Below are 115,343 nucleotides of genomic sequence, written 5' to 3'. Positions count from 1 at the left end.
CAGCAGCTGCACGGCCCGCACACTGTCGGTCGCCATCATGGCTTCGATGTCTTCGGGGAGATTGCGCCACGAGATCGCGCGGCTGGAATCGGCCAGGATGGAGGGGATGGGGATGTCGTTGCTGATGAGCAGCGCGCTGGCGATAAAGCTGGCCTCGCCGGCCGGCGGCATGCTCTGCGCCCAGCGGATCGCCTCGAGATAATCCTCGATTTCCTCGGCGCTGAGGACGGGATCCGGTTGAGCCCGCAACCGCACCAGCAGCGAAGCCAGCTCACTGAACTCGGGCTGATGCGGGTTGATCGACTGCCCCTGCATCTGCGCGATCTCCTGCAGCGCGCCGGCCCAGAGCTGGATCACCTTCTGCTCGCGGGCACGCAGTTGCGACACAAGCCGGCTCGCATACGTCAGGGAAGCCACCGCGATGACGACGGCAAAGAGGACGAGCCCATACTTCAGGTTCGTCGAAAGGCGGTAGGATTGCATGGGCAAGGCCGTGGGTTGATCACGAGGCATGGGTCAGTCGCGACGGGTCACGAGTGACTGGTCACTGGTCACTGGTCACTGGTCACTGGTCACTGGTCGAACGCAATGCTCAAATCGGGTTCCCAATGACCAATGACCGCGCCCGAAGGGCGCTCATGCCCCCACGCAAAGCATGTCATGACCAGTGCCAATGACCAATGACCGCGCCCAAAGGGTGCTTATGACCAGTGACCAATGTCCGCGCCCGAAGGGCGCTCATGACCAATGACCGCGCCCGAAGGGCGCTCATGACCAGTGTCCGCGCCCGAAGGGCGCTCATGACCGATGACCTGCGACAGCCCTACTCCGCCGCGTGCAGAAGCGGCAGATCGCTCGCGATGGTTTGCGTGCGTTTGGGCCCCGTGGAGATCATGTTGATGCCGACCCCCACCTGGTCCGCGACGAATTGCAGATAGGTGCGCGCGTTCTTCGGGAGATCCTCGAGGCGGTCGATCCCGGTGATATCTTCCGACCAGCCCGGGAACGATTCGTAGACCGGCTCCACGATTTCGAGGGTCTGCACCTCGCTCGGGAAACGCGTCGTCTCCTTGCCGTGATACCGGTAGGCGACGCACACCTTGATTTCGTCGAGCCCGGAAAGGACGTCGAGCTTCGTGATGGCGAGTTCGGTAAAGCCGTTGATCATCGACGTGTACCGCAGCGCGATCAGATCCAGCCATCCGCAGCGGCGCGGCCGGCCGGTCGTGGCGCCGAACTCATGCCCCACGCTGCGAAGCCGCTCGCCCGTTGCATCGTTGAGCTCCGTCGGGAAAGGCCCGTTGCCGACGCGCGTGCAGTAGGCCTTGACGATGCCGATGACGCGGTCTATGGCCGTCGGCGGCACACCCAGCCCGGTGCAGCAGCCCCCGATGGTCGGGTGGCTGGAGGTAACGTAGGGGTAGGTGCCAAAATCCACATCGAGCAGCGATCCCTGTGCGCCCTCGGCCATGATCCGCTTGCCTTCCTTCAGCGACTGGCAGAGATACTGGGTCGTATCGCGGACATAGGGGTCGATGAGCTTGTCGAACTCGACATATTCGTCGATGATGGCGTCGACGTCGAGGCGTTCGGCGCCGTAGATGCTGCTCAGGATCTCGTTTTTCTCCTCGATCGCATCCTTCATCTTCTGGCGGAGGACATCGCGGTTGAGGAGGTCCACCACGCGGATGCCCGTGCGGGCGAACTTGTCCATATACGCCGGCCCGATCCCGCGCCCGGTCGTGCCGATGGCGTTCGCGTCGCGAAACCGCTCGCGCGCCTGCTCGACCTTCTTGTGGTACGGCATGATCAGGTGCGCATTGTGCGAAATGAACAGCCGGCCTTCCACTTCGTAGCCGAGTTCGCGGATCGTGTTGATCTCGGACATCATCGATACCGGGTCGATGACGACGCCGTTGCCGATAACGCAGACGACATGCTCCTGAAAGATGCCGCTGGGCACCAGGTGAAGCACAAAGGTCTTGTCTCCCCAACAGATGGTGTGGCCGGCGTTGGCGCCGCCCTGATAGCGGGCTACGATGTCCACATCCTGGCTGAGCAGGTCGACGATTTTTCCTTTACCCTCATCGCCCCACTGGGAGCCGATTACAACACTGACAGGCATGATAGTCTCGATTTGAACACAAAGGGAGGCGACAAGGTCACCCTCGCCGCCCCTCAAACCGGTGCGCCGGCTTGGCCCTGGCCCTCGGACGTATCCGATCGGCGCGGCCGTATGGCTGCGGCGCGAGAGGCGATCGCCCCTTCACCCCGCGCAAGCAAAAAGCGGCGGCGTCCCTCAACGGGACGCCGCCGTCGCGTCAGTCCGCGTAGCTGGTTACCGCCTCATCGACGGAATCGTAGTGTTTGAACACCGTAATCAGCTTGGTAATTACGAGCAGCGACTGGATCCGGTCGGCCACGTTGGCAAGCCGCAGATCGCCGCCGGCGTTCCGCATCGTCGTCATCGCACTGATCAACATGCCCAGGCCGCTGGAGTTCATGAACTTGGTTTTGGACAGATCGACTACCACGTTCTTTTTTTCCTGCTCCTTGAGCTCCTTAAGCGTGTCGTGCAGTTTCGCGCCGTCCGGACCGCCCATGACGTTCCCTTTGAGGGTGATGACGACTGCGTTGTATTTCTCTTCGACACTGTAATTCATCGCGCGATTCCGATTAGTGAGAGAGTTCCGTGCTGATTGGTGGGAGAGGACGCGTCAGCGCTTCTTGCCTTGCCCCTGCAGCTCCACCACAACCGGCGACGCCACAAAGATCGATGAATAGGTACCGATGAGGATACCGAAGGCCAGCGCGAAGGCAAATCCTCGCAACACTTCGCTTCCGAATATAAACAGCGTCAATACCACGAGCAAGGTTGTGCCCGATGTAATGATGGTACGGCTCAGCGTGCTGTTGATCGAGCGGTTCACAACCGTCGCGTACTTTTCGGTTTTGAACATGTTGGCGTACTCACGAATGCGGTCGAACACGACCACCGTGTCGTTCAGCGAATACCCCACGATCGTCAGGAACGCGGCGATGATCGTCTGATCGATCTGGAGCGAGAACGGCAGGATGTCGAGGTGGTGCATCGCCGAGAACATCCCCAGCGTGATGATCACGTCGTGCATCAGCGCCACGACGGCGCCGACGCTGAACCCGACCTTCCACTGGAATCGAATCCAGATGTAGAGGAAGATCACGATGAGCGAACCGATGATGGAGTAGATCGCCCCTTTCTTGAGGTCTTCGGCAAAACGGGGACCGACGATGTCCGTCTTGACGATCCGATGCGTCGCGCCGGGAAACGAGGTATCGAGCCCGCGCAGTACCTGGGCCTGCACGTCGTTGATGTCGCCGCCGGCGGCGGTCCGGATCAGCAGGGCCCCCTCGCCGAAGGTTTTCACCTCGGGCTCGGCGCCGAGCGAGCCGGCGAGCGCCGCGCGCACGGCCGTCGAAGGCGGAATCTCCGAGCTCTCGACGACAAACTCCATCCCGCCCTGGAAGTCGATCCCGAGCTCGAGCCCGCGAATCAGCAGCGACAGGATGCTCAGCACGATGAGCGTTCCCGAGATGACGTAGGCAATACGCCGGTTCTCGATGAACGCGTAGTTGGCATTTTCAAACATTCGCATGGAAGTTACCGGTAAGCGGCCCGGCCGCATCCGCAGCCCGGGCCCGTGTCTATGGCTCCAGGGTCCCGCACAACGCAGGACCCGCGTGGTGCATCAGCCGAAGCTGACGTTCATACGGCGGTCGTTGACCATCCAATCGAAGAAGATGCGGGAGATCACGATCGCGCTGAAAAGCGACGAGGCGATACCGGCCATCAGCGTAACGGCGAAACCCTGGATCGGGCCGACGCCGAACGAATAGAGGATGAGACCGACGAAAAACGTCGTAATGTTGGAGTCGAAGATGGCGCTGAGCGCTTTCGAGTATCCGCCGTCGATGGCGGCCTTCAGCGTCTTGCCGGTGTTCTGCTCCTCCCGCACGCGCTCGAAGATGAGCACGTTCGCGTCGACGGCCATACCGATCGTGAGCACGATACCGGCGATGCCCGGCAGGGTGAGCGTGGCGCCGAAGGCGGCGAGGATACCGAGGATGAAGATGACGTTCAGCACCAGCGCGATGTCGGCGATGAAGCCGGCCGTCCGGTAGTAGAACACCATGAAGAGCGCCACGATGAGCAGGCCGATCAGCACCGAGTTGAGGCCGGCCTGGATCGACGCCGCGCCGAGGCTCGGCCCGACCGTGCGTTCCTCGACGATGTCGACCGGCGCCGGCAGCGCGCCCGACTTGAGCACCGTCACGATGTCCTGCGCTTCCTCGCGGGATTCGAGGTTGTTGATCGACGTCCGGCCGCTCGGAATGCGCTCGATGACCGTCGGGAACGAGTAGACCACGTTGTCCAGCACGACCGACACGTTGCGGCCGACGTTGGCCCCCGTCAGGCGCGACCACGTGCGGGCGCCTTCGGCATTCATCGTCATCGAGATCTCGGGCCGGTTCACTTCGTCGAACTCGACGCGCGCATCGGTGATCACGCTGCCGTCGAGCTCGACTTCCTTGCGGACGCCGAGGACGTAGTACTGCTCGAACCCGTTCACGTCGACGCCGACGGATTCCGAGCTGAGCATGAGCGTGGTGTTGGCCGGCAGCTGATCCTGGAAGAGTTTCTCCTTCATCAGCGCGTTGAACTTCGCGGTATCGGCTTCCGACACCGTGCCGTAGATCACGCCGTTGCCGAGCGGCTGCAGGACCGCGAGGAATTTGTTGTTCGTGCCGAGCACGTCTTCCTCGTCTTCGAGCAGGTTGTCGATGGCGCTGGAGTCCGCGGCGACCGTATCGGCGGTCGCCAGGTCGGGGTCCTCCTCATACACCTCGATCAGCTGCTGGAGCGAGCGGATCACGTCGTCCGGCTCCGTCATCAGGCGAAACTCGAGACGCGCCGTGCCGCGAAGCAGCGAGCGGACGCGCTCGGCGTCGTCGACACCGGGGAGTTCGACGACGATGCGCCGGGTGCCCTGGCGCTGGATCGCCGGCTCGCTCACGCCGAAGCGGTCGACGCGCTGACGGATGATTTCGATGGCGCGCTGCACGGCCTCGTCGGCTTCCGTCTGCAGGTACTGGAGGACTTCGTCGTTGCTCGAGCGGCGCGTGATGTTGGCCGCGTCGTCCCGGAAATAGCGCGACAGGCGCGCTTCGGGATCGCGCTGGGCGAAGATATTCCCGAACGTCTCGATCATGGACGTCGTCCCGCTCACAGACTGGGCGCGGGCCTCGGCCAGCACTTCGTTGAAGGCCGGGTCGATGTCGGTCGCCAGTTCCCGGATGAGCGCGTCGAGACGCACTTCGAGCGTCACGTGCATGCCGCCGAGGAGGTCCAGACCGAGTTTAAGGGACCGCTCGCGGAGGTCGCGGAGCCGGGTGTTGTTTTCTTCTTCGTACTGGATCCGCTCGTCATCGGCCATGGCCGCGATCTTGCTGTTCTCCATGTAGTTCCGCACCGACGGATACAGGTAGAACCCGCACAGAATGAGGAAGGCGAGCGTTACGGTAATTTTAAATCCATTCTCTTTCATGGCATACAGATAGCCGCGTCAGGAGCCCGCGCCTACAGGGCGCACGGGTTCCGGACAGTTGGATAGGGAAGTGACCAGACGACGCGCGACGCGTCGGGATGTGAACGGCAGGCGCCGGCTAGGGGCCAAGCGGCTGGAGGGCTGTCAAGAGCCGGCGAGGCAGCACCGTCAGGGCCGCCTCGGTGGAGGTGCGCAGCGCTTCGTTGAACGCTACGAGGGTGAGACTCGATGCCCGCGTGAGCACGGCACGGAGCGTCCGCTCCGAAAGCGCGACGCGTACGGGGGTCGCCTTCATCAACAGTTCCGGCGCCACGGCGTCGCCCACGAGCCGGCTGAACCGCTGGCTCAGCAGGTCGAGCAGGTCTTCGGCCTGGATGACCGCGCCGGTGAAGGCATGGGAAAGGCCATCGGCATCGCCGTAGGCCTGGATGAAGGCAGAGAGAAAGGCGTGGAGCGTGCGCGGCGACGTCGCCATGGCGCGCTCGATGGCCGCCTCGAAACCTTCGGATGGGCTCTCCCGAAGCTGTGTCCGCAGCCAGTCGCCGTAATCGCTTTCGGCATACTGTCCCACGCGCGCAACCGGAGCCACCAGCGAGGGCAGCAGGCTGAGCAGCGCGGCGGCGGCAAAAAGCCGCAGGGACCATGTGGCGCGCACGAAGCGCATGCGATTTCGGGTTGGGAGAAGATTCGAAGCGATAATCGGCCCTTTTATGTATTTATGAAGTCAGGGTTTCCTGCCACCCGGGGCACGGGGGAATATAGTGGGCGGGCGGTGCAGGAAACCCCGGCAGCGCCTGACCGTGCAAGCGGGGTCTGATCTCCCACCCACACCTGCACCGGCTGTGCCGCATACCACACCGCGCGACATCCTCAAAAACGTCTACGGGTTCGACCGTTTTCGGGACCGCCAGGAAGCCATCGTCGAGCGGGTCGTAGCGGGGCGGCATACGCTCCTCGTGATGCCCACCGGCGGCGGCAAATCGCTCTGCTACCAGCTGCCGGCGCTCCTCCGCCCGGGCATCGGGATCGTGGTCTCCCCGCTCATCGCGTTGATGCAGGACCAGGTGGCCGCGCTCACCCAGCTCGGCGTCCGCGCCGCCTACCTCAATTCCAGCCTCGACCTCGACGCCCAGCGCGACGTGGCCCGGCGGGCGCTCGCCGGCGAGCTCGACCTGCTCTACGTCGCCCCCGAACGCCTCATGACGGAGGGCTTCCAGGCCCTGCTCGGCCGGCTTCAGATCGCCCTCCTCGCCATCGACGAAGCCCACTGCATCTCCCAGTGGGGGCACGACTTCCGGCCCGAGTACCTCCAGCTCGCCAGCCTGCGGGACCGGTTTCCGGACATCCCCTGCATCGCCGTCACCGCCACGGCCGACGAGCCCACCCAGCGCGAAATCCTCGAACGTCTCCAGATCCCGGAGGACGGATTGGCCGTCACCGGCTTCGACCGGCCCAATATCCGCTACGCCGTCATCCCCAAAAAAAGCCCGCGCCAGCAGCTGCTTCAGTTCATCGAACGGGAGCATCCGGGCGACGCCGGCATCGTCTACTGCTTTTCACGCAAAAGCGTCGAAGAGACGGCGGCTTGGCTCTCGGACCACGGCATCGAGGCCGTCCCCTACCACGCCGGCCTCGCCGGCGACGTCCGCGAGCACAACCAGCGCCGGTTCATCCAGGAAGAAGGGCTGATCGTGGTCGCGACCATCGCCTTCGGCATGGGGATCGACAAACCCAACGTCCGCTTCGTGGCGCATCTCGACGTGCCGCGTTCGCTCGAGGCCTACTACCAGGAGACGGGCCGCGCCGGCCGCGACGGCCTTCCGGCCGACGCCTGGATGACGTACAGCCTGGCCGACGTGGTCACGATGCGCAAGATCCTCGAAAGCTCCGAAGCCGGCGAGAAACAGAAATGGGTCGAGCAGCACAAACTCAACCAGCTCTTCGGGTACTGCGAGACGGTGGCCTGCCGCCGGCAGGTGCTCCTCGCCTACTTCGGCCAGCCGCTCGACGCCGCCTGCGGCAACTGCGACAACTGCACCGACCCCGTCGAGCAGTGGGACGGCACCGTCGCCGCGCAGAAGGTGATGTCATGCGTCGCACGCACCGGCCAGCGCTTCGGCGTGGGCCACCTCGTGGATGTGCTGCTCGGCAACGAAACCGACAAGATCAGCCGGTTCGGCCACGACCGGCTGCCGACCTTCGGCATCGGCCGGGAGTTGAGCGCCGTCGAGTGGCAGTCGGTCATCCGCCAGCTCGTCGCGGCCGACTTCCTCCGGGTGGATGTGGCCGGCTACGGCGGCGTGCGGCTCACGGAGGCGTGCGGTCCGGTACTGAAGGGGTTGCAGCCCGTTTCGTTCCGCAAGGATCAGAAACCCGCCGGCCGTACCCGCCGGCGGCGCGCGACGACCCTCGAAGCCTTCGAGGAATCCGTCCACGCCGAGCGCCCGGGCGACCGGGAGCTGTTCGAGGCACTGCGTCGGCTACGCCTCGAACTCGCCCGCGACCAGGGCGTACCGCCCTACGTCGTCTTCGGCGACGCCACCCTCACCGCGATGGTCCGCCACCGGCCGGCGACACTGGACGATTTCGCCCGGCTCAGCGGGGTTGGGCAGGTCAAGCTGGAGCGCTACGGGGAGGCCTTCCTGGAGGCCATCCGCCAGCATATCGACCCGTCCTAAATACAGCGTCAGGCCCGAGGCTACCGCCAGACCGCGATCTCCCCCAGCTCCTTCCGCTTCAGATCGGGCACCGACGCATCCTCGGCGGGGTAACCGACCGGAAACAGGATGTACGGCTTCTCGTTCGCCGGCCGGCCCAGGATCTCGTTCAGAAAGCGCATCGGACTCGGCGTGTGGGTCAGCGTCGCCAGGCCCATATGGTGCACCGCCGTGATAAACATCCCGCAGGCGATGCCGCAGCTTTCCTGGACGTAGAAGTGCTTCTTCTTCTCTCCTTCCGGGCCCAGCCCGTACGTCTGGGCGAAACACACCACGATCCACGGGACGGTTTCCAGAAACGGCTTCCGCCAGTCGGTGCCGATGGGCGCCAACGCTTCCAGCCACTCGGCGGACATCCGGCTGTCGTAGCTCTCCCGCTCCTCTTTCTCGGCGGCGACACGAATCGCGTGCTTCATGGCCGGGTCGCTCACGGCGACGAAGGTCCACGGCTGCCGGTGCGCGCCGCTGGGCGCCGTGCCGGCCGTCTGGATGGCGCGCTCGATGAGGTGGCGCGGCACCGGCCGGTCGCTGAAGAAGCGGACTGACCGCCGGCGGTTCATCTCGGCGTAAAATGCATCGGCGCGCTCACCCATCTCGGCTTCGGGAATGGGGTTGAACGCGAGCGGGATGTGGGGAAAGGGCGTGGAGGATGCCATGCGCGAGGCGATAAATAACCGGTCAACAAAAAAACAGGGCGGAATCTGCGCCCGCCTCGTGCCGAACGCAGGCGCAGATTCTCAGACTACCCGAGCAACGGCACAGTATGCCTACAGAGGCCCTCCACTGCCTCCGTAGCCGTGCGATGCACAGTACATCCAGTTAGTAGACGCGACGGGACGACGCGACGGGATGACCCTTCGCGTCAATCCTGAAGAGCGAAGGTGATGCGGACGGAGGTAGACACCTCCATCTCGCCGGCGGCGTAGGCGTCGGGCTCCGGGGCGGCCATGCCGGCTTTGAGCACGCGCGACTCGGCCATGTCCATCATCACCATCGGCGCCGGCACCGAATAGCCTTCTTCCTGGATCACGAGCACGGCACCGAGTTTGGCGCCGGCGGTGCTGGCCATCAGCTCGGCCTTGGCGCGGGCTTCCTGGACGGCTTCGACCAGCGCCTCGTTCCGGAACGCGGCGTCATCCTTCAATCCGTAATTGATGTTATTCAGCCGGTTTGCGCCCTTCTGGACGATCTCGGCGATCAGGCCGGGCAGCTTGTCGAGGTCTTCCACCTCGACGACGAGGTCCCGATAGGCTTCGTAGCCCTTTTCCTCATGCCGGCGCGTTTCGGGGTTATACTCCTGCACGGGCTGCAGCCGGAGGGTCTGAAGCTTGAGCTTGCGTTCCTCGACCCCCATCTTGCGGATGGCGTTCATCGCCTCGCTCGCGGTTTTGGCATTGCGGGCGCGCGCATCCTCGGGATCCATGGAGCGAGTCACGATGCCGAAGGAGACCGTCGCCTTGTCGGGCACCGCCGTCGCCTTGCCCTGTCCGCCGACCGTGACGGTCCGCTGAATGATCTTTTCCATCGTTTGAGCCGAGCTGGTTGCCGGCGCGATGAGGCCGCCGAGCATCAATAAAAGTGCGAATATCGATGTATATCGTTTCATGTTCGAATCTTCAAGTCGGTGTAAATCAAGGCACAATCAGACCTTGAACCTCGAACCTTAAACGTCGGACCGGTCCGAAAGATTGCGTCAGGGGGTAAGCCGGCCCAGCATACGGGGGAACGGGATGGCCTCGCGCAGGTGCGTCAGCCCCGTAATCCAGGTCACTGTGCGCTCCAGCCCCAGCCCGAAGCCGCTGTGCGGGACCGAGCCGTACCGCCGAAGGTCGAAGTACCAGCCAAAGACCTCTTCCGGGAGCTGATGGTCGCGCACCTGCTGCTGCAGGAACGCCAGATCCGTCGCGCGTTCGCCTCCGCCGATGATCTCGCCGTAGCCCTCGGGCGCCAGCACATCCATCCCGAGCGCGAGGCGGTCGTCTTCCGGGTCGCGCTTCATGTAGAAGGCCTTGACGGCGGCCGGATACCGGTGCACGATGATCGGTCGGTCGAAGTGCCGCGTCAGCAGCGTTTCGTCGCTTCCGCCCAGGTCGTTTCCCCACTCGAACTGCATGGCGGATTCTTTCCACCTGGGCAGGTTGCGGAGGCTCTCCTCGATGTCCGCCAGCCGCTGGTTGATCTCGATCTCCCGGGCGTCCATCTGGCGTTTCTCGTGCTTTTTGGCCTGTCCGTAGCGTTTCTTGTTGGCCTCGAGTTCCTCCTTCAGCTTCGGCCCCTCGGCCTCGAGCGCGGCGATTTCGGCGTCGACCATCGCCATCGTCTTGTCGCTCTTGAGCAGCGTCACGGCATCGGTATACGAGATGCGGGGGAAGGGTTTCTGGATGCGCTCCAGCGCCGCGATGTCGCGGCCCAGCGCGTCCAGCTCCTCGCGGCAATCGGCGAGGACGGCCTGTACGATCGAAACGAGGAAGTCCTCCGCCAGGTCCATGTTCATCGCCAGGTCGTAAAACGCCATCTCGGGTTCGATCATCCAGAACTCGGTGAGATGCCGGCGGGTCTTCGATTTTTCCGCCCGGAATGTCGGCCCGAAGGTGTAGATCTTCCCGAACGCCATCGCCATCGCCTCGCCGTAGAGCTGGCCGCTCTGGGTCAGGTACGCCGGCTCGCCGAAGTAGTCGATCTCGAACAACGTCGACGTCCCTTCCACGGCATTGCCGGTCAGGATCGGCGCGTCCATCTGCAGGAAGCCGCGCGACTGGAAGAACTGGTGGATCGCCATGATGATGCGGTTGCGAATCCGCATGATGGCCCAGGGCCGGCGGCTGCGCAGCCACAGGTGCCGGTTGTTCATCAGGAAGTCGACGCCATGCTCCTTGGGCGTGATCGGGTAGTCGGTCGACGTCCCGATCAGCGCCACGCGGGTCGCCTGGATCTCCCATCCCCCCACCTGGCGTTCGTCTTTCCGCACGAGCCCCTCGATCTGCAGCGCGGTCTCCTGGGCCGACTCGCCCGCGGCCGTCCACGACGCGGCATCGACCTCTTCCTGATTCACCACGCACTGCACGAGTCCGGAACCGTCGCGCATGACAAGAAACTGCAGCCCCTTGGACTCCCGCTTGTTGTACAGCCAGCCCTTGATCGTGACGTGCTGGCCGTCGTGGCGGCCCAGATGATCGATAGTCGTGTAGGTACGCATGGTATGGGTATGACAGGACGTGTTCGTAGCGGGTACGGTAGTGCAGAATGCGGCAAATGTTCCGATGACCGCCGCAGACGCTCGGGCCGAGCGACCTGACGGCAGCGGCCGGACGCCCTACCGGCCCCAGCCGGCGATCGCCACGCCGACGAGCGGCCAGGCGGCGGCGAGATCCAGCGCCAGGGTATAGAACCATCGGGACGCCGGCATGGGTCTGCTGACCAGGAGCGCCATGATCACCGGGCCGGCGAGGTCGATCCAGGCCGGCGGCGGCCAGCCCGAGCGCCATGCCAGCACGCCACCGACGGCCAGGGCCGCCCCGCACGTGAGCTGCGCGACGCGGCGCATCGAGGTCTCCCCCAGGAACTGCGCCACGGAGCGAAGCCCCTCACGCCGGTCCCCGTCGCGATCCGGCCAGTCCGCGAGCAGCACGTTCGGCAGCAAAAAAAGCAGCCGATACACGAACAGCAGCGCGACCTGCCCGTCGGGGAGTCGGCCTGCTTCCAGCGTCGGCAGCAACGTCGCCCCGAGCGCCCATCCGCCGGCGATCGCGAGCGGCTTGATCAGCCAGTTGCCCTTGAGCCTCGTCTTCCCCGGAAGCAGTGGAAAGAGATACAGCACGCCGGCCACCCCGAGGACCGCCCCGGCGCCCAGCGTCCTCGGCGAAAGATAGGGCCACGCCACACCGATGGCGAGGAGCGAGGCGAGCGTGGAAAACAGGGTGTAGCGGCGATGCCTGTGAACCCACTGGAGCCGATCCGGCTGGTTGTGGGCGTCTTCGGCCGAGGTATGCCACGCGCGATCGATCTGGTACAGGAGAAACGCGCCGCCGGCGCCGGCGAGCATGAGGGGGCCTTGCAGAGGCGCATCGAACCAGAGCGGGGTTGCGCCGAGCAGGCCGGCAGCCACGAGCGGAATCTGGAGATTCCCGTACAGGAGGAGCGAGGTGAGCGCGTGAGGCCGCGCCGCGGTGTCCGCTGGATGTGTCACGCCATCGGCCGGAGCTGGGACACCCCCGCCGCGGCGCCGGTAGCGAGGCCGGCTACTTGAGCAGCGTCATGGTGTCGCTTGAGGTATACGTTTGCTGGGCGCCACGCGCCGTCACGCGGTAAACGTAGGTCCCGGAAGCAAGTTCGGACGCATCGAGGGAGGCCGTGTTGGATTCGCCGGCCGTGAAGGTCTGCGAGGGCACGTTCAGGACATGCCGGCCCAGCATGTCGTACACATCGATCTCGACCAGGGCGGGCTCGGGCAGCTCGAACTGGATCGAGGTGGTCGGATTAAAGGGATTCGGAAAATTGCCTCTCAGCGAGAACCCCTCCGGCATCACGGCCTCGTTTTCGGACGCCGTCGACAGCGGCAAGAACAGCGCGCGGCCGTCGGGTGCGTACGCCGTGATGGTGATGTCGGGCTGGGTCAGCACCGGATCGACGAAGCCCTGGATCATGAAGAGCAGCGCGGCGCCGGCGGTGCGGCTGAGGTCGGCCCGGTACGTGTTGATCGTGGTGCCGTTGGAATCGACCAGCTCCATGTGGTAGAGGCCGGGGCTGATGCCCCGCGCGAGCCGGCCTTCGCCGAAGGCGACATCCGTCCCGAAGGCGGCGACCGTGCGGTGCGCCCCGCTGTCATCCACCAGATTGATGGACATGAGCGGCGCGTCCGGCGACCCCTGGAATGCCATCAGATCGATCGTGTCTTCCCCGCTGGCTTCGAGGACCGTTTCCTCGACCACGATCCCAAGCGACTGCTTTCCCGAGCCGGCAAACAACCCGTTGAGGACCGCCACATACGCCTGGTCGTTGATGAGCGTCACGTTGGTCGTCGCGATCGGCGAGTTGTTGTTCGCCGCCTTGTCGTTCACCACATCGATCTTGAGCACCGCCGTGGTGTATTCGAAGAAGGGGGTGGCCTTCGCATACGAAAGTCCGTCCGCCACCTTCACATTGTTGATGTAGACATCCACGATGGGCGCATCCGGCGAGTTGTGGATGAGCTGGAGGGATGCCGAGACGCCGTGCACCGTGATGCTACCGTCGATGGGTGCGGCCGCCGGCGTCCCGCTGTTGAGCGTGAACGCGGTGAACGACAGGTCGCTCGTGCCCGGCGCCGTCAGATCGGCGACCAGGTTGAGGAGGGTCCCGGAACCGGTCAGCGGCTGCGCGCCGGTGTAGGAGACGGTGATCTGCCCCGTGGCCGAGGTGACGCTGACCTGCTGACCGGCGAGCATGGTGCCCTCGGTCGACACGGCCGCAATGGTCAGGTCGGCGGCGTCGTAGGTCACGGTGAAGCTGAACGAGCTCACGTTGCGCCCGGTCAGCACGCCGATATTCACCGGCAGATTGAGTTTTTCCCCCACGGAGCCCATCAAACCGGAGGGCAGCGACACGCCGATCGAGCCATTGCCGGCGATGGTCACGTTGCCGTTCTGCAGGCTCGCCTGCGGCGTCCCGGTGTTGAAGGTAAAGCTGGAAAACGTCAGCGGCGAGGTGCCGTCGCTCAGCAGGCTGAAACGGATATTCGCGAGCGTGCCCGAGCCGGTCAGCGCCGTGCCCTGCCAGCTGACGGTGAGCTGGCCGGCCGTCGAGGTGTTGACCGTCGGCGTGCTGCCGGCGGACAGCGTGCCGGCGACATCGACCCCGGCGACGCTCATCAGCGAACTATTGAAGGTCAGGGTGAAGGCGTAGGATGTCACGCCGGCGTCGGAGGTATTGCCCACCGTCACCGGCACCGTCAGCGTCTCGCCGACATTACCGGTCCCGTTCTGCGGCAGGGCGACGTTGATGATCGGCGTATCGCTCGTGATCGTCACGCTGCCGTTCGTCAGCGTCGCGGCGGGCGACCCTTCGTTGAACGAGAAGCTGTCAAAGGTGAGGGCGCTCGTCCCTTCCCCGAGCAGGCTGACCTGCAGATTGACCAGGGCGCCGGCGCCGGCGAGGTTGCTCACCGCCGCCCAGGCGACCGTTACCTTGCCCGACGTGGCCGTATTGACGATGGCCGACGTGCCGGCGGTCAGCGTCCCGGTCTGGCTCACGCCCACGCTGACTTTCGCGGGGTCGAAGCTCAGGGTAAACTCAAACGACGACACCGCGCGGCCGGTCAGGTCGCCCACGGATACGGGGATCGACACCGTCTCCCCCACCTTGCCGCTGCGCTGCGAGAGCGATACGGCGATCGGGGCGACGGTCGTCACGACGACCTGCCCGTTCGTCGTCTGCGCCGCCGGCGTGCCTTCGTTAAACACGGCGGAGGCAAACGTCAGCGCCGACGTGCCGGCGGTGCGCAGATTCGCCTCGAGATTGATCAGGACGCCCGAGCCGCTCAGCGCGGTCCCGCTGGCCCACACGATGCTCAACACCCCGGCGCTCGGCGACGTCACGATGGGCGCCGCGCTCGAAGACAGCGTGCCGGATACGGTCGCCGTGCCGATGTTCACGATGGCCGGGTCGAAATGGACCGTCAGCTGATAGGAGTTGATGCTCTTACCGGTGACGTTATCTACCGTAATCGGAATCTGCACCGAGGTCCCTACCCCGCCGGAAAACGAAGCAGGCAGGGCGATGGCCACCGGAGAAACCGTCTGGCCCGTCACGGTGATCGAGCCGTTGGTCGTCGTGGCCGCCGGCGATCCGCTGTTGAATTGCATCGACGACAACGTCAACGCCGAGGTGCCGGCCGCTACCGGCGTCGCCGTCAGGTTCACGAGCGTGCCCGCTCCGGACAGCGCCGCGCCGTTGCTCCAGGTCAGGGTGATCGTACCCGATCCCGTGGTAACCGAGGGTGTGGCCGCCGAGGAGAGGGTGCCGTTCACCGTGGCGCCCGTAATATTGATAACCGCCGGGTTATATGCTACCGTCATGGCGTAGGAGGTGACGTTCGCGCCCGAAACAGACCCGACGGTGACCGGCAGCGAGACCGTCCCGCCACCGACCTGGGCCGAGGCCGACGCCGGCAAGGACACGGCGATCGAAGGCGGCGGATCGGCTTCCGTAACCGTCACGCTGCCGTTCGACGGTGTCGCCGCCGGCGCGCCTTCGTTGAAGATGAAATCGGCGATGGTGAGCGCGGATGTGCCGACGCCGATCAAGTCGGCGCTCAGCTTGATCAGCGCGCCCTGCCCCGTAATGGCGCTGGCGGCCGCCCAGGCGACCGTGATCTGCCCGGAGGTGGCCGTATTGACCGTGGCGGAGGTCCCGCTGGAAAGCGTGCCTGTCACCGATACGGCATTGATCTCAAGGACGGTTGGATCGTAGGTGATGCTGAATTGATACGACGTCACGTTCTGGCCGGTGACGCTGCCCACGGTCAGGTCGATATCCTGGGACGTCCCAAGTTGCCCGGTCACCGCCGGCAGACTGACACTGACCTGCGCGGCGGCCGGCGCGGCCAGGAAGGCCGCGATGACGAGTAGAAAGGTCGAGGGTGATAATCTCCACATGATCCGAAGTAGACTCCGCCCGTTTCCGGGCATCATGCAGGCCGGCCCGGTTGCGGTCGGTCGTCCTGCATGGAGGATTACACGATGTACATCAGTAGTCATTGCGTGGGTCAATTCGTCCCCGATGGGGCATGAATACGGGGTTGGGGGCGCATCGGGCCCTTCAGGGCAAAAGCAGGGCCAATCGAACCGAAATCACGGATTGGCACACAAACGACGGGTGTATTCCGATTAGGCGATACCGACCTTCGTGCTGCGATCCGGGACGTGTCGTTTTTTAAGTACCCGCAGTTCTACCGGACCCAACGCGTTTGACCCGCGCCGCGGCGCCCCTGCAAAGGGCGAAAAGGGGTGTTACAGACGCGCTGAAAGAAGGGATCAACCACCTGACGTCACCCGTGTGACCCGGAGGGTGCGCGGGCCCGGCGCCCCTGTGCCAGGTCGCCGGGCGTCATGCCGCTCGTCCGCTATTTGATGAGCGTCATCGTTGCCGTCTGCACCAGCGTCTTGTTCACGCCGCGCGCGACGACGCGGTAGAGATAGACGCCCGACGCGAGATGCGAGGCGTCGATCAGCACGCGCTGATTGGCGCCGGCGGCCAGGGCCTGTTCGGGCACCTCGAGCACCTGACGCCCGAGCATATCCACGACGTCGATGCGGACATTGGAGGCTTCAGGGAGATCGAACTGGATCGTGGTGCTGGGATTGAAGGGATTCGGGTAGTTGCCTTTCAGGGCGAACGCAGTGGGCAGCCCTTCCGGGTCTTCGTTGGAGACCTGGACCACGTTCGAGATAATCCCGTCGGCGGTGCCGGCTTTCGGCTGCCCTTCATTAAAGGTGAACGAACTGAAATCGAGGTCCGACGTGCCCTTGGACTTGAACCGGGCATTGATCGAGAGCAGCTGCCCTTCGCCGGCCAGCGCATTCGTGTGCGCGGCGGCGAGGGTAATCTGGCCGGGCACCGTGTTGTTTTCTACGATGGAAAACCCTTCGGCCAGCAGGCCGGCCGCATCCACGCTCGTAATTTCGAGTACGGCGGGATCGTAGTTGATCGTGAAGAGAAACGCCTTGATGTCCTGCCCGGTCACGTTACCGATCGATACCGGCAGGGAGACCGTACGATCCGTCGTGTACAGCTTGGGCAGGCTCACCGAAATCGTCTGAGCCGCCGCAGTGTGCGCGGCGATCAGACCTACCCCCAGGAGAAAGGTGATGACCTTGGGTATGAAGCGTCGCATAGTGATTGTACGTGGTTTCTTGGAGAGGCCACAGGGGATGAAGCTATCGGGGTGCGAGCCTTCCTGGAAACGCATGCTGGGTTTCCAATCTTCATCTCAACGTGTGCAGCGCGGCGTTGGGGGGCTGACCGGCTACGGGAATCGGTTTCCCAAATACTGTGCCAAGAGAGGGCGTGTCCATGCCGAGGGGTGCCGGCGTGGATTCGGGCGTTCGGGGATACCCCGGGCGGCGCAGAAATGAATCAGATGCTTAATATACGACCGCCACGCAGGGAGAATTGGCTCATTATCTCCCGTTACGATGCGCTATCGGCTATCGTCTCGCGATCGAAACGTGTGCTCTTGATATCGACAAAAACGTGGCGTGTGACGTCGTAACAGCGCTCGGTGACGATAAAATGGTCGGACAGGATATCGATCAAATTGTAATAGTTTTTATTACGATTCGTACGACGGCCGCGGTCGCTTGTCACCGTTCCGGCGCTGGCGATCACGAGACGTCCGTTCTCCGGCGTTCGTTTTAGAGATTCGACATGAGACACGTGGAGATGGCCGCACAGGATGAGATCCACGCCCACCTGCCGCGCCACGTCCAGCGCCGCGGCGCCCCCGCGCGCCACGTCGTGCGGCAGCAGGGCGTCGATGGAGGTGAGCTGGTGATGCACCACGAGGGTCTTGAAGGTGGTCGCCGGCCGGCCGATGAAGAACGACCGGATCGCCTCGCGGGAACGGCGCGAGATGCGCCCTCCCTTGATCGTGCCGCCATGCGCCGAATTGATGCCGAGCACCGCCACGGTCTCATTTTCAAACGACGTGGTGAGATCGTTCGATATGTAGCGGTGATACCGGGAAAGCGGCCGCACGATGCGGGATACGGGCCGCCACCAGGCCAGCACGTCATGATTGCCGGGCACGACGATCGACGGTACGCGCAGGCTGGCCAGCATCCGCGCGGCTTCCCGGTACTGGGTCGGCAACGCGCGCTGGGTCAGATCCCCCGAGATCGCGACGAGGTCGACATCGCTTCGCTCGATTTCAGCGAGGAGCGCATCGACGATCTCGGGATACGCGATACGGCCGAAGTGGAGATCTGAGAGGTGGGCGATGCGCATGACATAATGCGAGAGCCTCCGGAAACGCAGGGGATGCGGTTGCCGGAGGCTCCGTTCGATCTGTTGAGCGTGCGCGTCTAGAGGAGGAGGTTCATCGGCTCCTCGAGATACTGCTTGACGGTATTGAGGAACTGGGCGCCCGTGGCCCCGTCGACCACGCGGTGGTCGCACGAAAGGGTGATTTTCATCCGCTTGCCGGCGACGACTTCGCCGTTTTTCACCACGGCCTCGTCCCGAATGGCGCCGATCGCGAGGATGCACGCGTTCGGGGGGTTGATGATCGCCGTGAACTCCTCGATGCCGAACATGCCGAGGTTGCTCGTCGTGAACGTCGACCCCTCGTAATCTTCCGGCTGAAGCTTCCGGTCGCGCCCCCGTTCCGCGAGCGACCGCGTCTCTTCGGCGATCTGGGACAGCCCTTTCTGGTCGACGTTGCGAATCACGGGCGTGATGAGGCCTTCGTCGACCGCGACAGCGACGGCGATGTTCGCCACCTTGTGCAGCCGAATCTCGCCTTCCGCCTCCATGTAGGACGCGTTCACGTACGGATGCTGGCGCAGCGCGAGCGCGCAGGCTTTCGAAACCAGGTCGTTGAACGACACCTTGCTCCGGTTCTGCGCGGCCGCCAGTTCGTTGAGCTGGTTGCGGAAGGCGGTCGCGTTTTCCATCGCCACGTCCACCGTGAGGTAGAAGTGCGGCGCGGTGAACTTGCTTCCGGCAAGCCGGCGCGTGATCGTTTTGCGCATCTGCGACAGCTTGATGGCCTCGTAGGAGGCTCCGGACGCCGGCGCGGCGCTCGGCGCGGAAGCTGCCGGGGCGCTGGCCGGCTGCGGAGCCGGGCGCTCGGCGGGCGCGGCGGCCGGCTCGGTCGTCACCATCGCCTCGATGTCGCGACGAACGATGCGGCCTTCGGGGCCCGAGCCCTGGATGGCGCCCAGGTCGATCCCGTGCGAGCTGGCGAGTTTTTTGGCCAGAGGCGAGGCCTTGACGCGGCCTTCCGCCTCGGTCGCCGCGGCTTTGGCGACGCCGTTCGCGGCGGGCGCGCTCGCTGCCGGCTCGGCCTGCGCCGGGGCCGGCGCGGCGGCGGCGGTGCCGTTGTACTTGGACAGAATGGCCGAAATATCTTCTCCCTGTTTGCCGAGCACGGCGATCAGCGCCCCGATCGGCACCGCGTCGCCCTCAGCCACCATGCGCTTCAGCAAGACCCCATTGTCATACACTTCCAGATCCATCGTGGCCTTGTCGGTCTCCACCTGGGCGATCACGTCGCCGGCCGACACACTGGCACCTTCTTCTGCGAGCCACGCGACGAGGACACCCTCCTCCATCGTATCGCTCATTTTCGGCATTTCAACGGGTATGGCCATGCTATCGAGAGTTCAATGTTCAAAGTTCAATGTGGAATGACCTGCGTTGCGCAGCTTCGGCGTGCACCCTTCCCTGGCCCCGAAGCCGGCATCCTTATCGATACATCACTTGCCGGCAGGCCTTGTACGTATCCTCTGCGCTCGGCATGTAGAACTCGATCAGGTTCTTCGCATACGGGGCCGGCACATCCTTGGCCGTCACCCGCAGGACCGGCGCGTCGAGATAGTCGAACGCATCGCGCTGGATCTGGAAACCGATTTCAGAGGCGATGCTCGCGAACGGATTGCTCTCGTCGACGATGACGCAGCGATTCGTCTTCCGCACCGAGGTGAGGATGGTCTCGATATCGAGCGGACGAATGGTGCGCGGATCGATGACCTCCGCGCTGAACCCGTCTTTTTCCAGCATCTCGGCCGCCTTCATGGCCACCCAGTAGCTCTTGTTGTGGGCCACGATCGTCACATCCGTGCCCTGGCGGGCGACACGCGCCTTGCCGAGGGGAATCAGGTAGTCGGACGCGTCGGACACTTCGCCGCGCATGCCGTACATGACCTCGCTCTCCATGAAGAGCACTGGATCGTTGTCGCGGATGGCCGACTTCAGGAGGCCTTTCGCATCGTCGGGATTCGAAATCGATACGATTTTCAGCCCCGGGATGGTCGAAAAAATGGATTCGAACGACGTGTTGTGCGTCGCGGCCAGCTGGCCGGCGGCGCCGTTCGGGCCGCGAAACACGATCGGAAACGAAAACTGACCGCCGGACATGTAGCGGATCTTCGCGGCGTTGTTGATGATCTGGTCCATCGACACCATCGAGAAGTTGAACGTCATGAACTCGATGATGGGGCGGAGCCCGTTCATGGCGGCGCCGATGCCCAGGCCGGCGAAGCCGTTTTCCGCGATCGGCGTGTCGATCACGCGCTTGGCCCCGAAGCGTTCGAGCATGCCCTCGCTCACTTTATAGGCGCCGTCGTACTGCGCGACTTCCTCACCCATGAGGAACACCGTTTCGTCGCGTTCCATTTCTTCGATCATTGCGGCGCGGATGGCCTCACGAAGTTGCAATTCTGCCATGTCTATCGTCGTTCAAATAGTGATATCGGATACCGCCGGCTGGACGGCGCAATGGAAGGGGCGCGTACGCGCCGGGAATCAGGTGGTGAAGGGATAATCCGACTGGGTGTAGATGTCCTGATAGATCGTTTCGAGATCGGGGAACGGACTGTTCTCGGCGAACTCGACCGATGCGAGGACCTGGGCGTTCACTTCTTCATCGATCGTATCGAGCGCGTCGTTGCTCGACAGCTTGTGCTCGATGATGTAGCTCTTCAGCCGGATGATCGGATCCTCATCCTTCTTGGCGTCCATCTCTTCCTTCGTGCGGTACTTCTGCGGATCGCTCATGGAGTGGCCGCGATAGCGGTACGTGCGAATCTCCATGAGGGACGGCTTGCCGGTGCGCGCCAGGGCGATATGCTCCTGCATGGCCTTGTACACGGCGAAGACATCCATGCCGTTGACCAGCGAGCTGGGAATGTTGTAGCTGAGGGCCTGCTTGTAGAGATCCGGCTCGGCAGCCGCCCGGTTCACGGCCGTGCCCATCGCGTAGTGGTTGTTCTCGATGACGAAAATCACGGGCAAGCCGTAGAGGCCGGCCAGGTTGGCCGCCTCGTGGAAGGCCCCCTGGTGCACGGCGCCGTCACCGAAGAAGGTGAGGCATACGGTGTCTTCGCCCTTGTACTTGTTTGCGAAGGCGAGCCCGGTGCCGACCGGAATGTGCGCGCCGACGATGCCGTGGCCGCCCATCATTTTCAGCTCGGCGCTGAAGTAGTGCATCGAGCCGCCCTTGCCACGCGAGCATCCGCCGATTTTACCAAAGAGTTCGGCCATGCAGGCGTCGGGATCCATGCCCAGCGCCAGACCCAGCCCGTGATCCCGGTAGGCGGTGATCACCTGGTCCTCGCCGATGCGCATGGCGTACGCGGTGCCGGTCGCGATGGCTTCCTGCCCGATGTAAAGATGGAGAAAGCCCCCGATCTTCTGTTTGCCGTACATCTGGGCGGCCCGCTCCTCGAAACGACGCTGGAGCAGCATATTCCGGTACATGTCGATCACCTGCTGCGTGCTCAGCCCCAGCTCCTTGTGCGTGTAGACGCCGGGCTGGTAGGTGTTGAACGAGATGTGCATGTCCGGCGCGTCGGCGAAATCCACGCTGTAGCCGTTCACTTTTGCAGCCGGGGCGCTCGTTTTTTTCCGCGCGGGCGTCCGCTTTCCATTAGAGCGGGAGCCGGTCTGCTTGGTCGTCTTTTTATCGCTATCGCTTGCCATATCTACTCATCTAGTGGTTGAACGGTCAGCCCGGTGGGCGTACAGCGGCCTTTTTCGGTTGCGCTTAAACAGGAGAACGTACTTCTTTCGTCACGCTGCGGCGGGCGCAAAAAAAGCAAAGCATGATAATTTAGGCAATGAGCAGCTAAAATTCTGCCGAGTGCTTGCAGAACTTCTTGAGTTACGCGTGAAGTCTTGCGTATCCTCCGTGCCCCGACGCATCCTGCGGCACGATGGGCCGTTGGAGCGCGTCTGAAAAGGGTGCCTTGTACGCCCGCTCACGTCGTTTTGATGTCCGCGAATCGACCGGGCGGGGCTGTTCCACAGCTTATTCACGCTTCTTACACAATTCGGCGCCCGGGTGGTCCTGTAACGGGATGCCGGCCCGGCACACGAAGAGCTATGACGCCAGCCACACCCTCGGGAGCATCCTCCGAGTCGTCCATGGACATAGAAGCCATCCTGCGGGGGGATCCGCAGGCTTTCGAGCTGCTCGTGCAGACCGAAAGCCCGCGCCTTTTCCGCATGATCCAGCGGATCGTCCAGGATGAGGACGAGGCCGGCAGCATCATGCAGGAAACGTTTCTGCAGGCGTACAAGCGGCTGTCTTCGTTCCGCCGGGAAGCCAAATTCACGACCTGGCTTTATGCCATCGGGTTAAATTTGGCCCGGGCGTCCTTACGGAAACGCCGGCGGTACGATACATTGGAAGAGGACAAGATGGATCGGCTCCAGCCGACCTTCGAGTCCGGGATGCACACGGAAAAGTATGACTTCTGGAATCCCCAACGGATTGCCGAACAACGCGAACGAAAGGAGCTGGTGCACAACGCCATCGCGGAACTCCCCCCCGACTACAGGCTCGTCATCACCCTTCGTGATATAGAAGAAATGTCCACGGCGGAAGTCGCCCAGGTCCTCGAGATCAGCGAAGGCGCGGTACGGGTTCGCCTGCACCGCGCCCGGCTCGCCCTGCGCACGCTGCTCGACCGCTATTTCCATTAGTCTCTGTCCCCGAGTGCCCACATGACCTTGTTCGAAAAGATCCGCAGTCTCTTCTCGCCCGGGCTCAGCTGCGAGCAGGCGAGTGCGTTTATCCTCGACTATGTCGAGGGGCGCATGGACTCCGGGCTCCGCGCCCGGTTCGAGGCCCATCTGGACATGTGCCCGAGCTGCGCGCCCTTCCTGGATCAGTACCGCCAGACCATCACGCTCGTCCACGACGACGGCCAGATCGAAGTCCCCACAGGCCTCATCGAGCATACCCTGCACTTCCTCCGCGAACAGCGGGCGCCCGGCGCCGAAGGCGCGACCACCTGACCCGTTGCGGTTCGTCATCCCTGCTTGTTATATTCCCGCCGGACTACCCACCGTCCGCCTGCGTCGCCGCATCCGCCCGACGCCGTGATCGCGCTCCCCGCTGCCACCATGCCGCCGCTCCCCTTTCTCCCAATGGTCCACGTTAGGATATGCCCGGACGTTCTGTGGTCCTCATTCCGACGTATAACGAGGCGTCCAATATAGCCGGCGTGCTCGACCGCATTCTCGCGCTGCCTGACCCCGTTTCGATCCTCATCATCGACGACGGGTCTCCGGACGGGACGGCGGACATCGTACGATCCTACCAGGCCCGATTCCCCGATCGCATCGGGCTCATCGAACGCACCGGCAAACTCGGGCTCGGAACGGCCTACATCGCGGGCTTTCGGCACGCGCTCGAACAGGGCTTCTCCTGTATCTGCGAGATGGACGCCGATCTTTCGCACAACCCGGACGACCTGCTGGCGCTCATACGCCCCGTTTGCGACGGCGAGGCCGACCTGACCATCGGGTCGCGGTACATTGAAGGCGTGCGCGTCATCAACTGGCCGCTGAGCCGGCTCATCCTGTCCTACGGCGCCGGCATCTACACCCGGATGATCACCCGCCTGCCGGTCCAGGATGTCACCGCCGGCTTCAAGTGTTACCACCGGCGCGTCCTCGAGGCGATCGACCTCGACGCCGTCCGCTCGAACGGCTACTCGTTCCAGGTGGAAATGAAATACCGCGCCTGGCGCAAGGGCTTCCGGCTGCGGGAGGTGCCGATCATCTTTACGGAACGGACGGAAGGTCAATCGAAGATGAGCCGCAAGATCGTGTGGGAAGCCATGCGCAAGGTCTGGGAACTGCGGCTCCGCGATCTATTCCGCCGTCTTTGAACGCAATTCTTGAACGACGGACAACTTTCAGGGGGCGGATGCATTAATTTGCGGCCTTGCTGCCCCGCGTCTGGCCAAGCATTTCGCCGGCGCAGCATGTTCCCGTTTGTGCCACCGAGAAGTCCGTAGCGAAATGTCAACCTATAAACACCTCAAGGCGCCCGCTCAGGGAGAGGCCATCACCAAAACCGGCGACAAGCTCAACGTGCCGGATCATCCGATCATTCCGTTTATCGAAGGCGATGGCACGGGTCCCGACATCTGGCGCGCCTCGCAGGTCGTTTTCGACGCGGCGGTCAAGAAGGCGTACGGCACGAAGCGGAAGATCGAATGGTTCGAGGTCTATGCCGGCGAGAAGGCGTTCGCTACGTTCAACGACTGGCTGCCCCAGGATACCCTCGACGCGATCGAGCATTACATGGTCGCCATCAAGGGGCCGCTCACGACGCCCGTCGGCGGGGGCATGCGCTCACTCAACGTGGCGCTCCGCCAGAAGCTGGATCTCTTCGCCTGCGTGCGGCCCGTCCAGTATTTCACGGGCGTCCCCTCCCCGGTGCGCCAGCCCGAACTCGTGGACATGATCATCTTCCGCGAAAACACGGAAGACATCTACGCCGGCATCGAATACAAAAACGGCACGCCGGAGAACACGCGCCTGATCGACTTCCTGCAGAAGGAGCTTGGCGTCACCTCGATCCGCTTTCCCGCCACGAGCGGCATCGGCATCAAGCCGATTTCCGCCGAGGGCTCGAAACGGCTTATCCGCGCGGCCATCCGCTACGCGATCGACGAAAAGCTGCCCAGCGTGACGCTCGTCCACAAGGGCAACATCATGAAGTACACCGAGGGCGGCTTCCGCGACTGGGGCTACGAGCTGGCGAAGGAAGAATTCGGCGCGACAGAGCTGGATGGCGGCCCCTGGTGCAAACTGCCGAACGGCCTCATCATCAAGGACGTGATCGCGGACGCCTTCCTGCAGCAGATTCTCACCCGGCCGGCTGAATATTCGGTCATCGCCACGATGAACCTGAACGGCGACTACATCTCGGACGCCCTCGCCGCGCAGGTTGGCGGCATCGGCATCGCTCCGGGCGCCAACATCAACTACGACACGGGCATGGCCATCTTCGAGGCGACGCACGGCACGGCGCCGAAGTACGCCAATCAGGACAAGGTCAACCCGGGCTCGGTCATCCTCTCCGGCGAGATGATGTTCCGCTACATGGGCTGGCGCGAAGCGGCCGACCTCATCATCGCGTCCCTCGAAAAAACGATCGCCCAGAAACGGGTGACGTACGATTTCGAGCGGCTGATGGAGAAGGCGACGCTGCTCAAGACGAGCGAATTTGCCCAGGCGATGGTCGAAAACATGTAATCGATCCGGGCGCGAAGCGTCGACGGCGGTCCGCTCCGGCGGGCCGCCGTTTTTTTATGCCGGCCGGGTCGAGTGGTCGGCTTCCAGGACGGGGGCGGCACCGGGCGCCGGCTTCCTGATGCCGAACGGCGCGCCGAACAGCCGGTCGTAGGCCCCGATCAAGCGGGGGGCCGAGAAATCCCAGGCCAGTTCGCTCCGGACGCGCGCCAGGCCGGCGTCGCCCATGCGTTGCCGCGCCTCCGGGTCGTCCATCAGCCGCTCGATCGCCTCGGCGAACAACGCGATGTCGTTGTTCGGCACAAACAGCGCCGAATCCGGCGCGGTGAAGCGATGTTCGGGCAGGTCGAACGCGACGATGGGTTTGCCGAACGCCATGTATTCGGACATCTTGATCATCGTGCAATGGTCGTTGCACGGGTTGGAGGGGTCGGGGTCCAGCCCGATGTCCATCGTCGTGAGATAGCGACCGAGGGTAGGTTTTTCGACCCATCCCGCGAACTGGATGTGCGACGCCACCGCGAGTTCGTCGGCGAGGGCGCGCACGCGCGGCAGGTCGTCGCCTTCGCCCATGACGATGCAGAGGAAGTCGTCGCGCCGGCGCGCATGCAGAAGGTGGGCGAGCGCGCGGACCAGGTAGTCCAGGCCGTCCTGGATGCCGATCACGCCGGCATACCCCAGGATCGTCTTGCCCGAGTCCTTCAGCGCATCGAACGGCTCGTACGCGCCGATGTCTTTGAGCAAGGGGCCGTTCCGGACGATCGTGACGTCCGATTCCGCCCGGCGCCCGCGTTCCATCGCGAGGCGTTTGAAGGACTGGTTCGTCGCGATGACATGGTTGGCCGATGCATAGGTGCATCGTTCGAGGAAGCGCAAGGCGCCGTAGATGAAGCGGCTGCCTTCGCCGCCGGTCCGCGCCATGTAGAGTTCCGGCGACACATCGTGGTGATCGAACACGAAGGGCTTGCCGAAGAGCCGGTAGAACAGGCCGATCACGAACAGGGTGTCCGGCGGGTTGTGGGCATGGACCGCATCGAACCCCTCGCGCCGCCAGACGCGGAGCGAGACCCAGAACGCGGCGACCGTTGAATACAGAAATTCCCACGCAAAACCGATCACGCTCTTGTTCTCGGGCGGGGGCGGGTAGCGATACACCGAGACGCCGGCGACGCGGTCTTCCGGCGGCTCGCCATCGCCCCGGGGCGCGATCACGGTGACATGGTATCCGGCCTCTACGAGCGCCACCGCTTCTCTCCTCACCCGCGTATCGCCAGGATAGGGGTTGTTTTCGAGCAACATGAGGATGCGCGGGGCGCGGGCCTTCCCGTTACGGACAGATGCTGGCATCAACAGATAAAAAATGCGACGCTGCCGGCCGGTCGACGCGTCCGTGGGGCGGCAGGGCGTCTGGCGGGCAGGCCATCAGAACGATCGAGAAACGATGCAAGGGGTGACGGGAGCCGGCGCTGACAAGTGGGTCGACGGGTTTGTACGACGGCTCTTGCAGTACGTCGTTGCAGGCGGAACGGGCTACGGGTTCCTCGGAAGATTTTCGGGGCGAGCGGGATCCGGAGGCGCGGGCGTCACGCCGGCGAGGCGGTTTCTTCCAGCAGGGCATCGAAGACGCGGGCGTGCACCCGCCAGTCGAGCCGCTCGGGGATCTCATGGAGCGTCTCCGGAGGAAGGGGGCGCTCCTCTCCCTTGAGGATGCTCATCATGATGCGGAAGAGGTGCTCCTCGTCCTGATACAGCGTCGGCGCGTGCAGGAGGGGCTTGTGCAGGCTTGCCGGGATGAGTTCGGGGTAGCTGAGGCGGTTGGGCAGGAGCGGATGGCAGCCGCAATAGATGGCCTCCTGGATCGCGATCCCGAAGAACTCGTGCACGGCGGTCGACACGATGATGTCGGCGCGGTGGAGGAGCGTGCTGTACTCGGCGAAGTCCTCGGCGTACCCGTAGTGCAGGATCCGGTCCGCGTAGCGCTCGAACGCCTTTTCGAACTCGTAGGGCTGCTCTTCGAAGTGCTCGCCGGCGAGAATCAGCCGGAAGCGGCAATCGACGTCGTCCAGCCGGTTCATCAGCCGGAAGAAGGCTTCGGGGTTTTTATCGTATTCCCACCGCTGATTCCACAGCACCACGGGCACGTGTGCCTGGGCGCGACCGCGCGGCGTGAGGTGCCGGCGGTACGGATCGTGCGCCCGCAGGTCCATCCCCAGGTGGATGACGCTGCATTTGCGGCGGATTTCCTTGACCCCGTTGAGGTGGTTGTAGTCCGGGAACGCGCGCAGCAGGACCGGGAGGGCCTCCATGAACTCGTCGTGGTGAAACTGGGAGTTGAAGACGACGCGGTCCGCCGCGAGGCAGGACATGTAATTGATGTAGGCGTAGGTGTTGTCGCGTTCCTCGCCGGGCCGCAGCGGGTAGGTGAGCTGGTTCTCGTGCATGTACATGACGACCGGCACATCGCCCAGGTGGGGGCGCATCAGGGCGAGGAAGGCCGGCACGTTCAGCATGTCCGTCGCGAAGATGACATCCGGCTTGTAGCCCTTCTCGATCGCCAGGCGGGCCTTGCGCGCCATGGTGACGGCGCCGCCGTGCATGCGCCACTTCCAGAATCGGCCGGACATGGTGAGCGACTGGAAGTCGTGCCGGCTGTGCCGGATCAGGCCGTCCAGAAAATTGCGGTGGGATCCGCTGTACCACGGCTCGATCGCCAGCACATTGAGGGGCGTTTCACTCATACGTCTTGAAACGGCGGGAGCGCCGGGTTGCGCAACTGGGGTGGTCGCCAGGCAGGATTTCCATCGATCCGGCAGGGATCCGAGCAGCCCCTGGCAGGGCGGGCGGTACGCCGGAGCGGCGTATTACGTCTAGATAGGAAAGTCAGGAATCTTCACCCTGGGCTTCCTGGGCGGTTTCTATTTCGCGGATGAGGGCCTCTTCCTCTTCGATCGTCGTCGGGCGTACGATGCTGACGGCGCGCACCTGCAGTTTTTCACGCAGATCGCCGTCGCGCACCTCTTCCGCTGTCACGGCTTTCTCTTCGCCAGGATTGAGCCGCAGCGGTCGGGTTTTCATGGCGATATCAACAGGACGCGTATTCGTGTTCTTGATCACCATCCCCCGGCGCTGCTTGGAGATTGACATATCGTACACCTGATTGATGTGGTCTTCGCTATATGAGGCGGTACAGTATACGACTTTCCAACGGGTTTAGGGCGATGCGCGCCGGCGCTCTACATCCTTTTCACATAGCGGCGGGCCGCGCCCTGGTCGACCTCCTGCTACCCGTCTTCTGCGTCGCGTGCGGCCGCGCTGCCCGTACCGGCGCGCTGCCGCTCTGCGCCGGCTGCGCCCGAAGCATGCCCCGCGCCGACCTCGAGGCGGTGCGCGAGCAGCTCGCCCTGTTGCCGGAGCGCGCGGGGCGGCCGGATACCGCGTTCGCCATGTGGTCTTTCGTGCAGGACGGCCCCCTCCAGCACCTGCAGCACGCGCTCAAATACGGCAACCGGCCCGTCTACGGGCGGGCGCTCGGGGGCCTGATGGGTCCGTCCCTGCGCGACCACCTCGCTTCCGCATCGCTCGACGGCGTCGTCCCGATCCCGCTGCACCGCGCCCGGTTGATCGAGCGGGGCTACAACCAGAGCCACTACCTGGCGCAGGGCATCGCCGACGCCCTGGGCCTCCCTCCCCCGATGCGCGACCTGCGGCGCGCGCGCGCCACGCGGACGCAGACGCGACTCGGCCTGACGGCGCGATGGGAAAACGTGGCCGATGCCTTCGTGGCCGGAAACGGCGTCGCCGGCCGGCGCGTGCTCGTGGTCGACGACGTGCTCACGACCGGCGCCACCGCGTGCGCCGCGGCGCTGGCGCTGCGCGAAGCCGGCGCGGAGGCCGTCCACCTTGCGACGCTGGCCTACGCAGCGCGGGGATGAGGCCGTGTCACGGTACGGCGACGGGCAGCTCGCGGGCGCACCAGCGGGCTTCGTCGGCGTTGTTGGTCGCAACGATCAGCAAGCCGCCCCGGTCGAGGTGCTGCTGCATGACGTCGCGGACCATCCCCACCCCGCGGGCGTCGAGGTTGGTCGTCGGCTCATCGAGCAGCAATAACGGCGGATAGGCCAGCAGGGCAGCGGCGTATTTTACGCGTACCTTCATACCCGAGGAGTACGTGGCCACGCGGTCATCGGCCCGGTCGGCGAGCTGCACCTGCTCCAGCACGGCGCCGATGCGCGCCGCCCTGTCCGGCATCCGGCGGGCCGAGGCGATGAAATCGAGATTTTCGCGGGCGGAGAAGCCGTCGTACACGTTGAGGTACGGGGCCACGAAACCCGTTCGCAAGGGATGCCGCTCCTGATCGACCGCCTGCCCGTCGATTTCCAGCCGCACCTCCCCTTCCGTGGGCTGCAGCAGCCGGGCCAGGATGCGAAGGAGCGTCGACTTGCCCGAGCCGTTGGGGCCCGTCACCGCGAGCGACTCGCCGGCGCTCAGCTCGAATGCGACGTTGCGGAACAGCCAGCGGCGTCCAAATCGCCGGCCCACGCGCTCGGTGGTCAGTCGGGTTATCATGGGAAGTGGGATGCGGGATGTGGGATGTGGGATGCGGGATACGGGATGCAGGATACGGGATGCAGGATACGGGGTGGAACTCCGCCGGGGGGGCGGGATTACGGATAATACGAATTCCTGCCCTCTCTTCGCTGCAAAGCCTGGATGAAGGATACCCGCTGCCACGAGGCTGTCACCCCCGTGGCGTATGCTGCCGGACCGCTTACCCTATAACGCCGTACCCGCATGACCGCAGCATCCGACGCCGCCCTGTTCGGCGCCGATCCTACCCCCCGCATCGTGGCGATCCATCCGATCGGCCTGGACCAGAACACGCCGGCCCGCGTCGTCCTCTACATCCGGTCCGAGGACGGCGCGCGCATCGACACCGAGGAAGCTCCCCTCTATCCGTTTTTCTTTCTGTCCGACGAGGCGCTGCTTCGCGGCTTTCCCGAAAACCGGTACCGGAGCCAGACGCTCGAAGGCCCCAACCACTACCGGCATCTCGTGGTCGTCCAGTCCTGGAGCGCCTACTGGGACGCGATCCGCCACATCGAACGCCAGGCGCCGGGGCCCGCCGGCCGCTCGGACATCCTCTATCTGGTGCCGAATCCCGCCCAGCAGTACCTCATCCAGACCGGGAGGACGCTGTTCAAGGGGATGGGCTTCGACGACGTGCACCGGCTTCAGCTGGACATCGAGGTATACGCCTCCCGCGGCTTTCCCCAGGCGACGCGTGCCGAGGACGAGATCATCCTCATCGCGCTGTCCGACAACCGGGGATGGCGGCACATGATCGACCGCCGCGCGATGAGCGAAAAGGACATGCTCGCCCGGCTCGTGGCCCTGATCCAGGAGCGCGACCCCGACGTGATCGAGGGGCACAACATCTTCGCGTTCGACTTCGCCTACCTCATGCAGCGGTGCGCGATGCATCGGGTGCCGCTGGCCATCGGCCGGGACGGCCGGCCGCCGCGGGTCTTCCCGTCGAGCATCCGGTTCGCCGAGCGGGCCATCGACTTCCCGGCGCTCGATATCGCCGGCCGGCATGTCGTCGACACCTATTTCCAGGTCATGGCCTTCGACGTCTTCAAGCGCGATCTGCCGGGGTACGGACTCAAGGTCGCGGCGCGTTACTTCGGCCTCGCGGCGCCGGAGCGGACGTACATCGCCGGCGACGACATCAGCCGTATCTGGCACGAACAGCCCGATTTGCTCGTGGAATACGCGTACGACGATGTGATCGAGACCGAGCGTCTGGCCCGGCATCTCTCCGGCTCCACGTTTTACCTGAGCCAGATCGTGCCGATGCCCTACGGCCAGATCGCCCGCACCGGGCCGGCGGCCAAGATCGAGGCGCTCTTCATCCGGGAGTACCTGCGTCACAAGCACGCCATCCCGCGAAGCCAGATGGGCACCCAGACCCTCGGGGGCTACACGGATGTGTTTTTCACGGGCATCGCCGGCCCGATCGTGTATGCCGACGTCGAGAGCCTGTATCCCTCCATCATGCTCAACTACGACGTCCGGCCCCGGCAGGACACCCTGCGGGTCTTCCCCGAACTGCTCCGCCGGCTGACCGAGCTGCGTCTGGACACCAAGCGGAGCATGAGGGAGGCGGCGTCGGAGGAAACCCGGAGCGAGCTGGACGCCCGCCAGAACTCGTTCAAGATCCTGATCAACTCGTTCTACGGCAACCTGGGGTTCAGCCTCGCCGCCTTCAACGATTTCGAGGAGGCGGATCGCGTCGCCCGGATCGGGCAGGAGCTGCTGCGGAAGATCATCGCCGCGATCCGCGCGGCGGGGGGCCGGGTGATCGAGGTGGACACCGACGGCGTGCTTTTCGTCCCGCCCGCCGGCGTGGACACCGAAGCCGGGGAACGGGCCCTGGTGGACCGCCTGAGCGCCGGCATGCCGGACGGGATCCGCATCGGCTACGACGGACGATTCCAGAAAATGCTGTCGTACAAGAAGAAAAACTACGCCCTGCTGACCTACGACGACCACCTCAAGTTCAAGGGCTCGTCCCTCGTTTCGCGCTCCAGCGAGCGCTTCGGCCGGCGTTTCGTGCGCGAGGCGATCCGCCTGCTGATGGACGAAGACATCCAGGGCCTGCACGACCTCTACCTGGCTACGCGCGACCGCATCCTCGCGCACGACTGGGACGATGCGGACAGTTTTTCGCGGACCGAAACCCTGAAGGACCAGGTCGACCGCTATCTGGCCGATGTGCGTGCCGGCAAACGGACGCGCGCGGCCGCCTACGAGTTGGCCATTCGCCGCGCCGACGAAACCGGGCAACCGGTTCGCAAGGGGGATCGCATCACCTACTACATCGCCGGCTCCGCCTCCCAGGTCACCTCGTTCGAGGAGGCGCGACTGGCCGAGTTGTGGGACCCCGCGGCGCCCGACGAAAACACCGGCTTTTACCTCAAGCGGCTCGACGAATTCGCCCGGAAGTTCGAGCCCTTCTTCGCCGACCACGATTTCCGGCTGATCTTCTCGCCCGAGGATCTATTCGGCTTCGATCCATCGCCCATCCGCATCCTCTCGACGGAGACCGACCCCGCGCCGATCAGTCCGGATGCATGACCGTTTCGACGGGCACCCAGAGGCTGAGGGCTTTCCGGAGCGTCTCGCTCTTGACCGGCTTGGAGACAAAATCGTCCATGCCGGCTTCCAGGCAGGCGTTCTGGTCCTCGGACATCGCGTTGGCGGTCATGGCGATGATCACCGGCTGGCGCTCCGCGTCATACCGTTCCCGTATCGCGCGGGTCGCCTCGATGCCGTCCATCTCCGGCATCATCATATCCATCAGCACGACGTCGTAGGGAATGCGATCGAGGGCGTCCAGCACCTCGAAGCCGTTGGCTGCCACATCGACCCGAAAGCCCATATTCTCGAGCATCTTGGTGGCGACCTTTTGGTTGATCACATTGTCCTCCGCCAGCAGCACGCGCGTGCCGGTCTGCTGGATCACGGTCCGGGGCCGCAGGGCCGCCGGCGTCTCGGGCGGCTGTTCGTCGATCGGGAGGTGCAGCGCGCCCGAAATCGTGCGTCGGAGCTGCTCCGACTTCACCGGTTTCGACAGCCACGCGTGGATCACCGATCGGTCCTTCATCATGTTCTGTCCGATCGAGCTGAGCAGCACGACGGGCATCGCGACGAGGCGCTCGTTGGCCGCCATTTCCCGGGCCAGGGTAACGCCATCCATCTGCGGCATCTGCATATCAAACAGCCCCAGATCGAAGCTCGCGCCGCCCTCGATCAGCGCGAGGGCCTCCTCGGCCGACTCGGCGGTTTCGGGCAGCATGCCCCAGGCCTGGGTCTGCAGCGACAGGATGCGCCGATTCGTGGCGTTGTCGTCGACGATCAGGACGCGTTTTCCTTCCAGCTGGCGCGATTCGGAGGTCGGGGTGTGTTCGGCCGCGGCCACGAACGTGCACGTGAAGGTAGAGCCGGCGCCCTCCGTACTCTGCACCGACAGCCCGCCCCCCAGCAGTTCGCTGAGCTGATAGCTGATGGCCAGGCCGAGCCCCGTGCCGCCGTATTTCCGGGTCGTCGAGGCGTCGACCTGGCTGAACGACTCGAACAGGCTATCGAGGCGGTCGGCCGGAATGCCGATGCCGGTATCGCGGACCTGGATCGCGATTCGATACTGGGCTTGCTGCAGCTTTTCCGCCGTGACGTGGACCGAGATTTCGCCTGCCGGCGTGAACTTGACCGCGTTGGACAACAGGTTGACGACGATCTGCCGGATGCGCGTGACGTCGCTGACGATGGTGCCGGGTACGTCATGCTCGACGTAGAGCAGCAATTCGAGTCCTTTGGCGCTCGCGGCCGGCACGAGCAGGTCCAGGGCATCCTCCAGACACGCGCGCAACTCGAACGGGTGGCGCTCCATGACCAGCTTTCGCGCCTCGATTTTCGAGAAGTCCAGGATGTCGTTGATGATGGTGAGCAGCGACTCGCCGCTCGACCGGATGACATTCACAAAATCCTGTTGTTCGAGCGAGAGCGTCGTCTCCAGCAGCAGCGACGTCATCCCGATCACGCCGTTCATGGGCGTGCGGATTTCGTGGCTCATGTTGGCCAGGAACTCACTCTTCGCGCGCGCGGCGGCGTCGGCGTCGTCCTTGGCCTTGCGGAGCGCCTCTTCCACGGCGAGCCGGCCGGAGATATCGGCAAAGGCCGAGATGGCGTATTCGATCTCCCCGTCGCCATTGTACACCGGAGCGCCCCACGACTGAAGGGGGATGCGCGTCGCATTCTGCAAGAGGTCGATATCGTCCACCATCGCCGATTCCCCGTTGAGCGCGCGCATGATCGGCAGCCGCTCGATTGGGTAGGTCTGATCGGAATCCCGCATGAAGACCTTGAACTGCCCGGTCAACGCTTCGAGCGTGAACTCTTCCCGGGCCAGCCCGCACAGCTCTTTCGCCATCTTGTTGACGTAGTGCGTGCTCCCGTTCCGATCCACCACCATGACCCCGACGGGCACCGCCTCGAGCAACTGCGCAAGGAGCCGCTGGCTGTCGCGGAGCGCGGCCTCGGCCACTTCCCTTCGCTCGATTTCCTCGCGGAGGTCCACGAGCATCTCGGCCTGGTGATCGCGCTCTTTTCGAAGTTTGGCATTCACGGCCAGCAGTTCGTTGGAGCTCAGGTCCATGGCCCGTTCGAGCAGCTGGCGGTCGCGCTGAAACCGGCCGTACGATTCGCTTACCGCGCGCAGGAGCAGGGCGACTTCCTCGGGCAGGTCCGCGGCATCACCCAGATGTTGGCGTACCTGTTTTTCGAGTAATGGATTGAGCGCGTTCGTTGCCGGCATGGCTGCCATGGGGTAGAATTCTTGCCCTGGCGATGCCGATCAGACTCGATCTGCCGGCCGGCACGCCACGGCGGTAAGGAAATCGCGGCGGTTCGATCCTGCACGCTTCACGCAGGCTGCGCCACCTGCTCACGAAGCCAGCTCAGCGCTTCGTCGCGATCGTGAAAAAGTTGAACCGGGGTCGTTACGTCCACAGGGATGGACATCAGGTATTTCGCCGGCACCGAGTTGAACCAGCCCGTCAGCAACACGGCCATCGCCTTGAACATGCCGAGCGTCGCCAGCATGTGCTTCGCCTCTTCGTCGTGCGTGTAGGGGTTCTTTTTGTTCACCAGGATCCCTACTTCCGACCCGCTGATGGTTTTCAGCACCCCCTCGCATTCGTTCACCATATTCCCGTCCATCATCACATCGCCATTGACGACGACTTCCACGATCCCTGGCTCCAGGCACTCGATGGTGCCGAATGTCATTTCATAACGCGTTGGGGTATCTTGCATGGCCTTGGTGGAGAATTTTCCGGGTGAAACCGCATTTCATGTCCTTCTGTATCGGCGATTCTGGCGACTTATTAATCGAACTTTCGCACCGGGGGGGATGGGGGATGCGGGATGCGGGGATGATGGTTCTAGATGCGAGATGCAGGATGCGAGATGCAGGATGCAGGATGTTAGGATGCTGGGATGCGGGGATGATGTCCAGTAAAAAAATCCTGCATCCTGCATCCTGCATCTAAACCTAGCATCTCGACCCAGCATCATGCGCCAGCATCCCACCCAGCCTCTCGCGCCAGCATCTCGTCCCTTCATCCCATTTACAGGTTCGCCGGCCTGCTGTATCTTGGCCACGCGCCAGCATCACCGAACGGACAGCCAACCAGCTTCGTGGAACCGACCAGACCGCCCAAAAACGATCCCCCGCCGAAAAACACCGACGCCCTGTCCGATCAGACCAAAAGGCAGATCGAGGGGCTGAAGGCCGCGGTAAACAGCGAGTCGGACGACGAGCCCGACGAGGACGAGGAGGAGGAATCTCCCCAGCGCCGGCCCCGGGGGTTTTTGTTTGGCGGCCGGCGGCGTGAGGAGAAGAAGGAGCCGGAGACCTACAACGAGTTCTGGTACAAGGAGCCGAATATCCAGATCAAGGTCCCGAAGCCCGACGCCGAGCTGGAGGTCCTGCTGGACGCGCTCCAGGCGAGCCGGGAGCAGCTCGAAACGCTGAAGCGGTCGTACTGCCGGTCGAAGCAGCGCCGCTATAAGGACATCAGCGACGCCTACTACCACGAAATCAAGCGCATCGTGAACGCCGTGGAGGCGCTCAAGGACGTGCTGGCATCGCGCGGCGACGAGTATCGCGTGTATTTCACCGACCGGGAGCATCCGGACATCGCCTGCAAGCGCATCATCGTCGACTGCTTCGTCGCGTCTTCCCTGTACGGATGCGACGCCTGCGAGACCGATCGGCTGCGGTATTTCCGCGACGTATATCTGGCCCGCAACGCCTTCGGCCGGCGTTTCATCCGGTTCTACTATAGCACGCTGGGCCCCCGCGGCGCCGCCTTGCTGAACGACCGCCCCACCCTGACGCGCTGGACGCGCACCCTGCTCGATCCGATCGTGCGCCGACTGCCCCACCCTCCCGCCTCCTGACCCCGCACCCATGACCACCCGATCGCCGTTGCTCGCCGACGTCCCCCCGCATCGCCTCCTCTCGCTCGATGTCTTCCGGGGTGGCATCATGGTGCTGCTGGCCGGCGAGGCGGCGAACGTGTACGGGTCGCTGGGCGATGCCGTGGCCGGCCACCCGGTCCTCGAGGCGATCGTAACGCAGTTCCATCACCATCCCTGGAACGGCCTGCGCTTCTGGGACCTGATCCAGCCGTTCTTCATGTTCATCGTCGGCGTGGCGATGGCTTACTCCGTCCGCAAACGGCGTGAGCGGGGCGAGTCGTGGTCGGGCACGTTGCGCCATATCGTCATCCGGTGCGCGTTGCTGTTGCTGTTCGGGGTGATGCTGCACTGCGGCTACGCCGGCCATCTGGTGTGGGAACTCTGGAACGTGTTGTCCCAGCTGTCGGTCACCATTCTCGTGGCCTACCTGCTGTTCAACCTGCCGTGGCGCACCCAGCTGATCGTGTCGCTCGCCCTGATCGGCCTGACCGAGGTGCTGTACCGCACCTTCCCCCTGGAGGGCTTCAACGAGCCGTTTGTCCAGGGCAAGAGTTTCGGGGCCTACATGGATATGGTGTTGATGGGGAAGATCAACGGGGGCGGCTGGGTGGCGATCAACGCGCTGCCGACGTCGGCGCACACGATCTGGGGCGTGATCGCCGGCAAGTGGCTTCAGGAAGAGCGGGCGCCCGGAGACAAGATCCGCTGGCTGGCGATCTGGGGGATTATCGGTCTGGCGATCGGCTACGGGCTCGACGGGGCCGGCGTGACGCCCATCATCAAGCGCATCTGCACGAGTTCGTTCGTGATCGTGTCCGGCGGATGGTGCCTGCTGGCGCTGGCGGCGACGTACGCGCTGGTCGACGTAAAAGGCTACAGACGTTTTGCGCCTTTTTTCGTTGTCGTCGGGGCCAACTCCATCTTTATTTACCTCTTCTTTGAGACGGTCGGCCATCAGTGGTTCAACGGCTTCGTCGGCATCTTCACCCTCGGCATCGCCGGGTGGCTCCATCTGCCGGAGACGGCCGGCGCGGTCGTGACGGCGTTCACCGTCCTGGCGCTCGAGTGGGGCCTCTGCTACCTGCTCTACCGCCGGCGGTGGTTCTTCAAGATCTGACCTCCCCACCCGTCTCTTTGGCCCGCATCTTGCTAAGGTTTAGCTATCGCTAATCAGAGCGCGGCACCTCTCCCCCCGACGCGCTCGGCGCACTCCATCGCGCCCCCCTCTTACATCGTAGGCTATGCAACAGACGCTTCTCGCGCTTGGCGCGTTGCTGATCATCACAACCATCGCGATGAACCAGCAGCGGTCGATCTTTATGCTACAACGCACCGCGCATGTCCGGGAACTCGAAGCCGCGGCGAGCGACTACGCGCAACGCCGCCTGAGCGAACTTTCGAGCTACGCGTTCGACGAAGCCCGGCTCGGCATGTCCACCCTCATCACCGACGTGGTCGACCTCACCTCTTCGGGCTCGTTTGGCGTGGAAAGCGGCGAAACGGCGGGCGATATCAGCACCTTCGACGACATCGACGACTTTCACGGTTACGTCGATTCCACCGTCGTGCATACGCTGAGCAACGAAACGTACCGCCTCCGCGCCAGCTACAGCGTGCAGTATGTGGATGCCAGCAACCCGACCGGAACGCCGGGCCCTGGCGTGAAGACGCTGATGAAACGGCTCATCATCACGGTCGAGTCCCGAGAGGAGATTGCCGGCGGCGGGGTGCGCATCGTCGCCGACCGCCCCATCGCCGTCTCAGATTATGTCTAACATTGAGCAGCCTGCGCCCGACCCCATCCCTGGCCTCCGCCCCAATCGCTGAATCCGGCTTTCGCAATACACCATCATGCAAGTAATTCTAGACCATCTTTCGGCGCTCATCATCGGTTCCGTACTGATTCTCATCTTCGCGCTCCTGCAGGTGCGCGGGGTGCAGTCCGCCTCCGAAACGACCGTCAACGCCATGGTTCGCCAGGCCACGCTCGATCTTTCCGAAATGCTGGAAATCGACATCCGCAACATGCGCACCGACGTCCAGACCGCGGATGCCGCCTCCCGCGGCATCCTTTCGGGCGGCAGCTGGACCTGCAATACGACGGCCAGCGGCGACACCACCCTGTCGTTTTCGTTTGTGACGATGACGGATCCGTACGCGCAGGTCGACTCGCTCGACCCGGGCAACGCGCCGTTATCCGTCGTGAACTATCTCCTCGTCCGCGACCCGGGCGGCGCATCGGTCAGCCGGCAGATGGGCAACGTCACCGTCAACCACCCGCTTTACCGCCTCGAGCGGATCGTGGGCGGCGTCGTGACGGGCCGCACCCAGTCGTACATCACGTATTTCGCCGTGGAGTATGCGCGGCGCGGCGTCTTCAACTTCGAACCCATCGGTACCGCGGGTTGCCCGACCGACCTCGCCCGCATCCGCTTCCAGGTCCAGATGGCCCAGGAAGGTATCGAACGCATCGCCTCCGATCAGACCGCAAACAGCCAGTTGAATTTCAGCCGGTACGGCTCCACCGTCGACCTGCTGAACTGGGAGTAAACACGCCCCTGTTCATCCCGCACATTGTCACCAGGACTCACCCATGGGAAAAGGCGCACTCCTCTCCGTCATCGCCGTGACGTTTTCGACCCTGTTGCTGCTCTACAACGCGCAGCTCAGCTCCAACCGGACCGGTGAAAAAGAAACGGCCAATCAGGCCCGCATCGTCGCCAAAGAACTCGCCTACGAGGGGCGAAAGCTCGTCCTCGCCGGCTGGGTGGGGACGAACGGCACCGGCACGACGCCGGCGTTCAGCACGATGAACAAGGGGGGCGGCCAGATCGACGTCGTCCACTTCTCCGTCGCGAACGACACGCTGGACTTCACCGTCCGCGCCGCGTTCCAGCAGACCGTGCATGAGATTCGCAGCCGCTATGCCTGGAATGACTTTCTGCTCAACGCCATCCAGCTGAAGGTCAACAAGGTGAATCCGACGATCGACCCGGCGGCGACGCTCAACTTCAACAGCGTTGGTCTGGACAACCAGAGCCTATCCGAACTGGACGAGGTCTTGTTCACCGACCTCCAGATGACCGGGAGCCTCGGGGATTACGGCCTCGGCATGAGCCAGCAGCTGACGGCGATGGATAGCGAGCTCGGGGCGTTCGGCATCGACGTGCTCGAAATCGACCAGGCGCAGCGCGACCTCTACGACACGATGAACGGCGCGTTTTATCCGGACCAGATCGGCGAGGCCGTGGAGCTGTTTGCCGCCAACTACCCGGCGGCCACCACCACGGTAGCCGACGTGAGCGGCCTGGGCGGGACGTTCGGGATGTCGGGCGGCAACGCCATGCTCACCGTCCAGGGCAGCCTTTCGCTGACGAACGACTTTCAGGGCAAGGGCATCCTCGTCGTCGAGGGCGACCTGATCGTGCCCGCCGGCGTGACCTTCCAGTGGGACGGCATCATCCTGGTGAAGCCGCCGGCCGGCGACACGAGCCCGGTCATCGACCTGAGCGGTTTCGTCGACATCGAAGGCAACCTCGTCGCCCTTCAGGACGGCATGCCCAACACCGGGCACATGGACCTGTCGGTCATGCGCGACGTGTCCGGCGTCTGGCCGACGCCGTTTGGCGCCCCCAGCGACATGATCGTCAACGGGATGGTGCTCAAGCACACGCATGACTATACGGCGGCGCAGGGCAACTACGTCGTGTGGCACGCCGACAATCCCGCCTTCCCCAACCACCAGGGATACAACGCGTTCGACGCCACCCTGGGCACCCTGAGCCCCAGCGACAGCATCTTCATCGAGGTCTTCAACAACGTCAACCACGGCCGGGGGCTGGTGCGCTTCCAGCTGCACGGTGAAGCGGAAGAAGTGCATCAGATCGGCACCGGGTTCGGACCGCTCTACCAGTTTTCCGCCTTTGCGCCCTTGCGCACGCGCATCTTCACCGTCAGCGACCTCGAGACGTTCGATATCGCCGTCACGCGCCTGAGCGCGCTGAAGAAGTTATGGGATAAGGCCGGCGAGGCGCATGTTGGTTGTGCGGGGGGACCCAACCCGGAGTCGGGTCCGGAATGCGTGTGGTCGCACTATAACCGCATGGATGCGCTCACCTTCCGCATCTATCAGCGCACCTTCGGGTTCGACCTCAAGATGTACGAGGCCAGCCTGTACTGGCACCGGCGCACCGGCGACGAAGAGACCGAGTTCGAGAACGAGATGAACGACTTCATCAGCCATCTGACCGACCTGGACTACGGCCTCACGCTGAACATCGGCCCGGACGCCACGATCAGCGAGGATCCGAGCACCGTCTTCAGCCTCGTTTCCGAATTCAGCGGGGGCACCTTCGGCCTCATGCACCTCGGCACCTGGACCCGCTCGTGGGACCCCGGCGACCCGGGCAACCCGTCGATCCAGAATTGAGCGGGAGAAGGCAGATCTATGATTAGAGATCAAGGATCAAGGATTGACGATCAAGGATACTCAGCCTCAATCCTTGATCCTTAATCCTTGATCCTTGATCTCTAATCATAGATCCTGCAGCTATCATACCGATCGGGGGCCGCGCGCTTTGCTTTTCCCGACCGTTCGCAGCTATTTTGAGACGTTCCATTCTTTCGACGTCGAGAAGAGCACGCGATGACGGGCACAACAAAAGGCCGGATCCTGATCGCAGGCGCCTCCGGAACGCTGGGAGGGCACCTGACGCGCGAATTCACGTCGCGGGGGTGGTGGGTTCGCACGCTGAGTCGCACCGCCGGCCCGGCGCCGGAATCGTCCGACGACCACCGCGTTGCCGATATCCGCGATGGGCGCGCCGTCCGCGAAGCCTGCGAGGGCGTCGACACGGTATTTTCGGCGGTAGGGGCCTCGCTGAGCATGGCTCCGAAGCTGTGGTCGCCGGACTTCCACACGGTCGATTTTAAAGGCAACCTCAGCCTGTTGACCGCTGCCCGGCAAGCCGGCGTGCGGCATTTCGGGTACGCGTCCGTCTTTCGGAAGCCCGAACTCCGGCATCTGGCCTATGTTAAGGCGCACACGGACTTCGAGGACGCGCTGCAGGACTCCGGCCTGGCCTACTCGATCGTTCAGCCCACCGGCTATTTCTCCGCGTTTTCCGTCATCCCGAGAATCGTGCGCTACGGCATCGCCCCGCTGATCGGCGACGGGTCGGCGCGGACGAACCCCATCCATGAGGCCGACCTCGCCGCGGTCTGCGCCAACGCGATCGAGGCCGGCGAGGCGGTGGTCCCCGTCGGTGGCCCGGACATCTTCACGCGGCAGGAAGTATTCGATCTTGCCTTCACGGCCAGCCGGCAGAAGCCCCGCTACGTGCAACTGCCGCGTTTCGTGATGGGCGCCAACCGGTTGCTCATCGCCCCGTTCGATCCGCGGCTCAGCCAGCTGCTCGCCTTTTTCGAGCGCGTGAGCACCACCGACATCGTCGCGCCGCCATTTGGAACGCATCGGCTGCCGGCGTATCTAAAGGCCGAAGTCGCGCGCGTCCGAAGCTGAGCGCCGGACAGGCCGCGCCCCTGTGTGTCGACCCTTTCTGAGAACATGCCCGAAATATTTACCGATGCGTGGGCCGCGGCCTGGTGCGGCAAGCTGGAAACGTCGGACGCCTACCGCAAGGCAGCCTCGTCCTGGAAAAAACCCATGGTCTTTATCCTCGAGGCCGACCCTTCCCAGGGCATACCCGTGGATCGGGCGCTGTACCTCGACCTCGAAGCCGGCCGCTGCAAGGGTGTGCGCCTGGCGACACCGGCCGACGAGGCGGACGTCCCGTATGTCGTCTCCGGCCCGATCGATGCCTGGCGGGGCCTGCTCGAAAAGGTCGTGGATCCGATGACGACGCTGCTCTCCGGCAAGCTCCGACTCAAGAAAGGCAGCCTGTTTTCGTTGATGCCCTACGCCAATGCGGCCTTCGCCATGCTCGAAGCCGCCATGACGGTCGACTCGACCTATCCCTCATCCTCCTGAGCCCATGAGCACGCCCTCGATCTTCATCACGGGCGCCGCCGCCGGCATCGGCAAAGCGACCGCCGAACTCTTCGCCGCCCGAGGCTGGTTCGTGGGGCTCTACGACATCGATCGCGCCGGCGTGGAGGACCTCGCAGCACAGCTCGGCAGCGATCGATGCTGCGCCGGGCCGGCGGACGTCTGCGAGGAAGCGAGCATGCGCGATGCCGTGGCGCACTTCGGCGCGCGCACCGGCGGCCGGATGGACGTGCTGTTCAACAACGCCGGCATCATCCGGGCGGGCGCCTTCGCCGAGATTCCCGCCGGCGAGCAGCGCCGGGTGATCGACATCAACGTCTGGGGCGTGCTCAACACGACGCTGCAGGCGCTGCCGCTGCTGCGGGCGAGCCGGCCGGCGCGGATCGTCAACATGTCATCGGCCTCCGCCATCTACGGCCATCCCCACCTTACCGCTTACGCCGCATCGAAGATGGCCGTCCGCAGCATCACCCAGGGCCTGGACGTCGCGCTGCGCGCCGACGGGATCCGGGTGTGCGACCTGATGCCCGTATGGGTGCGCACCGATCTGGCCACGACGGCGTCGTCGCAATGGAGCGGATTGACGTCGCGGCAGGTCCGCCTGACGCCCGAACGGATCGCCGGCTACGTCTGGAAGGCCGCGCACGGCCGGCGGCTTCACTGGCGCATCGGCTGGCTCACCTGGTACTACCACCTGATGTCGCGGCTGCTTCCCGAGCCGGCGGCGCGGCTCGCGGCGCACCTGATCCTCAGGGATCGCGATTAAAACGCCGATGCGAAGCCACCTTGCATCCTCCCCCGCCCAACGCCTATACTTAACCGTTTCCCTCCAACCCATCCCGCCTTACCGATGCGTACCGCCTACCTCCGCCTGTCGGGCTACAGCCTTGTCGTAGCGTTGTTTGCGCTATCCGCGTGCCAGCAGGCCTCATCGACATCCGACATGCCCGCCGAAAAATCCTCCGTCCTATTCCTCAGCGGCCAGAACAACCACGCCTGGGAAGAAACCAACGTCCTGCTCATGAACATCCTGGAAGAGCCCGGGCTGTTCGAGGTCACCAAGACGCTCACCCCGCCGAAAGGCAGCGCGCCGGAAGCGTGGAACGACTGGCATCCGGACTTCGGCAGCTACGATGTCGTCGTGCTCGACTACAACGGTGAGATGTGGCCCGACGACGTAAAATCGGCCTTCGAGTCCTACATCAACGGCGGCGGCACCGCGCTCATGGTCCACGCCTCGAACAACCCGTTCCCCGGCTGGACGGCGTACGAGCAGATGGTGGGCATGCTCTGGCGCCGGCCCGACGACGGCACGACCGTCTATCTCGACGACGCCGGCGCGCCCGTCCGCCTCGGCCCTGGCGAAGGGCCGCGCTCGGGACATGGCAAGCTGCACGACTGGAAGATCGAGATCCGGGACCGGGAAAACCCCATCATGAAAGGCCTGCCCGACATGTGGATGCATCCGCATGACGAACTCTACCACGGCCAACGCGGGCCGGCCGAGAACATGAACATCCTCGCCTCGGCCTATTCGGACACCACCTGGGGCGGCACGGGCAAAAACGAGCTGATGATCTGGTGGATTCCCTACGGCCAGGGCAAGGTGCTGACGTTCCTCCCCGGCCACCACTGGGCCAACCAGGACGACGAGCGCGCCTTTTACGATGTCGGTTTCCGGACGGTGCTCAACCGGAGCGTCGAGTGGCTGGCCACCGGGAAGGTGACGATCCCCGTCCCGCCCAACTTTCCAACGGCCGACGCCGTCAGCCTGAAAAACGCCCCGTAACGAGGCGATCCGGGGCCGCCTGAAACGTTACGGAGCGATCGTCATTAATGTAACGGCTTCGGTCACGCGAAAGCGGGGCCCCTTTTCGCCGCATCCTTCTGATTCCATCGATATATCATGACGTATTCTCGGCTCCTAATCCTCCTGGTCATCGCGTTCGCCTTTTCCTCGCCGGCGCTCGCCCAGATGACCCGCACGCCGTCTCCCAACGGGGCTTCCGCCTACATCATCTCGCCGGCCGACGGCGAAGTGGTGACCGGACCCGTCACCATCAAATTCGGATTAAAAGGCATGGGCATCGCGCCGGCCGGCATCGACTTCCCCGATACCGGCCATCATCACCTGATGATCAATGTCGACGAGATGCCTTCCCTGGACATGCCGCTGCCGTCCGATGATCACCATCGGCATTTCGGGAAAGGGCAGACGGAAGTGACGCTCGACCTCGAACCGGGCACCTACACGTTCCAGATCATGCTGGGCGACAAAAACCACGTGCCGCACAATCCTCCCGTCATGTCGGAGAAGATCACGGTGATCGTGAAGTAAAACGGTTAGCGCCCTGGCGCAGGCCCCGTCGCATCGGATGCGGCGGGGCTTTTTTTATGGCTTGAACAGCCCCGGATGGCCGAAATAGGCATAGGACACGGCGACCAGTTCGACGGCGAGCGGGCGGTACCCGTCGTCGCCGGCGACGGCGTCGAAGTCGTCCTCCGAGAGGGCCGGAAACAGGGTCCGCAACAGCGCGCCCTGGGCGGGGCGTAGCCCGAACCGCTCCGGCGCCGGATGCGGAACGCCGGCCGTACGATAGACGAGGCCCGTAGCATACGCCGGCTGGCCGGCCGCAACGGCCGCGGCCTGATAGGAGCGGTTGTACTCGACAACGCCCGGCGCGGCCACGGCCGAGTCCCCCACGAAGCGAATCGCCTCCGTTGCGCCGTCGTCGTCGATGCGATCCGCCATGACAAAGGCGATGGACAGCTTGCCGGCGAGCCCCGCAAAGTCGGCCAGCGCCTGCCGGATGACGGGTTCGACATCGGGGTGCACCCGCCTGCCGGCATCGTCCGCGGCCGGGCTCTCCGGGCGGTAAAACGCGAAGGGGATCGTTTGCGTGTCGGTTGCGGCTTCGATGGGGAACGGCAGGGCATTCACCGGCGCATCCGGATCCCCGCCGGACACCGCCGCCGCGAACCGTTCCGCGGGAAACGCGTCCGGCATGGCGTAGAGGGTGAGGCGATCTCCCTCGACGACGAGCGGATCCAGGGCGGTGAACCGCATGGGGCGGTCCCAGCCGGCGAAAAGAGGCCGGTCGTAGACGACGGCGCCCTCCTGCCGCTGCACCGCCTGCCGGTAGGAGGTAAATCCGTCGGCGCGGTAAAACACGTCGAAGGTGCCGCCAACAGGAAACGCCGTATTCACGGCGCCGTCTTCCTCGACCGCATGGCAGGATGCGGCGGTATCGCCCACTTCCACGTAGCAGATCTCCCCGTCCACCAGCCGGCGCCGGTGGTCCGTCATGTCGTACACGGCGAACCGGATCGGCACCCGATCCCGCCCCACGATATCGACAAAGACACTGGCGATTTCCTCCTCCCCGCCGGCACGGACCCGCACGCGACGCTCGCGGCGCCCCACGACATCCGCCTCCTCCTGAAACCCGAACACGAAACGCAGCAGACCCGACGCCGCCTCGAGGGTATCCGGCGCGATCGCTTCGCCTTCGAGGACCGCCCATTCGATGGGTTGCGCCGCGGTGATCTGGAGGTGGTAGGTGATGGTCCCCTTTTCGATGACCTGCCTGTCGTCGGCGCCGAACGTGATGGCGATGACGCCCCCGCCGAGCGGATCCAGCGGAGCCGGCCCCTCGCCGCAGCCGGCGCCCGCCAGCGCGGCGAAAACGGCGAGCGCCGGTAGGTAGCGATGCAGGAACGTCCCTCGAACCATACGCGGTACCGCACCCCGGGAGGTGGGGCGCAACGGGTCAGAAATTGAAGTTGTCCGGATCGGGGCCGTACCGGTGATGCCGGTCGAGGCTGTCGATCCGCGCCATCTCTTCGGGGGTCAACTCGAAGTCGAAGACCTGGGCATTGGCCACGATGCGCTCCTGCCGGACCGATTTCGGGATGGCAACGATGCCTTTCTGGAGGATCCAGCGCAGCGCAACATGCGCGCCGTTCTTCCCATACCGCCGGCCGATCGACGTCAGCACCGGCTCCGTGGCCGCTTCCCCCTTCATGATCGGGCTCCACGCTTCCAGCAGGATGCCGTGTTCACGGGCAAACTGCTGCAGCGGCGGCTGCTGGAGGTAGGGATGAAACTCGACCTGGTCCACCATCGGGACGATCTCGGCGCTATCCAGCAGGTCTTCGAGTTGATGCACCAGGAAGTTGCTGACCCCGATGGCCCGGGCCCGGCCGTCTTTATAAATCCGCTCGATGGCCCGCCACGTGTCCTTGTATTTCCCCTTTACCGGCCAGTGGATGAGGTAGAGATCGATGTACGACATGCCGAGCCGCTCCAGGCTGGCATCGAAGGCGCGGAGCGTGGTGTCGTAGCCCTGATCTGAATTCCAGACCTTCGTGGTCACGAAGATCGACTCGCGGGGCACGTCGCTCTCCGCGATGGCGCGGCCGACGCCCGTTTCGTTGGCGTAGACCTTGGCGGTATCGATGCTGCGGTAGCCGGCGTCCAGCGCCCAGCGGACCGCGTTTTCAACTTCGTCGCCCTCCTGGCTTCGGAACACGCCCAGCCCGAACCAGGGCATCGTGACGTCGTTGGCGAGGGTGGCGGCGGCGGTAAGGGTATCGGGCATGGGGTTGTTGGATGCTGGATGCTAGATCCTGGATGCTGGGATGCGGTATGCGGGTCTTGAGATGCGGGTCTTGAGATGCGGGTCTTGGAATGCGGGGCAGGCCTGAGTGATCGGAATCGAGCTTTTAGATTACAAAACCCATATCCCATATCCCATATCCAGCCCCCCTCATTCCCCCGTCAAGTCAATCTGCCCCTTCATCAGCATTTCCAGCCGTTCCGGGGTTCGGGGAAGATACGACGTCAGGTTTTCGGCGCCCTGTTCGGTGACGAGGATGACATCTTCGAGAAAGACCGACTGGCCTGTCCGGTGGTTGTAGTACCAGGGTTCGACGGTGAAGACCATGCCGGCTTCGAGCGGGGCGTCGCGGAGGCTGGGGTCGCCGGCGTCGAGGCCGATGTGGTGACCGAAGAAGTCGGCCACCTGCATAAAGGGCAGGGCTTCGGCCGGCGTGGCGGCGCGGGCGGCTTGCTGCAAGTCGGCGAAGGTGACGCCCGGCTTCACCGCCGCGATGATCGCATCGGATACGGCGCGCTGCATGTCCAGCAGTTTTTTCTGCTCCTCGGTGAAGGTGCCGGACACCGGGAGCGTCCGCCCTACGTCGCTCACGTAGTACCCCAGCTCGCAGCCCACATCGAAGATGACGACTTCGCCGGCCTGCATGGCGCGGTTGCGGCGGTTGTAGTGCGCCGCCAGGATGCGCCAGGGCCACAGGGCGTTGGGACCGGATTTGACGATGGGCGCGAACGGCATGCGCTGGCCGCCGCCCTCCTTGCACGCCGCCTCGACGACCGCCTCCATGTCGCGCTCCGTGACGCCGGGTTTGACCTGCTGCGCGGCCCGGGCGATGGCGTTGCCGGTCAGCCGCGCCGCGGCGTGCAGACGAGCGATCTCGGCGCTCGACTTCACCATCCGGACGCGGGCGAACATCGCATACGCGTTTTCGAGCCGCGCGCTGCCGTAGGTGGTCTGGAGATAGTGGATGAGATGCTCGGCCGGCGTGAAGTGGGCGAAGTAGCCGACCTCGACGGGCGTGATGGGGCCGGGCGCGCCGGCGTTGACGTACAGCGGCCGGTCGGTGCTGGCCCAGGCGGAGAGCACCTCGCGGAGTTGCGCGAGGGGCAGCATGGGGATGCCCGTCTTTTGTGCGAACAGCGTGTCGTCGAGGACCGGCCGGCCCGGGAAGTCGTTCGGGCGGCCCGGGTTTTCGAAACGCGCGTCGCGATCCGGTACAAAGAGCAGCATCTCGCGGGCATCGGCATTAAAGACGAGGATCGCGTTCGGCAGCTCGAGGCCGGTGAGGTACATAAAATCGTCGAGTTGACGGAAGGTCTCGCCATGCGACACGCCGTCGCGGGAGGGGACCAGCAGCATCCCGCCGCCGGCATCGAGGAGTTGTCGCGCGATGCCCTGCCGGCGTCGGTCGTATTCGTCATCCGCGAAGGGCAGGTCCGTCCAGTCGAAGTACCGCTGCTCCGGGGCGCCGGACTGTCCCCGCGCCGGCGACGCGAGGCAGAGGCCGGCGAGGAAGAGGGCCACACCCAGCCGGCGCGCGCGGGCCGTGGCGCGAACGAAGGCATAGCCGTATCTGGACGCGAGGTGCTCGAGGCCGGCGGATAGTAGTAGACTCCAATGCATGATCCAAAAGGCAAATAAAGGGTGTTTACTGGATAATGACAGAATAAGCTATATTTTGTCGGCATGGCGAGGCTGGGAAAGCCCATCCATGTCCTTCAGTTCACCCACCATGAGGAGGTCCGACCACCATGAAAGTATGGCAGTTTTTCGTATTGCTATTCGTAGCATCCGTGCTCAGTGTCTGGTACACGTTCAATTACGCCGTCGAGTTTTCGGCGTTCGCCGTAGCCCTGGCCAAGGTATTCATCGGCATGTTCTTGTTCTACCTGTTCGACGTTTGGGCCCTCCGCGACATTGAAACGATTCAGGAGCTGAAAAATGGCAATATTGCGCTCAGTATCTTCTTTCTCGGTTACGCGATCCTCGTGGCTGCCTGCGTTGCTACTGCTTAGCATCGGATGCGCTCCGAACAAGGTCGACAACCACAGCGCCGGCAAAGATCCTGATCTGGCGCCTACGGACACGATGGCGAATATCGCCCGGGAGATCCATGTCGGGGAACAGGCACTCGCTTCCAGCCAGCCCCGGGAGCTCCCGCCGGCGGCCCTGCCGGAGGTCGACATCGTGGACGTCGCGCCGTCCGAGCCGCTTCATGTGGTGACCGCGCGGAAGTACCTGGGGGTGACGGAGAACCCCAAGGATTCGAATCGCGGTACCGAGGTCGAGCAATTCCTGGGCTCGGTTGGCCTGAAGCCCATCCAGCGCGCTGACGGCACCTGGAAGAGCTATCCCTATTGCGCCGCGTTCGTCTCGTTCTGCCTGAACGCCGCCGGCGAGGAGGTCGTTTACCCGCGCACACGCACGGCGGGAGCGCGCAATTTCATCGACAACGCGCGCAGCTTCATCTTTTTTCCGGATGGAGAGGAAAACCATCCGATTTCTTTCGGCAGTCTTCGGGCCAACGTGGTCCAGCGCGGCACCGTGACCATCCCGCCGGGAACCATCGTCGTCTGGAAGGCCAAACGGGATCCCGATGATCCCTATGGCCACGCCGGCATGGTCGTCAGCTGGGAGGGGCAGGCCGGCCTGACCATCGAGGGCAACACCGGCCCCGGCGAAGAGGGCGACCAGCGCGAGGGCGGCGGGGTCTACTTGCGAAAACGCATGCTCAGCCCCGGAAGCGCCTTCCGTATCGTAAGCTTTACCCCGGTCAACTACCGCTAGACCTCCCCTACCCCGAACTCAAAACCCCGGCACACCCCCGTGTCGGGGTTTTAACTTTTTATCAAAAGAGCACCCGTTCTCCTCATTTCGGAACCTTAACATGCGGTCTGGCCGTTAAGAACTCCGACATGAGCGAAAACCATATCCTGTTTTTTTCCTCCGACCTGGACGGTACCCTGCTCGGGGACGGCGACGCGGAGCGGCGGTTCAAGGCGACGTGGGAGTCGCTCGACGAAGGCAGACCCCTGCTCTGCTACAACACGGGCCGGATGCTCGACGACGTCTCGGGGCTGATCGGGCGCGGCCAGCTTCCGGCGCCGGACTACGTGATCAGCGGCGTGGGCACCAATGTGTTCGACTACCGCGAGCGCCAGGTCCTGAAGGAATTCTCGGAGATGCTCGACGAAGGCTGGGACAAACCCCTCGTCGAATCCATCGTGCAGGAGATGCCCGGCGCGATCACGCGGCAGCCCGATCACTACCAGCACGACTACAAGTCGAGCTGGTATTACGCCGAGGCGCCGCTCGCCCGGATCCAGGATCTCGAAAAAGCCCTCGAAAAGGCCGGCCTCGACGTCCACGTCATCTACTCGAGCGCGCTGCACCTGGACGTCCTCCCCAAGTGGGCGAACAAGGGCAATGCCCTCGGCTGGCTGCTCCGGCACATCGACATCCCGGAAAACCGCACCCTGGTCGCCGGCGACAGCGGCAACGACAGCGCGATGTTTGCGCTAAGGGGGGTGCGCGGCATCATCGTCGGCAATGCGCAGCCCGAGCTGGTGGAGCTGACGCGCTCCGGATCCTTCTTCGTCGCCCCGCCGCACGAGATCTGCGCCAACGCGGTCCTTTCCGGCCTGCATCACTATCAGGTGATCGGCGCCGAGCGGCAGGCGGAGACGACGGACGAGCCGGCCGCGCTCTACGCGGCCCTCAACATCTCCCCCAGCGCCGACCTCGGCAAGCTCACCGGCGAACAGATCGCCCACATCCGCACCGGCTACCACAACGCCATCGAGGCGCTGCGCAAGAACATCACGCCGGTCGGGTTTTCAGCCTGCTCGCTCGACGACAACGAGGTCAACGGCACCGACGAGAACTACCGCAGCGTGTGGGCGCGCGACAGCGCCATCGCCATCCTGGGCTCCCTCCCCCTCACGAAAGATTGGGAGGACATCCACACCTGCCAGCGGCAGACGCTGATCACGCTGATCGAGAATATCTCCCCGAACGGCCAGTTTCCCGCGAACGTGCGGATCGAGGACGGCCGGCCCGATTATTCGGGCGTGGGCGGCATCGCCTCCATCGACAGCGGACTCTGGGTGATCATCGCCTTTTACGCCTACGTCGCCCAGACGCACGACTACGAATTCCTCCGCGAGCACTATCCGCAATTGCAGCTCGCGATGGACTGGCTCAGCGCGCATGACAGCAACAACGACGCGCTGCTCGAAATCCCGGAAGCCGGCGACTGGACCGACCTTTTCGGCCGGAGCTACAACGTCCTCTACGACGAGGTGCTGTGGTACCGCTGCACCGTCTGTTTCGGCCGGCTCCTCCAGATGCTCGGCCACGAGGAGAAGGCCGGCGACTACCTCCGCTGGGCGCGCATCATCAAGCGCGAGATCCTGCTCAATTTCTGGCCGAGCACGCAGCAGCCGCCGACGGCCGGCATCACCTTCGCCGAGCGCCAGTATTCCATCGGCGACGTGCGGTACCTGCTCGCCGAGATCACCCCCTTCAACTTCAGCTGGCGGTGCGACACCTTTGGCAATATCCTCGCCTTTCTGTACGATGTCGTGGATTCGCGGCGCGCGGCGCAGACGTTCAATTTCATGTGGGGCGCCGGCGTGAACGATCCATACCCGATCACCAACCTCTATCCCGCCGTCCAGGGCGGCGACCCCGACTGGCGGCCCTATTACGCCGTCAACCTCCTCAACCTGCCTCACCATTATCATAACGGGGGCATCTGGCCGTTCGTGGGCGGCCACTGGGTGCGTTATATCAACAAGCTCGGTCTTCGCGAGCTGGCGCTGCACGAGCTGCATCGCCTGACGGAGCTGAACGAAAAAGGAACCGCCCACGCCTGGGAATTCAACGAATGGGCGCACGGCCGCACGGGCCGGCCCATGGGCAAAGCCTTCCAGGCCTGGTCCGCATCCGAGTTCATCCGGGCCTGCCACGACCTCCACATCGTCGCGGCGTAACCCCCGCAGCCCCGCAACCCCGATCCATCATGACCATCATCAACAACATCCTCGTCATCTCCGTGCACGGCTATGTGGCGGCCGAACCCGAACTGGGAAAACCCGACACCGGCGGCCAGGTCGTTTTCGTGATCGAGATGGCCAAACGCTTCAGCCGGCTCGGCCGGCGCGTCGACATCCTTACCCGGCAGTTCGAGGATCAGCCCGAGATCGACGAGATCAACCGCAACCTGCGCGTCTGGCGCGTACCCTTCGGCGGATCGGATTTCATCCCGAAGGAAAACATGCACGATCACCTCGGGAATTTCGTCACCAACACCCTCTCCGTGATCCGCGAACGCGGGCTGCAGTACGACTGCGTCTATTCGCACTACTGGGACGCCGGCTGGGCCGGGCAGAAGATCGCCGAAGAGCTGGAGATCCCCCATATCCACACCCCGCATTCACTCGGCTGGTGGAAACAGCGCAACATGGGTGAGGGGATGACGGCGGCGGAAATGGAGAAGTACCGGTTCGAGGAACGGATCCGGAAGGAATTCCTCACCTACCAGCAATGCGACCATGTGATCGCGACGACCGTGCAGCAGGCCGAGCTGCTGCGGGAGCAGTACGATCTGATGGAGCACCGCATCACGACGGTCCCTCCGGGCATGGATGAAGATCGTTTTTCGCCCGTCCGGCAGGCGGATCTCAGCGCGCTGCGCGCCCGGTACGACCTGCACCCGCACGACGTGCTCGCCCTGGGCCGGATGGCCCACAACAAAGGCTACGACCTGCTCATCGACGCCCTGCCCACCCTGTTCGATCTGGTGCCCGACGCGCGCCTGGTCGCCGCCATCGGGAGCGACGATTCGGAGCAGGACGAAGCCGGCATCGCCCCGCTGCTCCAGCAGGCCGAGGCGCTCGGCATCGCCGACCGCATCATCTGGCCGAAATACATCGCGGATGAGGATCTGGCGAACTACTTCCGCGCCGCCGGCGTGTTTTCGCTGCCGTCCCGTTACGAGCCGTTCGGCATGGTGGCCATCGAGGCGATGGCCTGCGGGACGCCGTCGGTCATCACGGTGCACGGCGGGCTGTTCGAGCTGATCCAGTTCGGGCTCCACGCGCTCTACGCGGATCCGAACCGCCCCATCGAATACGGCACCATGCTCGCCCTCCCGCTGCTGCACCCGAAGCTGGCGCACCGGCTTTCGGTGGAAGGCGCCCGCTTCGCCCGACAGAACTTCGGGTGGACCGGCATCGCCAAGCGGACCCTCAGCCTGTTCCACTCGGCGATGCAGACCAAACACGCCGATACGGTCGCCTGATTTTTTTGCCCGCCGGCGCCGGCCTGACATGGCGTTGTCATCGGCAGGTGCTAGGTTTGGGTGGATCGTCCATCCTCCCAGACACGCACGACTATGCAACCAACCTCGCGCTCCCCTTCGCGCGCGCAGCGCATCACTGGCCGCATCCTGCAGGGCCTCGCGCTGCTCTTTTTCGCCTTCGACGGCATCGCCAAGCTGCTGATGATCGAACCGGTGATCGAAGCCAACCGGCAGCTCGTTTTTCCGGAGTCGGCGATCGCCGGCGTCGGCGCGCTGCTCCTGGTCTGCAGCATCCTGTACGCCATTCCACGCACCGCGCTGATCGGCGCCGTGCTGCTGACCGGCTACCTCGGCGGCGCCGTGGCCATCCAGCTGCGCGCGGGCAACCCGCTGTTCTCGCACACGCTGTTTCCTGTTTACATGGGCCTCATCGTCTGGGCCGCGCTGTATCTGGCGGACCGCCGCGTGCGGACGCTGCTTGCCCTGAAGTCGGCGTGAGCGGCCCCTGAAACGCATCGACCCCGGGCGCCGCTGCGTCCGGGGTCGAGCATGAACATTTTGACGCGCCGCCTCACACCGCCGTCGGCACCACGTACGGCTCGCGGTAATTCCGGGTGAGCATGGCGTCGGCCTGGGTGTCGTCGACGAAGCACTCGAGGGGCCCGTGGAACTGGAGTTCGCGGCGGAGCCGGTACGAGATGTTCGCGAGGAGCGGCAGGCAGGTCGAGTAGAAGCCCGTTTCGATGTCGCAGGTCAGGTCGCTGCGGTTGCCCGAACGCACGGCGGCGATGAAGTTGTTGTAATGCCCGCCGCCGCCCGGCGCCGCGAGGTAGCCCAGCGCCGGCCCGCCGGCGTCGCCGTCCTTGAAGTCGTCCGACTTCGGCCCCGGCTCGCCCTTACGGCCGAGATACGTTTTCCAGGTGCTGCCGTCGAGCTCCATCCAGCCTTCGGTGCCGTAAAAGGTGTTGCCGATCTTTACGCCCAGGCTGTCCTCGCCGCCGGTGTAGAGGCCGCGGGTCTCGAACTGGAGCAGCTTGCCGTCGGCATATTCGAACGTGGCCGTCTGCGTGTTGGCCGTCTCCTGGGAGCATTCGGTCGACTTGAACTTGAAGTAGCCGCCCATGGACTGGACGCGGACGGGATGTTCGTCTTTGCCGAGGCCCCATCGCGCGATGTCGAACTGGTGCGGCCCCTGGTTGCCGATGTCGCCGTTGCCGGTATCCCAGTGCCAGTGCCAGTTGTAATGCCCCTTCAATTCGTTGTAGGGGCGCCACGCCGCCGGCCCGAGCCAGAGGTCGTAGTGAAGTCCGGCGGGCGGCTCGCTGTCCATCGCGATGCCGAAGGAGTCGCGCGGCTTGAAACACAGCCCGCGGGACATGTAGACCTCGCCGATGACGCCCTCGTGCAGCATCTGCATGGCCCGGCGGACGCTGGTGATCGAGCGGTTCTGGAAGCCGACCTGCACGATGCGGTCGTATTTCCGCGCGGCCTCGACCATCTTGCGGCCTTCGAAAATGTTGTGGGAGCACGGCTTTTCGACATAGACGTGTTTGCCGGCCTGGACGGCCCAGATCGTCGCCAGCGCGTGCCAGTGGTTCGGCGTGGCGATCGAGACCGCGTCGATATCCCTGTCATCGAACACCTTGCGCATGTCGTACGCCGTCTTCGGCGCCTCGCCCTGCAGTTTCGTCACCTCATCCACGCGCTCCGCATAGAGGCTTTCGTCGACGTCGCAGATCGTGCGCAGCATGACGTTGTTTTCTTTCGCCATGCCGGCCCAGCGGCGCAGGTGCCCGAAGCCCTGACCGCGCACCCCGATGGTGGCCATGTTGACGCGGTCGTTCGCGCCCAGAATGTTTGCGTAGCTTTTCGCCGTCATGCCCACGCTGCCGAGCGTGATGCCGGCCGCGCCGGCCGCCAGCTTCTTGATCGTAGTTCGCCGTGATGCGTCCATGTTGGTTGCGGTCTGTCGAGGGAAGAGGAAAGACAAGAAAGGAGTGGGGATGGCAAAATGCAAATGGCTTGCGTGCGTCAGCAGGGCAACCGCATTCTCGCCGTGGCAGCGAAAAGCGTACGGGAGTTTGGGTGCATGGGGGCATTTTTTTACCGCAAAACCTCCCATACCCCATACTCCCATACCGGGAGATGCTCACGTTTGAAGGGCATGCGATGGCCCTGTGTACGTCAGAAAATGGCCCCTATGCGTCGCCGAAAACCCTTCGATCTGCGATTTGCGATTTGCATTTTGCGATTCTCCTCCTATCATCCATCAACTACCCTCTTCACCGACTCCATGCCGCCATGAGCCGCCTCGACCGACGCCAGTTCATCAAGCTTTCCGCCGGCGCGCTTGCGCTGCCTTCCATCATCCCTGCATCGGCCCTCGGCCGCGCCGGCCGGCCGGCGCCGAGCGACCGCATCACCATGGCCCTCATCGGCTGCGGCAACCAGGGCATGAACGACATCAACAACTTCCTGGCGGACGAACGCGTCCAGGTGATCGCGGCGTGTGACGTCAACCGCCAGAGCGCCGGCTACTGGGACGGCAAGATCGCGGGCCGCGAGCCGGCGCGGGAATACATCAACTGGCACTACGCCAACGGGACCGAATCCGGAAAATACGCCGGCTGCGATGCGTACGAGGACTTTCGCGAGGTGATCGCGCGGGACGATATCGACACCCTCCTCACCGCCCTGCCCGATCACTGGCACGCGCTCCCCGTCGTGATGGGCGCAAAAGCCGGCAAGGATATCTACGGCGAAAAACCCCTCAGCCTCACCATCCACGACGGCCGCGTCATGAGCGACGCGATCCGCGCCAACAACCGCATTTTCCAGACCGGCAGTCAGCAGCGGTCGGACTACCGCTTCCGCCGCACCTGCGAACTCGTGCGCAGCGGACGCATCGGGAAACTCCACACCGTCCGCGTCGGCCAGCCGAGCGGCACGCCCGACTTCGGCCGCAGCGGCCACCGCAAGGCGGCGGAGCCCGTGCCCGACGGGTTCAACTACGACTTCTGGCTCGGGCCGGCGCCCGAGGCGCCGTACAGCCCCGCCCGCTGCCACGTCAATTTCCGCTGGATCTTCGACTATTCCGGCGGCCAGGTCACCGACTGGGGCGGTCACCATCCCGACATCGCACAGTGGGGCATGGATACCGAAAACACCGGTCCCGTCGAAGTCCGCAACGCGCGCGCGGTCTATTCGACGGAATCGCCCTGGAACACCGCCATCCACTACTACTTCGAGTGCCTCTACGAAAACGGCGTCAAGCTCATCATTTCCGACGAAAACCGGATGGGCGTTCGTTTCCAGGGAACGGAGGGATGGATCTGGGTGACGCGCGGCGCCTGGGAAGCCTCGGACCCGGCGCTCCTCGAATCAGCGATCGCACCCGGCGACGTACAGCTCTACAAGAGCGAGAACCACGCGCGCAACTTCATCGATTGCGTGATCTCCCGCGAGCAGACCGTCGCGCCGATCGAGACGGCCCATCGATCCATCACGATCGCGCACCTGGGCAACATCGCGATGAAGCTGGGTCGCGACCTGAAATGGGATCCGAAGGCCGAGCGCTTCCCGGACGACCGGGAAGCCAATACGCACCTATCGCGTCCGTATCGCGCGCCCTGGAAGCTGGAGGGGTGACGGCAGCGAGGACACCGTCTCGCAGTTGCCCTGCGACGGGAAACAGGTGATGAGCCCGGTGACGAACTTGAGGATCAGCGACGCGTCGAGCGCCGAGAGATCCCCGTTGCCCGACACATCGGCGGCCGACGACGCGTCCGCCGGAAGCAGCGCAATGCCGACCGCGTGGGCCAGCACGAGCGCCGCGTCCTGGGCGGAGACCGACCCGTTGCCCGAGGCATCGCCGGCGATGAAGGGAGCGAGCGAATCGAGGCTGAGCGACGTTTCGGTGATGCTGGTCGCGTCGTTCACCGTCGTCCCATGCCCCACGATGCGCACGTGGCGCGTCAGAATGTCCTGGACGTCGTAGTATTCGAGGGTTTTCCGGAGTCCGCTGCTGACGACGCCCTCGACCAGCGGCGTCCAGTTCTGCCCGTCGATCGACGCCAGCAGATCAAACGTCGCCTGGCGGGTATCGCCCTTGTGCCAGGCGATGCCGACGCTGGATAGCGTCGCCTCGTCGGACAGGGTGTACTGGATCCACACGCCATCGCCCGTCGCGGACCAGCGGGTGCCGAGGTCGCCGTCGAGGGTATTCTGCGGGACGGCCGCCTCGCGGAAGGCGCTGGCGGTCACTTCCGAGACAAACACCTCGCGCGGCTCCTCCGCCGACACCGACACGAACACCTCGGCCGAAACCGTGGAGGCGCCGGCGTTGTCGCGGGCGACGGCGGTGATCACGTAGGCCCCTTCCGGCACATCCGGCCAGGTGTAGGCGAAGGGGGGTATGATATCGTCGACCACCTCGACGCCGTCGATCCAGAACGAGACGCCCTGCACGATGCCGTCGGCGTCGCCGGCCTCGGCCTCGATGACGATGGCGCTGCCGAGCATGAAGTTCGTGCCGCTGGACGGGCTGGTGATGGTCACCGAGGGCCGCTCGTTGACGGGGTCGCCCCCGCCGCCACCCAGCGTGCCTTCATACCGCATCTTCGCGGGGATGTCGTTGAGGTCCGACCCCGACACGTCGGGGCCGAACGCCGGCCAGGGCAGGTTCGCCGGCCAGAAGTCGGGCGGCGAGGTGAGGTACAGCGAAGCCGGCAGCGTCGCGCCGGACGACAGGGTGTTCCAGACCGGATTCCCGTCGATCACGTTGCCTTCCTCGTACGTATCCTCGATGGCGCCGTCTTTTTCGATACGCGATCCCCGCAGGAAGTGGTTGGCGATCACGTTTTGCCGGTTGGAGACATCGTAGATCGACATGCCGGGACCGCCGCTCGTCTTGCCCTGGATCCGGTTCCGGAAGAAGGTGTTCTCGGGCCCGACCTGGCCCCAGAAATCGGCAATGCCGCTCCACCAGAACAGGTTGCCCTCGTAGAGATTGTGGTTCGGAAAATGCCCGTGGAGGCTGATATCCACCAGTTCCACCAGATCGACGTTGTAGTTGTAGCTGATGATCGAATGGTTGACGCCCGTTTGCGCGAGAATGTAATGGCGGAGGTTCTCGAAGATGTTGTTCGTCACCTGGATGCGTGTGGATAGCTGCTCCAGATCGACGCCGTACCCATGCCCTCCCGTGCCGTAATTCTGCGCGTCGTGGATGTAGTTGCCCTCGACGACGAAGTCCCGGCAGCGGTAAATCTGCACGTGAAACTTGATCGCGTTGTACGACTCGACGTTGCGGACAAAGCCGTTGAACACGCTCCGGAACTCCAGATTATTCGATTCGCCGTACGCTTTCCGCTCGACGGCCAGTTCCTCCACCCCGACGTTACGCACCGGGTGCATCTTCATAACCGAGGGATTGTACTGCGTGCTGATCCCGAGCGAAAGCGGCATATCCACCGTGACCGTATTGCCCGACACGGCGGTGACCTGGACGATCTGCCCCCACGAGCGCTTGCCCCAGTCGGCCTCCCAGTCGGCCAGGTCCTGGCTGACTTCGATCAGGTCGCCGGCGGCCAGCGACGCGGCATTCGCCAGGGTGATGGTCGTCCCGTCCACGGGCACGCTGGCCGTGATGGCGATCGGATCTTCCTGCCATCCGATAAACCGGATTTCGTGGGAGCCGGAGCCGTCGATCACGAGGCGCGTCGCGTCCGAACCGGCGCCCCGGAGGATGATGTTGTCCTCTTTGATGTCCACCTGGCTCTGGAAGGTGTAGGTGCCGGGCGGGAAGTAGAGGATGGTCGGGACGCCGGCGTTGTTCGCCAGGTCCTGCAGCAGCGGGGCCACGTCCGCGACAGCCGGCGTGATGCCCCGCGTCGTGACGTCGATCGTAGTCCACCCCCCGGGATCCTGCCACACGACGGGGCTCCAGCCCTGCGACGGAAAGCGGGATGCCGGTATGTCGCCGGCGATCTGGGCTTCGCCGCGGCACCCGAAGAAGGACCAGACCCCCAGGCCCAGCACGAGCACCGCGGCAACCCGCCAGCGGTCCGTACGGACTCTTTGTACTGCGTTGATAGGCTTCATTAAAAAAGGCTTTCGTGGGACAAGCAACGGGGGGCTTCTCCGAGCGATGTCCGAAGGTCGACAAATCGTATGCCACACACCCGGCGTCCGATCAGCGCCCATTCCGACGCCCGGCATCCCGAAATGAGACATAAAAAAATGGGTTCTCGCGTCAGCAACCAAGTTTTTCGATCGGCATTGTTACAGCGTTCCTGATCCCCAACCAACCGTATCCAGACCAACGTGTCGGATGCACCCATCGATGAAAACCCATGCGAGTAGCCCGAACGTAAACAAAACCGCCACCCAGGATCCCAGGACCGAGCCGGCCTTGACCGCGACGGAGCGCTGGACGCGGATCCTCTTCTACTTTTTTATCGGGAGTTGCGGTTTCGGCATCATAGCGCTCGTGTACGAACTCTGGACGATGTAGGCGCAACGCCTGCACGATAGGAAAGAAAGCGTCCCGGCGGGGTCTACGCCGGGACGCTTTTGCTTTTGGCGCATCGTACCTTTCTCCGGAACGCCCCGCCCTGCGCGCGGGTGCAACGCTGTGCCAGACGAGCGGCATGCTTCCGGACCTCCCGTCCCTGAATCCAGCCGAAACGCGCTGTAACCATGCCCACACCACTTCCCTTCCTGTTGCTTTATGCCGGCACCACGGCGCTGCTCGTCGTGATGACCCTCGCGCTCGCGGCGAAGCCCCTCCGGGCCCAGTCGGAGAACAGAGCCTTGTTCGCCATCCTCCTCATCAACACCCTGCTCGTGATCTGGGCGACGGCGCACGCGTTCGGGTGGGCCCCGCGCGCGGTGTCCGCAGCGCTCGGCCTGCCTGTCCAGGCGCTCTTTTTCCTGCTCCCGCCGCTGCTCTATCGCTATGTGGATGCGGCAGGCCGGCCCGGCCTGCATCCCTGGTTTCGATGGACCGACGCTCTGATGCCCATCCTGTGGGTGGCGGGCGCCGGCCTGATCCGGTTCGCCGCCTCGGCGGGGTATGCCGGCGACGCCCTGCTCCCCTACGCCCGGCTCCTGATCCTCAACGGCGCGTTCGCCGTGTATTACGCGCTGGCCTGGCATCGCCTCGAGCGCGTCCCCTCCAACGCGCATCGATTCTGGCTCCGGTTCGGTCTGGTCCTGTTTGGCCTGCACTGGCTGTTCAGCGCCGCCAGCAGCGCGGCCGGCCTCATTGCAGCGGTGCCGGCGGGCGTGGCGCCAGCGATGGAATTCCTGTCCATCTCCTGCCTGCTCGTCTTTTGCGGGTACGCGACCTGGGTCGCCCTCCGCGAACACCCTGGCATCGCGCGGCAGCCGGGGCGCAGCGTGGAAACCAGCCTGTCACCCGCCGAGCTGGCCGTGCTGGGTGACCGCATCAAGCGCTACCTGGCCGACGAGAAACCCTTCCTCAACCCGGAGCTGTCCGTCGACGACCTCTCGCGGGCGCTCGGCGTGCCGGCGCGGCATACGTCCCAGGCGCTCAACGCGGCACTCGGAGGCGGCTTCTTCGACGTCATCAACACCCATCGCGTCGCCGAGGCACGCCGCATGCTCGAAAATCCCGACCAGCAGGATCTCACGGTGCTCGAGATCCTCTACGCGGCCGGCTTCAATTCCAAATCCGCCTTCCATCGGGCGTTCAGCAAAGAGACCGGCATGACGCCGACTGCCTATCGGAACCGGGCGCTCGGGCAGACGGAGCGGTCGTAGCCGGCGCCGAGCCGCTCTTTCTTCCGGAAAATGCGTCCCACTTTGCGTTGCGGGACGACGCGGCACGGGGAGGCTCCTATCATCGGGCCGCCTCGCTCGTGTCCTCCATCACAAAAACCCGCAACCGACATGCTGCTTCTGCATCGCCTGGCCGCCTGGCTCGGCCTGTTCTCCCTGCTCGCCGCCGCCTGCTCTACGTATGGCGCCCCGGACCGGCCCCGCGATCCGGAAGAAGGCCCGATCGCCCGCGCCTGCCCGGGAGGCGTCTATGAGGACTGGGAGACCTCAGACTATGTGCTGCCCTACCCGGTGGGCCGGACGTACCTCGTGGATCTCAGCCATTGCAGCGGATCCTACCACAGCGAGGGGTTGCCGGACGAATACGCGATCGACTTCAACATGCCCATCGGCACCCTGATCACGGCGTCGCGCGCCGGCACCGTCGTCCATGTCGTGGAGAGCGGGTATGACGGCAACGACCCGAACAACCTCGTCGTGGTGTCGCACGGCGACGGCACCTACGCCGAATACATGCACCTCACCCGCGACGGCGCGCTCGTGGAGGTGGGCGAAACGGTGGCGCCGGGCGACTCCATCGGCCTGAGCGGGGCGACGGGGCTGGCCGGCTACCCGCACCTGCACTTCGTGGTCGCCGTCGACGACTGGAAATGGCCCTACGAATCGACCCCGACGACGTTCAGCAACACAGCGCCCAACCCGAGGAGCCTGGCCTCCGGCTACGAATATACCGCCCGCGCCTATTGAGGGGCGGAGGGTGATTGCCCGAGCATCAGATCGCTATAAGAGACCTCGACCAGGTCTTCCGGCGCGATCGCAAAGGCTTCCATGTAGGTCTCGCAGGCCGCGCGAAGGCGATCCACGCCGATCGAGCCGTCCCGATCGATCGCCTCGATCTCGACGAACGACCCGAGGCCTTCCACGGCGTCGAGATGAAACTTGACGTTGTCGATAAAGAAGATATGCCGGCGCTTGTCCACCACGACGAGCACCCCGAGCGCCGCGGTCAGCGTGTGACGCAGGCTCTCGGAGGTAGCGGCATCGGCGGGATGCAGCACTACGTCGGATCGTTTGGGACCGGCCTGATCGGGCCGGCGGTAGAAAATGAGCGCCTGCTCGACGTTGCCCTGGCGAAGCTTGAGGCGCCCCTCGGGCACCCGAAAGTAGGTGTCGATCTGCCGATCCAGACCGGCGTAGTGCGCTCCGGCCGACTCGAGATATGCCCGTATCGGGGCGTGATCCGCGCAGCGCGCCTTGATCTCGATGTTCAGGATATTCATGAGGGGTTACAGGGTGCAGGGTGCAGGTTCAAGGCGCTGGACTGTATTTCCTTGACCCGTAAACCTGGAACGTGAAACGACACCATGATGCCTGCGCATCATGGTGTACTCGCCTACCGGGTCGTATAGGATTCCGGGACCAGGAACGCGGATGGAAAACGTTCCTTCAGGGCATCCAGCAGCGGCTGCGCGGAATCGGCGTCTTCAAAGTGGCCGGCGCGCACGCGATAATACGGCTGGATCCAGTTCACGTCCACCGCGAGCTCTTTTCCGGCGCGGAAGGCGGCGCGTTCGGCCTCCGAGCGCTCGTTCCACCACGCCAGCAGCCGGTCCGCATGCCGGTCGGCTTCGCCCTTGTCGCGGGCGGTAGCCACCTGGATGCGGTAGCCCTGGACGACGACGGGCCGGTCCTCCTCGGGCGGCGCGCCGGGATCCGGGCGGACGGCCGAGCAGCCGGCGAAAAGCCCCGCGGCGAGCAGGGCCGCGAGCGCAAAGGGGCGCAGGTTCGATTTCATCGGGAGACGGATTATGCTATCTTGGGCATCGAGTACAACGCCCCAGAAGCGGCAAGATCCGAACCATACCCGCTCCGACATGCCCGAGATGCCCCCACCTCCCCGCGGCCTGCATTTTTTCCCCGCCGGCATGCCCGGATCCCGGCGTCGGCCCCGCCTCCTCTTCGCCGCGGTGTTCCTGCTCTGCAGCGCCGCGATGATCTGGCCCGTTTATCCGCTTTTCTCCGGCGCGACGCCGCTCCTTCTCGGTCTGCCGCTATCGCTGGCATGGCTGGTCGGGTGGCTGGGGATCCAGTTTGTCGCCCTCATCGCCCTGTATCGTTCCGACGCGGCATAACCGGGCGCATCCGTGGAAAACTGGCTGATTGCACTGGTCGTCTGCGCGTTGTACCTGATCGTCACGCTGGTTACCGGGCTCTGGTCGGGCCGCTCGGCGAGCGACAGCGTGGCCGGCTTCGTCGCCGGCGACCGGTCGATGAACGTGCTCGTGCTCTACTTCGTCCTGGGGGCCTCCGTCTTTTCCGCCTTTGCCTTTCTGGGCGGACCCGGGTGGGCCTATTCGCGGGGCGCGGCCGCCTTTTATATCATCGCCTACGGGGTTGTGGGGCTCGTACCGCTGTACTTCTTCGGGCCGAAGACGCGCCGGCTCGGCATCGAACTCGGCTTCGTGACGCAGGCGGAACTGCTCAGCCACCGGTTCGGGAGCCGGGTGCTGTCGGCGCTGCTCGCGCTGCTCAGCGTCGTCGTGTTCATCCCTTACCTCACGCTCCAGATGAAGGGAGCGAGTTACATCCTCGCTACCCTGTCCGAGGGGCGAATACCGGAATGGCTGGGGGCGCTCGTGACGTACGGCATCGTCATCGTCTACGTATTCCGTAGCGGCGTGATGGGCGTGGGGTGGACGAACGCGTTCCAGGGGGTGTTTATGATGGGGATCGCGTGGTTCCTGGGGCTCTACCTCCCCACCGTCCTGCACGGCGGCGTCGGACCGATGTTCGAGAAGCTGATCGACGCTGGCTATGAAGGCATGCTGACGGCGCCGGGCCTCACGGGAGCCGGCCAGCCCTGGGACTGGTGGGGGTTCAGCTCGTTCGTCGCGGTGTCCGCCCTCGGCCTCTCGATGTGGCCGCACCTGTTTATGAAGAGTTATGCCGCGCGGAGCACGAAGTCGCTGCGGCTGACGGTCGTGCTGTATCCAACGTTCCAGCTCTTCCTCGTCCCGATCCTCCTCATCGGGTTCGCCGGCATCCTGGCGTTCCCGGGCGTCTCCCCCTCGGACACGATCCTGCCGCATATCCTGATGCAGGATTCCATCGGCCTGAGCGGCGTGATCGTGGGGCTGGTTTGCGCCGGCACCCTGGCGGCATCGATGTCCACCGGTGACGCCATCCTCCATGCCGCCGCGTCGATCGCCATTCGCGACGGCGTCCGGCCGTGGCTCCGGTCGCCAATGTCCGACCACCGGGAGCGCGCCTGGATCCGCGCGCTGATCGTGGTCATCGGGGTCGTCGCCTACTATTTCGCGGTCGCGTCCGACATCGAGATCGTCCAACTCCTCGTGGGCTCCTACGGCGGCGTGGCCCAGATCTTCCCGCTGATTTTCGCCGCATTTTACTGGCCGCGCGCCACCGGACAGGGTGCCGTGTGGGGGTTAATCGCCGGCCTGACCGTCAACACGGTATTCCTGGTCGCGCCGGCGTGGCGTCCCGTCCCGCTTCACGAAGGCGTGTACGGCCTGGCGGCCAACCTCATCGTGCTGATCGGCGTGAGCCTCGCCACCGCGCCGGCGCCGGCGCACGTCCTGCGTCACTACCTGCCCGCCCCGTACGAGGCCGAGCCCGCCCCGCGTTCTTAAGCGCCCTTCGCTCTCCGCCGATACCCTACCTGGAGCCTCTGCCGCTCCCCCACGGTCGCGCCACCCGCCCTCCACCGGGCCGCTGCGCCATCCCATCCCACGTTCCTCCAGGTATTCCATGAAACGGACCAGCGTTCTTTTCGCGGTCGTGTCGATGCTATTCATGTCGACCGGCTGCAATGTCTTCGAGTCGTTTTACCGGGACGGCTCCAGCGACGACCCCGAAGTGCTGCTGGACGATGCGCGGTACGCGCTTCAGAACGGAGATCCGGACAAGGCGGTCGCGTTGCTGGAGAAAGCCTATGCGAAGGATTCGACCGATCCGGAGATCCGCGTCGAGCTTTCGTCCGCCCTGTTTCAGGCCAACGACATCGACCTGTTGCTGATGAAGGATCTGGCCGAATTCATCTCGGAAGACGCCGTGGCCGGTTCCGGCAAATGGAGCGGCGCGCCGCCGGCGTGTACGTTCGAGGGCTCGTCCGATGGGTTGACCGAGATTCGTTTTGCCGACGAGGCCGCGTTCATCGCCCTCTTCTCGAATCGCGACGTGCTCGATCGCGCCATCGCGCTCCTGGGCGACCTGCTGGAAACCGAGGTGGACCTCGACCCCAACCAGCTCAGCAACGCGCATCTGATGCATGCGATCAGCATGATGGCCACCATGGTGCTGGACATCCAGGGCAAGGCCGATGAACTCGGCGCGACCCTCTACCGGGTGAGCCAGAACGGCATCGGGTACTGCGCACCGGACCAGCACGCCCTGCAGGCCCTCCAATCCTACATCGTCTGCGAGAAAGTGCTCGATATCGACGCCGCGATCGACGACCTCGCGATACGCCAGGAATTGCTCGGATCCACGGAGAACGAACTGCTCGATCTGCTCCAGAGCGCCCGGGAGGATTTCATCTCCTCCATCACCGCCAGCTGTGGCATCGACATCCGCGTCACCGGCTGATCCATGTCCGGCTCCGTTTACGGCCTGACTCCCCCTGATTTTGAAACGTGCCATCCGAACCGATGCAACGCTCCACACCTGTGCTTTTCCTGCTGCTGGCCTTTGCGGTAACCATGCCGGCGGCCGGCCAGTTCGTCCCGCAGCATAGCCGGTCCTTCGTGGCCATGCCGCAGGCGCTGGGCATGGGCGACGCCGTCGTGGCGCTGCCGATGCAGCAGTCCTCCTTTTTCTACAACCCCGCCCATGTGGCCAAGGCACGGTTTCACCTGACCGTCGCCGGCGCCCGCGTTTCGGTAAGCAATAACCTGTTCGACCAGGTAGCGTTTTATCGGGACGAACTGCAGCCGGCGCTCGACACCGGGCTCGACAACCTGGATGTCGATGAACTCGACCGGCTCTACCGGCAGACGCTGGATATCGGGCGGGTACCGACGATGCTGCAAGCAGATGTCCTCGCTCCCTCGTTCGCGATGCATGTCGGCCCGATCGGCTTCGGCCTTGGCGCCTTCGGCAGCAGCCACGTCCGCTACCGGCTGCCCGACGGCGGCGGCGGATTGCCGCTCATCGACATGGAGGCCCTCGCCGATGCGATGGTCGTAGGGAGCGTGGGCATCGATCTTACGCCGTTCGGCGTCAAGGGCCTGTCGGCCGGCCTCAACGGCAAATACACCCGGCGCTACGTGACGTTCAAGAGCCGGCCGCTGGATGTGTTCTCGTCCGACGAGGCCTTCGCCCTCATCGCCGGCAACCGCGTCGGGGTCGACCTCGGCGTCCTCTACGAGCGGCCGGCGCCCGGTCTGCTGCCGGGCAACCTGAACATCGGCCTCACGATGTACGACCTCGTCGGAAGCCCGTTCGCCTACGCCTACGACCGCACGCTGCAAGGCGTAGCCAGTGCGGAGGACGTGGCGGACGATGTCGCCCGCGCCAACGCCGAATTCGCGGTCGAGCCGTCCTTCAGGCTGGGCGTGGCCTACTCGCTGCCGAAGCTTCCGGGCGGACTGCTCGATGAGACCGGTGTCGCGCTCGACTATGTCGGGTACAGCGAGGCGGCGGTCGACCAGGCCTTCCTGGCGCACATCCGGCTCGGCGTCCAGGCCCGCGTGAAGATCCTCTCGCTGCGCGCCGGCCTCAACCAGGGGTACCCCACGGTCGGCGGCGGAATCTCGCTCGGGTTTATCGACCTCGACTACGCGTATTACGGCACCGAAGGCGGCCGTTACCCCGGTCAGCTCGCCACCTGGTATCATTCCGGGCAGATCCGGATCGGTCTCTAGGGGTAGGGGTTAAAGGTTCGAGGTTTAAGGTTCAAGGTGGCTATTTTTGCAGGCCTTGAACCTTGAACCTTAAACATTAAACCTTAGACCCTTCCCCAATGCCCCGCCACCTGCTGCCGCGCCTTCTGCTGAACATCTGTCTGCTGCAGGCGGGGTGCAACGCCTTTGCGCCGTTCCAGGACGAGGGCGGGAGCGACGCCATCGCCGATCTGCTGGTAGACGCCCGTATCGCGCTCGATACCGGCGACACGGCAGCGGCCGTATCCTACATGGAACGCGCTCTCCCCCGTTCGGGGGATCGGCTGGATGTCCGCACCTTGTTGTCCGAAGCGCTCGTCCAGCGCGACACGATCCGGCTGTTCGACGTCGTCTCCCTTTCGCGCACGATCGGGTTCGACGACGGCGCGGAAAAGGAGCCCTTCATCCCCGCCGGCGCCGCGCCGGCGTGCTCGTTTTCGCCATCCGCCATCCCCTCCTCGCCTCTTTCGCTGATCGACGAGCCGGCGTATGCGGCGCTCGAGCCGCGCCTGCAGGTGATGCGCCGCATCAAGAGTCTGCTCGATGTCCCGATGCCGGCGAACGACGGACCGGAGACGACGCTGCTCCTGGCCCGCGCCTACCAGATTCGGGCGCTGGTCCACCTGAGTCTGGCCCTGGTGGAGGTCCAGAAAACAGCCGAGGCTACTACCGCGACGCTGCATCGCCTGCCGTCGGGGGGGATCGGGTACTGCGCGGACAGCCAGGAAGAGATGTCGATGATGACCGCGTACGTCGCCTGCCGCACGGCGGACGATCTGGACGAGGCCGCGACCAGCGCCACCGCCCGCGCGCAGCTTTTTGAGAGCCCGCGGGGCACGACCTCCGATACGCTCATCGATGCGGCCAATTCCGCATGGGCCGCGCTGGGGAACGAGATCGCAGAAACCTGTCCGACCCGTTGAACCCGCACCGCCTCCTGCACGCCGGCCGCCCGGGCGGACCCGCCACCTACCCCAGCGAAAGAGATTCTGTGTCAAACCGAACCGTTGTGCTTCGCCGTCCGTTCGTCTGGGCGCTACTGCTTCTAAGCGCATTCGCGAATCAGGCCGTATACGCCCAGCAACTCGTCCAGACAACCCGTCCGTTTTCCCAATCGATCCAGGCGCTGGGCATGGGCGACGCCGTCGCCGGCATCCCATCGACCCAGACGGCGTTCTTCTACAATCCGGCGCATTTCGCCTACATCCCGCCCATGCGGCCGATCCTCAACGCCGTCGGGCTGCGCGCCACGTTCAACGAACAGGTGGTCGACCAGGTCAGGTTTTACAGGGATGAGATGGCGCCGGCCATCGACGAGGGGCTGTCGACGCTGCGCGTCGAGGAGCGGGCGGCCCTCTACGGCGCCGCGCTCGATATGGGCCGCGACCGGGCCTACCTCAATGCAACCGTGCCCGGCCCTTCGTTGATGTTTCGGATGTTCGGCCTCGGCGTGGGCGTGGGGGCATTCGGCAGCAGCTATTTCAGCTACACCTACACCGATGCCGGCGGCGGCGTGCCGCAGTTCAACATGACCGCCCTGGCCGACGTGATGGTGGTGGCCGGCGCGGCGAAGGATCTGTCGACCATCGGGATCAAACGCGGAACGCTGGGCCTGACGGTGAAATACATTCGCCGCAGCGTCTCCAGCAAGAACAAGCCGATCGATGTCATGGGGAGCAACGAGCCCTATCATGTGCTCTCCGCTACGGGCCTCAGCGCCGATCTGGGCCTGCAATACGAACTGGGTAAACTGCCCTTCCTGCCCGGCCGTTTTTACGCCGCCGGCGCGGTGTACGACGTGGTCACCCACCCCTTCTCGTTCTCCTACGATCGCATGCTCGCCGGCACGTACAACCCGGTCGTGGCTGATCGGGAGGCCGTCCTGGCGAACGACGCCTACGGCATGTACATGTCGTACCGTGCGGGGGTCGCCTACGTGCTGCCTTCGTTCCTCGGGATTTTCAAGGAATCGGGGCTGGCCATCGACTACGTCGGCTCGCGCGCGCCGGTAATCGATCAGGATTTCCTGGCGCGGCTGCACATCGGGGCCCAGGTACACCTCCCCTTCCTGTCACTTCGGGCGGGGCTGAACCAGGGGTATCCGGCGCTCGGGGCAGGCATTGCGCTGGGCTTTATCCGGGTCGACTACGCCTACTTCGGCTACGAGGAAGGCCGCGTGCCCGGGCAGGCGCCGGCGTGGAATCACTCCGTCGAAGTGCGCCTCGGGCTGTTTTGAAGGGAGAGTTTGAGGTTCCAGGTTCGAGGTTATGCTCGTGGCCTCCCAGAACCTGACGAGATTTTCCAAAATCCTTTTCGAGGCGTCATCCTGAACCGCTCGCAATGGGCGTGGTGAATGTCCGTTCTCAACGGAAATTGAACCTCGAACCACGAACCCGCATCACGCGTCCGCGGCTTCGGCCTCTTCCTTTTTCTTGCGGTACATCTCGTTGTAGCGCACGATCGAGCGATTGACGACGGCGCGTGCCTTGTCCGGTCCGAGGAAGTTCTCTACGCGCACTTCCTTTTCTTCCAGTTTCTTGTAGTCCTGAAAGAAGCGCTTGAGTTCGCGCAGGGTGTGGTCCGGGATTTCCCAGATGTGGTAGAAACCGTTGAAGGCCGGATCGTCCACGTGGATGCAGATGATTTTTTCGTCGTTCTGCCCCTGGTCCACCATCTCCATCAACCCGATCGGGCGGGCGCGAAGGATGCTCAGGGGAGCGACCTGCTCCTGCATGAGCACGAGCACGTCCAACGGGTCGTCGTCCTCACCCAGCGTCTGAGGGATGAATCCGTAGTTCGCCGGGTAGATGACGGAGGAGTAGAGCACACGATCGACCCGGATGAGGCCGGTCTGTTTGTCGAGTTCGTATTTGATCTTGCTCCCTTTCGGGATCTCCACCACCGCCTGAAACATTTCCGGGGCTTCTTCACCTATGGGCACTTCGTGCCAGGCGTGCGCTGTGCGATACATGAGCGTAGGCTCTAGTCTTTAGAGTCGTGAGATGCGTTTTTCTTTTAACTCCTCACGCCCGAGCCGTTCCACCGACGGTGAGATACTGAACACTAAAATAAGGAGCGTCGTCGGTCCACACATGCTGCTGAACAAACCCGGCCGTCGCCGCGAGGCGGGCAAATTCGTCGGGCGCGTACTTGTAGGAGTTCTCTGTATGGATCGTCTCGCAGCGTTCGAAATCAATCCGATGGCCCGAAATCGTTACGGTCTGGGCTTCCTGGCTGACCAGATGCATCTCGATGCGTCCTTTGGCCCTGTTGTAGAGGGCCCGATGCGCAAACCGGTCGATGTCGAAATCGGCATCCAGCTCGCGGTTGATGCGCTCGAGGACGTTCTTGTTGAACGCCGCCGTGACGCCGCCGGCGTCGTCGTACGCCGCTTCGAGCACCTCGACCGGCTTCTTGAGGTCGACGCCGATCAGCAGCGCCCCGCCCGGCCCGCACACACGCGCCACCCGTTTCAGGAACGCGACGGCGGCGGCCGGCTCGAAATTCCCGATCGTCGATCCCGGGAAATACACGATGCGCCGGCGCGGCGCCGGCTCGAAGACGGGCAGCTGGAAGGGGCGGGTATAGTCCGCACTCACCGGTGCGATCCGAATGTGGGGATACCGGGTGGACAGCTCGCGGGCCGTCTGCTGCAGAAAATCGTGCGAGATGTCGATCGGTACATAACCGGCAGGTTCTATAAGATGATCGAGCAGGATGCGCGTTTTAAGGCTGCTGCCGCTGCCGTATTCGACCAGGAGCGCGCCGGGGCCGATCAGGGCGACCATCTCGTCGATATACCGCTGCATGATGCCCATCTCCGTACGTGTCGGATAATATTCCTCCTGTTCGCAAATGGCCTCGAACAGCTGCGAACCGGTTTCATCGTAAAAGTATTTGGCCGACAGGGTTTTCTGGTCCCGTCCGAGCCCTTCGAGCACATCGTTCAGAAAGGTGGATCGGGTAGGAAGTACGGGCGTGGCAGACGTCGATGCGTCGCTATGGGAATCGGGCATGTCTCCTGGAATAGGGTGAGTGAGAAGCTACGGGCGAAGCACTTCAGCGCGCGAGTCGGATGCCGCTGAACTGCCAGCGTGCGTCGGGCGGGAAGAAGTTGCGGTAGGTGGCGCGGGCGTGGGAGTTCGAGGTGGCACAGGATGCCCCCCGCAGCACGAACTGGTTGCACATGAATTTGCCGTTGTATTCCCCGAGCGCTCCCGGCGCCGGCTCATAGCCGGGATAGGGTGAATACGGGCTCCGCGTCCACTGCCAGACATCCCCGAACAGCTGGAGCAGCGGCCCGTCCTCCGCGCCGGCATACCGCACGGGCCGGTAGTAGCCGGCATCGACAAAGGGGCCCTCGAGAGGCTGCCGGCTGGCCGCGATCTCCCACTCCTGCTCGGTGGGCAGCCGGGCGCCGGCCCAGCGCGCAAACGCGTCGGCCTCGAAATAGCTGACGTGCGTCACGGGTTCGTCCGGATCCACCGGCTGCAGTCCGCTCAGGGTGAACTGCTGCCAGCCCCCGTCCCCCCGCTCCCAGTAGAGCGGCGCTTCCCAGTGGCCCTCCGTCCTCGTGGCCCATCCGGCCGAGAGCCAGAGTTCGGGCCGGCGGTAGCCGCCGTCCTCGATAAACGCCTGGTACTCGCCGTTGGTCGTCAGGCGCGACGCCAGCGCGAACGGCTCGGCGAAGCAGCGATGCCGCGGACCTTCGTTGTCGTAATAAAACCCGTCGCCCTCGTGGCCGACCGGGTAGACGCCCTCCTCGAAAGGCACCCACGACAGGGCCGGCAGCACGCCGGCCGGCCGACTCCGGTACGGACGGTAAACCGGGTAGAGCGGATTGATCGAAAACACATGCTTGATGTCGGTGAGCATGAGTTCCTGATGCTGCTGCTCGTGGTGCAGCCCGACCTCGATGAGCGGCAGGATATCCTGCATCAACAGGTCGTTCCCCGTCTCCATGAGGTGCGCCATGTGCTCGTCGACATACCGGCGGTAGGCATACACCTCCTCGACGGTCGGCCGCGACAGCAGCCCGCGCTGCATGCGGCAGTGGCGTTCTCCGGCCTGCACGTAGTAGGAGTTGAACAGATAGGCGTAGGCCGGATGCAGCGGCGTATAGCCGGCGGCGTGCGGACGCAATACGAAGGTCTCAAAAAACCAGCTGGTGTGCGCCAGGTGCCACTTGGTCGGACTGACATCCGTCATCGACTGGACGACGTAGTCTTCCGCGACCAGCGGTTCGCACAGCATTTCCGTGAAGGCGCGCACCGCGCGATACCGATCCAGAGCGGACTGCGTCTGGGACGGGATGGACACGCCGGCACGCGGCGTTTCAACAAGAGACATGAGCAACCGGACTGATGAACATCGGAGGCGCGAACGAGTGACACATATGCGATATATGTCTACAGGTTCCACCGGCACGGACCTGTTGGATCAACGCGGCGCAAATCCGTTACACGGACGACGGCGCACCATGCCATACGGATCGGCGGCCCCGGAGATCCGGGCGGCGCGAAACGCGGCCGGTCACGGAGCCGGCGCCATCGGATCCGGATGGATCAGTGCATACCCCAGATCGCGCCGGAGGCGTGTGTTTTCCACGATTTTGAAGGGATAATCCGGCTCATCGAGAAAGGTCGGCTCGGCGACCCCGAGCCGGCGGGCCTGCGCCGGATAAAAGACGCGGCGCGCCGGATGCGCATCGGCGCAGGCGTTGAACGTCTGTCCCCAGGCGCCCTGCACGATCACGGCGCGCAGGATGCCCACGGCGTCGTCTCGATGGATCAGGTTCACCGGGGCACGGCCGTGCGGGACCTCCTGCCGGCCGGCCAGAAATCGACCCGGCTGGCGGTCGTATCCGTACAGGCCCGCCATGCGGACGACCGTAGCCCGGATGCCCGGCCACCGGCGCACGCGCTGCTCGGCCTCCCACACGACACCATGCCCCGCGTCGGACTCCGTAACCTCGCGGTTCAGATCGGGGTATACCGAGGTCGAACTCACGAAAAGCACCTGCTCGACGGGCGTGCCGGCGAGAGCGGAGCCGATGGCGTCGATTTTGCGGGGATAGTCCGCACCGCCGTCATGCTGCCGCCGGCCCGGAGGCAGCGCGATCACGAGCTGCCGGGCGCGCAGGAAATCGGCCGGCGCGTCGCCTTGCCAGTCCGGTTCGAGCGCGACGCGAAACGGCGCGAGGCCGGCCGCGGCCAGGGCGTTCAGTCGCTCGGCCGAGCGCGCCGACCCGTGCACGCGCCGGCCGGATTCGCCCAGGGCGACGCCGAGCGGCAGCCCGAGCCAGCCGCACCCCAGGATCGCCACGGTGTCAGCTTTTTGCATCGATTCGAGGAATAGGAACGAAGTGGACGAAAAGAAACCTGCGGAGATCAAAGGGTTTCAACACCCCACATCAAAAATGCCGGCGCACCCATCCATGCGATCGCTCGAACCTGCCATCAAGACTGTCTGGACGATCAAATTCTCGATCATTTCCGGCGTTTTATTCATCGCTTCCCTGGGCTATGAAGTCCTGGCGTTTATCGGCGACTGGGACTCCGTGCTTCCGCCCGGGGCGCTCTCGGTTTCGGTGCTGGCCGCCGGGATCCTCGCCATTCTGACCGTCCCGCGGCTCAGGTATCGATACTGGCGCTTCGATCTGCGCCCGGAAGAACTCTATATCGAACGGGGCATCCTGAACCGGGTCCGCACGATCGTGCCGCTGCGCCGCATCCAGCACCTGGACGTGTCGCAGAACATCCTGGAGCGCGAATTCGATCTCAGCAAGCTGATCGTGCACACCGCCGGCAGCCGCAGCGGCGACGTGGTGCTGCCCGGGCTCCGAATGGAGGAGGCGGAACGGCTGCGTGACGACGTCAAACGCTACATCCTGGACGACGCGGTATGACGACCCATCCGGCTGATCTGCGCGATGCCCAGATGCTGCATCCGATGACGCTGGTGCAGCGGTTTCTGATCAGCCTCCCCGCCTTTCTGATCCTGCTCTGGCCCGTCATCCGGTCCGGCGGGCCGGCGGAAGTCATGCCCGTCGTCACCGTGGTGCTCTACGGCGTGCTGGCGCTGCCGCTGATCTTCCTCCGCTATTTCCGGTTCCGGTACCAGATCACCGAGCGGGAAATCCTCATCCACAGCGGCGTGCTCAACCGACAGCACCGGAGCATCCCGATCGAGCGGATCCAGAACATCGAGATCGAGCAGTCGCTGCTGCCCCGGCTGTTCCGGACGGCGAAGGTCAAGATCGAGACCGCCGGCAGCGCCCAGACGGAAGGCGTGCTGGAATACGTCTCCCTCGAACGCGCCCGGGCGATCCGCGAGATCGTGCGCTCCTACCAGCAGTCGGCCGAGGGCGCGCCGGCCGGCCCAGCGCCCGCCGTGGCTGCGGAGCCCGATCGGGATGTGCTCCTCGCCCTGCCCTTCGGGCGGGTGCTCCTCGTGGGCATGCTCCGTTTTTCGCTCCTCTACATCGCCGTGGCGTTTTCGGCGCTGCAGCAGTTCAACCCCGATCCCGACGAGATCGAATTGTGGCTCACGCGAGGCTTCCTCAAGCCCATCGCCGAGTTCGCCGTCGCGTCGCCCTGGCTGCTGACCGCCGTCGTCGTCGGTCTCGCGATCGTGCTTTCCTGGCTCACCGGCATCCTCGTGAGCCTGAACAAGCACTACAACTTCACACTCTGGCTGGAGGGCGACAAGCTCTACAAGCGGAGCGGCCTGCTCACCCTGAGCGAAGGGACCATCCCCCTGAAACGGGTCCAGGCCATGCTGTTCCGGGCCAACGCCCTGATGCGCCAGTTCGGCTGGACCGCCCTGCAGTTGCAGACGATGGGGCTCGAATCCTCCCAGCAAGGCCCGCAGCTCGCCGCCCCGCTGGCCCCGCTCGACGAGGCGCGGGCCATCGGCGAGCGCATCTACCCGTTCACCTGGCCCGAGCAGTTTCATCGCGTCTCCCCGCTGACGATCCGCCGGACCGTCATCCGCTACACGTTCGGATTTCTCCTGCTGATGGTGCCGCTCTGGTTCTGGCTGGGCAACGAGGCGTTCTGGCTGCTGACGCTGACGCCCGGCATCGTGGGCTACGCCTTTCTGCGCTACCGGAATCACGGCTATGCGCTCGACGGGACGACGCTCTTCGTCCGCAAGGGCGTATTCGTTCACACGGTGTGGATCATGCCGGTGGCCAAATTCCAGGTCATCTACGGCTCGGCGTCGTTCTTTCAACGCCGGCTGCAGCTCCGCTCCGTGTACGTGGACACCGCCGGCGCCGGCGGCTTCGCGTCCTCCGAGATCGTGGATCTGCCGGCGCACGAGGCCGATCAACTCATCGAAGCGCTGAACGCCCGCTTCCGGACGCACTTCGTTCCCCAGCCCTACGCCCTGGATCAGGACGCGCCGAACGACCCATCCACCCTCAGCTGACAGAGGCCGAGGTAGAGCACGATGGGGATGGTCTTGCGCATGGCCGGCCCCAGGATGTCGAAGGCCGTCCAGCCCAGCGACAGGGTCCACGCCGTCGGGCCGATCCAGGCGACCCACCAGGGAAACTGCCGGGCGATAAAATCGAAGAGGCGCATCGCCAGCTGCCGCCCGATGATCGCCCCGATCGCCCCGAAGATCACGCGCTTGATGAGCCCGTCCACCACCAGCGTCCCGAACGCCTGGATCATCAGCGGGAGGGCGAAGACGCCGGCAGATTTCTTGATGAAGGAGGCCGCCCGCTCCTGTTCCACGCCGAGGCTGACCAGCAGCTCCTGCTGCTCTTCCGGCGTCAGCTGCGAGAACTCGCGCGTCACGTAGGTTTCCACGACGTGCCTCAACAGCTCCGCGTCGGTGCCCATCGATCCGACCTGGACCTTCAGCACCCGCGCCACGTCGCGGACGATTTCCTGGAACGGCACGCCGGGCTCGCGGCCCTGGAATTTGCGGTAGGCGTAGGCCAGGTCCGAGCTGCCCAGATACCGGATTTCCTGCTCGAGACGGGCCGTCAGTTCGGCGCGGTTTTCGTCCGAGGGATCGCGCTCGAACCGCGTCAGCCTTTCGGCGAGCCCGTGGTCGTCGGTGGCGTTGAGGGGGGACTCGATGAGGCCGTTGAGGAAGGCATAATCGGCGGCCTGGAGTTGAGAAAGCAAGTCGTGCATGCGGGCGTCGGCTGGCAACAATGAACGGAGTGGCTGGTTCTACGGTTCGGATGAAAACGAGGTTACGCATCCCGTAGGGTTCACCGGTACCTGACGTGTATTGGAGCCACTTCGATCCCCTGCTCTCCTTTCCGTTATTTTTGGCCGTCCGCCTCTTCGACGAAGTCCTCTGCCGCGCATGAAAAAAACGATCGCCGTTAGCCTGATCGGTGGCCTTGCGCTCGCGAGCCTTTTTTTCCTCCCGCATCACGCCGGCGATCCGGCCCCGAGGCCGGTCGGCGCGGTCAGCGCATCCTCCCCGCACGCCGGCTACGCCCTGAAGGCTGCCCGGTGGGACTACCTGTTCCACCAGTTGCGGGACCCGGCCACCAATTCGATTCCGCGCAACGTCCGGGCTTCGGAGGTCGAACACGTCCGCCGTATCGCCGAGGCCGGCCGAAAGACCGGGCACCTCGCGTCGTTGCTCACCTGGTTCGGCATCGGTCCGGCGGATGTGGGTGGGCGCACCCGGGCGCTGGCAATCGACCTCAGCAACCCGCGCCGCATGCTCGCCGGCGGGGTCTCCGGAGGCTTGTGGGAAAGCCTCGATGCCGGCGCGACGTGGACTTCCCTGGAGGTCGACGCCGCCACGATGAGCGTAACCGATCTCGTTCAGGACCCGCGGCCGGGGTTCAGGAGCCGCTGGTACTACGCCTCCGGCGAATTCGCCGGCAACAGCGCCTCCGACCCCGACCGGCAGGCGCCGTATTTCGGGAGCGGCCTCTACCGATCGCTCGACAACGGCCGCACCTGGCAGCAGGCCCCCGGCGCGACCGACCGCGACATCACCCGGTTCGACAGCCCGTTCGACTTCGTCAACCGGGTCGCCGTGAGCCCCATCACCGGGACGCTCTTCGTCTCGAGCAATGCGACGGGCATCTACCGGTCCGCCGACGGCGGCGTCTCGTTCGGGCAGAACGAACCCAACTCGACCGTGCCGGCGCCGGTGCTCGGCGGCGTCAACCAGCACAGCTGGAGCGACGTAGCCGTCAACGCCGACGGCACCGTGCTCGCGACCCTCTCCTCCACCGGCTTCGACGCCAGCAACAACGATCCGCCGGGGGTGTACGTGAGCCGCAACGACGGCGTGAGCTGGACGAACATCACGCCGGCGACCTTTCCCCGCACCCACGGGCGCAGCGTGATCGCCTTCGCCCCGTCGAACCCCGACATCGCCTACATCTTCACGACCACCCTCGCCGAGCCCAACGACCGCGAGGACGTCCGCCTCCACCGGTTGAACGTGCGGACGGGCGCCTCCGAGGACCGGAGCGACAACCTGCCCACGTTTGGCGAAGCCGGCAACATCGACACCCAGTCCAACTACAACATGGCCCTCGCCGTCAAGCCCGACGACGAGAACTTCCTCGTGCTCGGCGGCACCAACCTCTACCGATCCGCCAACGCCTTCGCCACGCGGGCGCTGGACCGGACCGACACGTGGATCGGCGGCTACGACGCGGCCGACAACGACTTCGGCATCTACGACAACCATCATCCGGACCAGCACGTCCTCGTCTTCGACCCCACCAATCCCAACCGGCTCTACACCGGCAACGACGGCGGCGTCTACATGACGAACGACGTCACGCGCGCCGGCGCGGTCCTCTGGGAGGATCGCAACCGGGGCTACACGGTATCCCAGTTCTACACGGTCGCGCTCCCGCGCAGCTCGCAGGATCCGCGCGTGGCCGGCGGCACGCAGGATAACGGCACGCCCTACCTGCGCCTCGACGACCTCGACGACGACTCGCGCAACATCAGCGTCGGCGACGGCGGACAGCTCTACCTCGGCGCCGACTTCGCCTTTGTCGGCATCCAGCAGGGCGATATCCTGAAGCTCAACTACAATTCGACCGACGACCCCACGTTCGCCGGCTACAGCTTCATGCAGCCCCGGAGCGCGAACAACCAGCTCTTCGTCAGCCCGTTCGTCGTCAACCCGAACAACGAAGAGGTCATGTTTTATGCCGCGGGGTCGCTCCTCTGGATGCACCGCGACCTGGGGGGCATCCGGGGCGGCCAGACGTCGCAGGACGGCATCACGGAAGGTTGGGAAACCCTCTCCGACCTGCCCTCGCCGGCCCCGCGCGTCGTCACCGCCATGGCCATCTCCGAGTCGCCGTCGCACGTGCTCTACTACGGAGCCAGCGACACCCGCGAGGAAACCACCCTGCCGCCCCGCATCTTCCGCGTCGACAACGCCGACACCGACCCCGCCTCCGCCACGGACATCACCCCCACGGGCCTGCCGGCGGGCGCCTATCTGGTCGATATCGCGATCAATCCCCTCGATGCGGACGAAATTCTCCTCGTTTTCTCCAACTACAACGTGGTCGGGCTCTATCATTCGCAGAACGCCGGCGCGACCTATGCGGCCGTCGAGGGCAACCTGACGGGAACGATCGCGCAGCCCGGACCGTCCCTGCGCAGCGCCGCGATTCTGAACGTCGAAGGCGTCCCGTACTACTTCCTCGGGACAAGCGCCGGGCTGTTCGTGGCCCAGTCCCTCAACGGGAACGCGACCCAGTGGAACCCGGAGGCGGGCGACGCGATCGGCAACGCCGTTGTTTCGGACCTGGCGGTTCGGCAGGTCGACGGCGTGCTCGCCGCCGCGACGCACGGGCGGGGCCTGTTCCTGGCGAGCGTCGACGAGACGTTCGACCCGCGGCCACAGCCGGAGGTGTTCCAGCTGTCCCAGAACTACCCCAACCCGTTCGCATCGACGACGCGGATCGTCTACGATCTGGTAACCGAGAGCCGCGTGTCGTTGGCCCTGTACGATCTGTCGGGCCGGCGGCTGGCGGTGCTGGTCGATCAATCGACACAAAACGAAGGCCGGCACGAAGTCGCCTTCGACGCCGGGCGCCTGGCGAGCGGCACCTATCTGTACCAGATCGTCGTCACTCCGTTGTCGGGGGCGGGCAGCGGCGCCACGCAGGCGCAAACGCGAAAAATGATGATCATCAAATAGCCCTCGGCTTCGCACCTTCATGAATCTGCCGCGCTGTAGTGGGATTCTCCTCCATATAACCTCCCTTCCGTCACCCTTCGGCATCGGCGATTTCGGTGCCGCCGCCTATCAGTTCGCCGACTTCCTCGCCCATACGGGGCAACGCGTCTGGCAGGTGCTCCCCCTCGTCCCGGCCGGCTACGGCAACTCGCCCTACGCCAGCCCCTCGACCTTCGCGGGCAACCCCCTGCTCATCAGCCCCGACCAGCTCCGCCACGAAGGCCTGCTGCGCGACGAAGACCTCTGGCATACCCCCGAGTTCTCGGCCGTACATGTCGAGTTCGAGCGGGTATCCGACTTCAAATTCCAGCTGCTCGAGCGCGCCTACCGCCGCTTCGTGGCCGGCGAATCCAGCATCACGACCGAAGCCTTCGAGGCCTACTGCGCCCGGGAGGCCTACTGGATCGAGGACTATGCGCTGTTTGCCGTGCTCAAGTTCGTCCACGACGGCAAGACGTGGACGGAGTGGGACGACGACCTGAAGCGCCGCCGCGCCGCCGCGATGCGCAAGGCGCGCGAGGTCCACGCCGAGGGCATCCGGATGCAGATGTTCTGGCAATTTCTTTTCGATCGGCAGTGGCAGGCCCTGAAGACGTACTGCAACGAGCGGTCGATCTCGATCCTCGGCGACCTGCCCATCTATGTCGCCCACGACAGCGCCGACGTCTGGGCCAACGCCAGGCTGTTTCATCTGGATGAGGATGGCTGGCAGACCGTCGTCGCCGGCGTGCCGCCGGATTACTTCAGCGAAACCGGGCAGCGCTGGGGCAACCCGATCTACCGGTGGGATCGGATGCACCGCAACGGCTACGAGTGGTGGACCCGGCGGATGGCCAACATCATGAAGCAGGTGGATTTCATCCGCCTCGATCATTTCCGGGGGTTTGAGGCCTTCTGGCAGGTGCCGGCGTCCGAAGATACCGCCGTCAACGGCGAATGGATCGACGGCCCCGGCGCCCGGCTCTTCACCGTGCTCGAGGAACACCTCGGGACGCTGCCGGTCGTGGCCGAAAACCTCGGCGTCATCACCCCCGGCGTCGTGGCGCTGATGCAGCAGTTCGGCTTTCCGGGGATGGCGGTGCTGCAGTTCGGGTTCGATTCGGACGCCAGCAACGAATTCCTCCCCCACAACTACCAGCGCGAACTCGTCGCCTACACGGGCACGCACGACAACGACACGGTGGCCGGCTGGTGGTTCAACGACAAGAGCACGCAGGGCGCCGAGGTCATCGCCCGCGCCCGGACCTATGCCCGCGACTACCTCGACGTGCGGGACGAGCACGACATCCACTGGGCGCTCAACCGGGCGGTGCTCGCCTCCGTGGCGCGCGTGGCCGTGTTGCCGCTACAGGATATCATCGGACTCCGGAGCGAGGGCCGCATGAACACCCCCGGCACCGTCGGCGACCCCAACTGGGGCTGGCGCTTCCGCGCCGACCAGCTGTCGCACGATGCGATGGAGCGCCTCAAGCACCTCACCCATCTCTACGGGCGCGGCCCCGCCCCGGAGCGCGCATAACCCGACGGCGGCGCCCTTGTGGGACACATCGCGTGACGACGTATATTGCTTCGTCGTCACCAACCTACCCACGCAACCGACCATGGCCCCGCTTCCCTCGATGCTGGAGCACATCCTCCTGCGCGATCTCAAGACCCTCCGCGATGATGTCGAAGCCTACCCGGACGAGGACGCGATCTGGGCGCAGCCGCCCGGTCTTCCCAACTCGGGCGGAACGCTCGTCCTGCATCTGGCCGGCAACATCCAGCATTTTATCGGCGCCCGGCTGGGCGGATCGGACTTCATCCGCGACCGGACGGCTGAATTCGGGCTCCGCAACGTGCCCCGCGCCGAGCTGCTCGCCGCCGTCGACGCCGCCACCGCCGCGGTCCGCGCCACCTTCCCCAGGCTCTCCGGCGCCGATCTGGGTCTTCCGTTCCCCGACATGCTTCGCGACCGGGTGGTGGAAACCGGCGACATGCTTCTGCACCTGGCCGTCCATCTCGGCTACCATCTCGGGCAGGTGGACTACCACCGCCGTGTGGTGACGGGCGACAGCAAAAGCGTCGGCGCGCTGCCGGCAACCGGCCTGTTCACGGCCCGCCTCGCCTGACCCTCCTTCATTCAACCCATCCTCGACATGCGCCCCATCCTTCTCATCCTGGCGGCGGCGATCCTGCATGCTCCGCCCGCGTTCGCCCAGCCGGCCGCCGTTCCCACCGGCACGGTCACCCAACACACCTTCGAGGGGAGCCAGATCTTTCCCGGCACCGTGCGCGATTACTGGGTGTACGTGCCGGCGCAATACGACGGATCGAAGCCGGCGGCCGTCTATGTCGGTCAGGACGGCATCCGATTTAACGCGCCAACCGCATTCGACACGCTGATCGCCGCCGGCGCGATGCCGGTGACCGTCGGGATTTTTGTGATGCACGGCCGGGTGCCGGCCCTGTCCGACGCCGCGCAGGACCGGTTCAACCGGAGCTTCGAGTACGACGGCCTCGGCGACAACTACGCACGTTTTCTGCTCGATGAACTGCTTCCGCATGTGGAGCGGGAGCATGGCCTCAACCTGTCCCACGACGGCAACGACCGCGCCATCGGCGGATCCAGCAGCGGCGCCATCGCCGCCTTCACGGTGGCGTGGGAGCGCCCCGACGCCTTCAGCCGCGTGTTCAGCGCCATCGGGACGTACGTCGGGCTGCGCGGCGGCAACGACTACCCGACGCTCATCCGAAAGTACGAGCCGAAACCGATCCGGGTCTTTCTGGAGGATGGATCGAACGACCTGAACATCTATGGCGGCGACTGGTGGATGGCGAACCAGACGATGGAGCGGGCGCTGACGTTCGCCGGGTACGAAGTGAACCACGTCTGGGGCGAAGGCGGGCACAACAACGAACATGGCACCGAGGTCTTTGCCGACGCGATGCGCTGGCTCTGGCAGGGCTGGCCCGCACGCGTGAAGGCCGGCGCGGGCTCGCCGCAACTGCAGGACATCCTCGTGCCCGGCGAATCCTGGGAGCTGGTGTCCGAGGGCTACCGCTTCACGGAAGGACCTGCGACAAACCGGAAGGGCGAGGTCTTTTTCAACGACGCGCTGGGCAACACGACATACAAGATCGGGCTCGACGGAACGGTCAGCGTGTTTCTGGCGGATTCGCAGGGCGGCGACGGCCAGCGCGTCGGCCCGGATGGCCGGCTCTATGCCGCCGCCGGCCGGGTCCAGCAGATCATCGCCTATGACGACGACGGGGCGCCGACGGTCGTCGCTTCCGGCTTCCGCGGCAACGACCTCGTCGTCCGCCGCGACGGCGGGATGTACGTGACGAACCCCGACTGGGGCGGCACCGGCCCGAGCACGATCTGGTACGTCAGTCCCGCCGGCGAGGCTCGCGTGGTCGACACGGGGCTCCGCTATGCGAACGGGCTGACGTTTTCGCCGGACGAGTCGCTCCTCTACGTCGCCGACAGCCGCACAAAGTGGGTCTATGTCTTCCAGGTTCTCCCGGACGGCACCCTGGCGAACAAGCAGCGGTTCTTCCACATGCACGTGCCGGACACGGCCGAGGACAGCGGCGTCGATGGGCTCCGCGTCGATCGGGACGGCCGGCTTTACGCGGCCACGCGCATGGGCATCCAGGTGGCCGACCCCGTCGGCCGCGTGAACGCCATCATCCCCACGCCGAACGGACGCGTCGCCAACATCACCTTCGGCGGCGAACGCTTCGACATCCTGTATGCGATGTGCGGCGACAAGGTCTACCGGCGGAAGCTCAAGACGCAGGGGCTGCCGGCGTTCCTCCCTCCCATCAAACCGCCCGCGCCGCGCCTGTGACGGGCATGAACGGACCTCCTGATCCGCACGCCCTGCCCGTTGCTTCATCCTTCATCCCGACGCTTATGGCTTCCCCATCCCGAAAAGAACATATACGCGCGTACAAGGAGACCACGCATGCGATGGGTGTGTACCGGATCCACAACACGGCCGATGACCGCAGTCTGGTCGGATCGAGCGTGAACATCGAGGCCCGACTCAACCGGCATCGCGCGGAACTGCGCTTCGGCACCCATCCGAACCGGGCGCTCCAGCAAGACTGGAACCGGCTTGGCCAGGATGCCTTCGTCTTCGAGACCCTCGACATCCTCCCGCCGCCCGACGCGCCCGGCCAGGACGTTTCCGACGACCTCGCCGTCCTCGAATCGCTCTGGCTGGATCGCCTGGCGCCGTACGGTCTGCGCGGCTACCATCCGGACCCCGACGGCGTCTGAATCGTTTCTGGAGGCCCTGTAAAGTAGGGGTGTGACCCGCGGGCATCAGGTTGGTCCTTACGCTTCGTCGAATCAAGGGGGATTTCCTCCGCATCGCCGAGGCCATGCACGTCGGCATGCCCGTCAGCCCGTGACGGATCCTTACCCCGTCGCCTGCAGGATGAATACCGTTCGATGCTCGAGCCGCAGGGTATCGCCGGCGGTGTAGGCCAGCTTCGGCATCTCCGTTTCCGCCAGGGGGTTGGCCTCGATCCAGCGTTTCGGGGCGCGCGGGTTGTCGGGAAGCGTCACGTCGACATCCTCGTCGGAGGCATTCATCCACACCAGAAAGGTGTCGTCGGCCAGGGGGTTGCCGCGCATGTCGACACTGTTGATGCGGCCGCCGTTGAGCAGCATCCCCAGTGTCTGCAGGGTGCCGTTTGTCCAATCCCCATTGTCCATTTCCCGGCCGGCGGGGTGCAGCCAGATCACGTCGCGTTCTCCGTCCTCGTCGGGCCGGCCGGTGAGGAAGCGGTGCCGGTTAAAGTTGGGATGCGCCTTCCTGAAGGCGATCAGGCTCGCCACGTACTCGAAGAAGGCCTGTTGGCGTTCGTCGAGCTTCCAGTCGTACCAGTTTATTTCGTTGTCCTGGCAGTAGGCGTTGTTGTTTCCGTTCTGCGTCCGCGACAGCTCGTCGCCGCCGAGCAGCATGGGTACGCCTTGCGAGAGGAGGAGCGTCGCCATGAGTCCGCGCTTCGTCCGCTCGCGCTGTTCGAGCACCACCGGCACATCCGTCGGCCCCTCGATGCCAAAATTGATGCTGTGGTTGTCGTTGTGGCCGTCGCGATTGTCCTCGCCGTTCGCCAGGTTGTGTTTGGCTTCGTAGCTGACGAAGTCCTCGAGCGTATAGCCGTCGTGCGCCGTGATAAAATTGATCGACGCGAACGGCCGGCGGCCGGAGCGTTCGTAGAGATCGCTGGAGCCGGCGAAGTTGGTCGCCATCGGCCCGACGAGCCCCCGGTCGCCGCGCCAGAACCGGCGGATGACGTCGCGATACCGCCCGTTCCATTCCGTCCACTGCCACGGGAAGCCGCCCACCTGGTAGCCGCCCGGGCCCACGTCCCACGGTTCGGCGATCAGCTTGACGCGGCTGAGCACCGGATCCTGCTGGATGATCTGGAAAAAAGCGGAGAGCATGTCGACATCGAACAGCTCGCGGGCGAGCGCCGAGGCGAGGTCGAAGCGAAATCCGTCGACGTGCATCTCCTGCACCCAGTAGCGCAGGCTGTCCATGATGAGCTGCAGCACGTACGAGTTGCCGGCGTCGAGCGTGTTGCCCGTGCCGGTGTAGTCCATCAGGAAGCGCCGGTTTTGCGGGTTTTCCTTGTAGTACGACCGGTTGTCGATGCCGCGGAACGACAGGGTGGGCCCCATCCGGTTGCCCTCGCCGGTGTGATTGTAGACGACGTCGATGATGACCTCGAAGCCGGCCTGGTGCAGGGCGCGCACCATCATCTTGAACTCGCGGACGGCGGTGAGCCGGCCTTCGGAGGCGTAGGAGGGCTCGGGCGCGAAGAAGGACAGCGTATTGTAACCCCAGTAGTTCGAGAGCCCTTTCTCCACCAGGAACTCGTCCTGCACCTTCGCATGGACCGGCAGGAGCTGGATGGTCGTGACGCCGAGCGTGCGCAGATGGTCGATGACGGCGTCGGAGGCGAGGCCCAGGTACGTGCCCTGCAGCGGGGCATCGACGTCCGGGTGCAGCTTGCTGATGCCGCGCACGTGCGTCTCGTAGATGATCGTGTCTTCCCAGGGTATCCGCGGCGGCCGGTCCTCGCCCCACTCGAACCGCGATTCGACGACGACGCCGAGAGGGGCAAAAGGCGCGCTGTCCAACTCGGAGTAGGACAGATCCTCCTCCGGATGGTCCTTGACATAACCGAACAGGCTGGGGTCCCACTGGAGCGACCGCCCGATCGCCCGGGCGTAGGGGTCGAGCAAGACCTTGTTCGCGTTGAAGCGATGACCGTCTCCCGGGTCAAACGGCCCGTGGACGCGGTATCCATACAGCTGCCCGGGCCGAAGCTGCGGCACATACATATGCCAGATTGGACCCGTGCGTTCGGCCATCGCGATCGTCCGCGCGGGCGCGCGATCTTCCGGGGCATCGAACAGCACCAGCTCGATATGGGTGGCGTGCTGGCTGTAGAGCGCAAAATTCACCCCGAGGCCGTCCCATGTCGCCCCGAGCGGGTAAGGTTTTCCGGGCCACGGACGCATGCCGGCCGGCGTCCTTTTCTCCATCACGTTTGACTTGCCGTTCATACGTATGAACCTGAAGGGATGAGATAGCAGCCCGACCTCGGCCGCGCCGCTGTCAGGGTACGCTCAAGATAGGTCGCAGCGCCCCTGTGTTGCGGGCATGTCCCGCCATCGGGCAAAACCCAGTATCGCGCATTCCACAGAGAATTCCCTGCCAACCCCGCAGGATTCGCAGAGATTCAACGAGTCAGGCGCATTATTGCGGCCTGGATGCCGATTGCCGGCGTCCCGGTGGAGGTTTCTGGCGGATGAACGTGTATCTTGGCTCCAGCATCCTCGTGCAACGTTTCCGCCGAGAACGCGCAATACCGTTCCTTCTGTAACCCGTAACCGCCTCACCCCATGTCCTGGCTTTCCACGGAAGATCTCGATCGCTGGCGCTCCGGCGCAAACGACCTCTCCTATGAAAAACTCGGCGCCCACGCCGTCGACGGCGGAGTGTGGTTTTGTGTCTGGGCGCCTCATGCCGAATGGGTGTCCGTCATCGGCGACTTCAACGGGTGGGACTCCGGGGCGCACCCTCTCGCGTGGGGCGAGGAAGGGTTGTGGACGGCCTTCGTTCCCGGCATCGGGGCGGGGGCGCACTACAAGTACCACATCCGGCGCGGGCATTACTGGGCGGACAAGGCGGATCCGTACAGCTTCGCACTGGAGCCGCCCCACTCGCAGGGCAGCGACATCCAGGGCCTCGCGTCCATCGTGGCCGACCTGAACGTGCACGCGTGGGGAGACGGGGAGTGGATGCAGCATCGCAAGGGGCCGTCGGGTCTCGGGGACCCCATTTCGATCTATGAGGTCCATCTCGGCTCGTGGCGCAAGCGGGCGGACGGCTACTCGATGACCTATCGCGAGATCGCCGCGCCGCTGGCCGAGTATGTGCTGGAGATGGGCTTCACGCACGTCGAGTTCCTGCCGCTCATGGAGCATCCGTTTTACGGATCGTGGGGATACCAGCTCGTCGGGTATTTCGCGCCCACCTACCGGTACGGCACGCCGGCCGACCTGATGTACATGATCGACTACCTCCACCAGCGGGGCATCGGGGTGCTGCTGGACTGGGTGCCGGCGCACTTCGCGACGGACCCCCAGGGGCTCGTGTTCTTCGACGGCAGCCCGCTCTACGAATACGAAGACCTGCGCATGCGCATGCACCCCGACTGGGGCACGTACGTCTTCGACTACAACAAGCCCGGCGTCCGCAACTTCCTGATCTCGAACGCGCTCTTCTGGCTCGACCGGTACCACATCGACGGCCTACGCGTCGACGCCGTCGCGTCCATGCTGTATCGCGACTATTCCCGATCGGAATGGACGCCGAACCAGTATGGCGGGCGCGAGAATCTGGAGGCCATCGATCTGCTCAAACGGGTGAACGAGACGGTCTTCGCGCGCTTCCCCGAAGCCATGATGGTGGCCGAGGAATCGACCGCCTGGCCCGGCGTGTCGCAGCCGACGTTCAACAACGGCCTCGGCTTCCTCTACAAATGGAATATGGGCTGGATGCACGACACCCTGAAATACATGAGCCGTGAGGCCGTGCATCGGAAGTATCACCAGAACGACCTGACGTTCTCCTTTGTCTACGCCTTTTCGGAGCACTACATGCTCCCGCTGTCCCACGATGAGGTGGTGCACGGCAAGGGGTCGCTCTGGAACAAGATGCCCGGCGATCTCTGGCAGCGTGCGGCCAATTTGAGGCTGCTGTACGGCCACATGTTCATGCATCCGGGCAAGAAGCTGCTGTTCATGGGTGCGGAAATCGGGCAGGCCGACGAGTGGAATCACAATGCGTCGGTGCAGTGGGATTTGCTTCAGTATCCGTTGCACGCCGGCATGCAAGCGTGGGTAAAAGCGCTCAACCGGCTCTACACGGAACACCCGGCGCTCTGGCGCGATGACCACGACACGTTTTTCGTGATCGACCACAGCGACCACGAACAGAGCGTGCTTTCGTATGTGCGGCAGGACCAGGACGAGATGCTGGTCATCGTGTTGAACGCGACGCCCGTCCCGCGCGAGGGCTACGAACTTGGCGTGCCGGCGCGGGGCACGTGGGTCGAGGTACTGAACAGCGACGCGGAGGAGTTCGGCGGAAGCGGGAAACGGAATGCGGCCCGGATCACGGCGAAGAAGGCGACCAAACACGGTCAGCCGGCCTCGGCGCCGCTGGTGCTGCCGCCGCTCGGGATGGTGGTGCTACGCCAGGAAAAGAAGGAAACCGCGAAGAAGGAGACCGCGAAGAAAGAGACCCGGCGGGCTGTGAAGTCCTGATCGTCCGATTCCGGAGGTCAGTCCCAGTTGCGGCCTTCGACGATCACGTCGAACGTGACCGCATTAAACGGCTGGATGAGCGTGGAGTCGACGACACCGGTGCGCGGATCTACGAAGAACGGCGCGGATTGCGAGCCCAGCCCGTCCGGCTGGATCACGCTGATGTCGGATTGCCGCAGTCCCCGTCGGATGAGTTCGCTGACGACGGCGTCGGCGCGTTCGCTGCTGATGCGGATGTTTTCGACTTCGCTGGCGCCGGAGGTGGCGTGGCCGTAGACGCTGATGACGAGGTTCTTGTGGCCGATCTGGGCCTGCTGCAGCACGCCGCGCACGGCGAGGAACACCTCGTGGATGACCTCGCGCCGCGTCGTATCGATCACGGAGGACGTGTTCTGGAAGTAGATGACCTTCTGCTCCAGCGCCGTTTCCTGCGCGCGGAGCAGCACCTCGTCGAATACCTCGGCGCCGTCGTCATTGTAGTTGAGGACGCCGAGGAGATACTTGGCTTTTTCCCGCGCGGTATCCTTCCACTCCTTGGGTACCTGCTGGCCGCTCGCGACCAGCACCCCGTTTTCCAGCTTGAGCGTCACCTCGGGAGGGATCGGCCCCAGGAACTGGTAGGCGCGGCGGAGCAGGATGGGCGCGGACATGTCCTGATACGGCGTCCAGGTCTCGACCACGGCGCCCGCCGGCAGGCTGGTGCGCACGCGGATCGAATCGGACGGCGTCGCGAGCGGATCGCGCATGCCGGTAACGAACCATTTGCCGTCGTCGCGCCCCGATTCCAGCACGACGATGCCGGGCTCGGCCTTGAGGTAGGCGAGGTAATCCTTCCACTGGGCGTTGTTGCGGAAGAAGACGAACGACATAAACCCGATCCACACCACGAGGCCGCCCAGCAGAATCCAGAACATCGGCGAGATCGGCCGCTGCGGGATCTGGTAGTGTGAGAGCAGTTCGGCCTCGAGGATCGGCCGGGTCGATTCGAACGGCGTGATGTCGCCGTCGAAGAAGGTCAGTGCGGCATTAAACTGGAGATGGATCGAACGCGCGGTATCCTTGAGCACGCGACGCAGATCCGGTTCGGGCGTACCGCGGACGACGGCCGCGAGGATCGCCTTGGGCCCCTGCTCGATCCAGACGGTGAGTTCGCCCACCTGGAGCGTGGCGAGCCCTTCCTCGGCGCGGGTGCCGAACGAGTCCTGCACGAAATCCTGGATCGCGGTCAGCATGCTCGATACGAGCGACCCGTCCTGCGCCTTGACCGAATCGGCGACGACGTGCTGCAGCGGCAGCCCGCTGATGCGGTGGATCAGGAAGACCTGCTCGACGCGGTAGCGGAGCGTGTGGCTGAGGACGACCTCGGAGAAGGAGCGTTTCGACCGGATGGCTTCGTACTGCCACTTGATGCCGTTGAGCGACACCCCGTACTGAAGCGCCCACTTGATGGCGTTGCGCGTCGAGCGGAACGATTCCTTGATGCCCTTTTTGAGCGCCGGCACCATCAGCGGCGAGATGCCGTCGATCAGCGTTTCGGTATCCTGCTGGACGGCGACGTCCAGCGTGCGGCTGAACGTCTGGGCCAGCGCCTTGGCCAGCTTGTCGCCCTTGCGGGCATTGATGGCGACGGCTTCCGGGAGGTATTTGGCGACGGCGCCCAGCTGCGAATCCGGCGCCTCGAGTTCGTCCAGCCGGCGATGGAGTTGCATCAGCTGGTACTGCTCCGGCGCGAGCAGCAGGCGCCGGAGTTCTTCCACCTCCTCATCCGAGAGTTTGTTGAACGCACCCTCGTTGGTCCCCCCATATACCGAACTCACCACCTTTGATCCCAAAGGGGCACTCGTATAGGGGTTGACGGAAGATGCTTTCGACATCCCAAACTCCTCGGTGTTGGTATAATGCAAGCGTCTAAGATACGAATCGACGGAAAGGAAGTCCGGAATTTATTCGTTCGTTGCCAAAAAATCTACGGGGGTTACGCATAGATTTCGAGGATCCCGCGGCCGATTTGCCTCAATCGGTCCGCCGGCGTTACAATCGACGATTTCGTTTCTGACGCTCCGAATCGCTCGACACGCTCGAGCGACCCGACGTTCAGAATACCCCCGGGCGCGAGGCCCCCCCTAAACGTTTTGCCTCTCGGACCATGCGCCTTCGGCGCATTCGACGATGCGCCGCCGCGCCGCGCCGCGTGTGAGGCGCAAACCACGCGTCGCCGGCCTTCGGGGGAACCAAGTGCATCCTGCTGCGATCTTTTCTCCCCTTTATACGTTCGTAACGAGCCTTCCCCCGGCCGGATACCCTCCACCCACTTTTTCGGCCTTCCGGCACCTGTCTGCCGCGCAACGAATCATCATGTGCTAGTCGCCTCCCCACAGCATACACCCCCTTATCCAGGAATGACCCAGAAAAAGATCTGTACGCTCGGTACATCGGCTGTCGGCAAGAGCAGCCTCGTCGCCCGATTCGTGAAAGGGATCTTCTCCGACCAGTACCTCACGACCATCGGCGTAAAAATCGACAAGAAATCGGTCACGGCGAAAGGACAGAAGGTCGACCTCCTCATATGGGACCTCAACGGGGAGGATCGATTCCAAAAACTCTCCATGAACTACCTTCGCGGGACGGCCGGATATTTGTTAGTGATCGACGGCACGCGGCGCTCCACGATGGATGCCGCGCTCGCCCTGCACCACAAGGCCCAGGCTACCATCGGCGAGGTGCCTTTCGTGGTGTTGATCAACAAAGCGGACGTCGCCAACGAATGGGAAATTCGTGAGGAGGAGATCGCCGACATGCGGGCGCGGGGCTGGACCATCCAGCAGACCAGCGCGAAAACCGGCGCCGGCGTGGAGAAAGCCTTCACCGACCTCGCTCACAAGCTCGTTTAAGCCCGTTACGCTCCCTCCCATCCGCCGTGTAGCATCGACATGAACCCTCTGTTGCTTCCGCCGACCCTGCTGGCCCAGCTCGACATGGCCGTCTTGCGGCGCGAGAACGACGGGCGATTCGTCCTTCTCGGCGAAGCCCCGTACTGGCTTCGCGACATCCATCCCAAACTGAATACCGACGGGGCCCCCTGGCAGCCGGCGGACCATCTGCTTTACCTCGGCCATTTTATCGAAGAAGCCGAGACGATCTGGGCCGGCGACGGCACGGCCCAGCTGGTGTCGGACATCTGGACCGAGGAGGCCTCCTCCGGCAAGGAGTGGCTCCTCGAGGCGACCGCGCTCAAGATGGACGGCCAGAATCTCCTCCTGATCAAGTTTCCGTCGAGCGATTTCAAAACGCTCCGGAGCGTCTATCAGGAGGCGCGCGACCAGGGACTGCGGCAGTACAACCTGCTGAAAGAGATCGACAAGCGCGAGGTGCTGCTGCACTGCACGGTGCACGACCTCTCCGCCCCGCTCGCCGGCATCCGCGCGAGCCTGTGGCTCCTGCAGGAAGACGAGATGGTCAAACCCGTCGGCGAGGAATTCCTGTCCATCGGCCTCGAACAGGTCGACAAGATGCAGGGCCTGATCCAGGAGACGCTCACGACGTTCTCCACCCGCTCCAAGCCGCTGCTGCAAACCGCCGCCAACCTCGAGGACGCGCCCAACATCGAGGAGAGCATCCGCGAGGTGACCGACGCGCTCACGGCGATGGCCTCGCTGAAGAACGTGAACTTCCGGATTTCGCTCGAGGGCCCGCCCGATACCTCCTGGCAGGTCGCCGGCGACCATGCCCGGCTCGAACGGATTCTGTTCAACCTGATGGAAAACGCCCTGCGGCATACCCGCGACGGCTCCTTCATCGCCGTGCGCCTCCGCGACGAGGGCAACGCTATCCGGGTAAGCATCAAGGACCAGGGCGAGGGCGTCCCGCCGGAGATGATGAACGCGCTGTTCGAGAAGTTCTCACAGGGCGGTAAAAACGCCGGCAAGGTCGGCCTCGGCCTCTATTTCTGCCGCATCACCGTCGAGGACTGGGGCGGCCAGATCGGCTGCCTGCCCAATATGCGCGACGGCGCCTGCTTCTGGTTCACCCTGCCGAAAGCGGGGCTCGAAGTGCAGAACGCTGTGAAAAACGCGAAATAAAAAAACGCTGAAACGGCACCCCGCACGTTTCTATTACACGTTTCACCGCCGCATTTCCTCGCCCCATACCGTCACCACCACCCGCCTCGCGCCGCCCCGGTCGCGGTGTTCGCAGAGGTAGATCCCCTGCCAGGTACCGAGCCGCAGGCGGCCGTCCGACACCGGGATCGTGAGCCCGCTGCCCAGCATGGCGGCCTTGATGTGCGCCGGCATGTCGTCCGGCCCTTCGATCGTGTGCTCGAAATACGGCGCGTTTTCGGGCACGGCGCGGTTGAAGTACGCCTCCATGTCCGTCCGCACGTCCGGATCCGCGTTTTCGTTGATCGTCAGGGAGGCCGAGGTATGCAGGATGAACACGTGCGCCATCCCCACCCGGATTTCCGCCAGTTCCGGCACGTGCCGGACGATCTCCGGCGTGATCAGATGAAACCCGCGCGGACGCGGTTGCAGGGCGATTTCGTGTTGGATCCAGCGCATGGGATGATGGTCGATCGGATGTTGCAGGATGAACGGTGCTCGCGGCGTGCATCAGGAGATCTCTCCGTTTCCCACCGATCTCATCGGTGGTCCAGTCGAGACGACATGGACGTAGATTTCCTTAACTCGCACAGGTTGAACGGCCCGATGACCAATGACCGGGAGCCGCAGGCGAGCCTCATGACCAACTCGCCGCAGGCGAGCTACGGAATCCCGAGCAGCTTGTGCGTCTGGAGGCTGAGCCGCCAGGGAGGGTTGGCCAGGCAGTAGGCCATCGCCGCGTCGGTATGGGCGACCCGGTCCGGTCCGTCCATCGGTTGGAGGAAAAAATGCGCAAACGCCAGGCCGGCGAATCGCTCGGGCATGGCGGCGATCTGGGGATAGACCAGCTTCAGCTCATCGCCCTGCCGGACAACCAGGTCGGCGCCGGCTTTCGGGCTCACGCACACCCAGTCCAGCCCCCCCGGCGGCGCCACCGTGCCGTTGGTCTCCACCCCCACCTCGAACCCCTGCCCGTGCAAAGCCTCGATCAGCGGCTCATTCAGTTGCAATAACGGCTCGCCGCCGGTACAGACCACGTACCGCGCCGGCATCCCCGCCGGCCACAGCGACGCCACCCGTTCGGCCAGCGCGCCGGCCTCGTAGCGGCCGCCGTTCTCCCCATCCATCCCCACAAAGTCGGTATCGCAAAACGTGCATACGGCCGACGCGCGGTCGGCCTCCCGGCCGGTCCACAGGTTGCACCCGGCAAAGCGCAGAAACACCGCCGGCCGGCCCGTCTGCGCCCCCTCCCCCTGCAGGGTGTAATAAATCTCCTTGACGGCGTAGGACATGGGAGCGGGGATTAGCGATTAGCGATTAAAGATTTGCGATTAACGATTTGCGGTTTGCGATTGAAGGTGAATTCGTTTCCGGGCGTGGCGTTCCGGGCGTACATTGGGCGAACGCGCAAATCAACTAAAAATCTCCTCCCATGCGTTATGATGTCGCCATTGTCGGAGCCGGCATCGTCGGCCTCGCGACGGGCTATCAACTCGGGCTCCGGCATCCGGGGCTCCGCATCGTGCTGCTGGAAAAAGAAGCGGCCGTCGCGCAGCACCAGACCGGGCACAACTCGGGCGTGCTCCATTCCGGCATCTATTACAAGCCGGGCTCGCTCAAGGCGCAGAACTGCCGCGAAGGGAAGCTGGCCATGCAGCGGTTCTGCGAAACGGAGTCCATCCCCTTCGCCCTCATCGGCAAAGTCATCGTGGCGACGTCCGAGCGCGAACTTCCCATGCTCGACGCCATCCTTGAACGGGGCCAGGCGAATGGCGTGCGCTGCGAAAAGATCTCCCGCGAACGCCTGCTGGAGCTGGAGCCCCATGTCGCCGGCATCCAGGCGATCCATGTGCCCGAGGCCGGGATCGTGGACTACAAGGCCGTCAGCCGGCGACTCGCCGCGTGCATCCAGGAACGCGGCGGGCAGGTGATGACCCAGGCGGAAGTACTGAACCTGGTGGACCGCCCCGACGCCGTCACGCTCGAAACCCGCGCCGGCACCGTCGAGGCCCGGCATGTGGTGAACTGCGGCGGGCTGTATTCGGATCGGGTCGTAAGCCGCAGCGGCGGCGAACCCGGCTATAAGATCGTCCCCTTCCGCGGCGAATATTTCGAGCTGGTGCCCGAAGCGGAGCATCTGTGCCGCACGCTCATCTATCCGGTGCCGGACCCCAGCTTCCCGTTTCTCGGCGTCCATTTCACGCGGATGATCGGCGGTGGCGTCGAGTGCGGGCCAAACGCCGTGCTCGCCTTCGCGCGCGAGGGCTACTCGAAGCGGGTCGTGCGCCCCGGCGAATTGCTCGAAACGCTGGCCTACAGCGGCTTCCGGAAGCTGGCGGCGAAACACTGGCGGACCGGCGCCGGCGAGATGTGGCGCTCGTTCAGCAAGGGAGCCTTTGTGCGCGCGCTGCAGGTGCTCGTCCCCGAGATCCGCGCCGAGCACCTGCACCGGGCGCCGGCCGGCGTCCGCGCCCAGGCCGTCGCCCCGGACGGCAAGATGGTCGACGACTTCCTCATCCGCGAGAGCGGCCGCCTGCTGCATGTGTGCAACGCGCCCTCGCCGGCCGCGACGGCCTCGCTGAACATCGGCCGTCTCGTCGTGGAGCGGCTCGAAGCCTCCCTCGACGCATGAGCACGACGACGCGCCGTTTTCCGGCCGACCGCCTGCTCGGGTTCGTCGAATCCGTCTTCATCCACTACGAGATCCCGGCGCCGGCGGCGCGCGAGGCGGCCCGCATCCTGGTCTCGGCCGACTTGCGGGGCATCGACTCCCACGGCGTGGCGCGGTTGAGGGCGTATGTCGAACTCCTCGACGCCGGCGCCATCAATCCGCGTCCGGACATCCGCATCCTCCGCCAGACGCGCAGCACGGCGACCGTGGATGGCGACAACGGGCTCGGGCTCGTCGTCGGCCCCTACGCCAACCGGCTGGCGATCGAGAAAGCCCGCGATGTGGGGTCGGGATGGGTCAGCGTCTGCAACTCGAACCACTACGGCATCGCCGGCCACTACCCCCTCGAAGCGCTGGAGCACGGGGTGATCGGCATCTCCATGACCAACACAGGTCCGAGCGTAACGCCGCTCTGGGGCGCGCAGCGCATGCTGGGCACCAACCCGATCGCCATCGCCTTCCCGGGCGAAGAGGAGCCGCCGATCGTGATCGACCTCGCGACGAGCGTCGTCGCCTTCGGCAAGATCGAGATCGCCCATCGCAAGCAGGAGCCGATCCCCGAGGGCTGGGCGCTCGACCGGGAGGGCAACCCGATCACCGACCCGGCGCGGATGATGGACGGCGGTCTGCTGCTTCCCCTCGGGTCGACCCGCGACATGGGCGGCCACAAGGGCTACGGGCTCTCGGCGATGGTCGACATCCTGTGCGGCGTGTTGAGCGGCGCCAACTGGGGTCCGTTCGCCCCGCCCTTCGCCGCGAAGATGGCGCAGGACGACGCGCGGGTCGGCCGCGGCATCGGCCATTTTTTTGGCGCGATGGACCTCGCCGGCTTCATCGACCCCGCCACTTTCAAGCGCCAGATCGACCACTGGATCCGCACCTTCCGCGCGACAAAACCCGCCCCGGGCACCGACGGTCCGCTCATTCCCGGCGACCCGGAGCGCGAGGCCGAGGCGGACCGGGGCGTCAACGGCATCCCGCTGCTCCCGCCCGTCGTGGAGGACCTGCGGGCGGTCGGACTGCGATGCGGCGTGGCCTTTCCCTGATCGGCGCGCCGGCGACACGGTTCGTCGCCCACCTTGCTGAAGCCATCCCGCGCCTTCGGGTAGGTGAGATGGTGCAGCAACGCCACCGCCTCTTTACCGCAAGGCCTCCCACCGCGCAGTGACCGCCTGCTCGGATGCCAGCAACTGCGTTACCGCATCCTCGAGCTGGGTCGTCGGCGCCGCGTCGGCGCTCTGGAGCACGGCGATGGCATGCAGGAACTTGTACTGGAGCCCAATCAGCGTCTCGCGATCGGCCGGCGCGGCGGAGATGCTCCCGTACGTGATATCCGGATTGCCGGCCGCCCCGCGACCCCGGAGCGCCATGGCCTGTTCCCGCAGGCGTGCGGCGCCACGGCCGGTTTGCGGCAGCGCGTCGATCGCTTCCACGATGTCCTGCAGACGGTGATATCCAGCATAACATGCCATGGCGAGCGTCGATTGCCGGCGCAGTGCCGCGGCGTCGATCGACACGCGGGGATCGAGGCGCACCGTGATGCGGCCCTCCTGGCTCACGCCATCGACGGTAAGGCGCACGGTGTATTCGCCCGGATGGACGTACGGCCCCGGCGGCCCGCTGGGCGTGTTTTTGTAGACCGCCGCGATGGCGAATTCCCGCTCGCTTCCGCGCGGCGGCGCATAGCGAAGATCCCAGACAAACCGGTGATGCCCGGCCCCGGTGCCGAGCGTTTGCGCCGGCCGGATCCAGTACGTCGGATGCGGCAGCGCCGTCGTATCGACAGGCTCGGCGGCATCGTCGCTGGCATAACGGCGCACGACGGCGCCGGCGCGATCGAGGATCGTCAGCTCGACATGCCGGGCATCCGCCGGCAGCCGGTAGTCGAGCACCGCCCCGTCCGGCGGGTTCTCGCCGGTAGGCTCTTCAGGCGGTAGGGGCGTATCCGAAAACATGTTCCAGCGGACGCGGTACGCCGGCTGCGGCGAAAACAGATGGGCGCTGGCCGAACGCGTGGCCTCGGCCAGTTCCCGCAGCGGCGCGATGTCGTCCAGGATCCAGATCGAGCGGCCGTGCGTGCCCACGACGAGGTCGTTATCATGGATGACCAGATCGCGAATGGAGGACGCCGGCATGTTCTGGCGCAGGTTGTGCCAGTGCGCCCCGTCGTCGGCGGAGAAATAGACTTCCCGCTCGGTGCCGGCGAAGAGCAGGCCCGGCTGCTTCGGATCCTCGCGCACCACGTTGACCGGCCCCATGGCGTTCATCCCCTGCGCGACATGCGTCCACGTCGCCCCGCCGTCGTGTGTTTTGTAGACATGCGGGCGCATGTCGTCCCGCCGGATGGCGTTGACCGCGATATACGCGGTGTTGCGATCGAAATGGCCGGCGACCAGCTGCGAGACCTTGTCCCACGGACGCAGGGCCGGCGGCGTCACGTTGCTCCAGGTCCGCCCGCCGTCGCGCGTCACATGGACGAGTCCGTCGTCGGTGCCGGCCCAGATCACGTCGGCATCGCGCGGAGACGGGCCGACGGCGTAGATGACGCCGCGCCGCGGTGTATCGGCCAGGTCGGGCGTCGCGAAGTCACCGATGCTTTCGGTCAGCTCGGTGTTCTCGCGGGAGAGATCGGGGCTGATCACTTCCCAGGACTGCCCGCCCGAGTGCGTCTTCCAGAGCACATTGGTCGCGAACAGCAGCATGGTGGGATCGGCCGGATGGAACAGCAGCGGCATGGTGCGCAGGATGCGGTACTGCCCGGAACGCAGCGCCTCCGGCGCCACGTTCTGGGTCTGCCCCGTGCGTTTGTCGAAGCGCACAACCCGTCCGCCATACACGATGTCCGGGTTGAGGGGGTCGGGCGCGACGTACGCGTACTCGTCGGACCCGACGCCCATCCAGTCGCGAAACGAAATCTGGCCGCCCGGGCCCCGGCTGTAGACGCCGATGGCGCCGCTCTCCTGCTGGCCGCCATAGACCATATAAGGAAAGCCGTTGTCGGTGCTGACGTGGTAGAGTTGGGCGGTGGGCTGGTTATACCAGGACGACCAGGTCCGGCCGGCGTCGACCGTGATCGTGGCCCCCTGGTCGGCCACAAACAGCATGATGTCCGGCTGTTCGGGGTTGATCCAGATGCGGTGGTAGTCGTCGCCGCCGGGTGCGCCCTTGATCGACGTCCACGAGGCCCCGCCGTCGTCGGAGCGGTAGGAGGCGACGTTGGCGACATACACGACATCGGCATCGCGGGGATGGACGCGGATCTCGGCGAAGTCGCCGCCGCGTCCCCAGAGCCGGCGGTCGGTGGCCACCCGGCGCCACGACTGGCCGGCGTCGTCGGACCGGTAGATGCCGCCGTGCTCGCCGGCATCGACGGTGGCGTAGAGCCGGCTCGGATCGCCCGGCGCGATGCCTATGCCGATGCGGCCGAGGCCTTCCGCCGGCCCGGGCAGCCCCGCCGTCAGCGGCGTCCAGGTATCGCCACCGTCGGTCGATTTGAACAGGCCGCTGTTCGCCCCGGAAAACGCCGCGTTTTCCCAGGGTCCTTCGCGATGCTCCCAGAGCACGGCGTAGACGGTATTCGGATCGGCCGGATCGAACTCGACCTGGATGGCGCCGGTATTCACGTCGCGGTAGAGCACGCGCTCCCACGTGTCGCCGCCGTTTCGCGTCCGGTAGACGCCGCGTTCCTCGTTGGGCCCGTACGGATGACCGAGGCCGGCGACGTAGACGACATCCGGGTTGGTGGGATGCACCACCAGCCGGCCGACCTGCTGCACGTCGCCCAGTCCGATATGGCGCCAGGTTTTGCCGCCATCCATCGTCTTGAAGATGCCGTCGCCGACGCTCAGGTCGGGGCGGTGCAATCCCTCCCCGGATCCCACATAAATAACCTCCGGGTTCGACGGCGCCACGGCGATATCCCCTACCGAGCCGGTCGGGGCCGCATCGAAGATCGGATTCCAGGTGCGGCCGAAGTTTTCGGTCTTCCAGACCCCGCCGTTGTTGACGCCGATGAAGAAAACCCCGGGGCGATCCGGTATCCCCACGGCGCCGACGGTGCGGCCGCCGCGGAAGGGGCCGATCAACCGGTAGGCAAGGTCCTGATAATCCGACGGTGCAACAGCCGGCTGGGCGCCGGCGAGGGAGACGATGAACAGCAGGCCGGCAAGGAGGCCGGCGAAAAATCGAGGCATGACGGAGCAGATCGCGGTGTATAAAGAAGGCATGCACGACCGGGGTAGATCGTCGCACGCGTCGTCGTATTCGACGAGAAACAATAGGACACCGGCACTCGCTCCGCAAGTGCTACTCCAGATACTACGCAGAATGCAGAAGTGACGCCCCATGACGGGCCGTTACGATCTCCGCAAACCCTGGCGGCTTCCGTTCGCTTTCGACCAGGATGCCTGATATGCGGCGCACAACATATCCACTTCGTGGATGATATCCGCGCGCTGGCCTAGCATTTCCGGCTCAACCGGCAGGGCATACAACTCGGCAAACAGGGCGCTCAACTGGGCGACCCGGGTTTCACGAAGGGCCACGTAATCCATAAACATTCCCGGGGACTGGATGGGTATAGGACTCTTGCGAAGTATCGACGCGCGACGCATGAGCTTAAATCGCGGCCGCGTGGTCAGCGCACCCGCCGAAGCTGAACTGCCTTGAGATCGATCGTCCCGCCGTTCTCCATCGTCGCGGCACGGACAGCGAGCTGGGTCACCCCGGCCTCGAGGCGCACCGTCCCCATCGCGAGCGACGCCCACTCTTTCTCGTAGACCTCCTTGCGCAGCACCCGGTCCGGACTGAACACCGGCAAGGGGTCGTGCGCCCGCTCGACGGGTTTTTCGAGGGCCTCACCGCCGATCTCGACACGCAGCCGGCCGCCGACATGGGCCGGCGGGCAGGTGTAGAGCAAGGTGATCTCGTACCGACCGGTCGCCACCACATCCACCGGCCACATCGCGTAGGCCGCCGGATCCGTCCAGTCCGTCACCCAGTCGTTCGCCCAGCCGGCGGCGACGTCGTAGTTGATCCCCGCGCCGGGCGACGGGATGAGGTAGGCCTCGTGGCCCGGCAGCGTCACCGTGGGGCGTTCCTCGTAGCCGATGGGGGTCGGGATGGGATCGAAATTCCCGGAGGCCGCGCGCGCGAACCAGTCCCGGTACGCCACATCCAGCCGGGACACCACCTCCGGATACTGCGCTCCCACTTCGACATGCTGCCCCGGATCGTTGAGCATGTCGTACAGCTCCCAGCCGCCGCCCTTGTTCACCGCTCGCCAGCGCTCGGTGCGCACGGAGCCCGGATACGGCTGCACCACGCCGCCGCCATACCAGTGCGAATACAGTTCGCGGTCGGGCCAGGCAGCCGGTTCGCCGCGCATCAGGGGGGCCAGGCTGCGCCCGTCGAAGGCGGGTTGCACGGCGGGCGTCACGCCGGCGAGATCCAGCAGGGTAGGCATCACGTCGATGTGCGCCGCCAGCGTGCGGACGACGGTGTCGCGCGGCAGCTCGGCCGGCCAGCGTACGAAGAGCGGAACGCGGACGCCGCCTTCGTCGACATGCCCCTTGCATCCCTTCATGTCGCCGTTGTAGCGATCGCACCCGTTCGGGCCGTTATCCGTCAGAAACACCACGATAGTGTTGCGGCTCAGTTCGAGCTGGTCCAGCGTGTCGAGCAGCCTGCCGAGGTTGTCATCGACATTCTCCACCATGCCGTAGACGGATGCGTTCTGGCTGTCCAGACCGCGTGCGATGTACTTGTCGTAGTAGGCATCCGGGACCTGAAACGGGGAGTGCGGGGCGTTGTAGGCGACGTAGGCAAAAAACGGGGCCGCGCGATGCTGCTCGATAAACTGTACGGCGGCATCGGTCAGCACATCGGTGATGTAGCCGGCGGTTCGGGTGAGCCGGCCGTTGTGCTCCAGCTGCGTATCGAAGTAGTTATTCCAGTGGCCGGCGGTGAAGCCCAGAAATTCGTCGAAGCCCTGCCCGTTGGGGTCGTACGGGTAATGCGCGCCGTTATGCCATTTGCCGAACATGCCGGTGGCGTAACCGGCATCCCGGAGCGCTTCAGCGAGGGTGACCTCCTCCGCCCGCATGGTCTCATGCGCCCGCGTCACGCCATGGACGCCCGTTCGCAGCGCATCGCGGCCGGTGAGCAGGCTGGCCCGGGTCGGGGCGCAGACCGGGCTCACGTAGAACCGTTCGAAACGGACCCCTTCGCGCGCCAGGCGGTCCATGACCGGCGTATCGATGGCCGCGTTGCCGTGGGACCGGATATCCCCCCAGCCCTGGTCGTCGGTCATGACGAGCAGGATGTTGGGAGGGTCCGCCGGCGAGTCCGGGACAGCGGTGTCGTTCGCCGAGCCGGCGAGAAGGCCGAGGACGCCCACGAGGAGGAGTCGGGAGATTTTCAGCTTGATATCGGGTTGCATCAGCACGCGGTCTTGCTATCCTTACCGGGGAATGTCGTATTTGTGGAGGTCGTTGTATTCGCTCCAGCCCTCCCCTCCATGTTTACACTTTTATTTAGTCACCTGCAACGTCCGGGTCACGTCACCACACAGCGGGACGCGGCGCCGGCTTTCGATGGACAGTTGCGCTTGCGATGCAGCGCAGTGCTGATCGCCCTGGGGCTCCTCGCCGGCGGCTGCCGCCCCGCCCCAACGCGGCCGAACATCGTGCTGATCATGACCGACGATCAGGGGATCGGGGACTTCGGCCTGTACGGCAACCCGGTGCTGCAGACGCCGAACCTGGATGCGATGGCGTCCCGCAGCGCGCGCTGGGGACGCTTTTATGTGAGCCCGGTATGCGCCCCGACCCGCGCATCGCTCATGACCGGCCGCTACAATTACCGGACGCGCGTCGTGGACACGTACATCGGTCGCGCGATGATGGAGCCGGACGAGACGACCCTCGCGGAAGTCCTCGCCGACGCCGGCTACGCCACCGGCATATTCGGCAAATGGCACCTCGGCGATACCTATCCGATGCGCGCCATGGATCAGGGCTTCGAGGAATCGCTGGTCCTGCGCGGCGGCGGCATCGGGCAGCCGAGCGACCCGCCCGGCGGCGAGGGGCGCTACACGAACGCCATCCTGTCCCACAACGGTACGCTCGTGCAAACGGCCGGCTACTGCACGGACGTGTACTTCGACTCCGCGCTCGACTGGATCGAGCGGGTCAGCCCGGAGCGCCCGTTTTTCGCCTATATCGCCACGAACACGCCGCACAGCCCCTATCACGACGTGCCCGACTCGCTCTACCGCGTGTACGCCGCCCGGGACCTGACCCTCGACCAGTTCCCGCATCCGGAGGCGGCGCGACTCGAACCGGGGTACGATACGGATGTCCTGGCGCGGATCTACGCGATGGTGGGCAACATCGACGAGAACATCGGCCGGCTCTTCGCCCGGCTCGAACGCGACGGCCTGCTCGAGAACACGATCGTCGTTTTTCTGGTGGATAACGGGCCGGAATCTCGGCGGTATGTCGGCGCGATGCGGGGCCGAAAAACGGAGGTCTTTGAAGGGGGCATCCGCTCGCCGCTCTTCGCGCACTGGCCCGGCCACTTCCCGGCGCGCACGATCGAGGGAGCCGTAGCGGCGCACATCGACCTCTTCCCCACCCTCCTCGACGCCGCCGGCGTCACGCCCCCGGCCGGCCTGCGGCTCGATGGCCGCAGCCTGCTCCCCGCCCTCGAGGGCGCGCCGGCTCGCGACGACGGGCGCACGCTCACCATCCAGTCGCACCGCGGCGACCAGCCCGCCCGGTACCATCAGTTCGCAAGCATGCGGGGGCGCTGGAAGCTCGTCCACAACAGCGGATTCGGCCGCGAACGCCTGGACACCGAGCCGGCGTTCGAGCTGTACGACATCGAGGCGGACCCGTACGAGTCGAATAACCTCGCCGCGCAGCACCCCGACACGCTCGACGCGATGGTCGCCCGCTACGATGCCTGGTTCGACGACGTCTCGGCGACGCGTCCCGACAACTATGCGCCGCCCCGGATCGTGGTGGGGCACCCCGCCGAACCGGTCACCGTGCTCACGCGGCAGGACTGGCGCTACCCCGGCACGCACGGCGCCGGCGGCTGGGCGCCCGACGCCCTGGGCTACTGGCTCATCGACGTGGCCGAGACGGCCGTCTATGCGATCGACGTGCGGTTCGGCGCGGCCCCGGCTGCCGGCACGCTGACGCTGCGCTCCGGCGATACGGTCTTCACGGCCCCCATCGCCGCCGGCGAGGCCGAACGCCGGCTGACAGACCTTCCGCTCGCCGCCGGGCCGCAGCGTTTCGAGGTGGTGTTGACCTCCCCCGGCCTCGAACGCGGCCCGCTGCAGGTGGAAATCAGCCGGTGACGCCCTCCACGTGTGGGGGATGTTTTATTGCGCTTTTTCGAGTTCGGCGAGCTGTTTGAGCGCATCCCTGAGCTTCCGGTTGCCGGCGTCGTATTCCAGCGCCTTCTCCCAGCTCTTGCGGGCATCGGCGTACATCTTCTCATTGGCGTAGGCGACGCCCAGGTTGTACCAGGTATCGACCATCTCGGGCTTGATGCGGAGGATGGCGTGGTACCGGCTGATGCCGGCTTCAACGTCTCCCTTCTGCACCAGCATGTTGGCCAAATTGGTCTGCATCGCAAAGTTGGCGGGGTCGATGCTGAGGGCCACGCTGTAGGCTTCGACGGCTTTGTCTTTCTGATCCACCTTCCAGAGCACTTCGGACAGGTGCACCCATTTGTCACGATCGTCGGGATCGGTCTCGACCGCCGCCTGCGCATCGTTGACGGCCTGCTGCATTTGCTGCGCCGCATCGGCGCGTTCTAGATAAGGTTGCGCCTCCTTCTCGCGCCCGAGCCGCAGCAACGCCTGGCCCAGGTTGTAATGGGCGCCCTGATGCCACGGCAGCTCGTCCGCGACCGGCTTCAGGTATTCGACCGCCTTTTCGTTGTCGCCCTTCCGGAAATAGAGCGATCCGATGATGTATTCGTATTCCGGATCGTTGGGTTTGATGCGGGCGCCTTCGAGGGACTGCTCGAGCGCGGCGTCCAGGTCGCCGGTTTCTTCGAGCAGCTGGCCGAACCACATGTGCGCGGACGCGTTGCCCGGGTTCAGGTCGATCGCCTTTTCATAGGCCATGCGTGCGCTGTCCGGTTCGCCGAGGCGCGCGTAGATCTTGCCCATCTCGAGATAGAGAAAATCGGTCGGATCGAGCGACTCCTCGTTCTGCATGAACTCCACGGCCTCGCGGAGCCGGCCTCCCTTGAAGGCGATCAGCCCCATGTCGTACCACGCGCCGCGGTACTCCGGGTCGAGGTTGAGCACGGCGTGATAGGATTCAAGGGCCTGTTCCGGCAGATTGAGCCGCGAAAAGATGCGGCCGCGCATGAAGTACGGGTCGGCGAGGACGGGCTCGACGGCGATGACGCTGTCCGTCAGCGCCAGCGCCAGGTTGAAATTGTTCTGCGCGAACGCGGCCTGGCTCCTCGCCATCAGCTGCCCCACATGGGGGTCGATCTTGAGGCGGAGCCGTTCGGTACGCGTCAACTCGGTGGCCTCGTCGCGCGCGCACCCGCCGAGCACGAGCATCCCTGCCAGCACCATGCCGGCTGCCCAACGCATTCCATTCATCGTCTGTCTCATCGTCGTTTATCGTGCTGAAGATTCAAAGGTAGGGTTCCCTTCCCGGATGACCAGTTCCTGGCCGGCCGCGACGTTCATAAACCTATCCACCACGCCGCTGGGCCAGACGACGCGCAGGGAATCCACGCGGTCGTGGGCTCCGAGCCCGAAGGTCACCCATTTCTCGGAACTGGATAAAAAGCTGCCGCCGCTCCGGACCCACCGCCCCATCGCCAGCCCCGGCACGTACGCCGTGACCTGCGCGTCCAGCCCGTCGCGGGTGCTGCGCTGCCCGATGAGCCGTACCCGCAGGTACCGGCCGGCATCCGTTTCGTTGCGCCAGAGATGGGCGGGTCCTCCGTTTTCGACCAGCAGGACATCCACGTCCCCGTCGCGGTCGTAGTCGGCATACGCCAGCCCGCGGGCGACCATGCGGGCCGTGAGGGGCCCTTCGGCAGCGCGGTATTCGTCGAACGTGCCGTTGCCTCGATTGAGGAAAAGCTGGGCCGGCTGGCGAAACTGAATTGCCTGGGAGACCTCGTTGATGTGGGTCAGCACGTGCCCGTTGGCCGTGAGGAGATCCAGATCCGTGTCGAGATCTACGTCGAGCAGCGCCAGCCCGAACGTGACGTTCAGGTTGCTCGGATACGCCAGCCGCGATATCGCCGACCGGTCCTCGAACTGCTCGTTGCCCTGATACCGGAAGACGCTGACGGACTCCTCCGAAAAATTGCCGACGAAGATGGTGACATTCCCGCTGCTATCGACCACGCCGGCGTCGACGCCCATGCCCGCCCGGGGCGTCCCGTGCTGGCTCACCGCGACGCCGCTCTGCAAGCCGGACTCGCGGAAGGTCCCATCCCCCTGGTTTACATACAGAAAGTCGTTCTCCGTGTCGTTGCCCGTCGTAATGTCCGGCCAGCCGTCCTCGTTGAAGTCCAGCACGGCGACCCCCAGCGTCTTGTCGAGCGTCGTATCCACGCCGGCCAGAAAGCCGGCCTCGCGGGTCCGGTTCGTGAAGGTGCCGTCACCGTTGTTATGGTAATACTGGCTGGCGCGGCCGGTGTATTCCTGCGGCGTGCAGAACACCTTCTTCCCCTTGTGCATGCAGCGCAGATCGGTTTCGGGCGTCCAGTCGACGTAGTTGCCGACATACAGATCCGCCCATCCGTCGCGATCGGCGTCCAGAAAAGCGGCCGATGTGCTCCATACCGACCCATCCGCGAGCCCTGCGTCTTTCGATGCCTCGACGAACCGACCGCCTTCGTTCCGGAAAAACAGGTTGCGATGCAGCGTCGTGACCAGGAAATCCTCGTCGCCGTCATTGTCCGTATCGGCCACGGCGACGCCGAAGGCATACGCCGTCACGCCGGCGAGGCCGGCCTCGTCGGTGACTTCCGCAAAGCGCCCATCGCGCAGGTTGCGGTAGAGCCGGACGGCCTGCACGACGCGCGTTTCGTGGTGCGGCCAGATGCCACCCTGCACCAGCAGCACGTCCGGCCACCCATCCCCGTCGTAATCGATGAATCCACCGCCGCCGCCCACGATTTCCGGCATCAAGCTCTGGCCGTAGCCGCCGGTCTCGTGGCGGAACGCCGACAGCCCGGCCGCTTCCGTCACGTCGACATACGGGGCCTTCGCGGTCATCTCAGGCTCGGGCTCGCTCCCGCCGCAGCCGGCGAGGGCCAGCGCGGCCCCAACCAGGATATGGTAGATGCGGCATCTCATGGCAGCCGCCCGGGAAGCGGCACGGTCGTATAGCCGGGTTGGCCTTCGACGAACTGAATGGCCTGCCGGCCTGGCACTTCGGTCGCGACTGTGGTCTGGCCGGACGGCCAGACGATCTGCAGCGTATCCACGGTGGCATGCCGGCCGAGTCCGAAATTGACCGCCTTTTCCGAACTGGCCAGATAACTCGAACCGCTCCGCACGCGCCGGATCATCCGCAACCCATCGACGACGGCCGTGACCTCCGCGCCGATGGCATCCCGATTGCCCTGCCGACCCCGAAGCACGACCCGCAGAAACGGCGGGTCCTCGCGATCGTTGCGCCAGAGATGGACCGGACCGCCATTTTCGGTGAGCAGGATGTCCTGGTCTCCATCGCGATCGTAATCGGCCAGCACGATGGCTCGCGCCACCATCTGCTGTGTAAGGACGCCGCTCGTTGGTTCGTACAGATCGAACACGCCGTCCCCGCGATTCATATAGAGCTGGGATGCCTGTCGATAGGTCACCTTGTCATTTTGCGCGATACGATCCGGGTAGACGTGGCCGTTCGCGAGGAAAAGATCGAGGTCGGTGTCGTAGTCCGCATCGAAGAGCATGACACCGAACGTCAGGATGAGCAGGCTCGGGTACCCGATGCGAGAGACGGCCGAACGGTCGAGGAACGACTCGTTGCCGAGGTACCGGTACACGCCGACCATCTCTTCGGAGAAGTTGCCGACGAAGACGCTCACCATGCCGGAGCTGTCGACCACGCCGGCATCGACGCCCATGCCGGCCCGCGCCTCGCCGTGTTCGCTAAACGCGAGGCCGCTGCGAGCGCCCAGTTCGGTAAACGTCCCGTCCTGGTTATTGCGATACAGCAAGTCGCCTTCGCCGTCGTTGACGACCACGATATCCGACCATCCATCCCGGTTGTAGTCGAGTTCGGCGACACCGAGGGCCTTGCCGAGCGACGGGGCGATGCCGGCCGGTTCGGTGACGTCGGTGAACGTGCCGTCGCCATCGTTGATAAACAGCCGGCTCTGGATGCCGGTGTATGCGGAGGGGATGCAGTAGAGCTTGACCGTGCCGCCGGGAGGACAGAAGATGTCGGTTTCGGGCGTCCAGTCTACGTAATTGCCCACATAGAGATCGAGCCAGCCGTCCTTGTTGGCGTCGAAGAACATGGCGGAGCTGCTCCAGACGGCCTCGTCGGAAAGCCCGGCCGCCTCGGTGATGTCGGTAAAGCGGCCCCCGTCGTTCCGGAAAAAGAGGTTCTTGCGCAGATTCGTCACAAACAGGTCTTCGTCGCCGTCGTTGTCGTAGTCGGCCACGGCGACGCCGATGGTGTAGGCGACGGCGTCGCGCAGGCCGGCTGCTTCCGTGACCTCGGCAAAGGTGCCGTCGCCCTGATTGCGGTAGAGGAAGAGCGACTGCGGCTGCCTGGCCGGATCGGCTTCCCAGTTGCCGCCGCCGGCGAGGACGATGTCCTGCCACCCGTCGCCGTCATAGTCGATAAATCCGCCGCCGCCGCCCATCGGTTCCGGATACCATTTGTTGCCGACGGCACCGGTCTGGTGGCGGAAGGCGCCTAGGCCGGCATCGGCGGTGACGTCGGTCCACACGATCGGGGCCCCGGAGTCCGCCGTCCGGGACGACGGGGGGGCGGGATCCGGCGCCGAACAGCCGGAGAGCACTGCGGCGAAGAGCGCGAGTCCACGAACGAAACGCATGAGGTCGGGCGACTGGCGGGGAGAAAGAGGGCCGTGTGGGTTGAGAGGGGATTGAACGCACCTGGAAGCCGGCTGCTCCCGGGTTCACCGGGAATCAACGGATTCGGAATGGCCCAAAATGCGTCATCCTGGCTCCTGACCCGGGGTCCGTTCCGGCGTCGCCGGCTGGACCCTGGGTCAAGGCCAGGATGACACAACAAGTACGGTGTTCTACAGGCGCTGCTTAGAAGCCGAGCGACAGCGAGAAGCGGTTCACGCTATCGAACACACCGAAGTCGGTGTAGGCGTAGTCGGCGCGCAGGTTGATGTTCGACACGTCGAAGTTGAGGCCAGCGCCGAGGCTGATGCCCTGTTCTTCGTCCTGAACGAACGCCTGAGCCAGGCCGGCGCGCAGCGAGAGCAGGTTCATGAAGGTGTACTCGCCACCGACATGGAGGTGCTCCTGGAAGTCACGCGGACGCTGTGCTTCGACGCTGAACTGGAAGCTGTGCATGTTCGGATCGAGGCTCGTGAAATCGATCAGATCCATCGCGAGACCGATCTGGAACGTCAGCGGAAGCTCGAAGCTCTGGGCGACGTAGGTGAGTTCACGAGAGAAGTTCCGAGCGCTCATGCCGAGCACCAGGCTGCGGAAGCCCGTGTTGTACAGCACGCCGAAGTCGACGGCGACCGTGCTCACGTCAAAGTTGCGGTCTTCACCGCCCGTATTGATGAGCTGCGATCCGAAGTCCTGCGTGGCCAGCTTGAACTGGGCGCCGACCGAGAACCGGTCCGTAAACGAACGGGCGTAACCCAGACCGACCGCGAGGCCGGAGGGGGAGAACGTCCCGACGTCGCTGTAGCCGGCTTCCGTGTCGCTGCGGATCGTCTGGATGATATCGCCGTAGTCGACGCTCATCACGCTGAAACCGAAGACGCCATAGTTGCCGCCCTGGGGCTGGAAGGCCGCGCTGAACGCGTTGTAGTTGATGTCGGCGATGAACTGCGTGATGCCGAAGCCCACGCTGAACGTGCCGGTCATCCGCGCCATGGTGGCCGGGTTGTAGAACAGGGCCATCGAGTTGGCGAAGCTCTCATCCGCCGTCACCGCGCCACCCAGGCCCGTGGCCCGTGCGTCGAGTGAGGTGGTGAGGAACTTCATGCCTGTCTGGCCCAGCTTTTCCGTATTGACCTCCGTATCGGGGGTCACTGTCTGCGCAAACGATGAGGGAACCACCACCATGAGCGCAGCCAGAAGCATGGAGTAAAATAAACTTCTCTTCATAGCTCTTTTCCAAAGATTGTTGAGCAGTTGCATCTATGATTGGGGGCAGGACATCCCTGCCCCCGCGCTCATGGATTACTGGATAACGACCATCTTCTTCACATCCGTCGCACCGGATTCGTTGTCTACCACGCGGACGAGGTAGACACCGCTCACGATGGGCTGACGGGAAGCCGTGGTAAGGTTCCAGAGCTCGTCGCCGCTGCCGTCGGTGTGTTCGATGCGGGTGATGAATTCGCCCGTCTCCGAGTAGATGGAAATCGTGCAATTGCCCGGGATATCGAAGAAGGCCACCTGGCTCCGGAGGGCGTCGCCGCCCACGAAGAAGCGCACCGTTTCGTCAGCCGCGAGGTTGATCGGGTTCGGTACGATGCGGAACGCATCCACGGTCGCACCGGGCGAGCGCTTCAGGTTGGCCGGCTGGTACGTCTGCGTGAAGTAGCGGCCGCTGTGGAGCGGCTTGCCTTCGGGCGTACCGGTGATGGCTTCCGGATCGATCGGCTGCGGGCCGCTTACGCCTACCATGTAGTAGTAGTAGTCGATACCGCGGACGAGGCTGAGATCCTCATAGCTGCGAGCGGAGCCGGGGAGCGTCGTGATCAACTCGTAGGGCAGGTTGTCCTCGTAGTTGCTCGTACGGTAGATTTCCCAGCTGACCGGGTCAGGCTGACCGGAGATCGTCGTCCAGGAGATCTCGACCTTGTCCGGACGGCCGAACACATCAAACGTCTTCGGCGGCGCCGGCGGCTGCACGACCGGGTACTGCGTCAGGCCGTTGGAGGCCTCGTACAGGCGACGCGCGGTGTACATGTTCTGGAACATGGAGTCGCGCTCGGTCATGACCCACTGACCTTTGGTCATGCGTTCGCCGCCGTTTTTGTAGACGCTGTAATCCCAGGGCACATCGTCGATCACGCCGTTGCCGTTCGCGTCGTATTCGATGAGCGCGTTGTCATCGAAGCCGCTGCGCTTGTAGGCGCGACCGACCTGCGTGGCGGCATCGTAGGAGATACCGCCGACGACGACGGCTTCCACGAAGTTGACGCTTTCACCGAAGGCGAGCTGGTACGGGCCGTAAGCCATGGTGGCCGCGAAACCGCCCTGCTTACCCTGCGAGGCGTTCTGGGTAGGCGCCCAGAACTCACCGCTCGGCTCGACACGGTCGGCGTAGTGCGGGTAGTTGCGGGAATCGCCACCCGGGAAGACATCCGGGTTTTCACGCGACAGGATGCCGAGCTGGTAGTAGTCCTGGTTCGACAGACCGTCCGCGTTCAGCACTTCGTCCGAGTCCAGCCAGCTGAGCGTGTGCGGCTGGTTGGCGGGGTTGTAGCTGCGATCCGTGGTCGATTCGTCGGCATGGAGGACGATGAGGCCCTGGAACGACATGCCGGCGAGGCGGCCGATCGTATCGGACGGGGCGTTCGTGCCGCGCTGGGACACCATCGGAGAACCGAGGTTATTCCAGCTCGACGAAGCGAAGTCCGGATCGAAGCCGTGCCAGATATAGATGGCCGTAAAGTCGACCGGGTACGTGTCGTGTCCGTCGCCTACGATGTCGACCATGGAAAACTTGCCCCAGGTCTGCGCATTCGAACCGTGGTCGGCCGCCTGCTCACGACCGCGCCAGCGGTACGTGTTGTAGACGTACATGTCCTGCAGGGACTGGCCGTTCAGTTCGATCTCATCGTCATCGTCGGTGTTACCCGTATTCGTGTACTTACGGTTGATAATGTGGTAGTCGTCGTGGTACTCGTTGCTCCAGGCGTAGGCGGTCATCTCGACCTCAACGCCTTGCACCGAACGGAACACCTGGGTGATCGTACGGTCGGCGACGAGCGCCGGGTCGACTTCATCCACGATTGCGATTTCGCGGAAGGAAGCAGCCCCGTCGACCGAGACTTCCGAGTCTTCCCACTTGGCGACCAGCCGGGTCGAAACCGGCGTAAAGAACACCGAACCGTCCGGACGGGGCCCGAGGCGCGCGACGTGGTAGTCGAACGTCTCACCGCGTTCGTTCGTCCAGTTACGGACGCCGATCCAGTGGCCCTGACCACGGTAATGGTTACTGAAGCGGAGAATCTGCGGCCAGACCATGCCGCCGTTCCCGATCCCGGACTCCGGAGCGAACCCGATTTCGGAATAGCGCGAGCTCATCTCGCCGATGTCCAGCGCGGTCTGGAGGAACTGGCCTCGCGCGGTCCCCGTCGTCCATGCTACCAGCACGAACAGAGCGAGGCTTAAAGTGATACGTCTTGAGAAGTTCATCATCTTCAAAAGGATAAATGTTCGGGTGCGAACAACTCGCCGGGGACGCGCTCGTCCGAGGTGGCCCGGGGCGCGGTCTGGAGTATGGATCCAGTAACGCGCGCCCCGGGGTGTCCCCTGGCAGTCGTTAGAAGCTTACGCGGACGCCAAACGTAACGGCGCGGGGGTTGAGGAACGAGGCAAAGCGCATGTTCGGCATATCGATGTACGCCTTGTCGTCAAGCGCTTTCTTCACGTCGCCCTCAGGCACGGCTTCCCAGGCGCTGCCATTCCAGCGGCTGTAGTTGCCCGTGTCCTGGGCCCAGTACCAGGCCGTCGTGTTCGGCGCGGAAACGCCGCTCAGGCTGCCCGTGGTCTCGATCGGCTGGAACGCGATCCCGTTTTTGCGGAAGTCGCCCGGCTGATCGGAGCCCGGGATCCAGAGATACGGCAGCGCCGTCTGGTCGCGGAGGTCCTGGTAGATGTCGCCCGGCAGGTGCAGGGAACGCATGTAGAACTCGAAGTCGTCTGCGTTCTGCGTGTAGAATGCCGTGTAGCGCGACAGGTGGCGGATGTTGAACACGTTGCTGATGTCCGCGAAAATCTGCGCGTTGCCGAAGTTGGTGTTGATGTGCTTCGTGAAGCGCAGATCGAACATCCAGTAATCTTTCCAGCGGACGTTGTTGTCCAGTTCCGGGAAGTTACCGCGGTTCGACCAGATGAAGGCCTCGCCCTTACGCCATTCGCCGAGGAGGTTCACGCGCCAGTTGGCGAGGAAACCGCCCGCGACGTCCTGCTTGAAGTCAGGCGGCGTGAGGAAGGTGACGTTCATACGAGCGAACGGCTGGGCGACCGGCGCCGTGATGCGGAAGTCGGTCGAGTTGCGCAGGTAGTTGCGCTGATCGAAGCTGTTCTCGTAGAACTGCTGGTACCCGAAGTTACCGTTCTTGGTGGTCAAGAAGGTGTAGTTCAGGAAGCCGCGCACCCAGCGACCACGGTTCTTGGTCAGCGTGAACTCGGCGCCGCGGATGTCTTCGTAGTTCCAGGGCTGGAGCGTGTTGTACTGTACCACGTTACCCAGGCTGGTGTACGAAATGCTGCGCGGCTGATCGCGGAGGTCGCGATAGAAACCGGACACACGGACGAGGAACTGGTCGAACAGGTTCTGGTCGTAGCCCAGCTCGTACGCCACCGTCTTCGGCATCGGGTGATCCGGGTTGCCGATCACGTCGATACCGCTGGAGGTCCGTTCCTGGACGCCGAACACGTTGAACGCTTCGAGCATCTGGCGGAAGTGGCCGTAGTTGAAGTACAGCTTGCTGTTCGACGTGATCGGGAAGGAGATACCCAGGCGGGGGCTGAGTTCAACCTGCGGATCGGGCTGACGCGTGCTCAGAACATCGTTGAGGTTCTGCTGCGTGCCGCGGAAGGCCGAGTCGTACGGGGTGTAGTCCCACCACTCGGTGTTCGCATCGAAGTAGTCGAGGCGAAGACCCAGGTTCGCGATCATGCCGTTGAACTCAAGCTTGCTCTGCACGTAGGCAGCGCCCTGGATCGGGTTGCGATCCCAGAGGTAGCTCGCCTCAGGCGTCGGGCCAACCAGTTCGAGGTTGACGTGCTTGTAGTTCATGTTGTAGTCGCTGGCGATGACCTCGGCGCCGGTCTTGACCTGCAGGAAGCGGTTGACCTGGCTGGTGAGATCGAAGCGGCCCGTGAACACCCCAACGCTGGAGGAGTCGCGCGCCTTGTCCCAGTGACCACCGGTGGTGATACCCGTACCCAGGATGTTACCACCGCCGCCGGCGTAGTTGAACGGCTCCTGCCCGATGCAGTACGGAACGCTGTTGCCATCCCCCGTGATGTCGCTGTCGCCGCCGACGCACAGGGCCTGGCCCTGAGCGAGCAGCTCGTTGAGCAGCGCCTGGTCCACGACATTGCCGTCGCGCGTCGCGAGCTTGCTGACCAGCTGGCCATCGACCAGCGTGGTGCCGTCGCGCAGATCGGCGAACGGCGTGCGGTATTTAGAGGTCAGGTACTGACCCGTGATCGTGTAGAACGTGTTGGCGTTGATCGTGTGCACGAACTCGGCGCCAATCATCTTGTGGTCAATGTTCGCCCGGTTGAATGCACCGTTCGAGTGCACGAGACCGCGTTCGTTCGGCTCGTTGAGGATGACCACCCCGCTGTTGGTCCAGGGGTACGCCGGCAACGTGCCGCGCCAGATATCGGCGATGGCGGATTCGCCGCGGGTGCGGTTGATACCGCGCTCCATCAGCGACATGCCCGACACCGTGATCTTCATGCCCGGCGCGATGTTCGAAACGAGTTTCGCCGTGATGTTCTGATCGTGGTACGAGTTACGGACCTGCGGGAACATGTAGGCCGTCTGCGTGCCACGGTAGGAGGCCAGGAAGCGGAGGCCGCCCAGTTTGTTGCCCATGCCCGGCAGCAGCGGACCGCCGACCGTGAAGTCGGTCTCGTAGTCGCCGATGTCGATCGTATTGTCCTTACGCATCGCGTACTGGAGGTACTCGAGCATGTCGGCCGACGTCACGTCGAACCCGTTCGCCTGCTGAGCCGTAGCCAGGGCGTCCAGACCGACGAACGAGTTGTACTGACGCGCTTCATACGGATTGAGCGCGCTCGTTCCCTGGTTCTGGATGGCCGGATCGGACCAGCCGCGCATGTAGAACCCGTCGGGATCTTCGGGCAAGCCGTCGAACGCCTTGGCCTGCGCCGGACGATACCGGAAGAGGCCGTCGAACGTGTAGCGGTTGCGCGAGGGCTCCTTCGTCGACACGTTGACGATACCCGAGCGCACGTTGCCGTATTCCGCGTTGAAACCGCCGGTCTGAACCTGAACCGCTTCCACCGAGGTGTAGCTGACGTTCGTGATCGGCTCATTGCTGCGGCCGGTACGCATGTTCATACCGTCGACGATGAAGGCCACTTCGCCCACGCCGCCGCCGCGAATCGACAGACCCGGCTCGATACCGGCCTGGAGATCCAGCACTTCCGAAACGCCGGCGACCGGGAGGTCGACGATGTCTTCAGCCGTGAGGTTCGCCACGTTGGCCGATACGTCGAGCTCAACAACCGGCCGCTCGGCCGTTACAACGACTTCATCGAGACCCAGCTGTTCGGTGCTCAGATTAAAGTCGATCGTAGCCGTTAGACCCGTGCTGACCTGGACGCCTTCGACCAGCTGCGCGGTGTACCCAACGAACGAAGCCCGGACCGCATAGGTACCGGGACGCACGTTGATAATGTTATAAAAACCATCGAGGTCGGTGACAGCACCCTGCGTGGTCCCGTCGATGACGACGTTCACACCGGGAAGCGCTTCCCCGGTTGAAGCATCGCGAACCGTACCCGCGATCTTTCCTGTCTGCGCTGAAGCGCCCATTACGGGCACAAGCAGCAGAAGAAGCGCTCCCAGTAGCTTCCTGATTCTCATAGTGTGAATCTCCATCTAGTGCTTGAGGTTACCTTTTATAGGTAGATGATGCAGCGAAAGGGTGTGTAGCAGACACACTACACCCCACGAATTCGCGCGTTGGTGTTGGTTTGCGTTTGGAAAGGGGTGCGTCCTGACACGGTGATTAAGCCTCGGTATTCCGAACACGGGCGTTTCTATCGGAAGTCACAGTGTTTTCGTCGCTAGTTCGTAACGAGCCGGCTGGTCACCAGCTTGTTGTCACCAGGGGGTGGACTCGGCATCCGTTCGC

At 64.5% G+C, this 115,343-nt stretch carries 92 protein-coding genes (1 of these 92 running past the window's edge); 45 read left to right on the top strand and 47 right to left on the bottom strand.

Features of this window, described 5'->3' with window-relative positions; all coding sequences use genetic code 11:
• From R2834_07170 to R2834_07145, 6 genes are all read right to left on the bottom strand, one after another.
• Positions 1–483, bottom strand: partial view of a HAMP domain-containing sensor histidine kinase gene (locus R2834_07170; protein ID MEZ4700094.1) — the 5' end (the start) only. Its footprint begins 882 nt before the window's first position; only the first 483 of its 1,365 coding nucleotides appear in the window; its start codon is at positions 481–483; the stop codon falls past the left edge of the window.
• A 340-nt stretch (positions 484–823) separates the two neighbouring features.
• Positions 824–2,125 (bottom strand): adenylosuccinate synthase, encoded by a 1,302-nt coding sequence (locus R2834_07165; protein MEZ4700093.1) that lies wholly within the window; start codon positions 2,123–2,125, stop codon positions 824–826.
• Between the two features lie 196 nt (positions 2,126–2,321).
• Positions 2,322–2,663, bottom strand: a complete 342-nt coding sequence (locus R2834_07160) for an STAS domain-containing protein (GenBank protein MEZ4700092.1) — start codon at positions 2,661–2,663, stop codon at positions 2,322–2,324.
• A gap of 54 nt (positions 2,664–2,717) precedes the next feature.
• Complete coding sequence (gene secF, locus R2834_07155) at positions 2,718–3,635, bottom strand: protein translocase subunit SecF (GenBank protein ID MEZ4700091.1); 918 nt, start codon at positions 3,633–3,635, stop codon at positions 2,718–2,720.
• Positions 3,636–3,728: 93 nt separating this feature from the next.
• A complete protein-coding gene (gene secD / locus R2834_07150; protein ID MEZ4700090.1) occupies positions 3,729–5,585 on the bottom strand; it encodes a protein translocase subunit SecD in 1,857 nt (618 codons plus the stop codon).
• A gap of 118 nt (positions 5,586–5,703) precedes the next feature.
• Complete coding sequence (locus R2834_07145) at positions 5,704–6,249, bottom strand: hypothetical protein (protein ID MEZ4700089.1); 546 nt, start codon at positions 6,247–6,249, stop codon at positions 5,704–5,706.
• Positions 6,250–6,427: 178 nt separating this feature from the next.
• Between R2834_07145 and recQ the strand changes: the two genes are divergently transcribed.
• On the top strand, positions 6,428–8,263 hold the full coding sequence (gene recQ, locus R2834_07140) for a DNA helicase RecQ (GenBank protein ID MEZ4700088.1): 1,836 nt from the start codon (positions 6,428–6,430) through the stop codon (positions 8,261–8,263).
• A gap of 20 nt (positions 8,264–8,283) precedes the next feature.
• On the opposite strand, the gene R2834_07135 is transcribed toward recQ, so the two are convergent.
• The 10 genes from R2834_07135 to pdhA form a co-directional block, all read right to left on the bottom strand.
• A complete protein-coding gene (locus R2834_07135; GenBank protein ID MEZ4700087.1) occupies positions 8,284–8,958 on the bottom strand; it encodes a nitroreductase family protein in 675 nt (224 codons plus the stop codon).
• Between the two features lie 206 nt (positions 8,959–9,164).
• Entirely contained in the window at positions 9,165–9,908 is a 744-nt protein-coding gene (locus R2834_07130; protein ID MEZ4700086.1) for an SIMPL domain-containing protein, read from the bottom strand.
• A gap of 87 nt (positions 9,909–9,995) precedes the next feature.
• Entirely contained in the window at positions 9,996–11,498 is a 1,503-nt protein-coding gene (locus R2834_07125) for an asparagine--tRNA ligase (GenBank protein MEZ4700085.1), read from the bottom strand.
• A 117-nt stretch (positions 11,499–11,615) separates the two neighbouring features.
• A complete protein-coding gene (locus R2834_07120; protein MEZ4700084.1) occupies positions 11,616–12,488 on the bottom strand; it encodes a UbiA family prenyltransferase in 873 nt (290 codons plus the stop codon).
• Positions 12,489–12,540: 52 nt separating this feature from the next.
• A complete protein-coding gene (locus tag R2834_07115; protein ID MEZ4700083.1) occupies positions 12,541–15,933 on the bottom strand; it encodes a cohesin domain-containing protein in 3,393 nt (1,130 codons plus the stop codon).
• 467 nt (positions 15,934–16,400) lie between these two features.
• A complete protein-coding gene (locus R2834_07110; protein ID MEZ4700082.1) occupies positions 16,401–17,171 on the bottom strand; it encodes a T9SS type A sorting domain-containing protein in 771 nt (256 codons plus the stop codon).
• Positions 17,172–17,467: 296 nt separating this feature from the next.
• A complete protein-coding gene (locus R2834_07105; GenBank protein ID MEZ4700081.1) occupies positions 17,468–18,283 on the bottom strand; it encodes a metallophosphoesterase in 816 nt (271 codons plus the stop codon).
• A 77-nt stretch (positions 18,284–18,360) separates the two neighbouring features.
• Positions 18,361–19,650, bottom strand: a complete 1,290-nt coding sequence (locus R2834_07100) for a pyruvate dehydrogenase complex dihydrolipoamide acetyltransferase (GenBank protein ID MEZ4700080.1) — start codon at positions 19,648–19,650, stop codon at positions 18,361–18,363.
• Between the two features lie 94 nt (positions 19,651–19,744).
• Positions 19,745–20,725, bottom strand: a complete 981-nt coding sequence (locus tag R2834_07095) for a pyruvate dehydrogenase complex E1 component subunit beta (protein MEZ4700079.1) — start codon at positions 20,723–20,725, stop codon at positions 19,745–19,747.
• A gap of 78 nt (positions 20,726–20,803) precedes the next feature.
• A complete protein-coding gene (gene pdhA, locus R2834_07090) occupies positions 20,804–21,979 on the bottom strand; it encodes a pyruvate dehydrogenase (acetyl-transferring) E1 component subunit alpha (protein MEZ4700078.1) in 1,176 nt (391 codons plus the stop codon).
• 444 nt (positions 21,980–22,423) lie between these two features.
• Here pdhA and R2834_07085 point away from each other — a divergent pair, with 444 nt between their 5' ends.
• From R2834_07085 to icd, 4 genes are all read left to right on the top strand, one after another.
• Complete coding sequence (locus R2834_07085; protein MEZ4700077.1) at positions 22,424–22,984, top strand: sigma-70 family RNA polymerase sigma factor; 561 nt, start codon at positions 22,424–22,426, stop codon at positions 22,982–22,984.
• A 21-nt stretch (positions 22,985–23,005) separates the two neighbouring features.
• Positions 23,006–23,299: a zf-HC2 domain-containing protein gene (locus R2834_07080; protein MEZ4700076.1), complete on the top strand. Its 294-nt coding sequence runs from the start codon at positions 23,006–23,008 to the stop codon at positions 23,297–23,299.
• 149 nt (positions 23,300–23,448) lie between these two features.
• A complete protein-coding gene (locus R2834_07075) occupies positions 23,449–24,177 on the top strand; it encodes a polyprenol monophosphomannose synthase (protein ID MEZ4700075.1) in 729 nt (242 codons plus the stop codon).
• 133 nt (positions 24,178–24,310) lie between these two features.
• The gene (icd, locus tag R2834_07070; protein ID MEZ4700074.1) at positions 24,311–25,552 is read left to right on the top strand and encodes an NADP-dependent isocitrate dehydrogenase; all 1,242 of its coding nucleotides are present in this window, start codon (positions 24,311–24,313) and stop codon (positions 25,550–25,552) included.
• Positions 25,553–25,606: 54 nt separating this feature from the next.
• Here the strand turns inward: icd and R2834_07065 are convergent, their stop codons facing one another.
• The 3 genes from R2834_07065 to R2834_07055 all read right to left on the bottom strand — a co-directional run bounded on the left by R2834_07065 (position 25,607) and on the right by R2834_07055 (position 28,693).
• Positions 25,607–26,896, bottom strand: coding sequence for a glycosyltransferase family 4 protein (locus R2834_07065; protein ID MEZ4700073.1), 1,290 nt, complete (start codon positions 26,894–26,896; stop codon positions 25,607–25,609).
• A gap of 236 nt (positions 26,897–27,132) precedes the next feature.
• Positions 27,133–28,287, bottom strand: a complete 1,155-nt coding sequence (locus R2834_07060; protein MEZ4700072.1) for a DUF3524 domain-containing protein — start codon at positions 28,285–28,287, stop codon at positions 27,133–27,135.
• A gap of 142 nt (positions 28,288–28,429) precedes the next feature.
• Complete coding sequence (locus R2834_07055) at positions 28,430–28,693, bottom strand: hypothetical protein (GenBank protein ID MEZ4700071.1); 264 nt, start codon at positions 28,691–28,693, stop codon at positions 28,430–28,432.
• A 74-nt stretch (positions 28,694–28,767) separates the two neighbouring features.
• Here R2834_07055 and R2834_07050 point away from each other — a divergent pair, with 74 nt between their 5' ends.
• Positions 28,768–29,481 carry a phosphoribosyltransferase family protein gene (locus tag R2834_07050; GenBank protein ID MEZ4700070.1) on the top strand — a complete coding sequence of 238 codons (714 nt, stop codon included), beginning with the start codon at positions 28,768–28,770 and terminating at the stop codon, positions 29,479–29,481.
• A 7-nt stretch (positions 29,482–29,488) separates the two neighbouring features.
• On the opposite strand, the gene ccmA is transcribed toward R2834_07050, so the two are convergent.
• Positions 29,489–30,115, bottom strand: coding sequence for a heme ABC exporter ATP-binding protein CcmA (gene ccmA / locus R2834_07045; GenBank protein ID MEZ4700069.1), 627 nt, complete (start codon positions 30,113–30,115; stop codon positions 29,489–29,491).
• Positions 30,116–30,340: 225 nt separating this feature from the next.
• Here ccmA and R2834_07040 point away from each other — a divergent pair, with 225 nt between their 5' ends.
• Positions 30,341–32,686 (top strand): DNA polymerase domain-containing protein, encoded by a 2,346-nt coding sequence (locus R2834_07040; protein ID MEZ4700068.1) that lies wholly within the window; start codon positions 30,341–30,343, stop codon positions 32,684–32,686.
• Here R2834_07040 and R2834_07035 read toward each other — a convergent pair.
• Together R2834_07035 and R2834_07030 are read right to left on the bottom strand one after the other, a co-directional pair.
• On the bottom strand, positions 32,670–34,922 hold the full coding sequence (locus R2834_07035; protein MEZ4700067.1) for a response regulator: 2,253 nt from the start codon (positions 34,920–34,922) through the stop codon (positions 32,670–32,672). The two genes, R2834_07040 and R2834_07035, sit on opposite strands and share 17 nt — an antisense overlap.
• A gap of 107 nt (positions 34,923–35,029) precedes the next feature.
• Complete coding sequence (locus R2834_07030) at positions 35,030–35,422, bottom strand: hypothetical protein (GenBank protein ID MEZ4700066.1); 393 nt, start codon at positions 35,420–35,422, stop codon at positions 35,030–35,032.
• A 384-nt stretch (positions 35,423–35,806) separates the two neighbouring features.
• Between R2834_07030 and R2834_07025 the strand changes: the two genes are divergently transcribed.
• The 10 genes from R2834_07025 to R2834_06980 all read left to right on the top strand — a co-directional run bounded on the left by R2834_07025 (position 35,807) and on the right by R2834_06980 (position 44,937).
• On the top strand, positions 35,807–36,571 hold the full coding sequence (locus R2834_07025) for a CFI-box-CTERM domain-containing protein (GenBank protein MEZ4700065.1): 765 nt from the start codon (positions 35,807–35,809) through the stop codon (positions 36,569–36,571).
• A gap of 10 nt (positions 36,572–36,581) precedes the next feature.
• The gene (locus tag R2834_07020) at positions 36,582–37,709 is read left to right on the top strand and encodes a DUF5009 domain-containing protein (GenBank protein ID MEZ4700064.1); all 1,128 of its coding nucleotides are present in this window, start codon (positions 36,582–36,584) and stop codon (positions 37,707–37,709) included.
• A gap of 124 nt (positions 37,710–37,833) precedes the next feature.
• Entirely contained in the window at positions 37,834–38,367 is a 534-nt protein-coding gene (locus tag R2834_07015) for a hypothetical protein (GenBank protein MEZ4700063.1), read from the top strand.
• 76 nt (positions 38,368–38,443) lie between these two features.
• A complete protein-coding gene (locus tag R2834_07010; protein ID MEZ4700062.1) occupies positions 38,444–39,142 on the top strand; it encodes a hypothetical protein in 699 nt (232 codons plus the stop codon).
• Positions 39,143–39,185: 43 nt separating this feature from the next.
• Positions 39,186–41,021, top strand: a complete 1,836-nt coding sequence (locus tag R2834_07005) for a hypothetical protein (GenBank protein MEZ4700061.1) — start codon at positions 39,186–39,188, stop codon at positions 41,019–41,021.
• 216 nt (positions 41,022–41,237) lie between these two features.
• Positions 41,238–42,113 carry an NAD(P)H-binding protein gene (locus tag R2834_07000; GenBank protein ID MEZ4700060.1) on the top strand — a complete coding sequence of 292 codons (876 nt, stop codon included), beginning with the start codon at positions 41,238–41,240 and terminating at the stop codon, positions 42,111–42,113.
• 45 nt (positions 42,114–42,158) lie between these two features.
• Complete coding sequence (locus R2834_06995; GenBank protein ID MEZ4700059.1) at positions 42,159–42,581, top strand: SCP2 sterol-binding domain-containing protein; 423 nt, start codon at positions 42,159–42,161, stop codon at positions 42,579–42,581.
• A 4-nt stretch (positions 42,582–42,585) separates the two neighbouring features.
• On the top strand, positions 42,586–43,365 hold the full coding sequence (locus R2834_06990; protein ID MEZ4700058.1) for an SDR family oxidoreductase: 780 nt from the start codon (positions 42,586–42,588) through the stop codon (positions 43,363–43,365).
• Positions 43,366–43,449: 84 nt separating this feature from the next.
• A complete protein-coding gene (locus R2834_06985; GenBank protein MEZ4700057.1) occupies positions 43,450–44,388 on the top strand; it encodes a ThuA domain-containing protein in 939 nt (312 codons plus the stop codon).
• A 117-nt stretch (positions 44,389–44,505) separates the two neighbouring features.
• Positions 44,506–44,937, top strand: coding sequence for a DUF4399 domain-containing protein (locus R2834_06980; GenBank protein ID MEZ4700056.1), 432 nt, complete (start codon positions 44,506–44,508; stop codon positions 44,935–44,937).
• Between the two features lie 54 nt (positions 44,938–44,991).
• Here the strand turns inward: R2834_06980 and R2834_06975 are convergent, their stop codons facing one another.
• The 3 genes from R2834_06975 to R2834_06965 form a co-directional block, all read right to left on the bottom strand.
• Positions 44,992–46,332 (bottom strand): hypothetical protein, encoded by a 1,341-nt coding sequence (locus tag R2834_06975; GenBank protein MEZ4700055.1) that lies wholly within the window; start codon positions 46,330–46,332, stop codon positions 44,992–44,994.
• Between the two features lie 37 nt (positions 46,333–46,369).
• Positions 46,370–47,200 (bottom strand): aldo/keto reductase, encoded by an 831-nt coding sequence (locus R2834_06970; protein ID MEZ4700054.1) that lies wholly within the window; start codon positions 47,198–47,200, stop codon positions 46,370–46,372.
• 168 nt (positions 47,201–47,368) lie between these two features.
• A complete protein-coding gene (locus R2834_06965) occupies positions 47,369–48,838 on the bottom strand; it encodes a Xaa-Pro peptidase family protein (GenBank protein MEZ4700053.1) in 1,470 nt (489 codons plus the stop codon).
• Between the two features lie 128 nt (positions 48,839–48,966).
• On the opposite strand from R2834_06965, the gene R2834_06960 reads away from it, so the two are divergent.
• The 5 genes from R2834_06960 (at position 48,967) to R2834_06940 (ending at position 54,017) form a co-directional block, all read left to right on the top strand.
• Entirely contained in the window at positions 48,967–49,230 is a 264-nt protein-coding gene (locus R2834_06960; GenBank protein ID MEZ4700052.1) for a hypothetical protein, read from the top strand.
• A complete protein-coding gene (locus R2834_06955) occupies positions 49,217–50,002 on the top strand; it encodes a CHAP domain-containing protein (GenBank protein ID MEZ4700051.1) in 786 nt (261 codons plus the stop codon). The genes R2834_06960 and R2834_06955 overlap by 14 nt, the downstream gene beginning before the upstream one ends.
• Positions 50,003–50,130: 128 nt before the next feature.
• On the top strand, positions 50,131–52,209 hold the full coding sequence (locus R2834_06950) for an HAD-IIB family hydrolase (protein MEZ4700050.1): 2,079 nt from the start codon (positions 50,131–50,133) through the stop codon (positions 52,207–52,209).
• 29 nt (positions 52,210–52,238) lie between these two features.
• Positions 52,239–53,519: a glycosyltransferase gene (locus R2834_06945; protein MEZ4700049.1), complete on the top strand. Its 1,281-nt coding sequence runs from the start codon at positions 52,239–52,241 to the stop codon at positions 53,517–53,519.
• Between the two features lie 93 nt (positions 53,520–53,612).
• A complete protein-coding gene (locus tag R2834_06940) occupies positions 53,613–54,017 on the top strand; it encodes a DoxX family protein (protein MEZ4700048.1) in 405 nt (134 codons plus the stop codon).
• Between the two features lie 73 nt (positions 54,018–54,090).
• Here R2834_06940 and R2834_06935 read toward each other — a convergent pair whose 3' ends face one another.
• A complete protein-coding gene (locus R2834_06935; protein MEZ4700047.1) occupies positions 54,091–55,473 on the bottom strand; it encodes a Gfo/Idh/MocA family oxidoreductase in 1,383 nt (460 codons plus the stop codon).
• Positions 55,474–55,820: 347 nt separating this feature from the next.
• Between R2834_06935 and R2834_06930 the strand changes: the two genes are divergently transcribed.
• A complete protein-coding gene (locus tag R2834_06930; protein ID MEZ4700046.1) occupies positions 55,821–57,167 on the top strand; it encodes a Gfo/Idh/MocA family oxidoreductase in 1,347 nt (448 codons plus the stop codon).
• Here the strand turns inward: R2834_06930 and R2834_06925 are convergent.
• The gene (locus tag R2834_06925; GenBank protein MEZ4700045.1) at positions 57,126–59,621 is read right to left on the bottom strand and encodes a discoidin domain-containing protein; all 2,496 of its coding nucleotides are present in this window, start codon (positions 59,619–59,621) and stop codon (positions 57,126–57,128) included. The genes R2834_06930 and R2834_06925 overlap by 42 nt on opposite strands.
• Positions 59,622–59,862: 241 nt before the next feature.
• On the opposite strand from R2834_06925, the gene R2834_06920 reads away from it, so the two are divergent.
• The 3 genes from R2834_06920 (at position 59,863) to R2834_06910 (ending at position 62,069) form a co-directional block, all read left to right on the top strand.
• The gene (locus R2834_06920) at positions 59,863–60,033 is read left to right on the top strand and encodes a hypothetical protein (protein ID MEZ4700044.1); all 171 of its coding nucleotides are present in this window, start codon (positions 59,863–59,865) and stop codon (positions 60,031–60,033) included.
• A 185-nt stretch (positions 60,034–60,218) separates the two neighbouring features.
• Positions 60,219–61,304, top strand: a complete 1,086-nt coding sequence (locus tag R2834_06915; protein MEZ4700043.1) for an AraC family transcriptional regulator — start codon at positions 60,219–60,221, stop codon at positions 61,302–61,304.
• A 129-nt stretch (positions 61,305–61,433) separates the two neighbouring features.
• The gene (locus R2834_06910; protein ID MEZ4700042.1) at positions 61,434–62,069 is read left to right on the top strand and encodes a M23 family metallopeptidase; all 636 of its coding nucleotides are present in this window, start codon (positions 61,434–61,436) and stop codon (positions 62,067–62,069) included.
• On the opposite strand, the gene R2834_06905 is transcribed toward R2834_06910, so the two are convergent.
• Together R2834_06905 and R2834_06900 are read right to left on the bottom strand one after the other, a co-directional pair.
• A complete protein-coding gene (locus tag R2834_06905) occupies positions 62,063–62,602 on the bottom strand; it encodes a class IV adenylate cyclase (GenBank protein MEZ4700041.1) in 540 nt (179 codons plus the stop codon). The genes R2834_06910 and R2834_06905 overlap by 7 nt on opposite strands.
• 113 nt (positions 62,603–62,715) lie before the next feature.
• Positions 62,716–63,117: an SPOR domain-containing protein gene (locus tag R2834_06900; GenBank protein ID MEZ4700040.1), complete on the bottom strand. Its 402-nt coding sequence runs from the start codon at positions 63,115–63,117 to the stop codon at positions 62,716–62,718.
• 79 nt (positions 63,118–63,196) lie between these two features.
• Between R2834_06900 and R2834_06895 the strand changes: the two genes are divergently transcribed.
• The 6 genes from R2834_06895 (at position 63,197) to R2834_06870 (ending at position 69,458) form a co-directional block, all read left to right on the top strand.
• Positions 63,197–63,454 carry a hypothetical protein gene (locus R2834_06895; GenBank protein ID MEZ4700039.1) on the top strand — a complete coding sequence of 86 codons (258 nt, stop codon included), beginning with the start codon at positions 63,197–63,199 and terminating at the stop codon, positions 63,452–63,454.
• Positions 63,455–63,466: 12 nt separating this feature from the next.
• Entirely contained in the window at positions 63,467–64,972 is a 1,506-nt protein-coding gene (locus tag R2834_06890) for a sodium:solute symporter family protein (protein ID MEZ4700038.1), read from the top strand.
• A 118-nt stretch (positions 64,973–65,090) separates the two neighbouring features.
• Positions 65,091–65,927, top strand: a complete 837-nt coding sequence (locus R2834_06885) for a tetratricopeptide repeat protein (protein ID MEZ4700037.1) — start codon at positions 65,091–65,093, stop codon at positions 65,925–65,927.
• Positions 65,928–65,989: 62 nt separating this feature from the next.
• Positions 65,990–67,204 (top strand): hypothetical protein, encoded by a 1,215-nt coding sequence (locus R2834_06880; protein ID MEZ4700036.1) that lies wholly within the window; start codon positions 65,990–65,992, stop codon positions 67,202–67,204.
• Positions 67,205–67,302: 98 nt separating this feature from the next.
• Complete coding sequence (locus R2834_06875; GenBank protein ID MEZ4700035.1) at positions 67,303–68,145, top strand: hypothetical protein; 843 nt, start codon at positions 67,303–67,305, stop codon at positions 68,143–68,145.
• 86 nt (positions 68,146–68,231) lie between these two features.
• Complete coding sequence (locus R2834_06870) at positions 68,232–69,458, top strand: hypothetical protein (protein MEZ4700034.1); 1,227 nt, start codon at positions 68,232–68,234, stop codon at positions 69,456–69,458.
• Between the two features lie 162 nt (positions 69,459–69,620).
• On the opposite strand, the gene R2834_06865 is transcribed toward R2834_06870, so the two are convergent.
• The 4 genes from R2834_06865 to R2834_06850 form a co-directional block, all read right to left on the bottom strand.
• Positions 69,621–70,193 (bottom strand): inorganic diphosphatase, encoded by a 573-nt coding sequence (locus R2834_06865; GenBank protein ID MEZ4700033.1) that lies wholly within the window; start codon positions 70,191–70,193, stop codon positions 69,621–69,623.
• 52 nt (positions 70,194–70,245) lie between these two features.
• Positions 70,246–71,238: an L-histidine N(alpha)-methyltransferase gene (egtD, locus tag R2834_06860; GenBank protein ID MEZ4700032.1), complete on the bottom strand. Its 993-nt coding sequence runs from the start codon at positions 71,236–71,238 to the stop codon at positions 70,246–70,248.
• Positions 71,239–71,281: 43 nt separating this feature from the next.
• Positions 71,282–72,571 (bottom strand): ergothioneine biosynthesis protein EgtB, encoded by a 1,290-nt coding sequence (gene egtB / locus R2834_06855; protein ID MEZ4700031.1) that lies wholly within the window; start codon positions 72,569–72,571, stop codon positions 71,282–71,284.
• A 183-nt stretch (positions 72,572–72,754) separates the two neighbouring features.
• Positions 72,755–73,564, bottom strand: a complete 810-nt coding sequence (locus R2834_06850) for an SDR family oxidoreductase (GenBank protein MEZ4700030.1) — start codon at positions 73,562–73,564, stop codon at positions 72,755–72,757.
• Between the two features lie 94 nt (positions 73,565–73,658).
• Here R2834_06850 and R2834_06845 point away from each other — a divergent pair, with 94 nt between their 5' ends.
• The gene (locus tag R2834_06845; GenBank protein ID MEZ4700029.1) at positions 73,659–74,129 is read left to right on the top strand and encodes a PH domain-containing protein; all 471 of its coding nucleotides are present in this window, start codon (positions 73,659–73,661) and stop codon (positions 74,127–74,129) included.
• On the top strand, positions 74,126–75,655 hold the full coding sequence (locus R2834_06840; GenBank protein ID MEZ4700028.1) for a PH domain-containing protein: 1,530 nt from the start codon (positions 74,126–74,128) through the stop codon (positions 75,653–75,655). Before R2834_06845 ends, R2834_06840 begins: the two co-directional genes overlap by 4 nt.
• Here R2834_06840 and R2834_06835 read toward each other — a convergent pair.
• The gene (locus tag R2834_06835; protein ID MEZ4700027.1) at positions 75,619–76,374 is read right to left on the bottom strand and encodes a hypothetical protein; all 756 of its coding nucleotides are present in this window, start codon (positions 76,372–76,374) and stop codon (positions 75,619–75,621) included. The two genes, R2834_06840 and R2834_06835, sit on opposite strands and share 37 nt — an antisense overlap.
• Before the next feature lie 178 nt (positions 76,375–76,552).
• Between R2834_06835 and R2834_06830 the strand changes: the two genes are divergently transcribed.
• The 5 genes from R2834_06830 (at position 76,553) to R2834_06810 (ending at position 83,696) form a co-directional block, all read left to right on the top strand.
• Entirely contained in the window at positions 76,553–79,387 is a 2,835-nt protein-coding gene (locus R2834_06830) for a T9SS type A sorting domain-containing protein (GenBank protein MEZ4700026.1), read from the top strand.
• A 19-nt stretch (positions 79,388–79,406) separates the two neighbouring features.
• The gene (malQ, locus tag R2834_06825) at positions 79,407–80,945 is read left to right on the top strand and encodes a 4-alpha-glucanotransferase (GenBank protein MEZ4700025.1); all 1,539 of its coding nucleotides are present in this window, start codon (positions 79,407–79,409) and stop codon (positions 80,943–80,945) included.
• A gap of 82 nt (positions 80,946–81,027) precedes the next feature.
• On the top strand, positions 81,028–81,537 hold the full coding sequence (locus R2834_06820) for a DinB family protein (protein MEZ4700024.1): 510 nt from the start codon (positions 81,028–81,030) through the stop codon (positions 81,535–81,537).
• Positions 81,538–81,564: 27 nt separating this feature from the next.
• Entirely contained in the window at positions 81,565–83,262 is a 1,698-nt protein-coding gene (locus R2834_06815; protein MEZ4700023.1) for an SMP-30/gluconolactonase/LRE family protein, read from the top strand.
• 65 nt (positions 83,263–83,327) lie between these two features.
• Positions 83,328–83,696 carry a GIY-YIG nuclease family protein gene (locus tag R2834_06810; protein ID MEZ4700022.1) on the top strand — a complete coding sequence of 123 codons (369 nt, stop codon included), beginning with the start codon at positions 83,328–83,330 and terminating at the stop codon, positions 83,694–83,696.
• A 141-nt stretch (positions 83,697–83,837) separates the two neighbouring features.
• Here the strand turns inward: R2834_06810 and glgX are convergent, their stop codons facing one another.
• Positions 83,838–86,000 (bottom strand): glycogen debranching protein GlgX, encoded by a 2,163-nt coding sequence (gene glgX, locus R2834_06805; protein MEZ4700021.1) that lies wholly within the window; start codon positions 85,998–86,000, stop codon positions 83,838–83,840.
• A gap of 339 nt (positions 86,001–86,339) precedes the next feature.
• On the opposite strand from glgX, the gene glgB reads away from it, so the two are divergent.
• The gene (gene glgB / locus R2834_06800; protein ID MEZ4700020.1) at positions 86,340–88,268 is read left to right on the top strand and encodes a 1,4-alpha-glucan branching protein GlgB; all 1,929 of its coding nucleotides are present in this window, start codon (positions 86,340–86,342) and stop codon (positions 88,266–88,268) included.
• A 17-nt stretch (positions 88,269–88,285) separates the two neighbouring features.
• Here the strand turns inward: glgB and R2834_06795 are convergent, their stop codons facing one another.
• The gene (locus R2834_06795; GenBank protein MEZ4700019.1) at positions 88,286–90,100 is read right to left on the bottom strand and encodes an OmpA family protein; all 1,815 of its coding nucleotides are present in this window, start codon (positions 90,098–90,100) and stop codon (positions 88,286–88,288) included.
• A 567-nt stretch (positions 90,101–90,667) separates the two neighbouring features.
• Between R2834_06795 and R2834_06790 the strand changes: the two genes are divergently transcribed.
• Positions 90,668–91,159, top strand: coding sequence for a Rab family GTPase (locus R2834_06790; protein MEZ4700018.1), 492 nt, complete (start codon positions 90,668–90,670; stop codon positions 91,157–91,159).
• Between the two features lie 39 nt (positions 91,160–91,198).
• Positions 91,199–92,347 carry a HAMP domain-containing sensor histidine kinase gene (locus tag R2834_06785; protein ID MEZ4700017.1) on the top strand — a complete coding sequence of 383 codons (1,149 nt, stop codon included), beginning with the start codon at positions 91,199–91,201 and terminating at the stop codon, positions 92,345–92,347.
• 42 nt (positions 92,348–92,389) lie between these two features.
• Here the strand turns inward: R2834_06785 and R2834_06780 are convergent, their stop codons facing one another.
• A complete protein-coding gene (locus R2834_06780; GenBank protein ID MEZ4700016.1) occupies positions 92,390–92,824 on the bottom strand; it encodes a secondary thiamine-phosphate synthase enzyme YjbQ in 435 nt (144 codons plus the stop codon).
• Between the two features lie 203 nt (positions 92,825–93,027).
• A complete protein-coding gene (queE, locus tag R2834_06775; GenBank protein MEZ4700015.1) occupies positions 93,028–93,657 on the bottom strand; it encodes a 7-carboxy-7-deazaguanine synthase in 630 nt (209 codons plus the stop codon).
• A gap of 140 nt (positions 93,658–93,797) precedes the next feature.
• On the opposite strand from queE, the gene lhgO reads away from it, so the two are divergent.
• Entirely contained in the window at positions 93,798–94,997 is a 1,200-nt protein-coding gene (gene lhgO / locus R2834_06770; GenBank protein MEZ4700014.1) for an L-2-hydroxyglutarate oxidase, read from the top strand.
• Positions 94,994–96,082 carry an Ldh family oxidoreductase gene (locus R2834_06765; GenBank protein ID MEZ4700013.1) on the top strand — a complete coding sequence of 363 codons (1,089 nt, stop codon included), beginning with the start codon at positions 94,994–94,996 and terminating at the stop codon, positions 96,080–96,082. The genes lhgO and R2834_06765 overlap by 4 nt, the downstream gene beginning before the upstream one ends.
• Before the next feature lie 93 nt (positions 96,083–96,175).
• Here R2834_06765 and R2834_06760 read toward each other — a convergent pair whose 3' ends face one another.
• The 3 genes from R2834_06760 to R2834_06750 all read right to left on the bottom strand — a co-directional run bounded on the left by R2834_06760 (position 96,176) and on the right by R2834_06750 (position 101,475).
• Complete coding sequence (locus R2834_06760; protein MEZ4700012.1) at positions 96,176–99,229, bottom strand: glycosyl hydrolase; 3,054 nt, start codon at positions 99,227–99,229, stop codon at positions 96,176–96,178.
• Between the two features lie 162 nt (positions 99,230–99,391).
• Positions 99,392–99,589, bottom strand: a complete 198-nt coding sequence (locus R2834_06755; GenBank protein ID MEZ4700011.1) for a hypothetical protein — start codon at positions 99,587–99,589, stop codon at positions 99,392–99,394.
• 83 nt (positions 99,590–99,672) lie between these two features.
• Complete coding sequence (locus R2834_06750) at positions 99,673–101,475, bottom strand: arylsulfatase (protein MEZ4700010.1); 1,803 nt, start codon at positions 101,473–101,475, stop codon at positions 99,673–99,675.
• Between the two features lie 78 nt (positions 101,476–101,553).
• On the opposite strand from R2834_06750, the gene R2834_06745 reads away from it, so the two are divergent.
• Positions 101,554–103,404: an arylsulfatase gene (locus R2834_06745; GenBank protein ID MEZ4700009.1), complete on the top strand. Its 1,851-nt coding sequence runs from the start codon at positions 101,554–101,556 to the stop codon at positions 103,402–103,404.
• 24 nt (positions 103,405–103,428) lie between these two features.
• On the opposite strand, the gene R2834_06740 is transcribed toward R2834_06745, so the two are convergent.
• The 6 genes from R2834_06740 to R2834_06715 form a co-directional block, all read right to left on the bottom strand.
• Positions 103,429–104,673 (bottom strand): tetratricopeptide repeat protein, encoded by a 1,245-nt coding sequence (locus tag R2834_06740; protein MEZ4700008.1) that lies wholly within the window; start codon positions 104,671–104,673, stop codon positions 103,429–103,431.
• 18 nt (positions 104,674–104,691) lie between these two features.
• The gene (locus R2834_06735) at positions 104,692–106,392 is read right to left on the bottom strand and encodes a CRTAC1 family protein (GenBank protein MEZ4700007.1); all 1,701 of its coding nucleotides are present in this window, start codon (positions 106,390–106,392) and stop codon (positions 104,692–104,694) included.
• A complete protein-coding gene (locus R2834_06730) occupies positions 106,389–108,107 on the bottom strand; it encodes a CRTAC1 family protein (GenBank protein MEZ4700006.1) in 1,719 nt (572 codons plus the stop codon). The genes R2834_06735 and R2834_06730 overlap by 4 nt, the downstream gene beginning before the upstream one ends.
• 223 nt (positions 108,108–108,330) lie before the next feature.
• The gene (locus R2834_06725; GenBank protein ID MEZ4700005.1) at positions 108,331–109,371 is read right to left on the bottom strand and encodes a PorV/PorQ family protein; all 1,041 of its coding nucleotides are present in this window, start codon (positions 109,369–109,371) and stop codon (positions 108,331–108,333) included.
• Between the two features lie 75 nt (positions 109,372–109,446).
• A complete protein-coding gene (locus tag R2834_06720) occupies positions 109,447–111,594 on the bottom strand; it encodes a hypothetical protein (protein MEZ4700004.1) in 2,148 nt (715 codons plus the stop codon).
• Between the two features lie 169 nt (positions 111,595–111,763).
• On the bottom strand, positions 111,764–115,021 hold the full coding sequence (locus R2834_06715; GenBank protein MEZ4700003.1) for a TonB-dependent receptor: 3,258 nt from the start codon (positions 115,019–115,021) through the stop codon (positions 111,764–111,766).
• Positions 115,022–115,343 lie beyond the last annotated feature (322 nt).

The sequence above is a fragment of the Rhodothermales bacterium genome, from assembly GCA_041391505.1.
Classification (GTDB): Bacteria; Bacteroidota; Rhodothermia; order Rhodothermales; family JAHQVL01; genus JAWKNW01.
This window is presented reverse-complemented; position numbering and strand designations above follow the sequence as displayed.

Coding starts and splice junctions, on each gene's coding strand:
- glgX (MEZ4700021.1), bottom strand. CDS start 86,000: ATGAACGGCAAGTCAAACGTGATGGAGAAAAGGACGCCGGCCGGCATG.
- R2834_07015 (MEZ4700063.1), top strand. CDS start 37,834: ATGCAACAGACGCTTCTCGCGCTTGGCGCGTTGCTGATCATCACAACC.
- R2834_06780 (MEZ4700016.1), bottom strand. CDS start 92,824: ATGCGCTGGATCCAACACGAAATCGCCCTGCAACCGCGTCCGCGCGGG.
- R2834_07030 (MEZ4700066.1), bottom strand. CDS start 35,422: ATGCAAGATACCCCAACGCGTTATGAAATGACATTCGGCACCATCGAG.
- R2834_07060 (MEZ4700072.1), bottom strand. CDS start 28,287: ATGAGTGAAACGCCCCTCAATGTGCTGGCGATCGAGCCGTGGTACAGC.
- R2834_06745 (MEZ4700009.1), top strand. CDS start 101,554: ATGTTTACACTTTTATTTAGTCACCTGCAACGTCCGGGTCACGTCACC.
- R2834_06925 (MEZ4700045.1), bottom strand. CDS start 59,621: ATGAAGCCTATCAACGCAGTACAAAGAGTCCGTACGGACCGCTGGCGG.
- R2834_06765 (MEZ4700013.1), top strand. CDS start 94,994: ATGAGCACGACGACGCGCCGTTTTCCGGCCGACCGCCTGCTCGGGTTC.
- R2834_06750 (MEZ4700010.1), bottom strand. CDS start 101,475: ATGCAACCCGATATCAAGCTGAAAATCTCCCGACTCCTCCTCGTGGGC.
- R2834_06995 (MEZ4700059.1), top strand. CDS start 42,159: ATGCCCGAAATATTTACCGATGCGTGGGCCGCGGCCTGGTGCGGCAAG.
- glgB (MEZ4700020.1), top strand. CDS start 86,340: ATGTCCTGGCTTTCCACGGAAGATCTCGATCGCTGGCGCTCCGGCGCA.
- R2834_06875 (MEZ4700035.1), top strand. CDS start 67,303: ATGCCCCGCCACCTGCTGCCGCGCCTTCTGCTGAACATCTGTCTGCTG.
- R2834_07010 (MEZ4700062.1), top strand. CDS start 38,444: ATGCAAGTAATTCTAGACCATCTTTCGGCGCTCATCATCGGTTCCGTA.
- R2834_06960 (MEZ4700052.1), top strand. CDS start 48,967: ATGAAAGTATGGCAGTTTTTCGTATTGCTATTCGTAGCATCCGTGCTC.
- R2834_06830 (MEZ4700026.1), top strand. CDS start 76,553: ATGAAAAAAACGATCGCCGTTAGCCTGATCGGTGGCCTTGCGCTCGCG.
- R2834_06985 (MEZ4700057.1), top strand. CDS start 43,450: ATGCGTACCGCCTACCTCCGCCTGTCGGGCTACAGCCTTGTCGTAGCG.
- R2834_06920 (MEZ4700044.1), top strand. CDS start 59,863: ATGAAAACCCATGCGAGTAGCCCGAACGTAAACAAAACCGCCACCCAG.
- egtD (MEZ4700032.1), bottom strand. CDS start 71,238: ATGCCCGATTCCCATAGCGACGCATCGACGTCTGCCACGCCCGTACTT.
- R2834_06730 (MEZ4700006.1), bottom strand. CDS start 108,107: ATGCGTTTCGTTCGTGGACTCGCGCTCTTCGCCGCAGTGCTCTCCGGC.
- R2834_06885 (MEZ4700037.1), top strand. CDS start 65,091: ATGAAACGGACCAGCGTTCTTTTCGCGGTCGTGTCGATGCTATTCATG.
- R2834_06880 (MEZ4700036.1), top strand. CDS start 65,990: ATGCAACGCTCCACACCTGTGCTTTTCCTGCTGCTGGCCTTTGCGGTA.
- R2834_07005 (MEZ4700061.1), top strand. CDS start 39,186: ATGGGAAAAGGCGCACTCCTCTCCGTCATCGCCGTGACGTTTTCGACC.
- R2834_07075 (MEZ4700075.1), top strand. CDS start 23,449: ATGCCCGGACGTTCTGTGGTCCTCATTCCGACGTATAACGAGGCGTCC.
- malQ (MEZ4700025.1), top strand. CDS start 79,407: ATGAATCTGCCGCGCTGTAGTGGGATTCTCCTCCATATAACCTCCCTT.
- R2834_06935 (MEZ4700047.1), bottom strand. CDS start 55,473: ATGGACGCATCACGGCGAACTACGATCAAGAAGCTGGCGGCCGGCGCG.
- queE (MEZ4700015.1), bottom strand. CDS start 93,657: ATGTCCTACGCCGTCAAGGAGATTTATTACACCCTGCAGGGGGAGGGG.
- R2834_06840 (MEZ4700028.1), top strand. CDS start 74,126: ATGACGACCCATCCGGCTGATCTGCGCGATGCCCAGATGCTGCATCCG.
- pdhA (MEZ4700078.1), bottom strand. CDS start 21,979: ATGGCAAGCGATAGCGATAAAAAGACGACCAAGCAGACCGGCTCCCGC.
- R2834_06865 (MEZ4700033.1), bottom strand. CDS start 70,193: ATGTATCGCACAGCGCACGCCTGGCACGAAGTGCCCATAGGTGAAGAA.
- R2834_07165 (MEZ4700093.1), bottom strand. CDS start 2,125: ATGCCTGTCAGTGTTGTAATCGGCTCCCAGTGGGGCGATGAGGGTAAA.
- R2834_06915 (MEZ4700043.1), top strand. CDS start 60,219: ATGCCCACACCACTTCCCTTCCTGTTGCTTTATGCCGGCACCACGGCG.
- R2834_06910 (MEZ4700042.1), top strand. CDS start 61,434: ATGCTGCTTCTGCATCGCCTGGCCGCCTGGCTCGGCCTGTTCTCCCTG.
- ccmA (MEZ4700069.1), bottom strand. CDS start 30,115: ATGATAACCCGACTGACCACCGAGCGCGTGGGCCGGCGATTTGGACGC.
- R2834_07080 (MEZ4700076.1), top strand. CDS start 23,006: ATGACCTTGTTCGAAAAGATCCGCAGTCTCTTCTCGCCCGGGCTCAGC.
- R2834_07065 (MEZ4700073.1), bottom strand. CDS start 26,896: ATGCCAGCATCTGTCCGTAACGGGAAGGCCCGCGCCCCGCGCATCCTC.
- R2834_06820 (MEZ4700024.1), top strand. CDS start 81,028: ATGGCCCCGCTTCCCTCGATGCTGGAGCACATCCTCCTGCGCGATCTC.
- secD (MEZ4700090.1), bottom strand. CDS start 5,585: ATGAAAGAGAATGGATTTAAAATTACCGTAACGCTCGCCTTCCTCATT.
- R2834_07110 (MEZ4700082.1), bottom strand. CDS start 17,171: ATGCGACGCTTCATACCCAAGGTCATCACCTTTCTCCTGGGGGTAGGT.
- R2834_06990 (MEZ4700058.1), top strand. CDS start 42,586: ATGAGCACGCCCTCGATCTTCATCACGGGCGCCGCCGCCGGCATCGGC.
- R2834_06850 (MEZ4700030.1), bottom strand. CDS start 73,564: ATGCAAAAAGCTGACACCGTGGCGATCCTGGGGTGCGGCTGGCTCGGG.
- R2834_07125 (MEZ4700085.1), bottom strand. CDS start 11,498: ATGCGTACCTACACGACTATCGATCATCTGGGCCGCCACGACGGCCAG.
- secF (MEZ4700091.1), bottom strand. CDS start 3,635: ATGCGAATGTTTGAAAATGCCAACTACGCGTTCATCGAGAACCGGCGT.
- R2834_06845 (MEZ4700029.1), top strand. CDS start 73,659: ATGCGATCGCTCGAACCTGCCATCAAGACTGTCTGGACGATCAAATTC.
- R2834_06940 (MEZ4700048.1), top strand. CDS start 53,613: ATGCAACCAACCTCGCGCTCCCCTTCGCGCGCGCAGCGCATCACTGGC.
- R2834_06965 (MEZ4700053.1), bottom strand. CDS start 48,838: ATGCATTGGAGTCTACTACTATCCGCCGGCCTCGAGCACCTCGCGTCC.
- R2834_06975 (MEZ4700055.1), bottom strand. CDS start 46,332: ATGGTTCGAGGGACGTTCCTGCATCGCTACCTACCGGCGCTCGCCGTT.
- R2834_06835 (MEZ4700027.1), bottom strand. CDS start 76,374: ATGCACGACTTGCTTTCTCAACTCCAGGCCGCCGATTATGCCTTCCTC.
- R2834_06755 (MEZ4700011.1), bottom strand. CDS start 99,589: ATGGATTACGTGGCCCTTCGTGAAACCCGGGTCGCCCAGTTGAGCGCC.
- R2834_06900 (MEZ4700040.1), bottom strand. CDS start 63,117: ATGAAATCGAACCTGCGCCCCTTTGCGCTCGCGGCCCTGCTCGCCGCG.
- R2834_06950 (MEZ4700050.1), top strand. CDS start 50,131: ATGAGCGAAAACCATATCCTGTTTTTTTCCTCCGACCTGGACGGTACC.
- R2834_07055 (MEZ4700071.1), bottom strand. CDS start 28,693: ATGTCAATCTCCAAGCAGCGCCGGGGGATGGTGATCAAGAACACGAAT.
- R2834_07115 (MEZ4700083.1), bottom strand. CDS start 15,933: ATGTGGAGATTATCACCCTCGACCTTTCTACTCGTCATCGCGGCCTTC.
- R2834_07095 (MEZ4700079.1), bottom strand. CDS start 20,725: ATGGCAGAATTGCAACTTCGTGAGGCCATCCGCGCCGCAATGATCGAA.
- R2834_07100 (MEZ4700080.1), bottom strand. CDS start 19,650: ATGGCCATACCCGTTGAAATGCCGAAAATGAGCGATACGATGGAGGAG.
- R2834_07050 (MEZ4700070.1), top strand. CDS start 28,768: ATGCGCGCCGGCGCTCTACATCCTTTTCACATAGCGGCGGGCCGCGCC.
- R2834_07000 (MEZ4700060.1), top strand. CDS start 41,238: ATGACGGGCACAACAAAAGGCCGGATCCTGATCGCAGGCGCCTCCGGA.
- R2834_06810 (MEZ4700022.1), top strand. CDS start 83,328: ATGGCTTCCCCATCCCGAAAAGAACATATACGCGCGTACAAGGAGACC.
- icd (MEZ4700074.1), top strand. CDS start 24,311: ATGTCAACCTATAAACACCTCAAGGCGCCCGCTCAGGGAGAGGCCATC.
- R2834_06790 (MEZ4700018.1), top strand. CDS start 90,668: ATGACCCAGAAAAAGATCTGTACGCTCGGTACATCGGCTGTCGGCAAG.
- R2834_06980 (MEZ4700056.1), top strand. CDS start 44,506: ATGACGTATTCTCGGCTCCTAATCCTCCTGGTCATCGCGTTCGCCTTT.
- R2834_07040 (MEZ4700068.1), top strand. CDS start 30,341: ATGACCGCAGCATCCGACGCCGCCCTGTTCGGCGCCGATCCTACCCCC.
- R2834_06725 (MEZ4700005.1), bottom strand. CDS start 109,371: ATGAAGAGAAGTTTATTTTACTCCATGCTTCTGGCTGCGCTCATGGTG.
- lhgO (MEZ4700014.1), top strand. CDS start 93,798: ATGCGTTATGATGTCGCCATTGTCGGAGCCGGCATCGTCGGCCTCGCG.
- R2834_07105 (MEZ4700081.1), bottom strand. CDS start 18,283: ATGCGCATCGCCCACCTCTCAGATCTCCACTTCGGCCGTATCGCGTAT.
- R2834_06735 (MEZ4700007.1), bottom strand. CDS start 106,392: ATGAGATGCCGCATCTACCATATCCTGGTTGGGGCCGCGCTGGCCCTC.
- R2834_06760 (MEZ4700012.1), bottom strand. CDS start 99,229: ATGCCTCGATTTTTCGCCGGCCTCCTTGCCGGCCTGCTGTTCATCGTC.
- R2834_06715 (MEZ4700003.1), bottom strand. CDS start 115,021: ATGGGCGCTTCAGCGCAGACAGGAAAGATCGCGGGTACGGTTCGCGAT.
- R2834_06970 (MEZ4700054.1), bottom strand. CDS start 47,200: ATGCCCGATACCCTTACCGCCGCCGCCACCCTCGCCAACGACGTCACG.
- R2834_06905 (MEZ4700041.1), bottom strand. CDS start 62,602: ATGAATATCCTGAACATCGAGATCAAGGCGCGCTGCGCGGATCACGCC.
- R2834_07160 (MEZ4700092.1), bottom strand. CDS start 2,663: ATGAATTACAGTGTCGAAGAGAAATACAACGCAGTCGTCATCACCCTC.
- R2834_07085 (MEZ4700077.1), top strand. CDS start 22,424: ATGGACATAGAAGCCATCCTGCGGGGGGATCCGCAGGCTTTCGAGCTG.
- R2834_07135 (MEZ4700087.1), bottom strand. CDS start 8,958: ATGGCATCCTCCACGCCCTTTCCCCACATCCCGCTCGCGTTCAACCCC.
- egtB (MEZ4700031.1), bottom strand. CDS start 72,571: ATGTCTCTTGTTGAAACGCCGCGTGCCGGCGTGTCCATCCCGTCCCAG.
- R2834_07020 (MEZ4700064.1), top strand. CDS start 36,582: ATGACCACCCGATCGCCGTTGCTCGCCGACGTCCCCCCGCATCGCCTC.
- R2834_07145 (MEZ4700089.1), bottom strand. CDS start 6,249: ATGCGCTTCGTGCGCGCCACATGGTCCCTGCGGCTTTTTGCCGCCGCC.
- R2834_06930 (MEZ4700046.1), top strand. CDS start 55,821: ATGAGCCGCCTCGACCGACGCCAGTTCATCAAGCTTTCCGCCGGCGCG.
- R2834_06740 (MEZ4700008.1), bottom strand. CDS start 104,673: ATGAATGGAATGCGTTGGGCAGCCGGCATGGTGCTGGCAGGGATGCTC.
- R2834_06815 (MEZ4700023.1), top strand. CDS start 81,565: ATGCGCCCCATCCTTCTCATCCTGGCGGCGGCGATCCTGCATGCTCCG.
- R2834_06945 (MEZ4700049.1), top strand. CDS start 52,239: ATGACCATCATCAACAACATCCTCGTCATCTCCGTGCACGGCTATGTG.
- R2834_06895 (MEZ4700039.1), top strand. CDS start 63,197: ATGCCCGAGATGCCCCCACCTCCCCGCGGCCTGCATTTTTTCCCCGCC.
- R2834_06785 (MEZ4700017.1), top strand. CDS start 91,199: ATGAACCCTCTGTTGCTTCCGCCGACCCTGCTGGCCCAGCTCGACATG.
- R2834_07130 (MEZ4700086.1), bottom strand. CDS start 9,908: ATGAAACGATATACATCGATATTCGCACTTTTATTGATGCTCGGCGGC.
- R2834_07035 (MEZ4700067.1), bottom strand. CDS start 34,922: ATGCCGGCAACGAACGCGCTCAATCCATTACTCGAAAAACAGGTACGC.